Origin of the sequence: Methylobacterium sp. PvR107, assembly GCF_017833295.1 — a bacterium.
Taxonomy (GTDB): Bacteria; Pseudomonadota; Alphaproteobacteria; order Rhizobiales; family Beijerinckiaceae; genus Methylobacterium.
This window is the reverse complement of sequence record NZ_JAFIBW010000001.1, coordinates 3,719,643-3,834,985: the sequence shown is the minus strand read 5'-3', so window position 1 is coordinate 3,834,985 and position 115,343 is coordinate 3,719,643. Positions and strand designations below refer to the sequence as shown.

94 protein-coding genes, 1 tRNA gene, 5 pseudogenes and 1 other annotated feature (2 of these 101 cut by a window edge) are annotated in these 115,343 nt (G+C 68.9%); of the genes and pseudogenes, 45 read left to right on the top strand and 55 right to left on the bottom strand.

All coding sequences use genetic code 11. From position 1 onward, the window contains the following. Positions 1-714, top strand: the final stretch of a protein-coding gene (locus tag JOE48_RS18000) for a tripartite tricarboxylate transporter permease (protein ID WP_210031853.1). The gene continues 843 nt to the left of window position 1, outside the view; 714 of the gene's 1,557 nt are visible here — the last part of the coding sequence; the start codon falls outside the window, past its left edge; it ends in the stop codon at positions 712-714. Positions 715-748: 34 nt separating this feature from the next. On the opposite strand, the gene JOE48_RS17995 is transcribed toward JOE48_RS18000, so the two are convergent. Both JOE48_RS17995 and JOE48_RS17990 read right to left on the bottom strand, forming a co-directional pair. Further along, positions 749-1,735 carry a Bug family tripartite tricarboxylate transporter substrate binding protein gene (locus tag JOE48_RS17995; RefSeq protein WP_210031851.1) on the bottom strand — a complete coding sequence of 329 codons (987 nt, stop codon included), beginning with the start codon at positions 1,733-1,735 and terminating at the stop codon, positions 749-751. Between the two features lie 457 nt (positions 1,736-2,192). After that, a complete protein-coding gene (locus JOE48_RS17990; RefSeq protein ID WP_210031849.1) occupies positions 2,193-3,767 on the bottom strand; it encodes a winged helix-turn-helix domain-containing protein in 1,575 nt (524 codons plus the stop codon). Between the two features lie 152 nt (positions 3,768-3,919). On the opposite strand from JOE48_RS17990, the gene JOE48_RS17985 reads away from it, so the two are divergent. Continuing rightward, positions 3,920-4,942: an alpha/beta fold hydrolase gene (locus JOE48_RS17985; protein ID WP_210031848.1), complete on the top strand. Its 1,023-nt coding sequence runs from the start codon at positions 3,920-3,922 to the stop codon at positions 4,940-4,942. Continuing rightward, complete coding sequence (locus tag JOE48_RS17980; RefSeq protein ID WP_210031845.1) at positions 4,932-5,453, top strand: cytochrome P460 family protein; 522 nt, start codon at positions 4,932-4,934, stop codon at positions 5,451-5,453. Before JOE48_RS17985 ends, JOE48_RS17980 begins: the two co-directional genes overlap by 11 nt. 324 nt (positions 5,454-5,777) lie before the next feature. Here the strand turns inward: JOE48_RS17980 and JOE48_RS17975 are convergent, their stop codons facing one another. Then, positions 5,778-6,818 (bottom strand): sensor histidine kinase, encoded by a 1,041-nt coding sequence (locus JOE48_RS17975; protein ID WP_210031844.1) that lies wholly within the window; start codon positions 6,816-6,818, stop codon positions 5,778-5,780. Further along, entirely contained in the window at positions 6,818-8,308 is a 1,491-nt protein-coding gene (locus tag JOE48_RS17970; RefSeq protein WP_210031842.1) for an ATPase domain-containing protein, read from the bottom strand. The genes JOE48_RS17975 and JOE48_RS17970 overlap by 1 nt, the downstream gene beginning before the upstream one ends. Positions 8,309-8,709: 401 nt before the next feature. Here JOE48_RS17970 and JOE48_RS17965 point away from each other — a divergent pair, with 401 nt between their 5' ends. Both JOE48_RS17965 and JOE48_RS17960 read left to right on the top strand, forming a co-directional pair. Further along, positions 8,710-8,943 carry a hypothetical protein gene (locus tag JOE48_RS17965; RefSeq protein ID WP_210031840.1) on the top strand — a complete coding sequence of 78 codons (234 nt, stop codon included), beginning with the start codon at positions 8,710-8,712 and terminating at the stop codon, positions 8,941-8,943. Positions 8,944-10,074: 1,131 nt separating this feature from the next. Next, complete coding sequence (locus JOE48_RS17960) at positions 10,075-11,214, top strand: HPP family protein (RefSeq protein WP_210031838.1); 1,140 nt, start codon at positions 10,075-10,077, stop codon at positions 11,212-11,214. A gap of 366 nt (positions 11,215-11,580) precedes the next feature. Here the strand turns inward: JOE48_RS17960 and JOE48_RS17955 are convergent, their stop codons facing one another. Next, positions 11,581-12,132 (bottom strand): phospholipase A2 family protein, encoded by a 552-nt coding sequence (locus tag JOE48_RS17955; RefSeq protein WP_210035874.1) that lies wholly within the window; start codon positions 12,130-12,132, stop codon positions 11,581-11,583. Between the two features lie 210 nt (positions 12,133-12,342). Further along, complete coding sequence (locus JOE48_RS30845) at positions 12,343-12,471, bottom strand: hypothetical protein (protein ID WP_280921324.1); 129 nt, start codon at positions 12,469-12,471, stop codon at positions 12,343-12,345. Between the two features lie 390 nt (positions 12,472-12,861). Between JOE48_RS30845 and JOE48_RS17950 the strand changes: the two genes are divergently transcribed. From JOE48_RS17950 to mepA, 5 genes are all read left to right on the top strand, one after another. Continuing rightward, on the top strand, positions 12,862-14,259 hold the full coding sequence (locus JOE48_RS17950; protein WP_210031835.1) for an L-serine ammonia-lyase: 1,398 nt from the start codon (positions 12,862-12,864) through the stop codon (positions 14,257-14,259). Positions 14,260-14,854: 595 nt separating this feature from the next. Continuing rightward, positions 14,855-16,186: an MFS transporter gene (locus JOE48_RS17945; protein WP_210031834.1), complete on the top strand. Its 1,332-nt coding sequence runs from the start codon at positions 14,855-14,857 to the stop codon at positions 16,184-16,186. 89 nt (positions 16,187-16,275) lie between these two features. Further along, complete coding sequence (locus JOE48_RS17940) at positions 16,276-17,163, top strand: amidohydrolase (RefSeq protein WP_210031832.1); 888 nt, start codon at positions 16,276-16,278, stop codon at positions 17,161-17,163. A gap of 503 nt (positions 17,164-17,666) precedes the next feature. Beyond that, positions 17,667-17,861, top strand: a complete 195-nt coding sequence (locus tag JOE48_RS17935) for a hypothetical protein (RefSeq protein WP_210031830.1) — start codon at positions 17,667-17,669, stop codon at positions 17,859-17,861. Positions 17,862-18,138: 277 nt separating this feature from the next. Beyond that, a complete protein-coding gene (gene mepA / locus JOE48_RS17930; RefSeq protein WP_210031827.1) occupies positions 18,139-19,059 on the top strand; it encodes a penicillin-insensitive murein endopeptidase in 921 nt (306 codons plus the stop codon). Between the two features lie 114 nt (positions 19,060-19,173). On the opposite strand, the gene JOE48_RS17925 is transcribed toward mepA, so the two are convergent. After that, positions 19,174-20,088 (bottom strand): manganese catalase family protein, encoded by a 915-nt coding sequence (locus tag JOE48_RS17925; RefSeq protein ID WP_210031825.1) that lies wholly within the window; start codon positions 20,086-20,088, stop codon positions 19,174-19,176. 210 nt (positions 20,089-20,298) lie between these two features. Between JOE48_RS17925 and JOE48_RS17920 the strand changes: the two genes are divergently transcribed. Both JOE48_RS17920 and JOE48_RS17915 read left to right on the top strand, forming a co-directional pair. Beyond that, complete coding sequence (locus JOE48_RS17920) at positions 20,299-20,463, top strand: hypothetical protein (RefSeq protein WP_210031823.1); 165 nt, start codon at positions 20,299-20,301, stop codon at positions 20,461-20,463. Between the two features lie 227 nt (positions 20,464-20,690). Continuing rightward, positions 20,691-21,185 carry a PAS domain-containing protein gene (locus tag JOE48_RS17915; protein WP_210031821.1) on the top strand — a complete coding sequence of 165 codons (495 nt, stop codon included), beginning with the start codon at positions 20,691-20,693 and terminating at the stop codon, positions 21,183-21,185. A gap of 17 nt (positions 21,186-21,202) precedes the next feature. On the opposite strand, the gene JOE48_RS17910 is transcribed toward JOE48_RS17915, so the two are convergent. After that, positions 21,203-21,523 (bottom strand): PetM family of cytochrome b6f complex subunit 7, encoded by a 321-nt coding sequence (locus tag JOE48_RS17910; RefSeq protein WP_210031819.1) that lies wholly within the window; start codon positions 21,521-21,523, stop codon positions 21,203-21,205. A gap of 191 nt (positions 21,524-21,714) precedes the next feature. Between JOE48_RS17910 and JOE48_RS17905 the strand changes: the two genes are divergently transcribed. Beyond that, entirely contained in the window at positions 21,715-22,377 is a 663-nt protein-coding gene (locus JOE48_RS17905) for an HAD family hydrolase (RefSeq protein ID WP_210031816.1), read from the top strand. Positions 22,378-22,770: 393 nt separating this feature from the next. Continuing rightward, positions 22,771-23,040: a hypothetical protein gene (locus tag JOE48_RS17900; protein WP_210031815.1), complete on the top strand. Its 270-nt coding sequence runs from the start codon at positions 22,771-22,773 to the stop codon at positions 23,038-23,040. A gap of 8 nt (positions 23,041-23,048) precedes the next feature. Here the strand turns inward: JOE48_RS17900 and JOE48_RS17895 are convergent, their stop codons facing one another. Next, complete coding sequence (locus tag JOE48_RS17895) at positions 23,049-23,771, bottom strand: invasion associated locus b family protein (protein ID WP_210031814.1); 723 nt, start codon at positions 23,769-23,771, stop codon at positions 23,049-23,051. A gap of 105 nt (positions 23,772-23,876) precedes the next feature. Next, positions 23,877-24,173 carry a hypothetical protein gene (locus tag JOE48_RS17890; protein ID WP_210031813.1) on the bottom strand — a complete coding sequence of 99 codons (297 nt, stop codon included), beginning with the start codon at positions 24,171-24,173 and terminating at the stop codon, positions 23,877-23,879. Positions 24,174-24,767: 594 nt separating this feature from the next. Between JOE48_RS17890 and JOE48_RS17885 the strand changes: the two genes are divergently transcribed. Then, complete coding sequence (locus JOE48_RS17885; protein WP_210031812.1) at positions 24,768-25,373, top strand: hypothetical protein; 606 nt, start codon at positions 24,768-24,770, stop codon at positions 25,371-25,373. Between the two features lie 33 nt (positions 25,374-25,406). Here the strand turns inward: JOE48_RS17885 and argH are convergent, their stop codons facing one another. Continuing rightward, positions 25,407-26,786: an argininosuccinate lyase gene (gene argH, locus JOE48_RS17880; RefSeq protein ID WP_210031811.1), complete on the bottom strand. Its 1,380-nt coding sequence runs from the start codon at positions 26,784-26,786 to the stop codon at positions 25,407-25,409. A 42-nt stretch (positions 26,787-26,828) separates the two neighbouring features. Here argH and tlpA point away from each other — a divergent pair, with 42 nt between their 5' ends. The 3 genes from tlpA (at position 26,829) to JOE48_RS17865 (ending at position 30,644) form a co-directional block, all read left to right on the top strand. Continuing rightward, a complete protein-coding gene (gene tlpA, locus JOE48_RS17875; protein ID WP_210031810.1) occupies positions 26,829-27,470 on the top strand; it encodes a thiol:disulfide interchange protein TlpA in 642 nt (213 codons plus the stop codon). A gap of 55 nt (positions 27,471-27,525) precedes the next feature. Then, a complete protein-coding gene (gene nhaA, locus JOE48_RS17870; RefSeq protein ID WP_210031809.1) occupies positions 27,526-28,731 on the top strand; it encodes a Na+/H+ antiporter NhaA in 1,206 nt (401 codons plus the stop codon). A 155-nt stretch (positions 28,732-28,886) separates the two neighbouring features. Then, positions 28,887-30,644: a carbamoyltransferase C-terminal domain-containing protein gene (locus JOE48_RS17865; protein WP_210031807.1), complete on the top strand. Its 1,758-nt coding sequence runs from the start codon at positions 28,887-28,889 to the stop codon at positions 30,642-30,644. A 273-nt stretch (positions 30,645-30,917) separates the two neighbouring features. Here JOE48_RS17865 and JOE48_RS17860 read toward each other — a convergent pair whose 3' ends face one another. The 5 genes from JOE48_RS17860 to JOE48_RS17840 all read right to left on the bottom strand — a co-directional run bounded on the left by JOE48_RS17860 (position 30,918) and on the right by JOE48_RS17840 (position 35,303). Beyond that, positions 30,918-31,268, bottom strand: a complete 351-nt coding sequence (locus JOE48_RS17860; RefSeq protein ID WP_210031805.1) for a hypothetical protein — start codon at positions 31,266-31,268, stop codon at positions 30,918-30,920. Between the two features lie 142 nt (positions 31,269-31,410). Continuing rightward, a complete protein-coding gene (locus tag JOE48_RS17855) occupies positions 31,411-31,884 on the bottom strand; it encodes an SRPBCC family protein (RefSeq protein WP_210031803.1) in 474 nt (157 codons plus the stop codon). Between the two features lie 150 nt (positions 31,885-32,034). After that, positions 32,035-32,712 carry a haloacid dehalogenase type II gene (locus tag JOE48_RS17850; RefSeq protein WP_210031801.1) on the bottom strand — a complete coding sequence of 226 codons (678 nt, stop codon included), beginning with the start codon at positions 32,710-32,712 and terminating at the stop codon, positions 32,035-32,037. A gap of 71 nt (positions 32,713-32,783) precedes the next feature. Further along, positions 32,784-34,310: a murein biosynthesis integral membrane protein MurJ gene (murJ, locus tag JOE48_RS17845; protein WP_210031800.1), complete on the bottom strand. Its 1,527-nt coding sequence runs from the start codon at positions 34,308-34,310 to the stop codon at positions 32,784-32,786. A 393-nt stretch (positions 34,311-34,703) separates the two neighbouring features. Then, positions 34,704-35,303, bottom strand: coding sequence for a superoxide dismutase (locus JOE48_RS17840; RefSeq protein ID WP_091718287.1), 600 nt, complete (start codon positions 35,301-35,303; stop codon positions 34,704-34,706). Between the two features lie 298 nt (positions 35,304-35,601). On the opposite strand from JOE48_RS17840, the gene JOE48_RS17835 reads away from it, so the two are divergent. Next, positions 35,602-36,426: a hypothetical protein gene (locus JOE48_RS17835; RefSeq protein ID WP_210031799.1), complete on the top strand. Its 825-nt coding sequence runs from the start codon at positions 35,602-35,604 to the stop codon at positions 36,424-36,426. Positions 36,427-36,440: 14 nt separating this feature from the next. Here the strand turns inward: JOE48_RS17835 and JOE48_RS17830 are convergent, their stop codons facing one another. The 4 genes from JOE48_RS17830 to JOE48_RS17815 form a co-directional block, all read right to left on the bottom strand. Beyond that, complete coding sequence (locus tag JOE48_RS17830; protein WP_210031798.1) at positions 36,441-38,156, bottom strand: HWE histidine kinase domain-containing protein; 1,716 nt, start codon at positions 38,154-38,156, stop codon at positions 36,441-36,443. 154 nt (positions 38,157-38,310) lie between these two features. After that, on the bottom strand, positions 38,311-39,045 hold the full coding sequence (locus tag JOE48_RS17825; protein WP_210031797.1) for a tRNA (guanine(46)-N(7))-methyltransferase TrmB: 735 nt from the start codon (positions 39,043-39,045) through the stop codon (positions 38,311-38,313). Positions 39,046-39,384: 339 nt separating this feature from the next. Then, positions 39,385-40,563 carry a methionine adenosyltransferase gene (gene metK / locus JOE48_RS17820; RefSeq protein WP_210031796.1) on the bottom strand — a complete coding sequence of 393 codons (1,179 nt, stop codon included), beginning with the start codon at positions 40,561-40,563 and terminating at the stop codon, positions 39,385-39,387. 174 nt (positions 40,564-40,737) lie between these two features. Next, positions 40,738-41,145, bottom strand: a complete 408-nt coding sequence (locus JOE48_RS17815; RefSeq protein ID WP_210035872.1) for a helix-turn-helix domain-containing protein — start codon at positions 41,143-41,145, stop codon at positions 40,738-40,740. A 576-nt stretch (positions 41,146-41,721) separates the two neighbouring features. On the opposite strand from JOE48_RS17815, the gene JOE48_RS17810 reads away from it, so the two are divergent. The 3 genes from JOE48_RS17810 (at position 41,722) to JOE48_RS17800 (ending at position 44,808) form a co-directional block, all read left to right on the top strand. After that, positions 41,722-42,579: a thermonuclease family protein gene (locus JOE48_RS17810; RefSeq protein ID WP_409518591.1), complete on the top strand. Its 858-nt coding sequence runs from the start codon at positions 41,722-41,724 to the stop codon at positions 42,577-42,579. Between the two features lie 5 nt (positions 42,580-42,584). After that, entirely contained in the window at positions 42,585-44,054 is a 1,470-nt protein-coding gene (locus JOE48_RS17805) for a M48 family metalloprotease (RefSeq protein ID WP_210031795.1), read from the top strand. 73 nt (positions 44,055-44,127) lie between these two features. Next, complete coding sequence (locus tag JOE48_RS17800) at positions 44,128-44,808, top strand: glutathione S-transferase family protein (protein ID WP_210031794.1); 681 nt, start codon at positions 44,128-44,130, stop codon at positions 44,806-44,808. Between the two features lie 34 nt (positions 44,809-44,842). Here the strand turns inward: JOE48_RS17800 and JOE48_RS17795 are convergent, their stop codons facing one another. From JOE48_RS17795 to JOE48_RS17775, 5 genes are all read right to left on the bottom strand, one after another. Continuing rightward, on the bottom strand, positions 44,843-44,998 hold the full coding sequence (locus JOE48_RS17795; RefSeq protein WP_210031793.1) for a hypothetical protein: 156 nt from the start codon (positions 44,996-44,998) through the stop codon (positions 44,843-44,845). A gap of 65 nt (positions 44,999-45,063) precedes the next feature. Continuing rightward, positions 45,064-45,501: an EamA family transporter gene (locus tag JOE48_RS17790; protein ID WP_210031792.1), complete on the bottom strand. Its 438-nt coding sequence runs from the start codon at positions 45,499-45,501 to the stop codon at positions 45,064-45,066. A 261-nt stretch (positions 45,502-45,762) separates the two neighbouring features. Further along, entirely contained in the window at positions 45,763-48,030 is a 2,268-nt protein-coding gene (locus JOE48_RS17785; RefSeq protein WP_210031790.1) for a xanthine dehydrogenase family protein molybdopterin-binding subunit, read from the bottom strand. A gap of 8 nt (positions 48,031-48,038) precedes the next feature. Beyond that, complete coding sequence (locus JOE48_RS17780) at positions 48,039-49,046, bottom strand: xanthine dehydrogenase family protein subunit M (protein ID WP_210031788.1); 1,008 nt, start codon at positions 49,044-49,046, stop codon at positions 48,039-48,041. After that, a complete protein-coding gene (locus tag JOE48_RS17775) occupies positions 49,043-49,567 on the bottom strand; it encodes a (2Fe-2S)-binding protein (protein WP_210031786.1) in 525 nt (174 codons plus the stop codon). The genes JOE48_RS17780 and JOE48_RS17775 overlap by 4 nt, the downstream gene beginning before the upstream one ends. 234 nt (positions 49,568-49,801) lie before the next feature. Between JOE48_RS17775 and JOE48_RS17770 the strand changes: the two genes are divergently transcribed. Then, a complete protein-coding gene (locus tag JOE48_RS17770; protein ID WP_210031784.1) occupies positions 49,802-51,187 on the top strand; it encodes a M20/M25/M40 family metallo-hydrolase in 1,386 nt (461 codons plus the stop codon). A gap of 19 nt (positions 51,188-51,206) precedes the next feature. On the opposite strand, the gene JOE48_RS17765 is transcribed toward JOE48_RS17770, so the two are convergent. Continuing rightward, the gene (locus JOE48_RS17765; RefSeq protein ID WP_210031782.1) at positions 51,207-51,911 is read right to left on the bottom strand and encodes a ParA family protein; all 705 of its coding nucleotides are present in this window, start codon (positions 51,909-51,911) and stop codon (positions 51,207-51,209) included. A 595-nt stretch (positions 51,912-52,506) separates the two neighbouring features. Here JOE48_RS17765 and JOE48_RS17760 point away from each other — a divergent pair. From JOE48_RS17760 to JOE48_RS17715, 10 genes are all read left to right on the top strand, one after another. After that, positions 52,507-52,950, top strand: coding sequence for an MEKHLA domain-containing protein (locus JOE48_RS17760; RefSeq protein ID WP_210031781.1), 444 nt, complete (start codon positions 52,507-52,509; stop codon positions 52,948-52,950). Positions 52,951-53,103: 153 nt separating this feature from the next. Next, a complete protein-coding gene (locus JOE48_RS17755; RefSeq protein WP_210031779.1) occupies positions 53,104-54,258 on the top strand; it encodes a transporter substrate-binding domain-containing protein in 1,155 nt (384 codons plus the stop codon). After that, positions 54,255-54,881, top strand: coding sequence for an ANTAR domain-containing protein (locus JOE48_RS17750; protein WP_210031777.1), 627 nt, complete (start codon positions 54,255-54,257; stop codon positions 54,879-54,881). The genes JOE48_RS17755 and JOE48_RS17750 overlap by 4 nt, the downstream gene beginning before the upstream one ends. A gap of 174 nt (positions 54,882-55,055) precedes the next feature. Next, positions 55,056-55,901, top strand: coding sequence for a nitrilase family protein (locus tag JOE48_RS17745; protein WP_210031775.1), 846 nt, complete (start codon positions 55,056-55,058; stop codon positions 55,899-55,901). Between the two features lie 37 nt (positions 55,902-55,938). Beyond that, a complete protein-coding gene (locus tag JOE48_RS17740; protein WP_210031772.1) occupies positions 55,939-57,093 on the top strand; it encodes a substrate-binding protein in 1,155 nt (384 codons plus the stop codon). A gap of 254 nt (positions 57,094-57,347) precedes the next feature. Beyond that, a complete protein-coding gene (locus tag JOE48_RS17735) occupies positions 57,348-58,181 on the top strand; it encodes a branched-chain amino acid ABC transporter permease (RefSeq protein ID WP_210031770.1) in 834 nt (277 codons plus the stop codon). Further along, positions 58,174-59,979, top strand: a complete 1,806-nt coding sequence (locus JOE48_RS17730; protein ID WP_210031768.1) for an ABC transporter permease subunit — start codon at positions 58,174-58,176, stop codon at positions 59,977-59,979. The genes JOE48_RS17735 and JOE48_RS17730 overlap by 8 nt, the downstream gene beginning before the upstream one ends. Continuing rightward, entirely contained in the window at positions 59,972-60,703 is a 732-nt protein-coding gene (locus JOE48_RS17725) for an ABC transporter ATP-binding protein (RefSeq protein ID WP_210031766.1), read from the top strand. The genes JOE48_RS17730 and JOE48_RS17725 overlap by 8 nt, the downstream gene beginning before the upstream one ends. A gap of 149 nt (positions 60,704-60,852) precedes the next feature. Next, positions 60,853-61,773, top strand: a complete 921-nt coding sequence (locus JOE48_RS17720; RefSeq protein ID WP_210031763.1) for a DUF1028 domain-containing protein — start codon at positions 60,853-60,855, stop codon at positions 61,771-61,773. Between the two features lie 7 nt (positions 61,774-61,780). Beyond that, positions 61,781-63,187 carry an amidase gene (locus JOE48_RS17715; RefSeq protein WP_245252870.1) on the top strand — a complete coding sequence of 469 codons (1,407 nt, stop codon included), beginning with the start codon at positions 61,781-61,783 and terminating at the stop codon, positions 63,185-63,187. Between the two features lie 203 nt (positions 63,188-63,390). On the opposite strand, the gene JOE48_RS17710 is transcribed toward JOE48_RS17715, so the two are convergent. The 4 genes and pseudogenes from JOE48_RS17710 to JOE48_RS17695 form a co-directional block, all read right to left on the bottom strand. Next, complete coding sequence (locus tag JOE48_RS17710; RefSeq protein WP_210031759.1) at positions 63,391-64,632, bottom strand: acyltransferase family protein; 1,242 nt, start codon at positions 64,630-64,632, stop codon at positions 63,391-63,393. A gap of 160 nt (positions 64,633-64,792) precedes the next feature. Then, on the bottom strand, positions 64,793-66,139 hold the full coding sequence (locus JOE48_RS17705) for a hypothetical protein (protein ID WP_210031757.1): 1,347 nt from the start codon (positions 66,137-66,139) through the stop codon (positions 64,793-64,795). Positions 66,140-66,825: 686 nt separating this feature from the next. Further along, complete coding sequence (locus JOE48_RS17700; protein ID WP_210031756.1) at positions 66,826-67,749, bottom strand: hypothetical protein; 924 nt, start codon at positions 67,747-67,749, stop codon at positions 66,826-66,828. Positions 67,750-68,149: 400 nt separating this feature from the next. After that, positions 68,150-68,695 (bottom strand): annotated as a pseudogene (locus JOE48_RS17695) (HlyD family efflux transporter periplasmic adaptor subunit); the annotation flags it as partial. Between JOE48_RS17695 and JOE48_RS17690 the strand changes: the two are divergent. Continuing rightward, positions 68,658-69,095 carry a VCBS domain-containing protein gene (locus tag JOE48_RS17690; protein WP_312893279.1) on the top strand — a complete coding sequence of 146 codons (438 nt, stop codon included), beginning with the start codon at positions 68,658-68,660 and terminating at the stop codon, positions 69,093-69,095. The pseudogene JOE48_RS17695 and the gene JOE48_RS17690 overlap by 38 nt on opposite strands. Positions 69,096-69,343: 248 nt before the next feature. Here JOE48_RS17690 and JOE48_RS17685 read toward each other — a convergent pair whose 3' ends face one another. From JOE48_RS17685 to JOE48_RS17650, 8 genes are all read right to left on the bottom strand, one after another. Continuing rightward, positions 69,344-70,324, bottom strand: coding sequence for an ABC transporter ATP-binding protein (locus JOE48_RS17685; RefSeq protein ID WP_210031754.1), 981 nt, complete (start codon positions 70,322-70,324; stop codon positions 69,344-69,346). Next, positions 70,321-71,301: an ABC transporter ATP-binding protein gene (locus JOE48_RS17680; protein WP_210031753.1), complete on the bottom strand. Its 981-nt coding sequence runs from the start codon at positions 71,299-71,301 to the stop codon at positions 70,321-70,323. The genes JOE48_RS17685 and JOE48_RS17680 overlap by 4 nt, the downstream gene beginning before the upstream one ends. Before the next feature lie 238 nt (positions 71,302-71,539). Then, entirely contained in the window at positions 71,540-72,511 is a 972-nt protein-coding gene (locus JOE48_RS17675; protein WP_210031752.1) for an ABC transporter permease, read from the bottom strand. A 181-nt stretch (positions 72,512-72,692) separates the two neighbouring features. Further along, positions 72,693-73,673: an ABC transporter permease gene (locus tag JOE48_RS17670; RefSeq protein WP_210031750.1), complete on the bottom strand. Its 981-nt coding sequence runs from the start codon at positions 73,671-73,673 to the stop codon at positions 72,693-72,695. 9 nt (positions 73,674-73,682) lie between these two features. Beyond that, a complete protein-coding gene (locus JOE48_RS17665) occupies positions 73,683-75,299 on the bottom strand; it encodes an ABC transporter substrate-binding protein (protein ID WP_210031749.1) in 1,617 nt (538 codons plus the stop codon). A gap of 199 nt (positions 75,300-75,498) precedes the next feature. Beyond that, positions 75,499-78,657, bottom strand: coding sequence for a multidrug efflux RND transporter permease subunit (locus tag JOE48_RS17660; RefSeq protein WP_210031748.1), 3,159 nt, complete (start codon positions 78,655-78,657; stop codon positions 75,499-75,501). 18 nt (positions 78,658-78,675) lie between these two features. Further along, entirely contained in the window at positions 78,676-79,956 is a 1,281-nt protein-coding gene (locus tag JOE48_RS17655) for an efflux RND transporter periplasmic adaptor subunit (RefSeq protein WP_210031747.1), read from the bottom strand. 155 nt (positions 79,957-80,111) lie between these two features. Then, positions 80,112-80,525, bottom strand: coding sequence for a hypothetical protein (locus JOE48_RS17650; RefSeq protein ID WP_210031746.1), 414 nt, complete (start codon positions 80,523-80,525; stop codon positions 80,112-80,114). A 135-nt stretch (positions 80,526-80,660) separates the two neighbouring features. On the opposite strand from JOE48_RS17650, the gene JOE48_RS17645 reads away from it, so the two are divergent. The 3 genes and pseudogenes from JOE48_RS17645 to JOE48_RS17640 all read left to right on the top strand — a co-directional run bounded on the left by JOE48_RS17645 (position 80,661) and on the right by JOE48_RS17640 (position 82,005). Beyond that, positions 80,661-80,906: a DUF4926 domain-containing protein gene (locus JOE48_RS17645; protein WP_210031745.1), complete on the top strand. Its 246-nt coding sequence runs from the start codon at positions 80,661-80,663 to the stop codon at positions 80,904-80,906. Continuing rightward, positions 80,903-81,220: pseudogene (locus tag JOE48_RS31255) on the top strand (DUF6883 domain-containing protein); the annotation flags it as partial. The gene JOE48_RS17645 and the pseudogene JOE48_RS31255, both read left to right, overlap by 4 nt. Before the next feature lie 224 nt (positions 81,221-81,444). Then, a complete protein-coding gene (locus JOE48_RS17640; RefSeq protein ID WP_210031744.1) occupies positions 81,445-82,005 on the top strand; it encodes a L,D-transpeptidase in 561 nt (186 codons plus the stop codon). Positions 82,006-82,286: 281 nt separating this feature from the next. On the opposite strand, the gene JOE48_RS17635 is transcribed toward JOE48_RS17640, so the two are convergent. The 9 genes and pseudogenes from JOE48_RS17635 to JOE48_RS17595 all read right to left on the bottom strand — a co-directional run. Beyond that, on the bottom strand, positions 82,287-82,706 hold the full coding sequence (locus JOE48_RS17635) for a ParB N-terminal domain-containing protein (RefSeq protein ID WP_210031743.1): 420 nt from the start codon (positions 82,704-82,706) through the stop codon (positions 82,287-82,289). 35 nt (positions 82,707-82,741) lie between these two features. Then, positions 82,742-83,920 carry an MFS transporter gene (locus JOE48_RS17630; protein WP_210031742.1) on the bottom strand — a complete coding sequence of 393 codons (1,179 nt, stop codon included), beginning with the start codon at positions 83,918-83,920 and terminating at the stop codon, positions 82,742-82,744. Continuing rightward, entirely contained in the window at positions 83,910-85,796 is a 1,887-nt protein-coding gene (locus JOE48_RS17625; protein ID WP_210031741.1) for an IucA/IucC family siderophore biosynthesis protein, read from the bottom strand. The genes JOE48_RS17630 and JOE48_RS17625 overlap by 11 nt, the downstream gene beginning before the upstream one ends. Beyond that, entirely contained in the window at positions 85,793-86,935 is a 1,143-nt protein-coding gene (locus tag JOE48_RS17620; protein WP_210031740.1) for an NAD/NADP octopine/nopaline dehydrogenase family protein, read from the bottom strand. The genes JOE48_RS17625 and JOE48_RS17620 overlap by 4 nt, the downstream gene beginning before the upstream one ends. Before the next feature lie 4 nt (positions 86,936-86,939). After that, entirely contained in the window at positions 86,940-87,983 is a 1,044-nt protein-coding gene (locus tag JOE48_RS17615) for a PLP-dependent cysteine synthase family protein (RefSeq protein WP_210031739.1), read from the bottom strand. 9 nt (positions 87,984-87,992) lie between these two features. Continuing rightward, positions 87,993-89,366: a Y4yA family PLP-dependent enzyme gene (locus JOE48_RS17610; protein WP_312893277.1), complete on the bottom strand. Its 1,374-nt coding sequence runs from the start codon at positions 89,364-89,366 to the stop codon at positions 87,993-87,995. A 2-nt stretch (positions 89,367-89,368) separates the two neighbouring features. Then, complete coding sequence (locus JOE48_RS17605; RefSeq protein WP_210031737.1) at positions 89,369-91,528, bottom strand: TonB-dependent receptor; 2,160 nt, start codon at positions 91,526-91,528, stop codon at positions 89,369-89,371. Positions 91,529-92,332: 804 nt separating this feature from the next. After that, on the bottom strand, positions 92,333-93,208 hold the full coding sequence (locus tag JOE48_RS17600) for a hypothetical protein (RefSeq protein WP_210031736.1): 876 nt from the start codon (positions 93,206-93,208) through the stop codon (positions 92,333-92,335). Between the two features lie 828 nt (positions 93,209-94,036). Then, a pseudogene (locus JOE48_RS17595) lies at positions 94,037-94,701 on the bottom strand (IS3 family transposase); the annotation flags it as partial. After that, positions 94,304-94,420, bottom strand: a sequence feature (AL1L pseudoknot). (Overlaps the previous pseudogene by 117 nt.) A 111-nt stretch (positions 94,702-94,812) precedes the next feature. Between JOE48_RS17595 and JOE48_RS17590 the strand changes: the two are divergent. Continuing rightward, the gene (locus JOE48_RS17590; RefSeq protein WP_210031734.1) at positions 94,813-95,436 is read left to right on the top strand and encodes an outer membrane protein; all 624 of its coding nucleotides are present in this window, start codon (positions 94,813-94,815) and stop codon (positions 95,434-95,436) included. A 15-nt stretch (positions 95,437-95,451) separates the two neighbouring features. Here JOE48_RS17590 and JOE48_RS17585 read toward each other — a convergent pair whose 3' ends face one another. Genes JOE48_RS17585 through JOE48_RS17575 form a run of 3 tightly spaced genes read right to left on the bottom strand, consistent with a single transcriptional unit; the run spans position 95,452 to position 97,464 of the window. Further along, positions 95,452-96,048, bottom strand: a complete 597-nt coding sequence (locus tag JOE48_RS17585; protein WP_312893274.1) for a GNAT family N-acetyltransferase — start codon at positions 96,046-96,048, stop codon at positions 95,452-95,454. Positions 96,049-96,105: 57 nt separating this feature from the next. Continuing rightward, entirely contained in the window at positions 96,106-97,149 is a 1,044-nt protein-coding gene (locus JOE48_RS17580) for a MaoC family dehydratase (RefSeq protein ID WP_192710719.1), read from the bottom strand. 12 nt (positions 97,150-97,161) lie between these two features. Beyond that, the gene (locus JOE48_RS17575; RefSeq protein ID WP_210031731.1) at positions 97,162-97,464 is read right to left on the bottom strand and encodes a YggT family protein; all 303 of its coding nucleotides are present in this window, start codon (positions 97,462-97,464) and stop codon (positions 97,162-97,164) included. A 122-nt stretch (positions 97,465-97,586) separates the two neighbouring features. Between JOE48_RS17575 and JOE48_RS17570 the strand changes: the two genes are divergently transcribed. Together JOE48_RS17570 and JOE48_RS31250 are read left to right on the top strand one after the other, a co-directional pair. Continuing rightward, positions 97,587-97,662 (top strand) — tRNA-Ala (locus JOE48_RS17570). Between the two features lie 166 nt (positions 97,663-97,828). Beyond that, positions 97,829-98,107: pseudogene (locus tag JOE48_RS31250) on the top strand (hypothetical protein). 56 nt (positions 98,108-98,163) lie between these two features. Here the strand turns inward: JOE48_RS31250 and JOE48_RS17560 are convergent. Genes JOE48_RS17560 through JOE48_RS17550 form a run of 3 tightly spaced genes read right to left on the bottom strand, consistent with a single transcriptional unit; the run spans position 98,164 to position 100,813 of the window. After that, positions 98,164-99,735, bottom strand: coding sequence for a recombinase family protein (locus JOE48_RS17560; RefSeq protein ID WP_210031729.1), 1,572 nt, complete (start codon positions 99,733-99,735; stop codon positions 98,164-98,166). After that, the gene (locus JOE48_RS17555) at positions 99,732-100,265 is read right to left on the bottom strand and encodes a DUF2924 domain-containing protein (protein WP_210031727.1); all 534 of its coding nucleotides are present in this window, start codon (positions 100,263-100,265) and stop codon (positions 99,732-99,734) included. Before JOE48_RS17555 ends, JOE48_RS17560 begins: the two co-directional genes overlap by 4 nt. Beyond that, complete coding sequence (locus tag JOE48_RS17550; protein ID WP_210031725.1) at positions 100,265-100,813, bottom strand: DUF3489 domain-containing protein; 549 nt, start codon at positions 100,811-100,813, stop codon at positions 100,265-100,267. The genes JOE48_RS17555 and JOE48_RS17550 overlap by 1 nt, the downstream gene beginning before the upstream one ends. 933 nt (positions 100,814-101,746) lie before the next feature. Here JOE48_RS17550 and JOE48_RS17545 point away from each other — a divergent pair. Both JOE48_RS17545 and JOE48_RS17540 read left to right on the top strand, forming a co-directional pair. After that, positions 101,747-107,560, top strand: a complete 5,814-nt coding sequence (locus JOE48_RS17545; RefSeq protein WP_210031723.1) for a HAMP domain-containing protein — start codon at positions 101,747-101,749, stop codon at positions 107,558-107,560. Continuing rightward, entirely contained in the window at positions 107,557-109,644 is a 2,088-nt protein-coding gene (locus JOE48_RS17540) for a response regulator (RefSeq protein WP_210031721.1), read from the top strand. The genes JOE48_RS17545 and JOE48_RS17540 overlap by 4 nt, the downstream gene beginning before the upstream one ends. A 154-nt stretch (positions 109,645-109,798) precedes the next feature. Here the strand turns inward: JOE48_RS17540 and JOE48_RS31075 are convergent. After that, positions 109,799-109,951 (bottom strand): annotated as a pseudogene (locus JOE48_RS31075) (integrase); the annotation flags it as partial. Positions 109,952-110,047: 96 nt separating this feature from the next. Between JOE48_RS31075 and istA the strand changes: the two are divergent. Further along, positions 110,048-111,547 (top strand): IS21 family transposase, encoded by a 1,500-nt coding sequence (gene istA, locus JOE48_RS17535; RefSeq protein ID WP_210025731.1) that lies wholly within the window; start codon positions 110,048-110,050, stop codon positions 111,545-111,547. Continuing rightward, on the top strand, positions 111,544-112,386 hold the full coding sequence (gene istB / locus JOE48_RS17530) for an IS21-like element helper ATPase IstB (RefSeq protein WP_210025729.1): 843 nt from the start codon (positions 111,544-111,546) through the stop codon (positions 112,384-112,386). The genes istA and istB overlap by 4 nt, the downstream gene beginning before the upstream one ends. Before the next feature lie 509 nt (positions 112,387-112,895). On the opposite strand, the gene JOE48_RS17525 is transcribed toward istB, so the two are convergent. After that, a complete protein-coding gene (locus JOE48_RS17525) occupies positions 112,896-113,792 on the bottom strand; it encodes a zinc ribbon domain-containing protein (protein ID WP_210031720.1) in 897 nt (298 codons plus the stop codon). A gap of 438 nt (positions 113,793-114,230) precedes the next feature. Between JOE48_RS17525 and JOE48_RS17520 the strand changes: the two genes are divergently transcribed. After that, positions 114,231-115,343, top strand: partial view of a 3-methyl-2-oxobutanoate dehydrogenase (2-methylpropanoyl-transferring) subunit alpha gene (locus JOE48_RS17520; RefSeq protein WP_210031719.1) — the 5' portion only. Its footprint extends 120 nt past the window's final position; the window shows 1,113 of its 1,233 coding nt (coding positions 1-1,113); the start codon lies at positions 114,231-114,233; its stop codon lies off the right edge, out of view.

Genomic DNA, 115,343 nt, shown 5'->3' with positions numbered 1-115,343 from the left:
AAGGTCAGCAAGTACCGGCACGAGATCGGCTCCGGGTCGATCGAGGGCGTCGCGGGGCAGGCCGCGGCCGACGAGGCCGCCGCGCGGACGAGCTTCATTCCGCTCATGAGCATCGGCATCCCCGAGAACGCCGTCATGGCGTTGATGATGGCCGCCTTCATCATCAAGGGTATCCAGCCCGGCCCCAACATGATCGCCAAGCATCCGGACCTGTTCTGGGGCCTCGTCGCCAGCATGTGGATCGGGAACTGCTTCCTCCTGATCCTCAACGTGCCCCTGGTCCGCTTCTGGCTGTCGATCTTCAAGATCCCCTACAGCGTCCTCTTCCCGTCGATCCTGTTCTTCTGTTGTGTCGGAACCTACAGCGTCAACAACAACCTCGACGACGTGCTGATCACCGCGGCGTTCGGCCTGCTCGGCTACATCCTGATGCGCCTCAGCCTAGATCCGGCACCGCTGATGCTGGGCTTCATCCTCGGCCCGATGCTGGAGGAGAATTTCCGCCGCGCCCTGCTGCTCGGCCGCGGCAGCTTCAAGGTGTTCGTCACGCAGCCGATCAGCGCGACGCTTCTCGCGTTCATCGCCGTACTGATCGGCGTGCAGATCGTCTCCGCAATCCTGCGGCTGCGCGCGAGGGGTCCCTCGCCCGGTCCGGCCGGTAGCCGCGACCAGGAGGCAGCGCCGGCCGCGATGATCAAGACGCCCGGAGGTTAGGCGGCCTCGCTGGCGAGCCCCGGCGGGGACCCCGTCAGTCGACCGTCGCTCCGGAGAACGCGACGACCTTGCGCCACTTCTCGATCTCCTGGCCGATCAGCAAGCCGAACGCGTCGGGCGAGACCCGCAGGGGCGTCCCGCCGAGGTCGGTGAGCTTCTTCTCCATGGCCGGGTCGGCCAGGATGTCGTTCACCTCCTTGTTGAGGCGCGCGATCAGCTCCGGCGGGGTCTTCCGCGGTGCGCCGATCCCGAACCACGCGCTCGCTTCGTAGCCCGGCACCGTCTCGGCCACCGTCGGCACGTCGGGCAGGGCCGGCGAGCGCTCGGCCGTCGTCACGGCGAGAGCGCGCAGGGTCCCGCCGCGCACATGGCCGATCGACGAGGGCAGGTTGTCGAAGATCACGTCGGCATGGCCCGCGATCATGTCGATGATCGCCGGACCGGCGCCGCGGTAGGGTACATGCACCATCGGCGCGCCGGTCATCGCCTTGAACAGCTCGCCCGACATGTGCAGCGACGTGCCGATGCCGCTGGAGGCCATGTTCACCTTGTCGGGGTTGGCCTTACAGTAATCGATGAACTCCTGCACGGTCTTGATCGGAAGCTTCGGGCTGACCTCCATGATGTTGGGCGATCGCATGATCCCCGCCACCGGGGCGATGTCGCGCTGAAACTTGAAGCTCAGATTCTTGTACAGGCTGTCGTTGATGCCGTTGGCCGGATTGGCGAGCAGGATCGTGTGGCCGTCCGGCTCGGCGCGGACGACGACGTCGGTGCCGATATTGTTGCCCGCCCCGGGGCGGTTCTCGACGAGGACCTGCTGGCCGAGGCGCCGGCCGAGCGGTTCGGCGATGAGGCGGGCGAGCACGTCGGTCGCGCCGCCCGGGGCGTAGCCGACGACGAAGCGGATCGGGCGGGTCGGGTAGGACTGCGCGCGCGCCGACCGGGGCGTCAGCGCCGTGGTCACGCCGGCGCCGACGCCAGCCGCCAGTATTGATCTCCGCGACCACTTGGACTGCATGTCCGCGTCCTCCCTGCGGCCCTTCTTGCGTGGGCCCTCAACGATTCGTACGTTACGCGGGACTGCAACGGCATCAACCTGAACGCGTTCGCCAATTCATATGGCGCGCGCCAGTTGAAATCGGGTTTGATCCGGGTGGCCGAGAGCGCTTTCAAGCTGCGGCGGGGTGCAGGGCTCCGGGCCGCACACGCTCCGGCCGCCGTGAGCACCCCTCTACAGGGCATCGTGGGACACGCGCCGAGGATCGTATCGGGCGCAGTCCGGAACCATTGCAACGACCGCGACACCGTAAGCTGATCGGAAGTCTACAGGTCCGACGATGCCGTATTCCACGCCTGCAAGAGCGAATTCCCACCATTCAGGTTCTCGGACATCCGGCTGAACGACCGCGGAGGACGCGGGGCGGCCGGCCGGAATCGGTCGATCCGCCGAGTCGAGGCTCGGCCCCGTCCGGCGATCAGGCCGGGAGGCCCGCGATCGCCAAGGCTTCGGCGTAGAGCTTGGCCGTCTGCTCGAGCGGAAAGGGAATGCGCGCGAGGAAGCCCGAGATCGTCAATCGCGGCTCGATCGCGAGCATGTCCGCGACGGCCTCGCGGGCGCGGTCCAGCCGCCCGAGCCTGACATGGGCGACCGCGAGGACGCGCAGGGCCACGGCGAAGCGGCGGTTCTGCGCGAGGGCGCGCTCGGCCCAATCGATCGCCTCGGCGTCGTTCCCGTCGATCAACGCGGCCACCGCCATCACGCCGGACATCAGCCAGCCGCGCGGATCGCGCGGGTTGAGCCGCTGCGCGCGGGCCACCAGGGCGCGACCCTGGGCGCCGTTGCCGCACATCGTCTCGATCCAGCCCGCGAGCGTCAGCGCCATCGCGGAGTTCGGGTTGAGGAGCAGCGAGCGCCGGAAGAGATCGCGCGCGCGTTCACGCCCGGCCCCGGCCATGTTCCAGATCGCGAAGGCGGCCATCCACAGCACCTGCGCGTCGCCGGGCGCGCGCTCGACCGCCCGCCACGCGAGGGCGACGGCGACGCTGCGGGCGTGGTCGTCCTGCTCGGCCCAGCCCTGGAAGTGGCATTGCGCGCGGCAATAGGCGGTCGCCGCCATCGCGGCGGCGTAGTCCGGTTCGGCCTCCAGTGCCTCGCCCAAGCAGGCCAGGGCCGCGGCCATGCCGGCACCGGTGAATTCGGACAGGTGCGCATTGGCCCGCAGCAGACGCTCGTAGGCGTCGAGCCGGGACGGCGCCGTGCGCCCGAGACGCGTGATCTCGGCCTGCTGCAGGGTCGGCTCGATCGCGGCAGCGACGCTCTCGGCGACCCGCTCCTGCAGGGCGAAGACGTCCTGCAGGTCACCGTCGAACCGGTCCGACCACAGATGGGCTCCCGAGACGGCATCGACGAGCTGCCCTGCGATGCGCAGCCGGTCGCGGCTGCGGCGAACGCTGCCCTCGAGCACGTAGCCGACGCCGAGTTCCGCGCCGACCCGGCGCACGTCGATCGCCCGGCCCTTGTAGGTGAACGAGGAGTTGCGGGCGATGACGAACAGGCCGCTCATGCGGGAGAGCGCCGTGATGATCTCCTCGCAGATCCCGTCCGCAAAGTAGTCCTGCTCCGGATCACCGCTCATGTTGGTGAAGGGCAGGACCGCCAAGGCCGGCAATCGCGGTCCCGCGCGCCAGATCGGCCCGGCGTCCGGTCCGGTCTCCGCTGCCGGTTTCTTCATGGGGTGGTCCCCCTCCTCCACGTCGCCGACGAAGCGGACGCCCCTGCGCGGGAGCGTGCGGATCAGGCGCTGGTCGAGCCCCGTGTCGCCGATCGCGGCGCGCGCGGCGTTCAGCCGGCTGCTGATCGTCGCCTCCGACACGATGCGGCCGTGCCAGACCGCCTCCAGCAGATCGTCGCGGCTGACCACCCGATCGCGGGCGGCGACGAGGTGCGCGAGGACATCGAAGACCTGCGGCTCGAGCGCGACGAGGCTGCCCCCCGCCCTGAGTTCGCGCCGGGCGGTGTCGAGGGTGAAGGACGAGAACCGGTAGATCACGCGGCCGCCTCAGCGATGATGCCGGTGCAGCAGGGCCGTCCCGCACCGAAAATCAAGAGGTTCTGAAGGTGCGCTGCACGGGTTCTGAAAGCGGTGCGCGGCCATTTGGGGCAATCTCCCGCGCATCGACACCTCAGCAGCGGGATGCGCCCATGCCGTCCGAGACCATCAACCGGAGCCGCCGCCGCCTTCTCGGCGGCGCGGCCGCCACCATTGCGGCCGCCGAACTCGGCCTCGTGCATCCCGCACGCGCGCAGACGGGACAGGGCGCAGGCGCCACGTTCGGGCCGCTGAAGGCGGTCGATGCCGACCTCCTGCGCGTCGGCTATCTTGAGGCGGGCAATCCGTCCGGTCCGGTGGCGATCCTGCTTCACGGCTGGCCCTACGACCTCCACAGCTTCGCGGAGGTCGTGCCGTTGCTCGCTGCGGCGGGATACCGGGTGATCGTCCCCTACCTGCGCGGTTACGGCACGACGCGCTTCCTGGCGCCTGATGCCGTGCGCAACGGCCAGCAGGCGGCGCTCGCGGTCGACGTCATCGCCCTGATGGACGCGCTCGCCATCCGTCAGGCCGTTCTCGCCGGCTTCGACTGGGGCGCCCGCACCGCCTGCATCGTCGCCGCCCTCTGGCCGGAGCGGTGCAAGGCCCTGGTGTCGGTCAGCGGGTACCTGATCGGCAACCAGGATGCCGGCAAGAAGCCGCTGCCGCCGCAGGCCGAACTTTCCTGGTGGTACCAGTTCTACTTCGCGACCAGCCGCGGCCGAGCGGGCTACGAGGCCAACCGGACGGAGTTCGCCCGGCTGATCTGGCGGACGGCCTCGCCGCGCTGGCAGTTCGACGACGCCGCCTTCGCGCGCAGCGCCGCGGCCCTCGACAATCCGGATCACGTCAGCATCGTCATCCACAATTACCGCTGGCGCCTGGGTCTCGCCGACGGCGAGCGGCGGTACGATCCCCTCGAAGCCCGCTTGGCGGAGATGCCGAAGATCGGCGTGCCGACGATCACCCTGGAGGGGGATGCGAACGGGGCACCGCACCCCGATCCCGGCGCCTACGCCAAGCAGTTCTCCGGGCACTACGCGCATCGTACGATCGGCGGCGGCATTGGGCACAACCTTCCCCAGGAGGCCCCCCAGGCCTTCGCGCAGGCCGTGGTGGACGTCGATGCCTTCTGACCGTCGCCTCCGTGGGCCCAGCGCCCTTCTCCTGGCCTGCGCCGCCTCAGGCCTTGTCGTCGCGGCCGCCCGGGCGTTGGATGGGAGCGGCAAGCACGCCGCGCCGATCTACGGCGTCACCGTTCCCGAAGGCTACCGCGACTGGCGCCTGATCGCGCCGGCGCTCGAGGATGCGCCGCTGAACGAGTTGCGCGCCGTCGTCGGCAACGATCTGGCCGTGACGGCCTACCGGGCCGGTACGCTGCCGTTCCCGGATGGCACGGTCCTGGTGAAGCTGGCCTGGGAGCGGATGCCGTCCGCGGAATTCGAGTCGGCGACAATGCCCGGTCGGGCGACGACCGTGCAGGTCATGGTCAAGGATGCCAAGCGTTACGCCGCGACCGGCGGCTGGGGCTTCGGCCGGTTCATCGACGGCAAGCCGGTGGACGAGGCGCAGCATCAAACCTGCTTCGCCTGCCACGAGGCGCGCGTCAGGAACCATGATTACGTCTTCACCCGGTACGCCCCTTGAGCGGATTCGAGGGGTGCGTCGGCTTCGGGCCGATCTCACGGGGTGGCGTACAGCCGTCCCCTGAGGCCTCTCGCCCGGCAGGACCGGCATCAGGGGCGGACGGGCGCGGCCCGGTCCCCGTGCAAGCGCCGCCCCTTGGCCGGGATCCGGCCCGAGCAGATCGGTGCCGCCCTGACGATCCTCGGGCAGCTCTCTCCGCACGGGCGGCGCCGGGGGCACAGGTGCCCGTCGTCCGGGAAGGTTCGCGCGACCCGGCCGGTGCGGCACGGCCGGCGCCTGCAAATCGGGCCTGATGGAGCGGGACCATGCCCCGGCCGGACGCCCTCAATAGGCGGGGACGATGCGTTGGTCCGGCAACGGCGCGCGCATCGAGAAGTGCAGGCCGGCGGGCTGATAATCGAAGGCCAGCTCGGCCTGGCATTGCACCTTCAGCACGCGCTGGAGCAGCGTCGACCCGAAGCCTTTCCGGGTCGGCGGCTCCGTCGGCGGACCGCCGCGCTCAACCCAGTCGAGGCACAGCACCTGATCGGTCGGGGTCTTCTCGACCGTCCAGCTGATCCGGATGCGGCCTTCCGGAACGGACAGCGCCCCGTGCTTGGCCGCGTTCGTGGTCAATTCGTGGATGGCCATCCCGGTCGGAACCGCAAGATCGCCGACCAGATCGACCCTGGGGCCGTCGAGAACGATGCGGGACCCTTCGCTGTCGTTGTAGGGCCCGAGTTCGTTCATCAGCATGTCGCTCAACGGCGCCTGCTGCCAGTAATCCTCGGTGAGCAGGTTGTGCGTCTTCGCGAGCGAGATCACCCGCGCCGAGAACGATGTATAGAACGCCTCGACGCTGGTCGCGGATCGGGACGACGCGCCCAGCAGGGCCTGAACCGTCGCCAGCGTGTTCTTCACACGATGATGCAGCTCGCGGATCAGGAGCGTCTGTCGTTCCGCCGAGCGCTCGCGCTCCTCCAGATAGGCGCAGGCCTCAAGTTGCCGGCGCCTGGCGCGATGGGCCGAGCGCGCCGCCATCACCAGCGTCGCCGGGTGGAACGGGCGCTCCAGCACGCTGACGTTCCCCAGGAGGTCCGTGAGCTGGACCTTGGGTTCAGCGCCCCGCTGGGTCAGCAGGATGAACGGAAAGTCCGACCACGGCGGCTGCGCGCTGATCCAGTCCGCCAGGACCTGCCGGTTGGAGGAGAACAGCGCCTCCTCGGTGATGACCGCGCAGGCCGCCGTATTGAGGCCGGCCACGACCTCGGTGAGGTCGCCGCAGATCCGCGAAGCGATCCGCTCCTCGCCGAGGATGGTCGCGGCCACATGCGCATCGCGACCCGTCGGGGCGAGGACGAGGACCGGCGGTTCAGCCTCGGCCATCAGGAGCCGCGGGTGTGTAGCAGCGACGACCGCTCACCTTCGAATGTCGGGACACCGGTCATGATCCCTCGGAACGCGCTCAGCGGCTCGCCAACGCGGATCCCGTGCGAGTCGATCCGCAACTCGCGGATCGCATCCTCGTGGCTGCCGGTCCGCTTCTTCACGACGGAGATGGCACGGCGCAGACGCCCCTCGGCCTCGAACGTGCGAAAGAGCAGGATCGTGTCGCTGAGATAGGTCAGATCGACATTCGCGCTCATCGGCCCGATCATGCCGTGCTGCGCCAGGACCAGGAGCGTGATGACCCCCTGTTGATTCAGGTAGGTCAGCAGTTCGTGCATCTGCAGAAGGAGGTAATTCTCCTCCGGCATGGCGTTGTGATAGCCGGTCAGGGAGTCGATCACCACCAGGGTGACCCCGCGGTGCTCGACGGCGTTCTGTACCATGTCGGCGAGCTCGCCCGGCGAAACCTCGGCGGGATCGATCTGCTCGACCTGGAGAGCGCCGGACGCGATCGGGTCGTCGATCGGCATGGACAGGCCGGTCGCCCGCCTCCGCAGCACGCTCGTCGTCTCGTCGAAGCTGAGGATCAGCGCCTTCTCGCCGCGGGCGATCGCCGCGGTGACGCTCGTGAGCGCCACAGTCGACTTGCCGACCCCGGACGGACCGATCAGCATCGTGCTCGTCCCGCGGTCGAGACCGCCCCCGAGCAGCTCGTCGAGTTCGGCACTTCCCGTGCCGCACTGGGCGTCCGGATACCGCCCGACATGCTCGGCGGCCACGAGCCGCGGGAACACGGTCAAGCCGCCGCGCCGGATGACGTAATCGTGGTACCCGCCACGGAACGGCGTGCCGCGCATCTTGATCACGCGCAGCCGCCGCCGCTCACCACCGTACAGGGGGGCGAGCTGTTCCAGCCGGATCACGGCGTGACTCAGACTGTGCAGGCTCAGGTCGTCTTCCTCGGCGGTCATATCGTCCAGAAGAAGCGCCGTGATGTTCTGGATGAGCAGGAAGCTTCGCAGGGCGTGAACCTGCCGGCGGTAGCGCAACGATCCTTGCGAGAGCAGCCGGATCTCGGACAGGCTGTCGAACACGACGCGCGTGGGTTTGGCGCGCTCGATCTCGGCGATGGCCATGCGGACCGTCTCGCCGAGTTCGAGATCGGACGTATGGACGAGGGTCTGCCGCAGGCTTGGATCCAGGCTGAGTTCCGGCGCGACGAGTTCGCAGATCTCGATGCCGTCGAGCGACCAGCTGTGACGCTCCGCGACGTTCAGAAGCTCGCGCCGGCTCTCCGAGAGCGTGATGTAGAGGCAGCCCTCGCCGTGCTTCGCGCCATCGAGCAGGAACTGCATCGCCAGCGTCGTCTTGCCGGATCCGGGCCGTCCTTCGATGAGATGCGAACGGCGCGCCGCGTAGCCACCCTCCAGGATATGGTCGAGACCGACCAGTCCCGTGGAGACCGGCGCTGCATCGTGTTCGGTCACTGGCGCTCCACGCTCCGGGCCGTCGTCAGTCGACGGCACATGCTCGTACACGAACTCACGCGGGGCGGGAACGGCGCGATGCCTTGGCTTGTCAGAAGCGGAGAGGCGCCTGTCCACACCTCCGAGGCGCCGGGTTGGATCGTGAGGTCCCACAGGGGCCGGCCGAAAGCGGCTCTTCCGCTTCGGAGAGCGATCGCCAGCTTTGGCGCTGAACGGGAGGATCGCTTTCACGCCCTCGTGCGTTCCGATCCACAGCTACCCAACCCTGGGTAGAACAGTCGAGAAAGTGGAGGCGGTGATGCTGCGCGGTGGATTGCTCTGGCTGCTTGGAATCCCCCTGCCGATCATCCTGCTCCTGTGGTTCTTCGGCGTGTTCCATTAAGCGCAGGCGGTCAGGCGTCATGCCCTACACGGTCGAGATCACAACGCCACCGACGGAGATCGATGGCGAGGCGCAGGCGGCGCGGATGTACCAGCTGCCCGATCCGTTCGGTACGCAGGCTGAGGCCAAGGAAGCGGCCGTTGCGCATATCGCTGCGCTCGGGCTCGATCCCGCCTGCGTCCTCTACAACGTCTTCGATCGCGAGGGCTTCACCGTCGCGTCGAATGTCGCGCTGCCGGCCGGGACGGGGTAATTCGAAGGCCGTGGGCCGGCGCCCCGCGGTGTCCAGTTCCCCCGCATGCGCCGACCCTCACGCGACCGCCCGGCCAAGGCCTCACGGGTAGGGCGCGGAGAACTGGTCCGCACCCCCCTGTCATCGCGCGTCCCTCCGCAACAGCACCGTGCGGGTCGCGAACACCTCGGGCACATCAGCAGGGGGAGCTAAACTTATAGTCGGTGGGGGTGCGGCCGTCATCACAGCTCTGCGGTGGCCGGCACAAAAAAGGCCACTCCCGAAGGAGCGGCCCCAAGTCTTGGGAGGAAACGCCCTAGAGAAGGGCTGCGAAACCGCGACGTCGTCGCGGCCTCACCCACCCGACCTATGCACCTGCGACGCAGCGCACAACCGCATCGAGGCTCCATAATGCGCATAAGTGCGATGGATTTCCCCGTGAGGTGCGCTTTCACACCATAGCTCGGTGCGGAATGCTGACCCGTTCGGCCTCCAGGATCTCACGGCAGACGCCGGCGCGGAGGCCGGGCGTGGCCCCGGTCCTGGGCGCCTAATCCGTCAGGACGGCGATGAGCGAGAACGATGTGGCGAGGACGAACGTGCCCGCCACGAGGGACGAGATCAACAACATGGGAAAACCTTGGGATGCCGAATGGCTATGCTGTCCCAATGCTCAAGGTCCGTTCCCGGTTGCAACCCGGGCTTGCATAACCGCCCGGCTTTCGGCGACCTTCCGGAACACGGTTATCGGACAGGGCGTCGGTCGCGGCCATCGTCCGGCATCCGCAAGGCACGCGGTGTCGTAAGCGAGACCTGTCAGGTGCAGCAGCACGGCAGCCCGGAACTCCCATGGTGATGGTCCGGGCGCCGGACCTTCGCGCGCTGCGCGTCCGCGAACCGGGCCGCCAAGCGGAGGCCGCCCGGCACCGCAGCGGCCGGGCGAATCACGGCGGCGATCAGAATCGCACCAGCAGCCACCCGGATTCGACGCCAAATCGCCCGATCTGCAGGCAGAATGCCTCGACAGATTGCAATTTCGGCCGCGGCTCGTAAACAGGTTTCTGGTATACCAGAGCTCCGCACAGGCAAGCGGTGCGTATGCGCGTCGAACGGGCACGTCCTGCGGCGGCTGGTGAGCGAGGGATGCGAAGGATGACGGAGACGAGCCGTCCGGAACATCGATCCGGAAAGGCGGCGGGGTTTCAGCTGTTCAGGCCGATCCTGGCGGGCGCGACCCTCCGTGAGCGCCTCGTCGCCTGCCTCGGCGCGCTCGCCGGCATCACGCTCACGGGCCTGATCTGCGGCCTGTTCTTCGGCCAGGGACCGCACATCCCGCTCATCGTGGCGCCGATGGGCGCCTCGGCCGTGCTCCTGTTCGCCGTGCCTGCCAGCCCGCTGGCCCAGCCATGGTCGATCATCGGCGGCAATACGATCTCGGCCTTCATGGGCGTGCTCGCCGCCCACTTCATCCCCAATCCGGTCATGGCCATCGGCGTCGGGGTCTCGCTGGCGATCGCGGCGATGTCGCTCACCCGCTGCCTTCACCCGCCCGGCGGCGCTGCCGCCCTGACGGCGCTGATCGGCGGCCCGGCGGTCACCTCCGCGGGCTTCCTGTTCCCCCTGTTTCCGGTCTGCCTCAACTCCATCATCCTGGTTGCGCTCGGCATCGCGTTCCACAAGATCTCGCGCCGCAACTACCCGCACGTCCCGGTGGCGGCGTCGGTCAACACGCATGGAACGGCGGATCTGCCGCCGCCCCTCAGGGTCGGCTTCACGTCGGACGATGTGGACGCGGCCCTGATCGAGCTGCACGAGACCCTGGACATCGACCGCGCCGACCTCGACCGGCTTCTCCGACAGGTCGAACACCACGCCCTGGTGCGGATTCAGGGCGATCTCACCTGCCGTGAGGTGATGTCGCGCGACGTGGTCACCATCGGAACGGACGCACGCGCGGAGCGGGCACGGGAGCTCCTCATCGCGCACAACATCCGCACGTTGCCCGTTGTGGATGGCGCGGGCCGGCTTGCGGGCACGCTCGGCCTGCGCGAGCTGACGCTACATGGAGACGTCGGCATCGCGCAGGTGATGTCCGAAGCGCGGACGGCTCGGCCGGACGCGCCGATCGTCGCGTTGGCGTCCGCCCTGACCGATGGGCGCACCCACGCGGTGGTCGTCGTGGACGACGATCGGCGCGTCCTCGGGATCATCACCCAGACCGACCTGCTCGCGACCCTGGCGCGTCTGATCTCGGCCAAGGCCTTCACGTCTTCCGAGCCGGTCCCCGCTTAGGCGCGCCCGCCCCGGCCCGACCGTATCGGCCGCTCGATCGGCGCCGCGAACATCGTCCCTGCCGAACGCTGTGCGCGGATCAGAGGTCACGGCGTCGCGCGGGCCTTGGCCCGGTTGTTGCCAGGGATCCTGCTTTCCGGGCAATGCGACGGCCGCAGGATCGAGACGATGCAAGACGAGGTGCTCCTCCCCCTGCTGAACGCCATCCTGATGGCCTCGAGCATGATGCTGACGTGGCAGGTCTATCTCCTGCGCAAGCCCAAGGCGCACTAAGCCGGCCTCCGGCCCGATCCGGCCGGCCGCACCAGGATCCAATCGCGCGCGGCTGGGCGGCCGCGGGACGCGATCCTGCGAAGCGGAGCCCGGCTAGGGCGCGCGGCATTCCATGACGGCGGTCGCCTCCACGACGCTGAGGGCGCGGCGCCGGACCTCCAAGGGGGCGTCCGGCCCGTCCGCGACGGCGGACGCCTCTCGCCTGAGCGAGGCGTCGCACGCGCAGGAATGGTATCCGGCCGCTTCGTAGCAGGCGTCGTGGTGCATGCAGGCGGTGTCGAGGGCGTCCGTCGGGGGCAGTCCCTCGCCGCGCTGACCCTTGCCGCAGTAATTCCCGTGGAACAGCTCCTGGCCGGCGACGACGCGGCCGAGGTCGCCTTTCGGGGGCGCCGGCGCCTCTTGCCGTCCCCCCGGGTTCAGGTCGTTGGCCGGCCCGCCGGCCCTGGAGCCGGAGGAGCGCAGCGCCTTGGGGATCCTGGAGCGCTCGCCGGGCTCGTTCAGGGCCTCGCCGGCCCGCCCGTTCGGATCCGAGAGTTCCGGCAAGGGCGGGGGCGGACCGGGACGGGGTTCATCGGCCTCGACCGACGTGGCGGGCACCTCGCCTGCGCCCTGGGCCAGGGTTGCGTGCGGGCAGGCCACGAGCATGAGCCCGAGCAGTGCGAGGATGGATGGTTTCAAGGGTACCCCCGATTGGCGGCTCCCTAAACTCGAAGCTTGGCTCTTTCGTTCCCGGGCGGCGCACCTGGAGGTTGTGACGCGGGTCTCAATCCCGAAACCCACAATCCACCCTGGGGCGGCATCGATGATCGCATCGGTCGAGGGGCGCGCCGCGAGGGCAGGCGGGGCGTGGGCGGCTCAGGCCGCCCTGGGACGCCGTCGCACCAGTCCGCGCAGGATGCGCAGCGGCAGAAAAATCAGCTTCAGGACGGCCCGGGCGAGCAGGACCGCCAGGACGGCGAGGACGGCCAGTGCGGTGTTGAACATGCTGGGTACCGGTGCCGCCCCCGTTGTCGGAGGGCGGATGATGGGGAATCCGTCATCGCGTACGCCGTGAACGCGGCGAGATGGTGGACGCAACCGCATCGGGCTGCCCGCGGCGATGTGCGCCACGCGAAGCCGGCCGCGCCGGATGGGTGGACCGTGGCACGGTTTCGGCTTTCCGAAGGGCCAGGTTGATCGATCCAGGCCGATCGATCCAGGCTGGTCAATTCATGCCGGTCAATTCATGCCGGTCAATTCATGCCGGTCAATTCATGCCGGGCGTCCCCGCGAACTCCGGAAGGCGGGGCTCGCCAGGCGACGGCTCCACTAGGAGGATGTATCCGCGTTGATCAGTGTGTGCAGCCCCGGGCGATGGCTGGATGGGAGGGCCCGATGTTCCTGAGCATCTTCGACATCTTCAAGATCGGCATCGGTCCGTCCAGCTCGCACACCATGGGACCGATGCTCGCCTCCGCGCGCTTCCTCGACGCGCTCCGCGCGCACAGGGCCCGCGCATCTGACGCATCTGGGCCGCTGCGGATCGAGGCTGTCCTGCGCGGAAGTCTCGCCTTTACCGGAAAGGGACACGCGACCGATCGGGCGGTGGTGCTCGGCCTGCTCGGCTTCCGCCCGGACACGCTCGATCCGGACGAGGCCATGCGCCGCGAAGCCGCGTTGCGCGCGAACTGTTGGATCGACGTCGCGGGCCTTCCCCGGATCCACTTCGATGCCGAGACCGGGATCGTTTTCGACTACGGGCCGCCGTTACCGGGCCACGCCAACGGCTTGATCTTCCGCGCCTTCGACGCCGAGGGCGCTCCGTATCTCACGGAAACCTACTACTCGATCGGCGGCGGCTTCGTCCTGAGCGCGGAGGAATTGTCCGGTGGCGACATCAAGGCTGTCGATGCCTCCGTGCTGCGTCCTTATCCGTTCGGGAGCGCCGCCGAGATGCTCGTGATGGGCGCGGCGTCGCGGTGCAGCATCGCGGCCATGAAGCGCGCCAACGAGACGGTTGGCCGCGGGGAAGCGGAGCTCGATGCCGGCCTCGATCGGATCTGGGCGGTCATGGATGCGTGCATCGATCGCGGCCTCGCCACCGAGGGCACCCTGCCGGGCGGCTTGAACGTCCGCCGCCGGGCCCGCCGGATCCATCAGGCACTGCTCTCCGAGCGGGGCAGCAACACGGTCCAGCCGCACGTCGCGAACGATTGGCTGTCCGTCTATGCGATGGCGATCAACGAAGAGAATGCCGGCGGGGGCCGCGTCGTCACCGCACCGACGAACGGAGCCGCCGGAGTCGTCCCGGCGGTCATTCGATATTATCGCGACCACTGCATCGGCGCGAACCATGCCGGTGTCCGCGATTTCCTGCTGACGGCTGCGGCGATCGGCGGCCTGATCAAGACCAACGCCTCGATCTCCGGTGCCGAGGTCGGCTGCCAGGGTGAGGTCGGCTCGGCCGCCGCGATGGCGGCCGCCGGACTCTGCGCCGCGCTCGGCGGCACCAACGAGCAGGTCGAGAACGCCGCCGAGATCGCCCTCGAGCACCACCTTGGCCTCACCTGCGACCCGATCCGCGGATTGGTGCAGGTGCCGTGTATCGAGCGCAACGGCCTCGGGGCGATCAAGGCCGTTGCCGCCGCGTCGCTGGCGCTCCGCGGGGACGGCAGCCACATCATGCCGCTCGACAATTGCATCGAGGCGATGAAGCAGACGGGGCGCGATATGAGCGTCCGGTACAAAGAGACGTCGACCGGCGGCCTCGCGGTCAATCTTCCGGAATGCTGACGGAGGGCGCTCGGGCGGCGGCGGGGCGAGACCGAGGGGTGTCGGGGCCCGCTCGCCCTCGTCCTCGGCCCGATGCCGCTACATCGATTTGCGTCCGCCCTGATATTCCATCTGGCACCCGAATGGCCGGGATGCGCGGCGAAGCGGCCGGCCGGCTCTGGCCGAGAGCGGTCCGACCAGGCTCGAACCCCGGCGAGAGGTTGCGCCGTTCGCGACTGAGGATCGTAGCTCGGGGTCGTCATCGAACGCTTGGTACCCGCTCTCAGGAGGCCGCTCACGACCCGCCGCAGAAGCCGGCAACGTCCGCTTGCAGGCTGCCGGTGGTGCAGTGACCTACGCAAGAACGAGTAGACCGCAGCCCAAACGCCGTCGCGCGACCCACGCCACGTGGACACGACCGCAGGTGAGGACCGATAGGGGCTCGGGTCAGCACATATCAGTGACTGGCGCCGCTCTGGACCGCTTTGATGTGACGTACGAAGTCATACAAATCGGAACCCTTGATCCAAAAACGCTCAACCTGCGGTTCCCGCGCCGATCGGCCCGGCAGTATGAGGTGACCAAACGATAATTCGTTCGCTGTTGGAGAAGGCAGATGGACGCCGACCGAGCTTCACCCCACCAGACCGTCGACGGTGCCGCCATCATGCGGCGCGTCGGATGGCGGATCGTGCCGTTCCTGGTGCTCTGCTACTTCATCGCCTACGTCGACCGGGTGAACGCAGGCTTCGCCGCGCTCACGATGAACAAGGATCTCGGCCTCTCTCAAGCGATGTTCGGCATCGGCGGCGGGTTGTTCTTCGTCGCTTACGTGCTGTTCGAGGTACCGAGCAACATCGCGATGGAGAAGGTCGGCGCGCGACTCTGGATCGCGCGCATCATGATCACCTGGGGCCTCGTCGGCGTGGCGATGGCCTTCGTGGTCGGCCCCTACAGCTTCTACCTGTGCCGGTTCCTGCTGGGGGCGGCCGAGGCGGGCTTCTTCCCCGGCGTGATCCTCTATCTCACCTACTGGTTCCCCAAGGCGTACCGGGCCCGGATCGTCGCCATGTTCATGGTCGCCATCCCGATCTCGAGCTTTCTCGGATCCCCTATCTCGGCCTCGCTTCTCCAGCTCGAAGGCGCGGCGGGGCTGCATGGCTGGCAGTGGCTCTTCATCGTCGAGGCGATCCCGGCCGTGCTGCTGGGCCTCGCCGCCCTGGTCCTGCTGCCGAGCCGCCCCGCGGAAGCCAAATGGCTCGCGCCCGACGAGCGGATGTGGTTGCAGGACCAGCTCGCTGCCGATCGCTCCGGCGCCTCCCCGGTCGCCCACCACCTGCCGCTGCACAAGGTGCTGACCAACAAGTACGTCTGGGCGCTGGCGCTGATCTACTCGGGCAGCTCCGCCACCAGCAACGCCCTGTCCCTGTGGCAGCCGCAGATCCTCAAGGCGTTCGGCCTGTCCAACCTGGAGACCGGCCTCCTGAACATGATCCCGTTCGGCATCGCGTCGGTGTTCATGATCTTCTGGGGCCTGCGTGCCGACCGGACGGGGGAGCGGGTATGGAGCACCGCCCTGCCGCTGGCGGCGACCTGCCTCTGCCTGTTCGCCACCAACCTCACCAGTTCCCTCACGGTGACGATGGTCCTGCTGAGCCTCGTCCTGATGGGCAACTACGCCATCAAGGGCCCGTTCTGGGCGATGGCCACCGACTGGCTCTCGGTTGGTACGGCGGCGGCCGGGATCGCGGCGATCAACACGCTCTCGCATCTCGGCACCGGCATCGCCTCGTGGCTGCTCGGCGTGATCAAGGATCAGACCGGCAGCTTCCCCCTCGCCCTGCTGCCGCTCGTGTTCCTGACTGGTTCGGGCGCAATCATGACCCTGATCCTGGGTCGAGGCACACGAGCACGAGCGGCCGCACCTTCCCCCGCGGCAGCCGAATGAGTGCTCCTGGAAGACCGGGCAAGCGCGTCAGCGGGGCTGGAGCGATCCGCTGACGCTCGTCCGCATGATGGCTGCGGTAGGAGCCCGATATGATCTCGCGTCGCACATTCCATGGCGCCCTCGTGGGGGTCGCGGCGGCTGGTGTCCGGACGCAACGGAGTTTCGCACAGGGCACGGCCATGACAGCGGTCGACTGCCACGCGCACGTCTTCAAACGGGGACTGCCCCTGGCCGCAAACAGCCGCTACGCGCCCGACTACGATGCGACGCCAGAGGTTTACCTCAAGACCCTGGATGCCAACGGCATCACGAACGCCGTGCTGGTGCAGCCGAGCTTCCTCGGGACCGACAACGGCTACATGCTGGACGCCTTGAAGCGACACCCCGTCCGCTTCCGGGGCATCGCCGTGGTGCAACCCGACATCTCACAGGGTGCCCTCAGCGAACTGGCTTCGGCTGGCGTGGTCGGTATTCGGCTCAACCTGATCGGCGCACCAAATCCGCAGTTGGACGCCGAGCCCTGGCCGATGTTCCTGAGGCGCCTGACCGATCTCGGCTGGCAGGTCGAGATCCAGGCCGAAGCACGTCGATGGCCGGAGTTGCTGCCCGTTCTGCTCGAGAGCGGCGTGACGATCGTCGCCGATCATTTTGGCAAGCCCGACTCCAAGCTGGGTGTTGACGATCCGGGCTTTCAGCACCTGCTCAAGGCGGGCGCCACTGGCCGCGTCTGGGTCAAGATCTCCGGCTCCTACCGCAACGGCGCCGGGTTGCCTGCCGCCGCGATACCGCTCCTGCGCGACAGCTTCGGTCTTGATCATCTCGTCTGGGGCAGCGACTGGCCTCACACCCAGTTCGAGACGGCAACGCATTACGCAGCCGTGCGCCGCGAACTGGATACGTGGCTGCCCAACGATAGCGACCGCCGGGTCGTCTTGTTCGACGCACCACGCAGGTTGTTCTGGACGACACAGAATTAGAAGGAGCCAGCCGGGTGCTGCAGACAAGCTTACACGGCGGTGTCAGATCGGACGCGCCGTGCCGCTTTCCGATGGCGGGCTGAGGTCCGCTTCCCACCCAAGCGGACCCGCACGACGTCCGCTTCGCGGACCAACAGCACTGCATAGCTGGGCCCGACAGCGGCCGGCATGCTGCGCCGACCGGGAACGACAGTATGGTGTGCCCGCCCCTTTCCGAGGATCACGATCCCGTTGATCGGGCAGCTGAAGGGACCGCTTCAGCTTTGTGACCAGCAGCCCTGCGGCCTCTGATTTGTCCGGCCCCTTTTGGCGCAACACACGGAGACGGTGCAGCAGGACCCTGACCTCCCCATCGGCAGCGACGGTCTCCGCATTCCGTCGGAGCAGCCGCTCACTCCAGGGATCCGACATGCTCCTCACAAGCCTCTGCCGACCACCTCACAGATTCGTGAGGTATTGAGTTTGCTGTACATGATAGTGGGCCGGCACGGGAGTAGCCAACCATGCCTGACGAAACGCCGGTCTCGATGGCCTTAGCTGTCCGCACACTGGTCGGTATCGAGTTTATCGACGGGGGCGACACGGTCGCGGTCCGCTTCGCCGCAGCAGATGGCCAGATCATCGGCGTGGTGATCCCCCGAAGGGTGTTTGCGGAGTTGCAGGCGACGGTTCCTGATGGCTCGGATCGTGAGCGATAAGCCGGGTCTGTATCGGGCCGCGACGTCACGGCCGCTTCCGGGCGTGATGCCAAGGTCCGATACCCACCCGCTACGGCCCCGGCCACCGGGCACCAGGCGTCGCGCCTTTGAACCACGCGGTTCGATCCCCACGCAGCTGCGGGCCGGGCGGCGCGCAGGGCCGCATCCCGACCGTTTCGCCTGACCGGCGCGGTCTGCCCGAAAAACGCCCGGCCGTTGGGCGACGGTCGATGGGGGCCCCGCGCCCTCCCACTCCAGCCGGACGAACAGCCCCCGCATGCCGATGCCGCGTCTCGCCCCGAGCCTCGCGCTCGCCGCCCTGCTCCTGCCGGCCGCCGCGCAGGCCCAGGACCGCGGCAGCGTCAATCCGAAACCGCTGCCGCCCCTGGAGCACCCGGACGCGCCCTCGACCCCCGCCAAGGCCCTGTTCGGGCGCGTCAGCCGGGCCGCCTCGGGCCCGGCCCACATCTACGGCTTCTACGCCAAGGGCTGCTTCTCCGGCGGCGAGGCCCTGCCGCTGGACGGGCCGAACTGGCAGGTCATGCGCCCGTCGCGCAACCGGATGTGGGGCACGCCGCACCTGGTCGATTTCATCGAGCGCCTGTCGCAGAAGGCCGTGCGGGTCGGCTGGCCGGGGCTGCTGGTGGGCGACATGGCCCAGCCCCGGGGCGGCCCGATGATCACCGGCCACGCCTCGCACCAGATCGGCATCGACGCCGACGTCTGGCTGACGCCGATGCCCGACCACCGCTTGAGCCGGGCGGAGCGCGAGGAGACCTCGGCGACCGACATGGTCCGCTCAGACCGCCTCGACATCGATCCGGAGGTCTGGACGCCCACCCATCTGCAGCTGATCAAGCTGACGGCCGAGCAGCCGGAGGTGGAGCGCATCTTCGTCAACGCGGCGATCAAGAAGGCGCTCTGCCGTGACGCCGCGGGCAGCCGCTGGATGTCGAAGGTGCGCCCGATGTACGGGCACAATTACCACTACCATATCCGGCTCGCCTGCCCGGCCGGCCAGGACGATTGCCAGCCGCAGGGCGCGCCCCCGTCCGGCGACGGCTGCGACGACCTCGGCTACTGGTTCTCGGACGCGGTGCTCCACCCGAAGCCCCCGAAGGTGCCGCCGAAGCCCAAGCCTGCCATGACCATGGCGGCGCTGCCGGCCGCCTGCCGGACGGTGCTGAAGGCGCCGTAGGCCGCGTCACGCCTTGAGCTGGCGATTCCGCGCTCGCCGTGGGGCAGGACGACGGAGCGCGGCCCGTGCCGCCGCGCTCCGTCGCGTGATCGCCCTGGCCCTCCCTCGAGAAGGTCAGCGCCCCTTCTTGTAGAGCTTGCTGGCGATCTCGAAGATCTCCTGCGGCGCGTAGTTCGGTGCGAAGGCGCCGTAATTGCCGTCGAGTTCCGGGATCTTGCCGCCCTCGGGCAATCCGTCGACGACCTCCAGGTTTCCGGGCGGATCGCCCGGCAAGGCCACCTCGTCGTTCGACCAGACGCCCGCCGCCTCCTTGTAGTCGTCCGGGCTGAAGCTGTAGAGGCGCCGATGCGAACCTTCCTGAAGGTACTTCTGGCACTCCGGGATCTTGTCGAGGACGATGTTCGGGGTCGGAAGCATCTTCTCGATCTCGACACCGGTGAGCTTCTTGAGCGCCAGCGCATAGGCGTGCGCGTGGACTGATCCGCGGACCAGCAGGTAGCCGCAGACTTCCCGACCCGTCGGGTCCTTCAAGGTCTCGTAGACGCGCAGCTTGTGCAGGCGGGCGCCGCATTCCAAGTGGAAATTGTGCAGCAGGTCGATGATGATGTTGCCCGTCGTCGTGACCATGTCGACGTTCCACGACTGGGCATTCGAGTTGATCGGCGTCGCGCCGCCGCCATTGCTGAGGAAGCTGCCGGCGAGCCGGATGTCCTGCATGTCGTGGAACGGCGCCTTGGACACATCGACCTCTTCGGTGTCGTCGCCCGGACCGTTGTTGAGCATCGCGATGCCCGTCGAGACGAGTTCGACGTGCCCGAGTTCTTCTGCAAAGATGCTGGAGACCAGGCTGTAGAACGGCCGGAGCTTCGATTTATTGCGGAAATTGAAGCTCTGGAACATGTAGTTGCCCAGGGTCGACATCTCGCCGTACTTGCCGCCGAGCAATTCCTGGAGCGCCGCCGCCGCGTTGGGGTCGGGCTTTTTCGGCTGGGGCAATTCCGCCTGCAGGCGATCGAGCTTCATGAACATGCGGATAGCTCCGTTTGCGCGAGATGCGCAGTAGGGCATCGCTTTGTGCGTGTGATCGTTCCTCCACCCGCCGCAGAGCAGAAGCGGAATTTCCCCGCGTCCGGGGCGACGCGCATCGCGGGCCGCCTTCGAAAGCGGCGCGGCCGATAACCGCGCCGCCTCGCCGCGCGCGCTGTTCGGTCCGCCGCGGCAATGTGCTAACGCCCCGGGATGCCCCGCTGGCTCTTCCTCATCCTCGCGACCGCAGTCGCCCTCTCGGTCCTGGGCAGCGTGCTGATCGTGCTGCGCAGCCCGAACAGCACGCCGCAGCTCGGCGGCAACTTCCTCACGCCCGCCGCACCCGGCATGAAGCCGCGGCCCGGCACGAGCCCGTAAGGCAGCGGTCCGCATTCGGACCGTTCGCGCGGCCATACCCTCGGCCTGCCATCCGCTTCAATTTCAATCAGAAGTCGCCGGAATTCGGTGATTCCGGAGCGCTGTTCGCTGGGGCCGACGCGAAACCCGGCCGAAGGGCTGGACCTCGTGTGCAATTTACGTCTTGTAGCGAGGTAAGAGCGCGGCCTGCGGGCCTTGGCGCTTCGGGCTGAGAGGGGCTGAGCCGGATGGAGACGGGCGGAACCGCCACGAGCCACGTGCCGGACGAGTTGAAGGCGGAGGCGCATCGGGGTGATCCGTTCGCCGCGGCCGTGCGCGCGACCCGGATGCCGATGATCGTCACGGATCCGAGTCAGCACGACAACCCGATCGTCTTCGCGAACAACGCCTTCCTGAAGCTCACCGGCTATACGCGGTTCGAGGTGCTCGGCCGCAATTGCCGCTTCCTTCAGGGACCGGAGACCGAGTCGGCGGCGATCGACCGGATCCGCGACGCGGTCCGGCAGCAGGTCGACGTGCGGGTCGACCTGCTCAACTACCGTAAGGACGGCACGACCTTCCACAATGCCCTGTATGTCGGGCCGGTGCGGGATGCGGACGGCAAGGTCGTCTACTTCTTCGCCTCGCAGCTCGATGTCAGCGAGCAGTATGCCCTCACTGCCGAGATCGAGCGGCTTGAGGGCGAGCTCGCGGAAGCCCGGACGAAGCTCGCCGCGCGCTAGAGCCCGATGCCGCGCGCTCAGGGCTTCGTCAGGAAGCCGATCGGTTCCCGTCCCGGCTGGCCGAGCCAGAGCAGCACCGCGCCGAGACCGAGCCCTATCAGCGAGGCCGGCGCCAGGGTGAGCGGCAGGCCGAGGATGTGCCAGAGCCAGGGCGCCGCCCCCTCGACGCTGCCCTGCAGGGCGCCGGCCTTGTCCTTGAACAGGGTGGCGATCACGTCGGAGAGCGGCGTCACCCGCAAGCCGTTATTGGCGATCGAGCGGGCGCCATCGTACACCAACGCGACGAAGCCGCCGGCCATCAGAAGAAAGCCCAGGACGCGGGCCAGGAAGCGGAACATCGCGGGGCCTTCTGAGCCTTCTGTGAGCCGTATCGGCGCGCCCCGGAGGGCACCTGCCACGGCAGTATGAGCCCCGGCCGCCCGGTGCAAGCGCCGCGGCCGCGCGGTTGCCGGTCCGTCGGCCCCGTGCCACAGGATCGGCCGGCGGCGGCGGGCCGTTGTGGGGACGGTCGGGCTTGGACACGCGCGCGATGACACCCGGCCTCGTGATCTTCGATTGCGACGGCGTTCTGGTCGACAGCGAGCCGCTGAGCCTGGCCTGCCTGACGGCGGGCCTCAACCGCATCGGCGTGGACATCGATCTCGCCACCGTGCGGGCGCGATTCACGGGCACCTCCATGGCGTCGATCATGACGCATATCGCGGCGGATTTCGGCATCACGGCACCGCCGGGCTTCGTCGAGGCGGTCAAGGCCGAGACCCTGGCCCTGTTCGACGCAGAGCTGAAGGCGATGCGCGGCGTCGCGGCGGCTGTCGCCGGCCTGGGCCTTCCGGTCTGCGTGGCGTCGAGCAGCGACCCGGTCCGCCTGCGCCACTCCCTGGGCCTGACCGGATTGCTGCCGCTGTTCGGCGACCACGTCTTCTCCTCGGCGCAGGTGGCGCGGGGCAAGCCATTCCCCGACCTGTTCCTGTTCGCCGCCGAGCGCATGGGCGCCGAACCCGCCGCATGCCTCGTGATCGAGGACAGCGTGCCCGGTGTCACGGCCGCAAGGAGCGCCGGCATGCGGGTCGCGGGCTTCACCGGTGGCGGCCATTGGGGGCACGATCCGGCCGGCAACGATCTGGTGCGCGCCGGGGCCACGCGGGTCTTCTCGGATTTCGCCGACCTCGCCGCAGTGATCGGCGGCCCCTGAACCGTCTCGCCTCTTGGGAGCGCGGACCGCACCGGCTTCCTGCCAAGCACGGCCGCAAAATCGGAAACCGATTTCGTTGACGTCCCGCAGCCGCGCCTCCATCTTTGGTGGTGCCGGAGGAGAGCCCGCTCCCGCTCCGGCCGCGGTGATTTGAGAAGCGTAGCTTGCGCCGCGTCATCAAACGCTAAAGCACTGCGACGGCCTTGTGCCGCGCGGTCCTTCAGTCTGGAGGACATCCGATGACGAGCCGACCTCGTTCTCTTCTTAACCCGCTCCCGAACGCGCAGGGCTCCCGCGCCGATCGCCGGCGCTGTCGACGCTAGATCGCCGGCAATCCGCAGCCCGCATCGCGTTCCGGCCAGGCGTCACGCCGGCCAAGGGAGTGCCCACACCATGCACAGTCTCCACGCAGATCTCAGTCCCGACGACCGCCTCGACCCCGCCGAACCGGCCCGGGTGATCGAGATCGGCGAGATCACCGCCGGGATCGCCGTTCCCGAGGGACGCGGCGTGCGGTTCTTCTCATCCGCACGCGATTTCGACGGTCTCGACGGCGCCGTGTTCCGCACCGCCGAGCAGGCCGCCCGCGCGGCCCGCGCACGCGTGAGCACCCGGTCCCGGACGGCCGCGCGGCGGGATCAGCCGCGTCTCCGGCACGCCTGAGCGGCGCGCTACTTGCTGCACTCGTCGCGGGTGCGCTTCATCGCTTCCGAGAACCCGCCGAGCGCGTATTCGTCGCTCGTCGGGCTCCCGCGCAGCGAGGTGGTCTTGACGACGAGCTTCGGATTGCGGGCACTCATCTCCGCGACGACCCGCGCCTCCTCGGCCGGGTTCTGCAGCCAGGCATTCCCGTCCTTCACCACCAAGCCGTAGCGGCTGGCGCCGAGATTCAGGCTCGGGTCGGTGGGCGCGGCGGCCGAGCCGGGCTTGACCTGCGACGCCGCCGGCTTCGACGGGAAGCCCAGCATCACCGCCACCTCGTTCTGGACGTTCTCGCCCTTGCGCACGCTCACGAACAGGTAGGCGGTGTCGCGCTTCAGGGTCTTGGGCGAGCGGGTCTGGGGCTGGGCGATGGCGTAGCAGAGCTTGTTGCGGCCGTCGCCGTTCACGAACACGTTCCAGTCGCCGAAGATCGCCACCGGCGTGGCCTGCTGCATGCCCGGCGGCGTCGCCGTGGACTTCTCGGCCCGCCTCGGCCGCTCGCGGCCGTGGCGGCGACCGCGGCGCCCGGAGGCGGCCTCGCCGGCCGCGGCATCGGGCGCCGCTTCCTGGGCCTGTGCGGCCGTCACCGACAGGCCGGTGCCGCCGACGAGCCCACCGAAGAGACCGGTGGCGAACCCGGATGCGAGCAGGGTGAGGGCTCCGACCGGGAGCAAGCGGGAGACGCGGACCATCTTCACTTCCTGACGACGGGCGGCTCCGTCAGGAACCGCACCGGGGATCGGGATTAGTGAAGCTTGCGTAAAGCGTCGGCAAGATGGCGACGCGTGTTCCGGTGTTCAGAGCGCGCGCGCTTCCGCGGCCCGGGCGGCGATTACGGCCACCGGCACGGCCACGGGTTCCACGGCCGCAGCGATAGGCCCCGGGATCGCGTTCGGCTGCGCCGGGGCGGCGCGCGTGGGCGCGAAATCCTTGCGGGGCGGATCGTTGTAGGGGGTGTTGTAGCCCTTGCGCACAGCGGCCCAGTAGGACTCGCGCGTCAGGCCCGAACCCGTCAAAGCGGCATCGACCATGGCTGTCGCATGCGCCGCGAAATCCAGCACGTCCTCCGGGTTCAGCCAACTCTCGACGGGCATCCTGCGAACTCCGATCCAAACGGCGAAGCTTCTAGCTGAGCGGACTTAGCCAGAGGCTGAACGCGCGGGTCAGAGGATGGTTGCGATGCACAATTCCCGTCAAGCCCTGTGGGTAAGTGGGTCAGCCTGGACCTGATGCGGGAGGGCGCGGCGCCGTCGGCGCGCCCCGGGACGGCCCGGTCACCGTCCTTGAAGACGCTACAATTATTAATATTCGTCTCGAACGAATGTAGAAATATTGACGCAAACAAAACCGATACGACACATAATCCGATAAAATCAAGATTTTTTGTTCAAAAATACGGATTTCGTGTTGTGATTGCATAACTTAAAACTTGCGAGGCCAAATATATTGGCCCAGGCTCCTCACCCGGTGCCGCGTGAGTCCCGCGGTCAAGACGGGGGACCGCTCATCGAAGCGGTGTGGTCGCGATGGTGGGAGCCGTGAACAGCATTCTGCCGCTCGTTGTGGTTCAGCGCGCCCAGGCACCCGCCCACGCCCCGGTCGCAAGGCCGGATACGGCCGCAGGATCGGCCGGGGAGGCCCCGGCCGATCCTGCATCGGAGCCGTTCCGCTCTGTCAGGAGGGCGGAGATGGAGAGCCTGCTGGCATCCCTGGGCGTGGCCCCGACCGGCATCCACGACATGGCGGCCCATCTGCTCCAGGAAGCGGAGCGGAAGCTGGTGCGGCTCCGCGCGGAGGCGCAGGCCGCCCGTGTGGCGGGCGATCGCAGGGCGGCCGACCGTATCGCCCGGGAGCTGGTCGTGCTGGCTCGGCAGATCTCCGATGCCGCCCAGGACGACGCCGTCGCGGAGGCTGCGCCGGACTTCGTCTCGCCGGCCCTGGCCAAGGCCGCCGCGCGGACCAGCGCCGCGAGCGGAGCGGCGCCCGCGAATCTGGCCGGCGAAGCCGAGGCGGCGGCGTCCGAGGCGACGCAGGCCGCTGCGGCGGACGGCGATCCCGGAGCGGAACAGCCGGAACTGAGGGGAGACGCCGGTGAGGTCTCACCGTCCCAGCCGGTGGATCGCGAGCCGGTGCCCGACAGCCCGGTCACGCGCGGGTCGGGCGGCGCGGAGGACGAGAGCGTCCCGAGCATGGCCCACAGGCTGCTCGACGAGGCAGAGACGCTGCTCGGCGCGATGGAGCAGCTGGCGGGCCGGCGATCGTCCCGGGTCCTCCGCTCCGATCCGCCGCTCTGACCGACGGTTGCCGAAGCCCGGTATCGGATCCGGTCAGGCCAGCCGCTCGATCCAGCCCTGCGCCTGCGCCCGGACGCTGTCGGGCGCGGTGCCGCCGTAGCTGGTGCGGCTCGCCACCGAGTTCGCGACGCCGAGCACCGCGTAGACCGCGTCGGTGATGCGCGGCTCCGCCTCCTGCATCTCGGCCAGCGACAGCTCTTCGAGTCCCACGCCCTTGGCGGAGGCGACGCCGACGAGGCGGCCGGTGACGTGGTGGGCCTGCCGGAACGGCAGGCCGAGCTCGCGCACCAGCCAGTCGGCGAGGTCGGTGGCGGTGGCGTAGCCGGAGCCGGCGGCCTGGGCGAGCACCGCGGCGTTGGGCTCCAGATCCTGGACCATGCCGGTCAGGGCGGCGAGGCACAGGGACAGGGCCTGGAGGGCGTCGAAGGTGCCCTCCTTGTCCTCCTGCATGTCCTTCGAATAGGCGAGCGGCAGCCCCTTCATGACGATAAGCAGGCCGGTCAGCGCGCCGATGATCCGGCCGGACTTGGCGCGTACCAGCTCGGCGGCGTCGGGGTTGCGCTTCTGCGGCATGATCGATGAGCCGGTGGTGAAGCCGTCCGACAGCCGCACGAAGTTGAACTGGGCCGAGGTCCAGACCACCAGCTCCTCGGCGAAGCGCGACAGGTGCACGGCGCAGATCGAGGCCGCCGCGAGTGCCTCCAGGGCGAAGTCGCGGTCGGCGACCGAATCGAGCGAGTTGGCGGTCGGCCGGTCGAAGCCGAGCGCCGCCGCGGTGGCGTGCCGGTCGATCGGGAAGGACGTGCCGGCGAGCGCCGCGGCGCCGAGCGGGCACTCGTTGAGCCGCACCCGGGCGTCGCGGAACCGGCCCCGGTCCCGGGCCAGCATCTCGACATAGGCGAGGCAATGGTGGCCGAAGGTCACCGGCTGGGCCGATTGCAGATGGGTGAAGCCCGGCATCACGGTGCCGGCGTGCTTCAGCGCCGTCTGGCTGAGCGCCCGCTGCAGGTCGGCCGCCTGCTGGTCGAGCGAATCGAGGGTGTCGCGCACCCAGAGCTTCATGTCGGTGGCGACCTGGTCGTTGCGCGAGCGCGCCGTGTGCAGGCGGCCGGCGGCCGGGCCGACGATCTCGGTGAGCCGGCTCTCCACCGACATGTGGATGTCCTCGAGCTCGCGCCTGAACGTGAAAGTCCCGGCCTCGATCTCGTCGCGCACGGACTTGAGCCCGGCCTCGATTGCGGCCACATCCTCCGCCGGCAGGATGCCGGCTTGGCCCAGCATCGCCACATGCGCCAGCGAGCCGCGGATATCCTGGGGCGCGAGGCACTTGTCGAATCCGATGGAGGCGTTGATCTCCTCCATGATCTCCGCCGGGCCGCTCGCGAAGCGGCCGCCCCACATCCGGTTGCTCATGTCGATCCTTCCGCGCCCTGAACGTCCCGGCAGGCAAAGCTGATGCCCGGCCGCACACCCATCCTGGCCGGCGCGGGCATCGCCGCGCTCGCCGTCCTCGGCCTCGCCCTATACGGGAGCGGTCTCGTGCCCGGCAACACGGGCGGCGCCCTCCAGCCCTGCGCCGCCGCCAAGCCGGCGCTCGCCCGGGTCGATGCGGCGTCCAAGGGCGAGGTCGCCGCCATGCAGGCGCTGCCCCAGGCCCGGCCGGCGCCCGACATCCGGTTCAAGGGCCCGGACGGCGCCGAGACCGGCCTTGCCGACCTGAAGGGCCGGCTGCTCCTCGTGAACCTCTGGGCGACGTGGTGCGCCCCGTGCAAGGCCGAGATGCCGGCCCTCGACCATCTTCAGGCGCAGCTCGGCGGACCGGATTTCTCCGTGGTGGCGATCAACGTCGACACCCGCAATCTCGAGAAGCCGCCGGAATGGCTCAGGCAGGCGGGCATCCGCGACCTCGCCTTCTATGCCGATCCCGGGGGGCGCGTCCTGCCGGCGATCCAGCGCGACACTCAATCGCCCGGCCTGCCGACCACGATGCTGATCGACGCGCAGGGCTGCACCATCGGGGTGATGAAGGGGCCGGCCGCGTGGTCGAGCCCGGACGGGCTGGCGCTGATCCGCGCGGCCCTGGGGCGGACGTCGTAAGGGTTTCGGGCCCGGGGGCTTGTCCCAGCTCAGGATGCGCGGCAAGCCCCCGCCGATGACATCGCCCCAGCCTTCCGGCCGCGCGCTCCCGAAGCGGCGCCCGCGCCCACTCTCGGCGATCCGCATGATGCTCGCCAGCGAGGCGGCGGGCGGGCTGATCCTGATGGCGGCGGCGGCCCTGGCGCTGGTGGTCGCCAACGGGCCCTTCGCCGCGACCTACGCGCACGCGCTCCACGCCGCACTCGGCCCGATGAGCGTGCAGCACTGGATCAACGACGGGCTGATGGCCGGCTTCTTCCTGCTCGTCGGGCTGGAGATCAAGCGCGAGGCGCTCGACGGGCGCCTGCGCACTTGGCCCGACCGCGTCCTGCCGGGCTTCGCGGCGCTCGGCGGCATGGCGGTGCCGGCCGGGTTCTACGCGCTGGCCAATCTCGGTTCTCCGACCCTGCGGGGCTGGGCGATCCCGGCGGCGACCGACATCGCCTTCGCGCTGGGTGTCCTGGCGCTCCTCGGGTCCCGCGTGCCGGTGTCCCTGAAGATCTTCCTCAGCGCGGTCGCCATCGTGGACGATCTCGGCGCCGTGGTGGTGATCGCCCTGTTCTACAGCTCCGGGCTCGATGCCACGATGCTGAGCCTCGCCGCCCTCGTGCTCGCCGGCCTCTACGGCCTGAACCGGGCCGGCATCGCCCGGCTTCCGGCCTACGGACTCCTCGGCCTCGTGCTCTGGGTCCTCGTGCTGCGCTCCGGAATGCACGCCACGATCGCGGGCGTGCTGCTGGCGCTCACCATCCCCATCCGGGTCAGTCCGGGCAAGCCGGAGAACGCGCATTCGCCGCTCCATCGCCTGGAGCACGCGCTCGCGCCCTGGATCACCTACGGGGTGGTGCCGATCTTCGGCTTCGCCAATGCCGGCGTGGACCTCTCCGGCCTCACCCCCGAGGCCCTGCTCCAGCCGGTGACGCTCGGAATCGCGGCCGGGCTGTTCCTGGGCAAGCAGGCCGGGGTCTTCGCCAGCCTGCGGCTGGCCGTCGCGCTCGGGCTGGCCAAGCGCCCGGCCGGGGCCGGCTGGGGTCAGGTCTACGGCGTCGCGGTTCTGTGCGGCATCGGCTTCACCATGAGCCTGTTCATCGGCGGCCTCGCTTTCGCGGATCCGCAGCACGAGACCGCCGTGAAGCTCGGCGTGCTCGCGGGCTCGGCCCTGTCGGGGCTCGTCGGCGCGGCGATCCTGCTGCTGGCCAAGCCGCGCATCCCCGCGGCCTGAAGCGCCGCCCGTCCTGGCGCGCGGGGCGAAGCACTCCAGGGATGCATCACATCCAGAGGGCGCGCTGCCCCGGGGCGCTTCGCCGACGCTCGCGATGCCGGTGCCGGTCAGCTCTGGGGTCCGCTGCGGGCAAAAATGCGCTACCCCGCTTGCGCATGCGCTTCTATCTCGGCCTCGCCACCACCTTCCACGATCCCGCCCTCGCCCTGGTCGGGCCCGACGGCACCCTGCTCTTCGCCGAGGCCGCCGAGCGCATCCTCCAGTACAAGCGGGCGCCGAACTGCGAGCCGGACGCCCCGATCCGGATGGCGTCGCTGCTGAAGGACTACGTCCCGCCGGGCTCCGAGCTCGTCATCGCCTCGACCTGGGGCCCGCAATTCAGCGAGTTCCTGCGGGGCCAAGCCGGTGCCGGCGCCTTCGACCTGACGGCCCTCGCCGCCCACACCACGGCGCTCAACCGCTCCTTCGTGCCCGAGCAGGCCGAGCGGGTGTTCATCGCCGATCTCCACGGCGCGCAGGAGCGGGCCGGCCACGGCACCCTGCTGGCCCTTAACCAGGAAGCCCGGATCACCGGCGCGGCGCCGCGCGCGACGATCGCCGGGCCGCGGCGCTACCCGCATCATCTCTGCCACGCCGCCTACGGCCTCTGGGGGAGCCCGTTCGACGAGGCCACCGCCCTGGTGGTCGACGGCATGGGCGAGACCGGCGCGTCGGCGATCTACCGGTTGCAGGATGGCCGGATCACCGAGCTGCGCCGCCACCGCGGGCGCGGCTCGCTGGGGTTCCTGTACGGGCTGATCACCGACCTCGCCGGCTTCGACCAGGTGAAGGGCGAGGAGTGGAAGATCATGGGGCTCGCCCCCTACGGCCGCCCCGATCCGGACCTCGCCGCGCTGCTCGGCCGGCTCTGCACGGTCGAGGGCCACCGCCTGCGCTTCGCCGACGGGGAGACGATCCGGGATGTCGCCGCGCAGATCCGCGCGCGCCGCCCCGCGGATGCCCTGGAGAACGGCTGGGCCGACCTCGCCCGCTGCGGCCAGGATCTTTTTACGGCCTTGATGGACGCGCTGGTGGCCGAAGCCCACGCGCTGGCGCCGTCCGAGAATCTCGTGATCGCCGGCGGCTGCGGTCTGAACTCGTCCTATAATGGCCGGGTGCTCGGCCGGTCCGGGTTCGCGCGGCTGCACGTCCCCTCGGCCCCGGCCGACGACGGCAACGCGGTCGGCGCCGCCTGGCTCGCCTACGCGGAGGACCATCCGGGCTGGGCGGGTCCGCCGCCCGCCGCCCGCCCGCTCACGCCCTATCTCGGCTCGCGGGTCTCCACGGCCCCGATGGAGCGGCTCGCCGAGCAGGAACCCCGCGCCCGACGCGTCGGCCACGCGGAGGCCACACGCGCGGCGGCGCGGATCCTGGCCGCGGGCGGTCTCGTCGGCTGGGTGCAGGGCCGGGCCGAGTTCGGGCCCCGCGCGCTCGGCAACCGCTCGATCCTGGCCGACCCGCGGCCGGAGGGCGCCAAGGACGCGCTCAACGCCAAGGTGAAGTACCGGGAGGCGTTCCGGCCGTTCGCGCCGTCGATCCTGGCCGAGGCCGGGCCGGACTGGTTCGAGGATTACGCCGACAGCCCCTACATGGAGCGCACCCTGGTCTGGCGCGAGGCGGTGCGCGCCCGGGTGCCGGCCGTGGTCCACGCCGACGGCACCGGCCGGCTCCAGAGCGTCACGGCGGAACGCAACCCCGCCTACGCGGCGCTGATCGGCGCCTTCGCGGCGATCACGGGCGTGCCGATTCTGCTCAACACCAGCTTCAACGTCATGGGCAAACCGATCCTCCACGGCGCGGAGGACGCGATCCTGATGTTCTACACCTCCGGCCTCGACGCGCTCGTGGTCGAGGATTGGCTCGTGGTGAAATGAGACGTGTGTTCGGTCCCGCGCCGGTCTGCCTCCCCCGCGGAGGCTACGGTGTTCACACATCTCTGGCCGCAACGCCCTCTCCGCCCCCTTGTGGGGCGGAGTTGGAGGTGGGGGTGGTGCTGGATGAAGCGGTCCGGTGCCTTCTGCACCGCCCCCAACCCTGACCCCTCCCCGCAAGGGGGATGGGACATGCCCCCTTGTCGCAAGGCGGTGGTGCCCGACCGCGGTGTGTGAACCTGCAAGCCGGCAGAGGGGCGCAAACGGGGCGGAGACTTACTCGCAGACCTCGACGCGGCGATAGGTGAACTCGCCGTCCCCGAGCCACTCCTTGCGACGCTCGTAGTGGCAGATCGGACCGCGGCGCTCGCGCACCACGACGGTCTCGGGCTCCTCGACCAGGACGCGGCGGGGGCGGTACTCCGGCGGGGGCGGCGGGTTGGCGCCGTTGACGAGGGCGCTGCCGACCACGCCGCCGACGACGCCGGCCGCGAGGCCGCCGACGATGGCGCCGGTCTGGTCGCGGGCAACGGCCGGGGCGACGGCCCCGAGCACCAGGGTGGCGGCGAGGGCAGCGGCCCCGGCGCGGATCATCGTGAAGGAACCGTTCAAGGACACGCGAAACATCTCCCGTTCGTGTTGAGGATGATCCAACACCGGGAGGATTAAAAATCCGCGAAGCGGCGCAATTCGATTGCGTGCCGGATATGGCCTCCGCGCGTCCGGAAACCGCGAGCGGAGGCGCGCCGAGCCCGCCCCCGCCGGGCCGTCACTTCGCCTTGTCGGCGATGCCCTTCAGGCCGGCGTCGTAGACGCCGGCGATGGCCTCTTCGGCCTTCGCATCGGGGGCACCCTTGGCCTTGAACGTGCCCTTCCAGGTCACCTTGGAGCCGCTGCCGGCCTTTGCGACCATGATCGTCGAATAATAGTCGGTGACGGGCAGCGGACCTTCGAGGATCGTGTAGGTGTAGTCCATCTTCGTGTCGCTGCGGGACTCTTCCTCCTCGACGATCGTGCCGCCGCCCTTCAGGCTGAGCGTCCGGACGTCCTTGCCGCCCTTCTTGGACAGGGCGCATTTCTCGATCACCGGATGCCAATCGCCGATCCCGCAGAACCCGCCGATGGTCTTCCACACGGCCTCGGGTGAGGCGGCAACATCGACCGATTTGGTGACTTCGAGGGCCCAGGCCGGCCCGATCGCACCGACGCAGATTGCGGCGGTCGCCAACAGCACACGCTTCATCAGACGCTCCCTAGCGCTCGCCGCTCGATTCATGGCGCACGAGACAGGTGCAGACCGAGGGCGACACGCGCAGGTTGCAAGTTCGACTTTAGTCCAAGGCGAGACGGCGGCCGGCCGACAGGGGCCGTGCGGACGGCGTCGACCACTCGCTCAGAGGAGCCCGTCGAGAGACGTGACCACGTTCGTGGGCGCCAGGTCCGCGTACTCGTCCGGCAGCCCCCTGCGGTTGACCCAGGCGGTCCGGAAGCCGAAGGCGCCGGCGCCCGCCACATCCCACCGGTTCGAGGAGCAGAACAGCACGTCCCCCTCCCCGAGGGCGAGCCGGATCAGGGCGATCCGGTAGGCGTCGGGATGCGTCTTGAACACCTGAGCGTCGTCCACCGACAGGACCGCGTCGAGATGGTCGGCCAAGTCCGCCGAGGCCACCGCCCGGTCGACCATGGCGGCATTGCCGTTGGTGAGTACGGCGGTGCGGATCCCGCGCTTGCGCAGGGCCGCCAGCACGCCCGGGACTTCCGGGTAGGCATCCAGATCGCGGTAGGCGTCGAGCAGCCGCTCGCGCAAGCCGGGATCAACCTGCGGGTGAACGGCCAGCGCGTAATCGAGGGCCCGCACGGTGAGATCCCAGAAGGCGGCGTAGCGGCCCATCAGCGACAGGGTCCAGCTGTATTCCAGCTGCTTGTTGCGCCAGACCTCGGAGAGATGGACCGCGTCGGGCCCGACCGCCTCCGCGTAGCGCTGGACCGCGGCATTCACGTCGAACAGCGTGCCGTAGGCGTCGAACACCGCGGCCTTCACCCCCGCGAGCGGTTCCCGTGCGTCGGTCATGGCGTTCCTCACTGGATGCGTTCGCCCGATCTGGGGCCGGGATGTGCGGCGGCGAGCCCGGCCCGGTCCTCTCAGGCCCGGCGCAGGCGCAGGCCGAACAGGTGCAGCAGGCCCGCCAGCAGGCCTCCATAGACCGCCGCGCCCGCCATTCCGAGCACCGCGAGGACGACGAGTTCCCGCCCGTGCGGAAGGTCCGGCACCAGCGCCTGGGCGAGCCCCTGACCGTAGACCGCGACACCGGCGAGCCCCAGGCAGGCCAGCAGGACACCCGCGACGGTCAGGCCCAGGGTGCGCCCCGGCGCCGTCCAGTTCCGGCGCTTGGCCAGGACGAGCAGCAGCAGCAGGTTGACCCACTGGCTCACCGCGGTGGCGAGCGCCAGGCCGGTGACGCCGTAGGGTCCCGTGAGCCAGAGCTTGAGCGCGACGTTGACGCCGATCGCCGTGAGCGAGGCCCAGAGCGGGGTCTTGGTGTCCTGGCGGGCGTAGAAGCTCGCCACGGCGCTGCGCACCAGCACCACGGCCGGGAGCGCGAACCCGTAGGCCGCCAGCACCGCGGCGGCCCGGGCCGAATCCTCGGCGCTGAACGCCCCGCGCTGGAACAGGGCGGCCATGATCAGGCCCGGGATGGTCAGGAACGCCACGGTGAACGGCGCCGACAGGGCGAGCGAGAAGCCCGCCGCCCGGTTCTGCGCCGCGTGGGCGCCGGCGACGTCCCCGGCGGCGATCCGGCGGCTCATCTCGGGCAGCAGCACGGTCCCGGCTGCGATCGCGATGACGCCGAAGGGCAGCTGGTAGAGCCGGTCCGCGTAATAGAGCGCCGAGACCGCCCCGGTGGGCAGCCAGCTCGCGATGATCGTGTCGGCGAAGGCCGCGATCTGGAACCCCGCCGAGCCGATCACGGCCGGCCCGAGCACCGCGAAGAAGCGTTTCAGCGCCGGGTCGAGCCGCGGCACGGCGAGATCCGGCATCACCCGGACCCGGCGGCAGCCCCACCACAGCAGGCCGAACTGCAGCACGCCCGAGACAGCGACGCCCCAGGCGGCCGCGTAGGCGGCATTCGGGAACAGGAAGCTGAGCCCCAAGGCGGCCAGCATGGCGAGGTTGAGCAGGACCGGGGCGCCCGCCGCCACCGCGAAGTGCCGGTGGGCATTGAGGATGCCCGACAGCAGCGTCACCAGAGTCATGAACAGCAGGTACGGGAACGTGATGCGGGTCAGCGCCACCGCGAGCTGGAAGCGCTCGCCATCCTCGGCGAAGCCCGGCGCCAGCGCGTGCACGACCCAGGGCATCGCCGGCAGGGCGAGGTTGAGCAGCACCAGCTGCACGATCAGCATCAGGGTGAAGACCCGGTCGGCGAAGCGATGCGCGTCCCCCGGGGCGCCCGCCTCGGCGAGGCCGGCATAGGCCGGCACGAAGGCGGTGTTGAACGCGCCCTCGCCGAAGATCGCGCGGAAATGGTTCGGCAGCCGGAACGCCACCACGAAGGCGTCGGCCATCGGCCCCGCGCCCATCACGGCGGCCATCACCACGTCGCGGGCGAAGCCGGTGACGCGCGAGACCAGCGTCCAGCCGCCAACCGAGAGGATGGAGCGGATCATGGGCGCGGATGCCGTCGCAGGCCGCCGGAAGCCCCTGACGTCGCGCACGTGGAGCGACCGGCTTCGCGCATCCCCCTCCCCCCTCTGCGGGGGAGGGCGGCCCCCGAAAGGCGTCGGGAGAGGGGCAGCGCGACGGTGCAGAAGCAGGCGCTAGCCTTCATAAAGGTTGCGCCCTCTCCGGAAGCCGGGCTCCCCTCTTGCGGGACTTCGTCCCGGCCCGACCCCCGCAGAAGGGGGTAGGAAGCGCCGCGGAAACGTCGCGCTGGTCGATCGAAAGGAAATGGCCGGCCTCTTCTGCACCGGGTCATCCGGCGTCGGGCGCATCAAGAGCCGGTTTCAGCGGCCATCTCAAGGGTGCCGCGGACACAAAGCCCGCGGCCCCGGGAAAACGCCTCAGGCCGTCGCCTCGGCGTACATCTTCTCCACGTGCTCCCAGTTCACGAGGTTCTCGATGAACGCCTTGAGGTAGTCGGGCCGGCGGTTGCGGTAATCGATGTAGTAGGAGTGCTCCCACACATCGACGCCGAGGATCGGCTTCGCGCCGTGGACCAGCGGGTTCTCGCCGTTGGGAGTCTTCATGATGGCGAGCTTGCCGTCCTTGACGGCGAGCCAGGCCCAGCCGGAGCCGAACTGGCCGACGCCCGCCTGGATGAAATCCGCCTTGAACTTCTCGGCGCCGCCGAGATCCTCGTCGATCTTCTTGGCGAGCGCACCCGGGATCGCGCCGCCGCCGTTGGGCTTCATCCACTGCCAGAAGTGGATGTGGTTGTAGTGCTGGCCGGCATTGTTGAAGAGCGGCTGATTGGTGTTGTAGGCGGCCTTGACGATCTCTTCGACGCTCTTGCCCTGAAGATCCGTGCCCTCGAGCAGCTTGTTGCCCGTATCGACATAGGCCTTGTGGTGCTTGTCGTGGTGGAACTCGAGGGTCTCCTTGGACATGTACGGCCCAAGGGCGTCGTATGCGTAGGGCAGTTCCGGCAATGTGAAGGTCATCGCGTCTTCTCCGCTTGGCTGGGGACGGTCTCGCCCCCGGCGGGGCTCCCGAGTCGAGAGCCCGCTAGGTAAGTCGAGGGCCGCGAGACGGCAACGCCGTTCCGGCCCGATGGCGCGCGAAGTTCCGGGGATGACATCGGCGCGGCGGGACGGGGCGCGCTGCGGCCGGGCCCGGACAACCGGGATAGTCCGGTATCCCGGACAATTTCGCCGCTTAATTTTGCAATATGACGGCCAGGCCTTACTGTGCGCCATGCTTTGAGCGCCGGCGGTGAGCCGGCCCGTGCCAGAGAGTATCATGATCGCTGCGCTGTTCGCGCTCGCCGCCGCCATGATCATCGGGGGCTGCGCCGCCGTGATCCAGGGCTTCCCGTATGTGCGTCTGGAGAGCGGCCTCGCGATGGTGATCGCGGGCTCGGTGGCGGCATCCTCGGGTGCGGTCCTGCTCGGGCTGGGCGTGCTCGCCCTCGGCTTCCGGCGGGTCGAGCGGGCGATCGGGCGGGTTCCGGTGCCCGCGGGGCGTGCGACGCCCGGAGCCGCGCCAGCGGACGAGAGCCGGACCCGGCTGCCGCCAATCCTGCCCGCCGCCCCGGCCTTCATCGTGCCGTCGGTGGTCGAGCCGCCGTTCGATCCCGAGCGGCCACGTATCGAGCCGAGCCTGGAACTTCGGTCGGACGAGATCGCGTCACCGCCGATCGCCGCCGAGCCGCCGAAGGCCGCCGAGCCCGCGCCGGTCCCGCTGTTCCCGATCCCGCCTGTTACGCGCGATGAGCCGGCCATCGAGCCCAGGCCCGAGCCCAGGCCGGAGGCGCCGCAACCTGCGCGCGTGATCGCCCCAGAGGACGATCTGTTCGCCGCCCCCGAGGAACCCCCGGCGCCCCAGGACGAGCCGCCGCCCCTGCGTCCGAGCCTCGACACGATTCCGGAGCCGGAGCCGGAGCCAAAGACGGAGACGCGGATTGTCGTCGGGCGCTATGCCTCGGGCGGCAACACCTACGTGATGTTCGAGGACGGCTCGATCGAGGCGGAGACGCCGCGGGGACGCTTCACGTTCGCGTCGCTCGACGAGTTGAAGGCCTTCGTGGATGGCGGCGGCGAATCCGGGGCCCGGGGCGCCGCCTGACGGCCGCAGGCCGTTCAGACCAGCGGGTTGAGGCTGTCGTTGCGCGGCGGGATCGGCGCACGCATGGTCAGGGAGAAGCCGCCGGGCGCGTAGTCGGTCGTCACCTCGGCCTGGACCTGCGCGATCAGGACCCGCTGCAGCAGACGCGATCCGAAGCCCTGGCGGCTCGGCGGCTCGACCGGGGGCCCTCCGCTCTCGCGCCAGGAGAAGCGCAGCATTCCGGCCGGTCCGCCGGGCTCGAGCGACCATTCCACCGCGACTCGCCCGGTGCGATTGGAGAGCGCCCCGTATTTCGCGGCGTTGGTGGTGAGTTCGTGGATCGCCATCCCGATCGGCACCGCGATCTCGGACGGCAGATCGATCGCTGGCCCCTCCAGAGCGATGCGGCCCTCGACGCCTGCCTCCGAGTCGACCTCGGCGTAGGGTTTCAGCTCGTTGAGCAAAAGGTTTTCGAGCGAGGCCGTCTGCCACGTGGCCTCGGTGAGGACCGAATGGGTGTGGGCCAGGGATTTGATGCGCCCGACGAACGCCTCGTAGAAGCTCTCGATGCTGGACGCGGTCCGCGCGGTCGAGCCCACGATCGCCTGCACGGTGGCCAGCGTGTTCTTCACCCGATGGTGCAGCTCGCGGATCAGGAGGCTCTGCCGTTCCTCGGCGAGGCGCCGGTCGGTCACGTCCGCGACCACGCCGATCAGGCGGCGCGGCAGGCGGCCGGGCGCGTCGCGCTCGAACCGGCCGGCCATGTCGATCCGGCGCCATGCCCCGTCGGACTTGCGCCGGATGCGCCCGCTGATGTGCAGATCCCCGTCCTCCCGCAGCGCCTGCGAGATCGCCCGGCGGACCGCGGGGCGATCCTCCGGGTGGAGGATGTCGTTGAGGAACTCGTTCTTGCCGATCGTGCCATCCTCGGGCGCATGCCCGAAGATCTCGTACATGTGCTCGTTCTCCCAGATCGCCTGGTCCTCGAGCATGTGCCACTCGAAGATGCCGAGCTTGGCGATCGTCGTCGCCACGCGCAGGCGCTGGTCGCGGGACAGGATCTCGTCCCGCGCCTCGACCCGGGTCGTGATGTCCTGGATGACGCCGACCATGCTGACCGGCTCGCCATCGGGACCCGGTACGGCCTGGCCCCGCACCCGCAGGATCACCGTGCGCCCGGCGACCGTCGTCGGCGTGTCGAACTGGTAGGTCTCGCCGGCCTTGCCCGCCTCGGCGATGATCGCGCTCAGGCGTGCGAGTTCCGCCTGCGACAGGCCGGTCTTCAGTTCCTCCCACGACACGGACCGTCCCGGTGGACGGCCCAGGATCCGCGCGGCCCGGCGCGAGAGGGTCAGCAGCCCCGTCGCCCGGTCCCAGCGCCACTCGCCGAGACCCGCAGCCGCGAGGGCCTCGCGGTTCGCCTCGGAATGGGCTGCCGCGTCCACGTCGACCGGCTCGACCACGAGCGTCGTGCCGGTGCGCCGAACGCGGACGTCGAGGGCGCTGCCATCCGCGCGCCTCCAGAACTGGAGACCGTCCCGGAGGCCTCCGGGGCCCTCGTTGAGAAGTTCGGCGGTCGCCTGCCCGGCCAACGTGCCGGACGCCCAGCCAAGGAGATCGTGCAACGCCCGGTTGGCGGCTACGATCACAGTCTCATCCGGCGAAAGCACGATGAGGCCGATCGCGGCGTCGTCGAAGCCGGTGCGATACGGGTCGCCCGGCACCGGGCCCTGCCCCACCGTCTCGTTCACGCGGAAGAATCCTCGAACGCGCCGTGGCGCGGTCCCGTCGAAGCTAGGTCCCGTCCCGGCACGGCGCCGACCGCACCGGCCTTTCAGGATGGCGTCCGAGCGTGACTGTTGCAAGGCGCGCCCGCAAGGGCTGCGGCGACCTGCCCGCACGAACTCAGCGCGGGACTCGCGCGAATTCCAGATATGTCGGCCGCCGGCCCGCTTCCAGCGCCTTGGCCTCGTAGCGTGTCCCGGGCCAGCCCGGGAAGGGCTGGGTCCAATCCGTCGCGCTCCTGGCAGTCCACGTCAGGACCGGGCAGCGCGCGGCCCGCGCCAGGGTCCAGCCGGCATAGTCGTCGATGTCGCTGGCGAAGCGGAACAGCCCGCCATCCTTGAGGACGCGGCCGATCTCGGCCAGCGATGCGTCCGAGACGAAGCGGCGCTTGCGCTGGCGCCGCTTGGGCCAGGGATCGGGGTAGAGCAGGTAGACGCGCTCCAGGCTGGCATCGGGCAGCCGCGCCAGCAGGGCGGTGACATCCTCGTCGCGGATGCGGATGTTGCGCAGCCCCCGCTCCTCGACGGCGGCGAGCAGCTTCACCACGCCGTTGACGAACGGCTCGGCCCCGATGAAGCCGAAGCCGGGATGCGCCCCGGCCTGGGCCGCAAGGTGCTCACCGCCGCCGAAGCCGATCTCCAGCCAGACCGCGTCCGGCGGGCTCGACAGGGCCGGGAACAGCGTGCGCGGATCGAGCGGCGCGTCGTCCGGCGGCAGGACGACGCGCAGTCCAGGCAGCAGATCGGCGAGCCGGCGCTCCTGCTGGCCGCGCAGGCGCTTGCCCTTGCGCCGCCCGAAGAAGGCGCGCTCCGGCTCCTCGGCCGTGTCGGGCGAGCGTCCAGGGATGTCTGACATGGGCACGGTGTTACGTCGAAGGGCTCTCAGATCCGGAAGCGAGCGTCTCCGCCGCGCGGCGACCTCGGCACGTGCCGTCGTTCCGGGGCGCCACAGGCGAGCCCGGAACCCGGATCCACCGGCGGCACGAAGTCTTGGCGTGTCGGCGCGTCCGGATCCCGGGCTCCGCTGCGCGGCCCCGGGATGACGGGGTGGCGGTCCGCGATGTTCGCGCGGCTCGGAGACGAGACGCCCAGCCTACGATGCCTCTGCGTCACGCCCGCCGCGCGCCGGCGATCCGTCGTCCGAAGGCCCGGACCTGCCCGCGCAGGTCCGGGATGACGCCGCGGTGGCGCTCCGTCAGGCGAGAGCCGACTTCAGCTTGTCGGCAAGGTCGGTCCGCTCCCAGGAGAAGCCGCCATCGGCCTCCGGCGCGCGGCCGAAATGACCGTAGGCTGCGGTGCGGGCGTAGATCGGCTTGTTGAGGCCGAGCGCCGTGCGGATGCCGCGGGGCGACAGGTCCAGGGCGTCCATCAGCACGCCTTCGAGCTTGGCCTCGTCCACGTTCCCGGTGCCGTGCAGGTCCACGTAGATCGAGAGCGGCTTCGACACGCCGATCGCGTAGGCGAGCTGGATCGTGGCGCGGCGGGCGAGGCCGGCGGCCACGACGTTCTTGGCGAGGTAGCGCGCCGCATAGGCCGCCGAGCGGTCGACCTTGGTCGGATCCTTGCCCGAGAAGGCGCCGCCGCCGTGGGGGGCCGCGCCGCCGTAGGTGTCCACGATGATCTTGCGGCCGGTGAGGCCGGCATCGCCGTCCGGGCCGCCGATCACGAACTTGCCGGTCGGGTTCACGTGCCAGGCGGTGCCCTCGTTGACCCAGCCCTCCGGCAGGGCCTTGCGGATGTAGGGCTCGACGATGGCGCGCACGTCGGCCGAGTCCAGGGACTCGTCGAGATGCTGGGTCGAGAGCACGATCTGCGTCACCTCGACCGGGCGGCCGTTCTCGTAGCGGACCGTAACCTGGCTCTTGGCGTCGGGGCCGAGCTTGGCGGCATCGCCCTGCTTGGCCCGGCGGGCATCGGCGAGGTCCTTGAGGATGCGGTGGGCGTAGAAGATCGGCGCCGGCATCAGCTCGGGGGTCTCGTCGGCCGCGTAGCCGAACATGATGCCCTGGTCGCCCGCGCCCTCGTCCTTGTTGCCCGCGGCATCCACGCCCTGGGCGATGTCGGCCGACTGGGCGTGCAGGTGGATGGCGACGTCGTTGTTCTTCCAGTGGAAGCCCGACTGCTCGTAGCCAATGTCCCGCACGGCCTCGCGGGTCAGGGCCTCGAGATCCTTGAACGTCACCGAATCGGGGCCGCGCACTTCACCCGCAATGACGATGCGGTTGGTGGTGGCGAGCGTCTCGACGCCGAGCCGCGCCTCGGGCATGGCCGTGAGGTAGGCATCGACCACAGTGTCCGAGATCCTGTCGCAGACCTTGTCCGGATGCCCCTCGGAGACGGACTCGCTGGTGAACAGGTAGTTGGAACGCGGCATCGGACGGCCTCAGCTCGAGAGGTACGCCGTCGCGATTGCGGCGTTTGACCCTTCATGGGAACGGGGTTCTCGCACCCGCCCCGTGCACGGTCAAGATGAAGGACCGGACGGATCCGCTAAAACGGACGATACGGATTAAAAACCGTCCGCCTGCCGATCGATCGGGCGCGGAGATCAGCCGCCGAGCTTGCTTTCCAGCGTCCGGATGGCATCGGCGACGTCGCGCCGTGCTTCTTCGGAGAAGTTCTCGGTGATGTGCCGGCCCACAACCTCGGCCAAACGCTTCAGTCCACCTTCGGAGAGGGCGGACTGGTCCGGCTCGGCGAATCCCGGCGCGATGAAGTCGTCGGTCCGCGGCATACCCTTGAAGAAGTAATCCATCGGGACGCCGGTCATCCGGGAAAAGATATCGAGGTGGACGGCACTGATTCGGTTGGTGCCCTTCTCGTACTTCTGGAGCTGAGCAGCAGACATACCGAAGCTCTGCGCGACGCGACGTTGCGTGAGAGACGCCTTGCGTCGCTGCTCGGCGATGCGTTGCCCGACATAGACGTCGCGCTGATCGGTTTTCTGACCCGCCATGAAGAGCTCGTCCACCCCCTGCCCTGATTCCCGGCAGCAAAGCTTAGCGCGGCGCCAGGATCTTGTCACCGGGACGCGGGCCACACGGTGAACGATTTGCTGCGCCGCGAAAGGCCGCGGCACGCAGGCGGGCGAAATCTTGGTGTCCCCGGCAGGGCTCGAACCTGCGACCCCAGGTTTCATACCACTTCGGCTTTCGCCGCCGCGGCCCGGGGGTCGCGTTCGTGGCCTGGACTATCCCTTCACCATGGGACGGGCCTGTGCCCGACCGTTAGGTGCCGCCCGTCTAGTCTCTACACCTTCCCGAAGGACGCAGGCGCGCCGCGCGGGCTTGGCTCGGGATCGGCAGGGCTCCGAACGCCGCAGCGCCGGTGCCTGAAGCTTTCCCCGACTTTGAGCGGATCCGCCGCGCGGTTTCCCGGCGCGACGCCCAATTCGACCTGTCTTAGGAAACCTGTGCTCTGTCCAGCTGAGCTACGGAGACGACCGCGGTTTCCATAGCACCCTCCCCGCTCGAGGCCAACCGCGCCCGGTGGACAGCGCGCGGTCCCGGGGCATGATGGGCCCGGGGGTTCGATGATCGGCACGGTGAGGCCAGAGGAGCGGCGGGACCGGGCGGCGCTGGCGGCGGCGCGCGCGATGGCGGCGCTCGTGATGGGGCTTGCCGCGCCGGCCTGGGCCGCCGGCCGGACGGAGGCTTCGGCATGTCTGGCAGGGCCGGCGCGGCCGGAGGTCCTGGACGGGGTCGGTCCGCGCGGGGAGATCCGCTTGGCATCCGGCGCCCGCGTGATCCTCGATTCCCTGCGCTGGCCGGAGCCGTCGGACCTGGCCGGGGAGGCGCAGGCCTGGCTCGGCGCGCGTCGGGGCGCCCGTCTCACCGTCATGCCGCGCGGCGACCCCGACCGCTGGGGCCGGGAGCGGGCCGACATCCAGGTCGGGGATGGCGACGACGACCTCGCCGGCAGCCTCATCGCCGCGGGCCTCGCCTTCGCGGACGCGAACGAGGCCGATGCGCTCTGCCGTCCGACGCTGCGCCGGCTCGAAGCCGCCGCGCGGGCGCGCAGGCTCGGGCTGTGGCGCGGGCCCATCCTGTCGGCGAATGACGGCGCGGCGCTCCGAATCGTGTCGGGGCACTTCGCCGTCGTCGAAGGCCGCGTGCGCCATGTCGGCGAGCGCGGCGCACGGACGTATCTCGATTTCGGCGCCCGCGGCGCGGACGCGCTGACCGTCACGGTATCGAAACGCACTTGGCGAATGGTGCGCGCCCGTGGTTTGAGTGCGGCCTCGCTCGAGGGCCGGTCCGTGCGGGTGCGCGGCGTTCTGGAGGTTTGGCGCGGTCCGGTTCTGGAGGCCGCGGCCGACGCCATCGAGGTCTTGGACGAGGCGGACCGGCCGGAGGCCGGGCCGGAGGGGGAGCGGGGGCTGCGGCGCTGATCGCGATGGGCGGGATCACGGAGCGATTTCGGTGGGCGGAGCGTGTCCCGCTCGGCGCGGCGGCACTCTGTGCCCTGGCCATGCTGCTCGGCGCCTGCGTGGCCGACCAGTCGGAGGCGACCGTGCGGCCCGCCGTCGTGCGGGTGCCCGCGGAGGCGCCGCGCACCACCGGCCGCGAGCGCGTCGCGGATGCCGACCACCTCAAGCTCGTGGCCTCGTTCGGCGGCGAGGCGCGCGCCCCGAACGTGACGCGGATGCTCACCGAGGTGACCGATCGCCTCGTGAAGGCGAGCGACCGTCCCGACCAGGCCTACGCGGTGACGCTCCTCGATTCGCCGGTGGTCAACGCCTTCGCGCTGCCGAACGGGCGGCTCTACGCGACCCGCGGGCTGGTGGCGCTGGCGAGCGACACCTCCGAGGTGGCGGCCGTGCTGGCGCACGAGATGGCCCACGTGACGCTCAGCCACGCCACGGCCCGGAGCGAGCTGGAGCTGCGCTCGGCCCTCGTCAGCCGGGTCGTGGCGGACGTGCTCAACGATCCCGATACCGGCGCCCAGCTGCAGCACCAGTCGCGCTTCGCGCTGGCCCGGTTCTCCCGCGAGCAGGAGCTCGAGGCGGACGCCACCGGCGTGCGCACCCTCGCCAAGGCCGGCTATGACCCGTTCGCGGCCGGCCGGTTCCTCACCGCGCTCAACCGCTCGACCGGCCTGAAGGCGGGCAGCGCGACCGAGCCCGACATGCTGGCGACCCATCCGGGGACGGCCGAGCGCATCACCCAGGTCACCCGGGCGGCCCGGCGCATCGGCGCGCCGGGCATCGGCACCGACGACCGCGCGAGCTACCTCGCCGCCGTCGACGGGCTCGCCTATGGCGACAATCCGCGCGACGGCGCCGTGCGCGGCCACCGCTTCATCCATCCCGGCCTCGGCATCGCCTTCGAGGTGCCGGAGGGCTTCACCCTGGAGAACACGCGCTCGGCCGTGCTCGGCACGATCCCGGACGGCAGCCGCCGCCTGCTGTTCGACCAGATCGACGCCAAGGAGGGGCAGCCCCTTGACGCGGTGCTGAAGGCGAGCTGGAACGACGCCTTCGACCCGCCCGGCTTCGAGACCCGGGAGGTCAGCGGCCACCCGGCGGCCTTCGCGCTGTCGCGGGGGAAGGACTGGACCTTCCGTCTCGCGGCGATCCGGATCGGCGAGTCGACCTACCGGATGATCATGGCCGCGAAGGGCGCGACCGATCCCGATCCGGCCTTCCGCCGCTGGATCGCGACCCTGGTCGCCGTGTCGCCCGACCAGGTGGTCCTGCGTCCGCTGCGGCTGCAGGTGGTGCAGGCGGATTCGACCAGCGCCGAGGACCTCGCCCGGCGCATGGCCGTGCCGGACCGGGCGCTCGACCGGTTCCTCGTGCTCAACGGCCTGGAGCGGGGGGCGCAGCTGACCCCGGGCCGCAGCTACAAGATCGTGGCGGAATAGCCGCCTTGCGTGGCGGCGGCTTGTGCCGAGCGCAGCCCCGGCGATCCTGCCGGCGTCGTTCAGGGAGAGCGCCGTGATTCGATTCTTCTACAATCTCAGCCCCAACCCCATGAAGGTGGCCCTCTGCCTCGAGGAGATGGGCCTGCCCTACGAAACGGTCCCGGTGGACACCCGCCAGGGCGCGCAGTTCGATCCCGCCTACACGGCGATCAACCCGAACGGGAAGGTGCCGGCGATCGTCGACGGCGACGTGACGGTGTTCGATTCGAACGCCATCCTGCTCTACCTTGCGGGCAAGACCGGGCGGTTCCTGCCCGAGGGCGAGCCCGTGCGCGGCGAGATGCTGTCCTGGCTGATGTTCGTGGCCACCGGCATCGGGCCGTTCTCCGGCCAGTGCGTCCATTTCCGCCACTTCGCGCAGGACGGCGGCGCCTACGCCACCGAGCGCTACGCCTTCGAGGCGCGCCGCCACTGGGGCATCCTCGACCAGAGGCTCGCCGGCCGCACCTACGTGCTCGGCGACAGCTACACGATCGTCGACATGGCGGTCTGGGGCTGGGCCCGGATGGTGCCGTTCGTGCTCGGCGAGACCGCCTTCGCGGACCTGCCGAACGTGAAGCGTCTCCTCGACGCGATCAATGCGCGGCCCGCCGCCCAGGCCGCCGAGGCGCTGAAGAGCCGCCACACCTTCAAGGCGGAGATGGACGCGGAAGCCCGGAGCATCATGTTCCCGGCCACGCGGAGCGCCGCCTGAGCCAGCGCCACCCGGATCCGGCTGGCTCCCGGCCTCACGGTGCGCGAGCGGTCACCGTGAGCATCGGCAGGGCGACGGAGAGCGTGCCGGGCGGCATCCGCTCCGTGCCGAGCGTCAGGCAGGCGGCGAGGCCGAGACAGAGGGCGAGACCGAGAAGCGAGGTCTCGAAGCCGCGGTAGACCCAATCCATGGCGGTCCCCTTTTACGAGGGACCGCCAGGATGCGCCGTTCGGGTTAACGGAACGGTGCGCCCCCTCACCAACCGGAGGCGACGAGTGCGGCGCCCGCCGCGATCAGCGCGACGCCCGCCCAGGCCGCGAGGCTCAGGGTCTCGCCAAGCAGGCTCGCTCCGAGGAGTGCCACCAGCACGACGCTGAGCTTGTCGAGCGGCGCGACCCGGGCGGCGTCGCCGAGCGACAACGCCCGGAAGTAGCACAGCCAGGACGCCCCGGTGGCGAGTCCCGACAGGACCAGGAAGACGAAGCTGCGGCCCGAGATCTGCGCGACGCCGCCGGCCTGGCCGGTACCGACGACGATCGCCCCGGCGAAGATCAGGATCACGACGGTGCGGACCAGGGTCGCGACATCCGACTGCACACCCGAGATCCCGACCTTGGCAAGGATCGCGGTGAGTGCCGCGAAACCGGCGGCAGCGAGCGCCCAGAAGCGCCAGGATTGCAGCAGATGGCTCACCGGGATCCCGTGTCGGTTCTCAGGGCTGCGCTCGGTCGCATCATCGTCCTCGCGAGCGGAGCGAAGCATTCCAGGGTAGCGCCACGCTCAACGAAGTCGCGCTGCCCTGGGTCGCCCCGCGGCGCGCGCGATGTCTGAGCGGTCTGGCGCGCCTCCCCTGGAGCCTGCGTCACGCAGAAGAGCCGCCGCGCTCACAGCGCTACGGCCCCCTTAATTGACTCCTTTCCGGGCCGTAAATGTTTCCCGTGAAACATTCGCCATTCACAGGAGCTTGTCGGGCGTAATCGGCAGATGGCGTACGCGCCTTCCGGTCGCGTGGAAGACCGCGTTGGTGATCGCGGCCGCGACGCCGACGATGCCAATCTCGCCAAGGCCCTTCACGCCCAGCGGGTTCGCCTTGTCCTCCTCGTCCACGAAGATGACGTCGATGTCGTAGATGTCGGCGTTCACCGGCACGTGGTACTCGCCGAGATTGTGGTTCATGAACCGGCCGAACCGGTGATCGAGCATCGACTCCTCCTCCAGGGCCGAGCCGATCCCCATCACCACCCCGCCCAGGATCTGGCTCCGCGCGGTCTTCGGGTTCAGGATCTTGCCGGCCGCGATCGCCGAGACGACGCGCGTGACCCGGACCTGCCCCAGCTCCTCGTCGACCTTCACCTCCACGAAGATCGCCGAGTGGGTGTAGGCCTCGTACTTCTTGTTGAAGTCCTGGTCGGGCCCGGCCTGCTCGACGGCCTCGACCTTGTCGACGCACGCCGCCTGCAGCACCTCGACCAGCGCGACGCCGCGGCCCGGATCGCCCGCCACCGCGATGCGCCCGTCCGAGAACACGGCGCGGTCGAAATCGACATTGGCGAGCGGCGAGTTCTCGAGCCCGCGGGCGAGCTTGAAAACCTGTTCGCCAACGTTGCGGCAGGCCTTCATCACGGCGGTGCCCGAGGAGGCGGCGGTCCAGGAGCCGCCCGCGACCGGAGCCTCGGGCAGGCGGGTGTCGCCGAGCTTGGTGGTGACCGCATCCATCGACAGGCCGAGGGTGTCGGCGGCGATCTGCGTCAGGATCGTGTAGGTGCCGGTGCCGATATCGCCGGTGGAATTGCCGACTGTCAGGCGGCCGTCCGGCGTCAGGGTCGCGATGGCGCTCGATTGCATCATCATCGATTCCCAGATGCCGGTGGCCACGCCCCAGCCGACCAGCTCCCGCCCCTCACGGGTGGAACGCGGCTCGGGATTGCGCTTGGCCCAGCCGAAGCGCTCGGCACCGAGCTCGAAGCAGCGCCGCAGCTCCTTCGAGCCGAACGGCTTGCCCTCGGCAGTGGCATCGGATTCGGCGTAGTTCTTCAGCCGCAGGGCGATCGGGTCGAGCCCGGTCGCGTAGGCGAGCTCGTCCATGGCGGTCTCGATGGCGAAGACGCCGGTGACCGCGCCGGGGGCGCGCATGTCACCGGGCGTCGGCGTGTCGAGCTTCACCAGCCGGTAGCCGAGCGCGACGTTGTCGCACCGGTACAGGACACCGGACCAGTTGACGACGACCTCTTGGTAATCCTCGTAGTGCGAGGTCCCCTGGACGGCGTCGTGCCGCAACGCCGTCAGCCTGCCGTCCGGCTCGGCGCCGAGCGCGATCGTCTGCAGCGCCTCAGACCGGTAGGTGAAGCTCCACATCTGGTCGCGGGCCAGGGTCACCCGCACCGAGCGTTTCAGCTCCTGCGCGGCCAGCATCGCCAGGAACAGCTGGTATTGCGGGCGCAGGCCCGAGCCGAAGCCGCCGCCGAGATAGGGGTTGAGCACACGGACCTGATCGGGCTTCAGGCCGAACACGTTGATCAGATACTGATGGCTGTTCGAGACGCCCTGGATCTTGTCGTAGACCGTGTAGGTCCCGTCCTCCTCCACGACCACGGTCGAGGCGTGCGGCTCCATCGGGTTATGGTGCTCATCGGCGAGGCTGTATTCGCCCTGGACGCGGATTGCCGCGCTGCCGAAGGCCGTGTCGGCGTCGCCCCAGGGCTGCGGCGGCGGCTTGATGCCCTCGCGCTTGTCGGGCGGGTCGTAGGCCGTGCCGCGCAGGGCTCCCAGATCGGTCCCGGGTTCCTGGGTCTCGTAGCTGACCCGGACCAGGGAGGCGGCATAGCGCGCGGTCTCGAAATCCTCGGCCACCACGAGGGCGACCGGCTGGCCGCTGAACACGATCAGGTCGTCGTAGAGGGCGCGGAACGGCGAGCCGGGGGGCGCCACCGCGTCCTGAAAATTCTTGTCCCGCCACGCGGTGCGCGGCCGGTTCTCGTGGGTGATGACCTTGAGGACGCCCGGCACCGCCTCGGCCTCGGCGGAATCGATGGCCGTGATCCGGCCCTTGGCGATCGCACTCGACACGACGTAGCCGTAGGCAAGATCGGGGGCGGCGAACTCGCCCGCGTATTTGGCGAGCCCGGTCACCTTGGCGGGGCCGTCGATCCGGCTGCGCGGGGTGCCGACGAAGGTATCGCGGCCGGTGGAGCTGAAGGTCTGGGGGCTTGAGGTGTGGGACATGGCGGGACCTACTGGATGCGCTTGTCGCTGAGCGACTGGGGCGTGCCGGCAGCGGCCTGTTCGAGGCCGCGCACGATGGCCCGCCGGGCGAGATCGATCTTGAAGCCGTTGGTCGCCTGCGGCTTCGCCTCCGCGACGATGAGGTCGGCCGCCGCCTGGAAGGTTTCGCGGGTGGCGGGCTTGCCCTCGAGCAGGGCCTCGGCCTCGCGGTTGCGCCAAGGCTTGTGGGCGACGCCGCCGAGCGCGAGACGGGCGGTCTTCACCGTGTCGCCGTCGAGCTCCAGGGCCGCCGCCACCGAGACCAGCGCGAAGGCGTAGGACAGCCGGTCGCGCAGCTTCAGGTAGGTGAAGTGCTGCGGGAAGCGGCTCTCCGGCAGATCCACCGCCACGATGATCTCGCCGGGAACCAGGTTGGTGTCCTGCTCCGGCGTGTCGCCGGGCAGGCGGTGGAACTCCGAGAACGGGATCGACCGGTCGCCCTGCGGCCCGCTCACCTGCACTTTCGCCTCCAGGGCGGCGAGCGCGATGCACATGTCGGAGGGGTGGGTGGCGATGCAGTGCGCGCTCGTTCCGAAGATCGCGTGGATGCGGGTCATCCCGCCGATCGCCGAGCACCCGGAGCCGGGCTCGCGCTTGTTGCAGGGCGTGGCCACGTCGTAGAAATAGTAGCAGCGGGTTCGCTGGAGCAGATTGCCGCCGGTCGAGGCGGCGTTGCGCAGCTGCGCCGAGGCGCCGGCCAGGATCGCGTTGCGCAGCAGCGGGTAGCGCTCCGTGACGCGGTCGTCGTAGGCGACCTTGGCGTTGGTGGCGAGCGCCCCGATCCGCAGGCCGTTCCCGTGATCCTCGATCTGGTCGAGGGGCAGGCGGGTGATGTCGATCAGCCGGCCCGGCTTCTCGACCTCGTACTTCATCAGATCGATCAGGTTGGTGCCGCCGGCGATGAAGCGGGCGCCTGCGCCGAAAGCCTGCACCGCCTCCGCGACCGTACCTGCGCGGACGTAATCGAAGCGGTTCATCGGGCGCCTCCCTGCATGACATCCTCGATGGCGTCGACGATGTTGGTGTAGGCGCCGCAGCGGCAGATGTTGCCGCTCATCGCCTCCCGGATCTCGTCGCGGGTATGGGCATGGCCCTCGTTCATCAAGCCGACCGACGAGCAGAGCTGGCCCGGCGTGCAGTAGCCGCACTGGAAGGCGTCGTGCTCGATGAACGCCTCCTGGATCGGGTGGAGGGCGTTGCTGCCCGCCCGGTCGCCGAGGCCGGCGAGGCCCTCGACCGTGGTGATCTCGGCACCGTCCTTCATCACCGCGAGCGTCAGGCAGGAATTCACCCGGGTGCCGTTCACCAGCACCGTGCAGGCGCCGCACTGGCCGTGGTCGCAGCCTTTCTTGGTACCGGTGAGGTCGAGGCGCTCGCGCAGCAGGTCGAGAAGCGTGGTCCATGGGGCGACCTGGAGCTCGCGCCGCTGCCCGTTGATCGTGAGCGTGATGCCGATGGGCGTGTTCGCCGCCACCGGCGGCTGGGTTTCGAGGGGCATGGTGTCGTCCACGGTCTGGGCCGGCCGGGGCCGGGCGAGGAGCAGAGGAAGCGGCGACGGGGGCGGCGCGCGGAGGCCGGCCGGCCATTCGGTCGATAACAATTCCAATCTGTCCCTGTTCCGCTTGAACCCCGTCACGGCCGCCCGGCGGACCCGGCATCGCAGATCGGACATTGCGGCGGCCGCTCCGCCTCGGCTAACCCTGGTCCTGCGAAAAAACCCCGGAGCCCCCCGATGGCCGCGCTCGACGCGATCCTCAACGACATCGACACGGATCTGGAGAACGCCCTGGAGCGGCTGTTCGCCTTCCTGCGGATCCCGTCGATCTCCACCGATCCGGCCTATGCCGGCCATTGCCGCGAGGCGGCCGCCTGGCTCGCCCAGGACCTGACCGCGCTGGGCTTCGAGACCTCCGTGGAGGAGACCTCGCTCCATCCGGTCGTGCTGGCCCACAAGCCGAAACCCGGCGCGCCGCACGTGCTGTTCTACGGCCATTACGACGTGCAGCCGGTCGATCCCCTCGACCTGTGGAAGACGCCGCCCTTCGAGCCGCACATCGCCGATGACGGCCAGGGCGGCAAGAGGATCGTCGGGCGCGGCGCCTCCGACGACAAGGGCCAGGTGATGACCTTCGTGGAGGCCTGCCGGGCCTTCATCGCCATGCACGGCGAACTGCCCTGCGGCGTGACGATCCTGATCGAGGGCGCGGAGGAGAGCGGCTCGCAAGGGCTTCCCGAATGGGTCGCGGCCAATCGCGAGAAACTCGGCTGCGACGTGGTGCTGGTCTGCGACACCGGCATGTGGGACCGGAAGACCCCGGCGATCACGTCGTCGCTGCGCGGGCTCGCCTATTTCGAGGTGAAGGTCACCTGCGCCGACCGCGACCTGCATTCCGGCTTCTTCGGCGGCGCGGCGCGCAACCCGATCCACGTGCTCGCCAAGATCATCGCCGACCTGCACGATGCCGACGGGCGGGTGACGATCCCGGGCTTCTATGAGGGCGTGCACGAACGCCCGCCGGAGGTGCTGGAGCAGTGGCGCGGCCTCGGCCTGACGCCCGAAACCCTGCTCGGCCCGATCGGCCTCAAGGAGCCCGCCGGCGAACGCGGGCGGATGCCGATCGAGCTGGTGCAATCGCGCCCGTCCTGCGACGCCAACGGCATCATCGGCGGCTATACCGGCGAGGGCACCAAGACGGTGATCGCCTCCACCGCCTCGGCCAAAGTCTCGTTCCGCCTCGTGGACGACCAGGATCCGAAGCGGCTGGCCGAGAGTTTTGAGGCCTTCGTGCGCGAGCGTGTGCCTTCGGACTGCAAGGTCGAGGTCATCACCTACAAGGGCTCGCGGGCGATCAGCCTGCCCTTCGACATGCCGCAGCTCGGGGCTGCCAAGGCGGCGCTGCAGGACGAGTGGGGCGTGCCGGCGGTGACCGTCGGCGCCGGCGGCTCGATCCCGATCGTCGGCGACTTCAAGCGGATCCTGGGGCGCGACACCCTGCTGATCGGCTTCGGGCTCGACGACGACCGGATCCACTCGCCGAACGAGAAGTACGACCTGACGAGCTTCCACAAGGGCACGCGCTCCTGGGCGCGGATCCTCGCGGCCCTCGGCCGGGGCTGATCGCGGCGGAGGGCCGATCTCAGCGGGCGGGCGCCGCCCGCATCTTCCCGTCGATCCAGGCCCAGAGCGCCCGGACCTCCTCGGCGGCCGCGCTGCCGGGAGCGTATTCCGTGACGCCGAGCCCAGTCGCCAGGGCGTCCTGGTGGTCGACCCGGTGGATGATGCCGGGCTCGGCCAGCACGCCCAGCGCCCGCAGCTGCGCCGCGTAGGCCCCGGTGCGCGGCGAGGGCGGCGGCGGGCACTGGTTCAGCACCAGGGCCAGCCGCTCCCGCAGGCCGAGGCCGACCAGCGCCTGGAGCGTCGGCCGGGCGGCCACGATGTCGAGCCGGGAGGGGCGGACCGGCATCAGCACGAAGTCGGCGTCCTTCAGGGCGGGCGCGAGCCCAGCGGAGCTGCCGGCGGTGTCGAGCACCGCGAGCGTCGTGCCCTGCTCGGCGAGGAGGTCCAGGATCTCCGAGAGCTGGCCCATCTCCCAGGGCTGGACCCGGTCGACCGCGACGGAATCGTCCCTCCGCAGGGCGCCCCAGCCCGCCAGGGAGCCCTGGGGATCGAGGTCGAGGGCGGTGACGTGCTCGCCGGCCTCCGCGGCGGCAATGGCCAGGGACGCCGCAAGCGTGGTCTTGCCGGTGCCGCCCTTCTGCACCGCCACGGCGAGGATCCGCAGCGGCCGGCCCCCCTGCCCCGGAACGGTGTCCGGCTCCCGTTCGGATCCTTCGGGATCCATGCGCGTCCCACCTCTCCGATCCCATGGGCGTGTCGCCGGGAACGGCGCACGGCCGGGACATCCGCGTCCGGAGCCCGATGGCGCACAATCCCCTCATCGGCGATCGTAGCCCGGATATCATGACGATGAGATCATGCACACCCGAGCTTGACGCCTAATCCTCTCAGCATCGGTTCCCCTCAGCCGAGGGGTGACTTGCGACATACAGATGAGTCGCGCGCCAAAAAGGAAACTCTATTTCGGAATGTATTCTACCTTACTCAATTCATAGAACAGACGGATTTCTTTTATTATCATTCATTTTTCGAATGAACGTCATCGCAAACTGATGAACGCTGTTCTGCTCATCCTGTCCTTACACATCGCGGTTCGGGCCGATGCTCCCGCCCGTACACCAACGATGTTCAAGTGCCGCGGGCCGAGGCCGCCTCTCCGCGTGGGCCATTCGAACGGATTGGCACGTTGGATGCGGCACGCGCCCTCCCTCCCCCTGTTGCGGGGATGGGAGAGACGCGTCGAGGTCTGAGCGGGGCCGTGCGGCAGCCTTGCGCTACCGCACATGCGAATCGGCGCGGTTCCGGCCAAGAAGGGCGCCATGCGCGACCTCTCGCACGATCCCGACTACTTCGCCGTGCTCACGGGCAGCTACGCGCGGCGGCTCGGTGAAGCCCTGGTGCCGGATGGGGCGGACGCGGCGTGGCTCTACGGGCAGGCGCCCTTCGTGGTGCTCGCCCACGATGGCGGTGCGGATCCGCTTTTCACCTATGCGAACCGGGCGGCCCAGGCCTGCTTCGGCTATACGCGGGCGGAACTCGTCGGCCTGCCGTCACGGCTCTCGGCCGAGGCGCCCGAGCGCGCCGAGCGGCAACGGCTCCTCGACGCGGTCACCCGGGACGGCTTCAGCCGCGGCTATCGCGGCCTGCGCATCGCCAAGGACGGACGGCGGTTCTGGATCGAGCGGGCGGTGGTCTGGCAGCTCGACCGCGACGGCGTCATCGTCGGTCAGGCCGCGACGTTCTCCGAGTGGCGCGACGCCTGACCGCGGGGGCACGGCGCGATCGGCCACCAGCCGCGCTCGACCACCATGGCCGCCGCCCGGACGGCTTGCTTCCCAAGATCGTCGCGCCTGCGATAGGACGGGGCTGCGCACAGCGTCCCGCTGGGCGGACCGCCACAGCACCGCGAGGATGCCATGCCAGGCAGGGACGAAGCGACTTGGCGCGTCGGAGTCCTGTTCTCCCGCAGCGGCGTCAGCGGCATCACCGAGACCGAGCATTTCCTCGGCACCGCCCTGGCGATCGAGGAGATCAACAATGCGGGCGGCGTGCTCGGGCGCCCGATCGCGCCGATCTGCTACGATCCGGCCGGCGACACCGACGCCTACCGCGCCTACGCCCGCCGGATGCTCGCCGAGGATGGCGCCGAGGTGGTGTTCGGATGCTCGCTCTCGGCCAGCCGCAAGTCGGTGCTGTCGACCGTGGAGCGGCACAACGGGCTGCTCTGGTATCCGTCGATCTACGAGGGCTTCGAGTATTCGGAGAACATCGTCTACACGGGCGCGACCCTCAACCAGAACGTCTTCGCCCTGGCCGATTACCTGCTCCAGGAGCACGGACCGCGGATCTTCCTGATCGGATCGGACTACATCTACCCGCGCGAATCGAACCGGGTGATGCGCGACCTCATCGAGGCCAAGGGCGGGGCCATCGTCGGCGAGCTCTACGCGCCCCTCGACGCGGACGACGCCGCCCACGCCGCGATGATCACCGAGATCCGCCACGCCGCGCCGGACGCGGTGTTCTCGACCGTGGTCGGGCGCGGCGCCGAGCGCCTCTACCGCGCCTATGCCGGATCCGGGATCGACCGGACCCGCTGCCCGATCGCCAGCCTGACCCTCGCGGAGGGGCAGATCCGGGCGATCGGCCCCGAACTCTGCAGCGGCCACGTCCTCGCGGCCTCCTACTTCTCGGCGCTCGCGGGCGACGCGAACCGGCGCTTCGTGGACGCCTTCCAGGCCCGGTTCGGGGCCGAGCGGCCGACCAGCATGTGGTCGGAGACGGCCTACGCGCAGGTCCACCTCTTCGCCCGGGCGCTCGCGGAGGCCGGAACGCTCGACGCCGAGCGCCTCGGCGCAGCGGCCCTGCGGCAGCGGATCGCGGCACCGGAGGGCGAGCTGGCCTTCGACGGCGAGACGCGGCACATCTGGCTTACCCCCGGCATCGGGGTCGCCCGCAGCGACGGGCAGTTCGACGTCGTCTGGCGGGCGCGCCGGCCGGTGCGGCCCGATCCCTATCTGGCCTGGTCCCGCTTCGAGACGAACTGGCTGGACGAAGGGATGGCCGCGTGACCGCGCCTGCCCGCAAGATCCTGGACGACCTGCGGCGGGCCCGCGCCCTCGTCATCCACCCCCGCGACGAGGAGGGCGCCGCGCTCCTCGAGCAGCTGCGCCGCCTCGGCTGCGCGGTCTCGCTCGCGTGGCCGCCGCCCGCCGCGCTGCCGCCCGACATCGACACGCTGTTCATCCAGCTCGACGACGCGCAGGTGATGCACCTCCTGCCGTCGATCGAGGAGAGCGAACCGGCCGTCATCGCCATCGTCGCCTACGAGAGCCCGACCTCCCTGAAGGCGATCGCCGACGTCAACGCCCACGGCGTGCTGAACAAGCCGCTCCATCCGCGCGGCGTGCTGACCCAGTTCGCCCTGGCCCGCTATCGGCGCGGCTACGAGGGACGGCTGATCAGCAAGATCAACCGCCTGGAGGAGACCATGAAGGGCCGCCGCACCGTCGAGAAGGCGGTCCGGCTGCTGGTGGACCTCAACCGGATCGACGAGGACGCCGCCTACAAGATGCTCCGGGACCGGGCCACCGCCTCCCGCGTCCCGATGGCGAGCGTCGCCGAGAGCGTGGTCGCGGCGCACGAGGCGATGAGCGGTCTCGGCCTGCGCATCGCGTTGGCGGAAAAGACCTGATCGCAGCAGCCTGCCGCATTTATGGTCTTGCGGTCCATGTCGCGACGCGTATCCTAGTCTTATCGGGCAAGGTTGCCCCGCAGCAGGATTGCTGCACTACATCTTGGCTTTGAAGCCTCTGGTTCGCGGATGATTGTCTCCGCGCCCAGGGGCTTTTTGCGTTTTGGAGCTCTCATGATCCAAGCGAACGATCCTGCGCGCCCGCCCGTCCGGGTGGCCTGCATCCAGTTCGAGCCGATCTTCGGCGCCGTCGGCGCCAACATGGCGCGCGCGTCGGATCTCGTCCGCGCCGCCGCCGCCGCGGGCAGCCGCCTGATCGTGCTGCCCGAACTCGCCAGCACCGGCTACGTGTTCGAATCCGCCGCGGAAGCCGCCGCGCTGGCCGAGCCGGTGCCGGACGGCCCGACGACCCGGGCCTGGGCGGCGCTCGCCGCGGAGCTCGGCGTGCACATCGTGGCGGGAATCGCCGAATCCGCAGGCGACACCCTCTACAACGCCGCCGTGATCGTCGGGCCGGAGGGCTATATCGGCACCTACCGCAAGGCGCATCTCTGGGATCAGGAGAACGTGTTCTTCGCCAGGGGCGACCTCGGCTTCCCGGTCTTCGACACGGCGCTCGGCAAGGTCGGCGTGGCGATCTGCTACGACGGCTGGTTCCCCGAGACCTTCCGCCAGCTCGCGCTCGGCGGCGCCGAGATCGTCTGCATCCCGACCAACTGGGTGCCGATGCCCGACCAGCCCGAGGGCGAGGCCGCCATGGCCAACACCCTGCACCGGGCCGCCGCCCACACGAACGGCCTCTTCATCGCCTGCGCCGACCGGGTCGGCATCGAGCGCGGCCAGCCCTTCGAGGGCCAGAGCCTGATCATCGGACCCAAGGGCTGGCCGCTGGCCGGCCCGGCGAGCCGCGACCGGACCGAGACCCTCTCGGCACTGGTCGACCTCGACGCGGCCGGCCGCAAGGACCTGAACGCGTTCAACTCCCTCCTGCGCGACCGCCGCACCGACATCTACGGCTGATCCCGCTTCGCCCCGTCGTTATCCAAGGAGTTCGTTCATGATGAAATGGTCCCTCGTCGGCGCCGCGACGCTCGCGCTGGCCGCCTCGGCCGCGCAGGCCGCCGACGGCAAGCCGATCGTCATCGGCATCCCGATCGGCCTGTCGGGTGCCAACAGCGTCGTCGCGCCGTCGGTGGTGCAGTCGGCCGAACTCGCCGTCGAGGAGATCAACGCCCAGGGCGGCGTGCTCGGCCGCAAGCTCGCCCTGGAGGTGGCCGACGACGCCTCCGGGGCGGCCGGCGCCCAGAAGGCCTTCGACAGCCTGATCTACCAGAAGAAGGTCGACGTCCTGATCTCCATGGAGACCAGCGCGGCCCGCAATGCCGGCCTGCCCGCCGTCACCAAGGGGAAGGTGCCCTACATCTACACCTCGTTCTACGAGGGCCATTCCTGCAACAGGAACATGTTCGTGGATGCCTGGGTGCCGGAGCAGCAGGTGCCGCCGGTGGTGGATGCGTTCAAGGCGAAGGGCGCCAAGACCTACTTCCTGATCGGCAGCGACTACGCCTTCGGCCGCGGCATGCTGGGCTTCGCCAAGGGCTACGTCGAGAAGACCGGCGGCAAGGTTTTGGGCGAGGAATACCTGCCGATGGACGGCAGCGACTGGACGGCGATCATCTCGAAGCTAAAGGAGGCCAAGCCCGACGCGCTGATCACCTCGACCGCGGGCGGCGCGCCGAACGTCACGCTGACCAAGCAATTGCGCGGCGCGGGCGTGACGCTGCCCTTCGCCAACCTCGCGCTGGACGAGGGCACCGCCAAGAGCATGGGCGCGGACGCCGAGGGCGTCTACCTTTCGGCCTCCTACGTCACCGGGATCGACAGCCCGGAGAACAAGACCTTCCTGGCGGCCATGAAGAAGAAGTTCGGTGCGGAACTGCGCACGCCGAACGACCTCTCGGTGCCGGAATACGAGGCGATCTACCTGTACAAGGCCGCGGCCGAGAAGGCGGGCGGGACCGAGACCGCCAAGGTGCTGGAGGCGCTGCCGACGGTGAGCTTCACCGGGCCGCGGGGCACGATCCGCATGAGCAAGCAGCACCACGCGCCGCTGACCATGTATCTCGGCCAGATCCAGGCGGACGGATCGGTGAAGGTCGCCGGGACCTTCAAGGACGTCGATCCCGGCGAGCAGTGCCCGAAGCTGCCGTGAGCGGAGGGGACTGAGGAAGCCCCCGCTTCCCCTCCCCCCCTCTGCGGGGGAGGGGGCCCCCCGAAGGGGGCCGGGAGAGGGCAGCGACGGTGCCGGACGGGCCTCATCCCGCCATGCCGGGCGCGTCTTTTCTGGAAGCGGGGTTCCCCTCACCCGACCCCTGCCGACGCAAGGGCCACCCTCCCCCGCAGAGGGGGAAGGGGGCGCAGCGTCGCCCGCCGTGCCTTTCCGTTCCCGCGCACCCGGACCTCCCGATGCTGCTCACCCTCGACATCCTGACCACCGCGGCGATCCTGTTCGTGGTCTCGATCGGCCTCCTGGCGATCTTCGGCGTACTCAAGATCATCAACTTCGCCCACGGGGCGTGGCTGACGGTCGGCGCCTATTGCGCGGTGGTCACCGCCAAGCTCGGGCTCAATCCCTGGGCGGCGCTGCCGCTCGCCTTCGTGGTCGGCGCCCTGCTCGGCGGGCTCGCGGAGCACTTCATCATCCGCCCGCTCTACCGCAGGCCCCTCGACGCGATCCTCGCCACCTGGGGGCTCGGCATCGTGGTCGGGCAGCTCATCACCCTGGGCTTCGGCCGCGACGTCCAGCTCACCCCGAACCTGCTCTCGGGCACCGTCGAGATCCTCGGCGTCGACTATTCCGCCTACCGGCTCGTCGCCCTGGGCATCGCGCTGGCCATCGGCGCGCTGTTCGCGCTGACCATCGAGCGGACCCGGCTCGGGCTCTCGGCCCGGGCGGTGATCATGAACGAGACCCTGGCGCGCAGCCTCGGCATCGACACGGGGCGCGTGCGCCTCGTGGTGTTCATGATCGGCGCCGGCCTGGCGGCGCTGGCGGGCGTCCTGCTGACGCCGCTCACCAGCGTCGACCCGAACATGGGCGTCTCCTGGCTGATCGGCGCCTTCATGCTGGTGATGGTCGCCGACGCCTCGTACCTGGCACTCGCGGCGGCCTGCCTGGTCTTCGGGGCCGTGCAGGTCCTGATCAGCACCTTCGTGAGCCCGATCCTGGGCAGCATCGCCATCGCGGTGCTGGCCGCCCTCGTGCTGCGGATCAGCCCGAAAGGTTTCTCCCGTGCTTGAGACCGTCCCCGCAGCCGCGCGCGTCGCCGCGCCTCCCCGCGGGCGGCCGCGCCTCGCGCGCGCCGCGCCCTTCGTGGTCGCGGCGCTGGCGGCCCTGGCGCTCTGGCTCGCGCCGCTGTTCCTCGACACCTTCGCGGTCAACGTCCTGACCCGGTCGATGATCTACGCGGTGCTGGCGGTCACGGTCGACCTGCTCTGGGGCTTCGCGGGGATCCTGACCTTCGGGCAGGCGGCGTTCTTCGGCGTCGGCGCCTACGCCACCGCGATGATCCTCACCGCCTACGGGGCGACGCCGCTCGGGATCGCCGCGGCGGTCGCGGCCGCGCTCGTCGCGCCGGCCCTGCTCGGTCTCGCGGTCGGGTGGCTGTCCTTCTATCACCGCTCGACGCCGCTCTACGCCTCGGTGATCTCGCTCGTCGTCCCGATCGTGGTGGTGCAGCTCATCTACTCGGGCGGCGAATGGACCGGCTCCAGCAGCGGCCTCGTCGGCTTCGACGTGCTGCCGTTCGAGATCGAGGGCTATTTCCGTCTCGCGGCCCTGTTCCTGATCGTCGTCACGCTGGCGGCCTGGATCCTGGTGCGCTCGGATCGGGGCCGCGCCCTCGTGGCCGTGCGCGACAACGAGGCGCGCTGCGCCTATCTCGGCCTCAACCCCCGCCGCCTGCAGATCCTGCTGACCGCTGCGCTCGCCGCAATCGCCGGACTCGCGGGCTTCCTGTTCGCCAACGCGTCGGGGGTCGTCGCCCCGGAGAATGCCGGCTTCCTGTTCGGGACCGAGCTGGTGATCTGGGTGGCGCTCGGCGGCCGCGGCACGCTGCTCGGCCCGGTGCTGGGCACGATCGCCATCGATTACCTCGCGGCGAACCTCTCGGGCGACCTGCCGTTCCTGTGGCAGCTCCTGCTGGGCACGGCCTTCGTAGTCATCATCATCCTGCTGCCGGGCGGATTGGCCGACCTGGTCGGCCGCCTGTGGCGGGCGCTGCCGTTCGGCCGGTCGGGACGCACCGCCCCCACCCTGGTGGCGCGGCAGGCCGGAATCGCTGCCGCCACGGACGGCCCGATCCTCGCGGTCGCGGGGCTCGCCAAGGCCTATGGCAGCCTGACGGTCCTGGAGGCCATCGACCTGGAGATCCGGGCGGGCGAGCTCGTCAGCCTCGTCGGCCCCAACGGCGCCGGCAAGACCACGCTGATGCGCTGCCTCAGCGACGGCACCGAGCCCTTCACGGGATCGATCGCGATCGGCGGGACCCCGATCAAGGGGCTGACGCCGAACCGCGTCGTCGGCCTCGGCGTCGGGCGCAAGTTCCAGGTCGCGAGCGTGTTCGAGAGCCTGTCGGTGGCCGATTGCCTGCGGCTCGCCCGGGCGCCGCATGACGGCCTGAGCCCGGTCGGGCAGGCCGCGACGCTGGGCCTGCCCAAGGCCGCCCTCGACGTGCTGCGGATGACCGGCCTCGATCACCTGCTTACGCAGCCGACGCGGCTCCTGTCGCACGGCCAGAAGCAGGCGCTCGAACTCGCCATGGTGGTGGCGCTCGAGCCACGCCTGATCCTGCTGGACGAGCCCACCGCCGGCCTGACCAAGGGCGAGCGCACCACCATCGGGACCGTGCTGAAGGCGCTCACGGCCGAGAGCGGGATCGCCGCCGTGCTGGTCGAGCACGACCTCGACTTCGTGCGCGAGATCTCCTCGCGCATCGTCGTGCTGCACCAGGGACGGCTCGTCCTCGACGGCACGGTCGAGGAGGTCGTCGGCTCGGAGCTGGTCCGGACCATCTATTCGGGAGGTGCCCATGGCTGAGGCAGCGCGACGGAGCGAACCGACCGGAGCCGCGCTCGCCCTCGAGCGGGTGTCGAGCGGCTACGGGGCCGTCTCGATCCTGAAGGACGTGTCCCTGTCGGTGCAGCCGGGCGAGATCGTCGCCCTGCTGGGCAAGAACGGCATGGGCAAGACCACCCTGCTCAAGACCATCCTGGGGATGGTGGCCCTGCGGGGCGGCGCGGTCACGATCGGGGGCCAGGGGCTCGCCGGCCTGTCGCCCGCCCGCCTCGTGGCGCTCGGCGTCGGCTACGCGCCGCAGGAGCAGCCCCTGTTCCAGGACCTGTCGATCCGCGACAACCTGCGCCTCGCGGTGCCGTCGGACCGGGTTCTGCCGGAGGCCCTGGAGCGGCTGTTCGGCCATTTCCCGTTCCTGAAGGACCGGCTCGCCCAGCGCGCCGGCACGCTCTCGGGCGGCGAGCAGAAGATGCTGATCCTCGGGCGCGCCCTGATGCTGCGCCCGCGCCTGCTGCTGATCGACGAGATCTCCGAGGGCGTGCAGCCCTCGATGGTCGAGCGCCTGCGCGGCGTCCTCCAGGCCGAGCGCGATTCGGGCGTGTCCATGCTGGTGGTCGAGCAGCATGTGGCCTTCGCCCTGGGACTGGCCGACCGCTACGCGGTGCTCAAGCTCGGCGAGATCGTCGACAGCGGTCCGGCCAAGGCGCCGGACGCGACGGCCCGCGTCATCGATCATCTGGCGGTGTGAGGCGGTCCCCGGTCCAACTCCGTCATCGCGAGCGCAGCGAAGCGACCCAGGGCCGCGCCACGCTACCGAACAGGGCGCTGCTGTGGTGCTTCGCCCCGCTCGCAAAGACGGCCTTGCCTGGGGATCAGCGCGAAGGGAGCCGAAGGACCATGAGCGAACTCAACACCTTCTCGATCGTCGCCCGCTGTTCCCGGACCGGGCAGCTCGGCGTGGCGGTGGCGAGCGCGGTTCCGGCCGTGGGCAGCCTCTGCCCGTACATCAAGGCGGGGATCGGCGCCGTCTCCACCCAATCCTGGGTCAATCCCTACCTCGCGGCCCGCATCCTCGACGGTCTCGCCGGGGGGCGGGCGCCCGACGCGGCCCTCGCGGCGGCCCTCGCCACCGACGACCGGCCGGACCTGCGGCAGCTCGGGCTGGTCGACGCGCACGGCACCGCCGCCGCCTGGACCGGAGCGGGCTGCACGCAGGTGGCCGGCCACCGCACCGGGGCGGACTATGCCGTGCAGGGCAACATGCTGGCCTCGCGCGGCGTGATCGACGCCATGGCCGTGGCCTTCGAAGGAAGCGCCGCCTGCGCTCTCGACGCGCGGCTGATGCGGGTCCTGGAGGCTGGCGACGCCGCGGGCGGCGACAGGCGCGGCAAGCAATCGGCGGCGCTCCGGATCGTCGCCGGGGAGGATTACCCGCTCCTCGACCTGCGCGTCGACGAGCACGCCGAGCCGGTGGCGGAGCTGCGCCGCGTGCTCGAAGTCGCGCGCCGGCAGCTGGTGCCCTTCGTGGCCGGCATGCCGCGCAGGGACGGGCCGTCTGGCGCGCTGCCGGACGACGTGGTGGCGATGCTGCTCGAACCGCCCGGGCAGCGGCCTGGCGCGGTCCCCACGGGCGCCCCCGACCTGATCAGCGATGTCATCGGCCTACGCCAGGAGCCCGCGCGGATCACGCACCTCCTCGCGCAGTTCGCCCCGGTGCTCGCCGAGATCGCGATGCTGCGCAGCCTCGATCTGGCGCAGATCCACCCGCCGATCGTGTTCGACCCGAGCCTGCCGTACCGCCCGGTGCCCCATGACTGACGCGCCCATGACTGACGCCCTCTGGCAGAGACCGATCACGGACCTCGCGCCCCGGATCGCGGCGCGGCAGCTGTCGAGCGCCGAGCTGGTGGATGCCTGTCTGGACCGGATCGAACGCCTGGACGGCGACCTGAACAGCTTCGTCTGCCTGTCGCCGACCGCCCGCGACGCGGCGCGCGCGGCCGATGCCGAGATCGCCCGGACCGGCCCGCGCGGTCCGCTGCACGGGATCCCGGTCGCCATCAAGGACAACTACACCACGGCCGACCTGCCGACCCGGGCGGGCACCGCGGTCGAGGCCCTGACCTTCCCGATGGAGGATAGCCACTGCGTGGCGAAGCTGCGCGCGGCCGGGGCGGTGATCCTCGGCAAGCTCGCCATGCATGAATTCGCCTGGGGCACCGTCACGCCGCGCGCGCGCAACCCGTGGGATCTGGCGCGGGTGCCGGGCGGCTCGAGCGGCGGCTCGGGGGCCGCATTGGCCGCCCGCCTCTGTCCGGCCGCCCTCGGCTCGGATACGGGCGGCTCGATCCGCATCCCGGCCGCCCTGTGCGGCGTGGTCGGCCTCAAGCCGACCTACGGCCGGATCGGGCGGTCGGGGATCGTGCCGCATTCCTGGTCCCTCGACCATGCCGGGCCGCTGACCCGGACGGTGGCCGATGCCGCCCTGATGCTGCAGATCCTGGCCGGCCCGGACGCCGGCGATCCCGCAGCCTCGTCGGCACCGGTGCCGGACTACACGGCCGGCCTCGACCAGCCGGTCCGGGGCCTGCGGATCGCGGTGATCCGGAACCACTTCTTCGACGCGGTCGACGCGGACATCGGCGCCGCCGTCGAGGACGCGATCCGCTTCTTCGCCGGCCAGGGTTGCGCGGTGACGGACGTCACGGTGCCGTCCCTGCGCTACGGGCTCGGCGCCATCTACGCCATCGAGCTGGCATCCTCGACCGCCTACCACGACCGCAGCCTCGCGCAGGGCCACGTGGCGGGCTTCGCCGACGATGTCCGGGATCTGGTGGAGATGGGCCGGTTCGTGACCGGACCGGACTACCTGCGGGCCGAGCAGGTGCGGGCCCGGATCATGGCCGAGATGGCCGCTGTGCTGGCGGAGGCCGACGCGATCATCACGCCCGCCACGCCCCTCACTGCCTGGAAGACCGATTCCGCCACCGTCACGCTCGGGGGGCGGGAAGAAAGCGTCTTGGCGGCATCCTGGCGCCTGACCTACCCGTTCAACCTGACGGGGCTGCCCGCCCTCGCCTTGCCTTGCGGCTTCGACCGGGCCGGCCTGCCGATCAGCCTGCAGATCGCCGCCCGGCCCTTCGCCGAGACCACGCTTCTTCGGATCGCGCACCAGTACGAGCGCGCCCACGACTGGTGCAGCCGGGTCCCGCCCTCGGCGAACGGGATTTAGCAGGCTCGTCCCGAGGGCAGGTTCCGGACCACGTGACCGCGCACCACCCCGGCATCCCGTTTTTGGGCCCGCCGTCTGTGCGGGCGGAGCGAAGCCAGCCCGGCGGCGCCCCGATCCCGGCGGCGCGCTGCCCTGGGTCACGTTGCTTCGCTCGTGATGACGGTACGAAACGCATCGACCGAAGCCTTCGGACGGAACCCGTCTCAGGCCGCCTGGGCGACGCTGGCCGGCGGCCGCGGTTTGCGCACCAGGAAGCGGCGGAGCTTGAGCGCCGGCTTCTCGATGTAGTCCCACGAGATCGACGCGAAGGATCCGGTCAGGAACAGCACCACGGGGAAGATCACGGCGAAGCAGACCGCTTTGGGGACGTCGGCGAGGTGCGGAAGCAGGAGCGCGACGGTGGCCTGCGTGAGCGGGAAGCCGTACAGGTAGATGCCGTATGACAGGTCCTTCTTGATGATCCGGTCGAACCAGCGGAAGTTCTGCATGCCGATATAGACCATGCAGTACGTCAGAAGCATGCCGCTGACGACGCCGAGAACATCGGCCATCATCATGACGTAGTATAGCGATCCGCACACCAGGAAGATCCAAAAATTCATCACGACGCGTCGCGCGTTCAGGAACAGGACGACGCCAAAGAAAAACATCAGCACGATGTACCACGTGGTGAAATGCGTGTTGTCGTGACGCACCGTGTAGGTTGACGGATCGTAGAGACCGAGTCCCAGGGCGATCGCCGCGATTCCGATGACGGCCCCCGTGAGTCGGATCGGCGTCGCGAGCACGCCGCTGATCATCAGCCCGAGCATGATCAGGTAGCACCAGAACTCCGGCGGCAGCGTCCAGAGATTGGTATTGACGACCGAAGGCCACGGATTGTCCTGGAAGACCCCCGGCAGCACGAACGAGACGTGACCGACGATGTTGCCGAAGTAGCTCAGGAACAGCGGGTCGGAGAAGTATTGCCGCAGCGGAAGCGTGGTGAAGAACGGCCCCAGCACCAAAGCGCAGAGCGTCACCTCGATCGTGAGCGCGGGCAGGATCCGCAGCCCTCGGTTGGCCAGGAACGGGCCGACCTTGCCGGTGCGCAACGCGCTCCCGGCGATCAGGAAGCCGCTGAGGGCGAAGAACATGCCGACGAGCGCGTACAGGAACGGCTGGAGAAACCCGCCCAGGACCTTGCCATGGCCGATCGCCACGATTGTCGCGCCGGCCGCGGCCGCGCCGGTCTCGAGCGTCTCCTGTCCAGGATTCACCGCACCGATGACCGCGACGCGGCAATGGTGCGCGAGGATGAGCACCGAGAGCACGTGCCGCAGGAGATGGAAGCCGGGTCCGATCCCGCCATGCGCGTCCAGCTGCTGAGCCAGATCGGGCGCGCGCCGGCCGAGGGCCGGAAAGGATCCCCGCACACGGTCAGTGATCGAGCCGAGTTGCGGCATGGATCTAAGCTCTTCGGTTCGAGGCGGTATCGCTTCACTACATTGGCGATCGATAAAGCACTGATACGGTAATCACCAAGACAGGGCTGGGCAATTTATAGATTGCATTAAGGTTTACGCCGACGGTCGAAGATGTTGAGGACGTTGCGCGCGACGCGGGTCAGGCCGCGAATTCCAGGACCGTGAGACGATCGGAGATTTCGATCCGCCCCACGCCCTCTTCGAGCGGCATGGACACCGCCCGGCTGCCGCCGTCGTCATCGAAGCGGTGCACGGTCAGCGCGTTCCGCCGTCCCCCGCATTCGAGACGCAGGGGACGGCTCACCGGGACGCGCGTCGCCTGCGCGCCCCTGTCCCAACCGGCGACGCCCAGCCAGAGCGGCAGGAGGATCGTTCCGTCCTCGCGCCGGAAGCATTGCCCCTGGACGTCCTCGTGGCTCCCGATCGTGGCGATTGGTCGGGGCGACGTCTGCCCCGGGGACGGGGCGGCTGGTCCGCGCGGCCCCGAGAACAGGGCGATGAGCGTCTTCACGGCCCGGTACGCCGCCGTCGGCTGGCCGTCGTGGGTCAGCAGGCCGAAGGCGGATTCGGGATCGGTCGGACCGCGGCCGAAGCTGGAGCGGAGTTCGTAGATATAGGTGCGCCGCATGCCCGCCAGGTAGGCGAACAGGAGCAGCCGCGGCATGTAGCGCGCCCGGATCGCCTCGGAGACCGGCAGATGCGCCGACGCTGTGGCGAGCGCCGTGTGATAGCCGGTCTCGGTGATGAGGCTCGCGACGCCGCCGCAGACCGGGACCATCGCCGCGCGAAAGCCACCCAGACGCCCAGGCCCCTGCGTCTCGGGATGCTCCATGCCCGGATAGGGGTGGAGGTTCGACAGATCCGCGAACCCCGCGAGGGGTTTGGCCAGCGCGATGTTGCCCTGGATGTAGCTCGGCGATGCGACCTCGATCCGCGACCCGGCCAGCTCGCGGCGCACGGTCTCGTGCAGGCCGCGCTGGTGGAGCCACGACAGGGTCGGATTGAGCGTCGGGTCTGCGAGGAGCGCGGGCTCGTTCCCACCCTCGACGATGTCGATCGCCCCGTCACATCGCTCGTAGATCAGCGGAAGTGCGGATGGGGGCGTGGTGACGTATTGATCGCTCGGATCGTTGCAGACCGCCGAGAAGCGGCAACCGAGGCGCGCCAGTTCGCGCATGCGCGTGTACAACGTGTCGGTCACACCCGGCGTCGGGCTGTAGACCCCTTGCCGGATCTGCTTGATCGAAAGATCTTCGATCGCCCGCAGGATCGAGCCCTCATAATATCTGTCGTAGACGGTGCCCTTCTGGGCCAGATGCACATTGACGCCGATCCGGCCGACGAAATCGGCGGCCCGCTCCGGCGGCGCATCGTAGGTCCGGCGCTCAGCCGCCCGCGCGGAGGAACCGGCCATCGTCGCGGCCGCCGTTGCGGCAAGCCCCCGGAGGATCAGCCTGCGATCCATGTCCATCATGCTGGCGACCATGTCTCGCAACCGCTTCTGCCGCCTCTGACAAGCTTCGCCCGCAAGAGACGCGCGGTCGGATGGTCGAAGTCCAGCAATTCACAGGCCGGGAACTGAGTACCCTTGTGTTCCGAATTGGGACCCGATGAGGGAAAAGAGATGCTTTGCGGCCGCCCTTGGGACGGTTCTTACCGCGCTTCGGGACGCCGTTTCGGGACAGCCTTACCGCGTCGGTTGTCTTCGCCCCGGAGCTGCAACCCATCCATTACCGGAGGGAGGATGCGGATCCGGTCAGCGAGAGCAGAGCGCGGCAGAACGGCTTCGGCGCGTGCCGCAACGGGCGCCCAGGCCCGAACGAGCATCTGCTGCGGAACCGGCCGCGAACCTGGACATCCGCGCGGCGTGGCGGGTCATGCGTGCGGGCGAGCAGGTAACCAGGTCAGACCCTGTTGGGGCGCCGGCCGCGGCCGGGGCAGGCCAGGATCGTGCTGCGGGCCGCGGCCGAAATCCCGGCCCGCAGCGGATCGGTCGGTCGGGCTTGTTCGGGCGGTACGCCCATCGAGACGTCGCGACGTCTGTCGGTTGCAGACGTGCGAACGTCATGTCCCTCGCGAGCGCCTGTCTATCCCTGTCGGACGAGCACGTCTTTCATCCCTTCCCGATCGCGTGGCATCCAGACCGGGAAGGACAATAAGCCGGCTGCGGAATCAGAATTCGAAGCCGGTCAATCCGAGAGCATGATGGACGTCTACCGGGTGAGCGCTCTCCGTGGAGAAACCTGTAATCGCGCCGATATCCGTCAGACTGCCGGTATTGATGTGGTTCTGAGTCGGGGTGAAATCAGAGACCGTATCGCCGCGCACGCCCAGTGCCGCGGATGAGGACGATGTGGAGCCCTGCAGCAATTCGCTCACGGCGCGGTCGATCGCGCCGCCGTGATCATCATCCACGGCGGGAACAAAGGATTCGCTTTCCGTGTGATTATGGACGGAGACCCCGACGGACTTGCGGGCGACCTTCGAGCCCGAAGAGATCTCGTCCCCGGTCCATTCGGGCGCCTTCTCGCCACTGGTTGTCAGCGTGCCGAATTTGACGGACGACGGAGCATCAACATTGTGAAGGCTGTCATCGGCCACGTTGATTTTGACATGCTTGCTGTCGTCCGATGAAGCACCAGCGGCGCGCGCACTTCCGTCCGAAGACTTGCTCAGATGACCATTGCCGGAGGACGGGATCTCGACGCCGTGCGCGTCCCCGTCCGAGGCGGCGCCGAAGTGGCGGCTGCCGGAGGACGAGGTTCCGACGCCCTGCATATGCCCGCCCGAGGCGCTGAAGTGGCTGCTATCGGCCGAGGGCACGGCGTACTGATCCGCGCGCGCCTTGGGCACAGGGGCAAAGATGGACTGCCACCCTGTCGCGACGTCGTCGATGTCGTCGATGTCGGACTTCACGAAGTCATCGAGAAACGCCGAGTTGACGTCGTCGGATACAAAGATAGGCGGCGCATTGCCGGCACCGGCCTCGTCCCCATCCTGCCTGGCCGGTTGACGCGCGGAGGCCGTGATGAAATGCAGGCCCTGCGCAGAACTGTCGGTACGGCCGGCGTAATCATTTTTTGTAATCAGAGTCACGGTACATCCCCCATTTTACAGGCTTAAGTGCGTCGGAAGAACTCGCGCCGCCGATTCATACCCCATGATAAGCGATCCTTTCAATCACAGGAAAGATCGATCACGCCATCTCGAAAGATAAAATCGTCGAGATAACCGCATTTTCGCGGGCTATATCAAGCAGAAAGCGATTATCTGGGGACCAAACTCAGATATACCATCACATTTTTCGACAATATGACTTTCGATGGGGCGAACAATTAAATCTGGATGCTGGTACAGGCCTCGTCGGTTGCGGCCGTCGCGCGAACAACCCCGACCCGGATCCGATCCGCCGCCGTTGAACGGCCGGCCGAACGTCGGCCGGATGGAGAACCGCACGGGGGCCGAAGTCTCGGGCATGCCGCGCGGCGGGCCGGCGCTACCGCTCGCGCCACGCCTTCGCGATCTGGTCGGTCAGCGGTTTGGTCAGGTAGCTGATGACCGAGCGCGCGCCGATCTGCAGGAACGCCTCGACCGGCATGCCCGCAACCAGCTTCACCTCACCCAGGCGGGCCTGCTGCTCCTCCGGCACCGTGATCCGCGCCACGTAGTAGCTGGCGCCAGTCTTCGAATCGGTACTCACGTCCGCCGAGACCCGACTCACCCGGCCTTCGATCTCCGGCGTCGTACGTTGGCTGAAGGCTGAGAACCGCAGCAGCGCGGCCTGATCGGGACACACGTGGTCGATGTCCTGCGGCTGGATCCGTACCTCGACCGCCAGCTGATCGCCGCTGGGCACGATCAGCATCGCCGGCTCGCTCGGCGTCACCAGGCCGCCGATCGTGTGCACGGCCAGCTGATGCACCACGCCGTCCTGAGGCGCGCGCAGGTCCACGCGCTTGAGCTGATCCTCGGCCGCGACCCGCTTCTCCACCAGTTCCGACCACTTGCCGCGGATCTCGCTCAGATCCTTGCCGACCACGGTCACCCCCGCCGACGGCACGGTCGGCCGCCTCGCCGCCCGGATCGCCAAGGAGCCCGGATCCAGCACCGGCTCCGGCACCATCGCGTGGGATTACAGCGTCGACCACAGCGCGGTCGCAACCCTCGAGCAGGGCCAGACCCGGGTCGAGCGCTTCACCGTCACCGTCGATGACGGCCACGGCGGCACAGCCCAGCAGAGCGTCACCGTCACCGTGCGGGGATCGGCCTCGTCACCGACAACGCAGGTGCTCACCGCATCAGCGACACAGGAGGGTGCGACACAGCCCCATGCGGAGCAGACCGGGACCACGAGCACAGGCTCGCTCGACCCTTCTCTCGCGGCCAATGCTCATGGTCTCGAGACGCATCATGGTCACGGTCTGACCGGGTTCGAGATCTGATCGGTCAAGACCGCGAAACCGGGCTTCGCGCCGACGGTCAGCTCCGCCTGACCGCCGGCGTCTCCCGGGCGCCGGGCAGGCGTCGCCGGGCCGGCCGAGATTCGTGCGGTACGCCCTCCAGCCTCGTCCAGCGGAGGCTGCATGTTGCGCCGGCCGCGCCGGTGTATGCCGAAGCGTTCACGCCTGTTCGAGCGATCGCGCCCTCGCATCAGCGAGCGCGCGCACCGGAACGGGTCCGTGCCCGACCCTCAGGCCCGCCCCTCCTGCACGGCGTGGCAGGCGACGCCGTCGCGGAGCGCCGGGACCTCGGCGCGGCAGCGGTCGTTCGCCAGCGGGCAGCGCGGGTTGAAGGTGCAGCCGGGCGGCGGGTCGATCGGGTTCGGGATCTCGCCGGAGACCGGCACCCGGGCGCGGCCGACATGGGCGAGGTCGGGCACCGCGTCGAGGAGCATCCGCGTGTAGGGATGGCGGGGCCTGGCGAAAAGGTCCTTGGCGGCGGCGACCTCCACGAGGCGGCCGAGATACATCACCCCCACCCGGGTCGCCATGTGGCGGACCACGGCCAGGTTGTGGGAGATGAACAGGTAGGTGAGGCCGAGCCGGTCCTGCAGGTCGCGCATCAGGTTGAGGATCTGCGCCTGCACCGAGACGTCGAGCGCCGAGGTCGGCTCGTCGCCCACCAGGAACTCCGCCTGGCTCGCCAGCGCCCGCGCGATCGCCACCCGCTGGCGCTGGCCGCCGGAAAATTCGTGCGGGTATTTTCGCGCGTCGTCCGGGTGGAGCCCGACGAGGCCGAGCAGCTCGCTGACCCGGGCGCGGATCGCCCCCTCGCCGTGGATCAGGTTGAAGGCCCGGATCGGCTCGGCGATGATCTTCCCCACCCGCCAGCGCGGGTTCATGGACGCGTAGGGGTCCTGGAAGATCATCTGGATGCGCGCCCGCAGGCGTCGCCGGGCGGCAGCCTGGCGCGGATCGGTCATCGAGACGCCGGTGATCGTCACCTCGCCAGCGCTCGGCGGCAGCAGGCCGACCACCATCCGCGCCACCGTCGATTTGCCGGAGCCGGATTCGCCGACGATCGCGAAGGTCTCGCCCTTCTCGATCGTGAAGCCGACCCGGTCCACCGCGGTGAGGAATTTCCGGGGCTCGCGCTCGATCACCCGGTTGAGCCAGGGTTTCGAGACATCGAACCGGCGGCGCAGGTCGGTGACTTCGACGTAGGCGCTCACGCCGCTTGCTCCGCTGCATCGTACAGGTGACAGGCGACCCGGCTCGCATCGACCGGGATCGGCTCCGGCCGCTCGACCCGGCATCGTGAAAACACCTTCGGGCAGCGCGGGTTGAAGGCGCAGCCCTGCGGGATGGCGGTGAGCCGGGGCATCGAGCCGGGAATCTGGCTGAGCCGGTTGGCCTCCTGCGACAGGGTCGGGATCGCCCCCATCAGGCCGACCGCGTAGGGGTGGTGCGGCTTGGCGATCACCGAGGCGACCGGGCCGATCTCGGCGACCCGCCCGGCATACATGACCGCCACCCGGTCGGCGGCCTCGGCGATGACGCCCATGTCGTGGGTTACCAGCATCACCGCGGTGCCGTGCTCGCGGCACAGGCGCTTCAGTAGCGTGATGATCTGGGCCTGGACCGAGACGTCGAGCGCCGTGGTCGGCTCGTCGGCGATGATCAGCTCCGGCTCGGCGGCGAGCGCGAGCGCGATCACCACCCGCTGGCGCATGCCGCCGGAGAATTCGTGCGGGTAGCCGTCGATCCGCCGCTCGGGCGCCGGGATGCCGACCTCGGCCAGCAGATCGATGGCGCGGGTGCGGGCGGCCTTCGCCGACAGGTCGGTGTGGGTGCGCAGGGTCTCGACGATCTGGTCGCCCACGCGGAACAGCGGGTCGAGGGAGGTCAGCGGATCCTGGAAGATCATGCCGATGCGCCTGCCCCGCACCCGCCGCATCGCCTCGGGGGAAAGGTTGTCGATGCGCGCGCCGCGCAAGAGGATCTCGCCGCCGGCGATCCGGCCGGGCCGGTCGATCAGCCCGATCACCGCCGAGCCGGTCACCGACTTGCCGGCCCCGGACTCGCCGACGACGCCCAGGATCTCGCCGCGGCCGATGTCGAAGGAGACCCGGTCGATGGCGGTGAGCGGCCCGCGGCGGGTGTCGAAGGCGACCGTCAGGTCGCGCACGGAGAGGATGGTGTCGGTCATGCTGTCCGGTCCTGCCACGCGCCCGCCCTCTCCCCTCTGCGGGGGAGGGTGGCCCCTGTGTCAGCAGGGGTCGGGAGAAGGGAGCGACGGCGCAGGATGACACACCGGCCGTCATGAAGGCCGCGCCAATTCCGGAAGCCGGGGTGCCCTCTCTCGACCCCCTTCGGGGGCCGCCCTCCCCCGCAGAGGAGGGAGGGAGAGGCGGCGGTGATCGTCCAGGACTCGATCACATCCACCATCATTGCAGCTTCGGATTGAGCGCGTCGCGCAGCCAATCCCCCAAGAGGTTGATGGCGATGACCAGTCCGGCGAGCGCCAGCCCCGGGAAGGCGACGATCCACCACTCGCCGGAGAACAGGAAGCGGTTGCCGGTGCGGATCAGCGTGCCGAGCGACGGCATGGTCTCGGGCAGGCCGGTGCCGAGGAACGACAGGGTCGCCTCGGTGATGATGGCGAGCGCGAGGTTGATCGTCGCGATGACGAAGACCGGGCCGGTGACGTTCGGCAGGACGTGGCGCACCAAGATCACCGGGGACGACAGGCCGATCAGCCGGGCCGCCTGGACGTAATCCTTGCCCTTCTCGACCATCACGGAGGAGCGGACGGTGCGGGCGTACTGCACCCAGAAGGACAGGCCGATCGAGACCACGATCAGCCCGATCAACGGCCCGACATCGAGCGCGCTGCCGAAGCTCGCCTTGGCGACGCCGTCCACCACCAGGGCGATCAGGATCGCCGGGAAGGTGAGCTGCACGTCGGCGACCCGCATGATCAGCGTGTCGACGGCCCCGCCCGCGTAGCCGGCGATCAGGCCGAGCGCGATGCCGAGGATGCCGGAGGTCACCACCCCGAGCACGCCGACGATCAGCGACAGGCGCAGGCCGTACAGCACCGCCGAGAGCACGTCCCGGCCCTGGTCGTCAGTGCCGAGATAATAGGGCGCCTGACCGTCTGCCTGCCAGATCGGCGGCAGGTTGGAGTTGATCAAATCGAGCTGGGCCGGGTCGTAGGGATTCTGGGGGGCGATCCACGGCGATGCGAAGGCGAGCCCGACCATCAGGACCGTGGCGATCAGCGCCGCCACAGCGGTTTTCGAGCGCAGGAAGTTGGCCAGAAGGTCGGAATCCCGCCAGCGCGCGAGCCGGGAGGGTGGCGCCTCCGGCAATGGGACCGGCGGGGCATCGCCCGCGTCGAGGTCGTATCCGCTCATCGGCCGCCTCTCACGCCATGTCCGGTTGAAACCTTCGGGGCGGCAGCCCCCGTCCTTGCGAGCGGTGCGAAGCCATCCAGGCGCGCCACGCCCTCCGGACGCGCGCTGCCCTGAGTCGCTTCGCACCGCTCGCGATGACGGTGGAGGGGCGGGCAACCGAAGCCTTCCGTCATGTCCGATCTCACGCCGCGCGCCCGGTCGAGAGCCGCAGGCGCGGGTCCACCACCGTGTAGAGGATGTCGACAACGAGATTGATGGTCACGAAGATCAGCGCGACCAGCAGCAGATACGCGGACATGATCGGGATATCGACGTTCTGCACGGCCTGGACGAAGAGCAGGCCCATGCCGGGCCACTGGAACACCGTCTCGGTGATGATCGAGAAGGCGATGACCGAACCGAGCTGCAGGCCCGCGATGGTGATCACCGGCACCAGCGTATTCTTCAGGGCGTGCCGCAAGTGGACGGCCCGGGTGGTCAGCCCCCGCGCGCGGGCGAAGCGGATGTAGTCGGTGCGCAGCACCTCCAGCATCTCGGCACGGACCAGCCGCATGATCAGCGTCATCTGGAACAGGCCGAGCGTCACCGAGGGCAGGATCAGCGCCTTGAGCCCGGAGGCGGTTAGGAAGCCGGTGGTCCACCAGCCGAGCCGCACCGTGTCGCCGCGCCCGTAGGAGGGCAGCCAGCCGAGCGTCACCGAGAACAGGTAGATCAGCAGGATGCCGATCAGGAAGGTCGGCAGGCTGATCCCGATCAGCGAGACCGCTTGGAACAGCCCGGCGAGCCAGGAATCGCGGCGGAGCGCGCAGTACACGCCCATCAGGATCCCCACCACCAGGGCGAAGATCGTGGCGCAGAAGGCGAGCTCCAGCGTCGCCGGCATGCGCTCGGCGAGCAGCTGCGAGACCGGCTGCCGGAACTGGTACGAGATGCCGAACCGGCCCCGCACCACGTTGCCGGCATAGCGGACGAACTGGACCAGCACCGGATCGTCGAGGCCGAGATCCGTCCGGATCTGGGCCCGCTCGGCCACGGTGGTGTCGGGCCCGACGATCTGGTTCACGGGATCGCCCGCGAACCGGAACATCGCGAAGGCGATGAGCCCGACGACCGCGAGCACCGCGGCCGCCTGGATCACCCGGCGCAGCAGGAAGGCGAGCACGCCGCGCTCCTACTGCGGGTCCTTCGACACCCAGTAGAGCAGGAGCAGGTTGTCGGCGCGCTGGGTGAGATGGACCTTCTTGGAGACACCCCAGGCGAGCGCCTGCTGGTGCAGCGGGATGTAGCCCCAGTCGGCGTTGAGGACATCGAAGCCCTCCTTGATCAGGGCGTCGCGCTTGGTCTTGTCGGTCTCGCCCTCGACCTTGTCGGCGATCTCATCGATCTTCGGATCGCAATAGCCCGCGAGGTTCCAGCCGCCGCGGCCCGACTTGTCGCCGGGCTTCCGGCAGCCGACGATCTCGTAGAGGATGTTGTGGCTGTCCAGCGAGGACGGGGTCCAGCCGAGCAGGTAGAACGAGGTGTCGTAGGCCGGCGCCAGCACCTTGGCGAAGTACTTGGCCTTCGGCTGGGCGTTGAGGTTCACCTTGACGTTGATGCGGGCCAGCATCGAGACGACAGCCTGGCAGATCGCCTCGTCGTTGACGTAGCGATCGTTCGGGCAGTCCATGGTCAGCGAGAACCCGTCCGGGTAGCCCGCCTGGGCCATGAGTTCCTTGGCCTTCTTCAGGTCGGTGGCCGGGCGCTTGAACTCGGCGCCGCGGTCGTAGAGGGCCGGCGCGATCATCAGGGCGGAGGGCACCGCCTGCCCGCGCATCACGCGCTTGGCGATCGTGTCCTCGTCGATGGCGAGGTAGAACGCCTCGCGCACCTTGATGTCCTTGAACGGGTTCTTGCCCTTGACGCTCGAATCCTTCAGCTCGTCCCGGTCCTGGTCCATGCCGAGGAAGATCGTGCGCAGCTCGGGGCCGGCCATCACGGTGGCGGTGCCGCTGGCATTGACCCGCTGCTGGTCCTGCAGCGGCACGGGGTCGATCCAGTCGACCTCGCCGGAGAGGAGCGCCGCGACGCGGGTCGCCGGGTTGGCGATGGTGGTGAGAATGGCCTCGTCGAGGTTCGACTCGGCCTTGCCCCAGTAGCCATCGAACTTCTTGAACACGGTCTTCACGCCGGGCTGGTGCTCGGCGATCACGAACGGGCCGGTGCCGTTCTCGTGGAGCGTCGCGTAGCTCGGGCTGGAGGCGTTGGGCGGCGTCGGCTGGACGACGTTGTTCTTCTCGGACCACGCCTTCGACATGATCACCCAGGTCGGAAACTGGGCGATGGCGATGGGGTTCGGCTTCTTGAGCACCATGTCGACGGTGAAGTCGTCGACCTTCACGAATTCGGCGTCGGCCGGGACGTTGGTGGTGAAGTTCGAGCCCGTAGCCCGGACGCGCTGGGCGGAGAAGAGCACGTCGTCGGCCGTGAAGGGCGAGCCGTCGTGGAACTTGACGTTCTTGCGCAGGTGGAAGCGCCAGCGGGTCGGCTCGGGCGTCTCCCAGGATTCGGCCAAGGCCGGCGCGAATTTCAGGTTCTTGTCGAGGGTGACGAGGGGCTCGTAGGCCGCTTCCTGCATCCCTTCCGTGAAGCTCTCCTTCAGGGAGTAGGGATCGAGGGATTTCAGATCACCCTGGAAGGCGAAGCGGAACACGTTGGCGGCCTGCGCGGGCAGCGCGGCGAAGGCAAACGTCGCGACCGCGACCGCGGACACGCCGCGGGCGAGGGTCTTCAGGGCTGAGCGGGACAAGCGGATCTCCGAAACCGTGAAAGTTGAGCGCAGGCCGTTCCGCGGAAGCGGTGGTTGAGGCTTAGCCCCGGCACCGCGCATCGGCAAACGGCGCGACCGCCGCGCCCACAGCAAGCTTCGGACCAGAGAGGATGGGAAATCGCGCGCAGCGCGCGTGCACGTCCCCTCCCCCCGCAGAGGGGGGAGGGAGATCAGTGTCTCACTCCGCCGCTACCCGTGCCGGCTCGTGCCGCGCACCGGCTTCCGCTGCCTCGCCCTCCGCCACCGCCTTGCGCCGGAACAGGCGCATCACGATCACGAAGAACACCGGTACGAAGAACACCGCCAGCACGGTGGCGGTGATCATGCCGCCCATCACGCCGGTGCCGATCGCCTGCTGGCTCTTCGAGGCGGCGCCGGTGGCGATGGCCAGCGGTACCACGCCGAAGATGAAGGCCAGCGAGGTCATCACGATCGGCCGGAACCGGAGCGTCGCCGCCTCGATCGCGGCCCGTACCACGGAGGTGCCGGGCTTCCAGAGGTCACGCGCGAATTCCACGATCAGGATCGCGTTCTTGGCCGAGAGGCCGATGATCGTGATCAGCCCGATCTTGAAGTAGACGTCGTTGGGCATGCCCCGCAGGTACACGGCCGCCACCGCGCCGATGACGCCGAGCGGAATCACCAGCATCACCGAGACCGGGATCGCCCAGCTCTCGTAGAGTGCGGCGAGGCACAGGAATACGATCAGCACCGACAGCGCCAGGAGCAGGCTCGCCTGGCTGCCAGCCTGCTTCTCCTGATAGGATTGCCCGGTCCAAGCGTAGCCAAAACCCTTGGGCAGCTGGAGCATCAGCCGCTCCATCTCGGCAATCGCGTCGCCCGACGTGTAGCCGGGGTTCGGCTCGCCGGTGAAACGGACCGACTGGTAGCCGTTGAAGCCGACGATCTGGCTCGGCCCCATGCCCCATTTCAGCTCCGCGAAGGACGACATCGGCACCATCGTGTTGGTGGCGTTCTTCACCGCGTAGTTGAGGATGTCCGAGGCGTTCATGCGCTGCAGCTGCTCGGCCTGGACATAGACCCGCTGCATCTTGCCCCGGTTGGGGAAGTCATTCGGGTAGACCGAGCCGAGGTTGAGCTGGATCGTGGCGTTGATGTCCTCGAACTTCACGCCGAGCGCGGCCGCCTTCTCGCGGTCGATGATCAGCTCCGCCTGCGGGGTCGGCGGCAGGCCCTCGATCTTCACCTTCTGGAGGATCGGGCTCTGCGTGGCGAGCTTCAGGAGCTGCTCCTGGGCCGAGAGCAGGGCCGCGTAGCCCCGGTTGGCCCGGTCCTGGAGGCGGAACGAGAAGCCCGCCGCGTTGCCGAGGTTGTCGACCGGGGGCGGTTCCTGGGCGTCCACGGTGGCGTCGCGGTAGGTGCTGAGCGCCGCGTTGGTGGCGGCCACCAGCGCGGCGGCCGAGTTCTTCGCGTCGCGTTCACTCCAGGGCTTGAGGGTGACGAAGGCCTGGCTGGTGCTGGGCGCCTGACCGGAGAACGAGAAGCCGTTGAGCATCGTCACGGTGGCGACGCCGGGCTGCGCCAGCAGGTATTCCTCGACCTTCCGGACCGCCTCCTGGGTGCGGTTGTACGAGGCGCCCGGCGGCGTCTGGACGTCGACCGTGAAGAAGCCCTGGTCCTCCACCGGCAGGAAGCCCTCCGGCAGCTGCACGAAGGCGTAGGCCGTACCGGCCACCAGCGCGAGGTAGACCATCATCACCCGGCCGGACTTGCGGATGAACGCCGCGGTGCCGCGGCCGTAGCGGGCGGTCTCCCGGTCGACGAACCGGTTGAACATCCCGAACACGCCGCCCTTGGCATGGCCGTGGCCCTTCTCGATCGGCTTCAGGAAGGTCGCGCAGAGCGCCGGCGTCAGCGACAGGGCGAGCAAAGCCGAGAAGCCGATGGACGTCACCATGGCGATCGAGAATTGCCGGTAGATGATGCCCACCGAGCCGGGGAAGAACGCCATCGGGATGAACACCGCCACCAGCACCAGGGTGATGCCGATGATCGCCCCGGTGATCTGCCCCATGGCCTTCTTGGTGGCCTCCTTGGGGGGCAGCCCCTCCTCGTTCATGATCCGCTCGACATTCTCCACCACCACGATGGCGTCGTCGACCAGGATGCCGATGGCCAGCACCATGCCGAACATGGTGAGCACGTTGACCGAGAAGCCCGAGATCCACATCACCGTGACCGTGCCCATGAGGGCGATCGGCACCACGATGGTGGGGATCAGGGTGTAGCGGATGTTCTGCAGGAACAGGAACATCACGAGGAAGACCAGCACCACCGCCTCGACCAGCGTGTGCAGCACCTTCTCGATGGAGGCCTCAACGGCCGGGGTGATGTCGTAGGGGATGTCCCACTTCAGGTCCGGCGGGAAGAACTGGGACAGCTCCACCATCTTGGCGCGGATGGCCTTGGCGGTCTCCAGCGCGTTGCCGTCGGGGGCGAGCGTCACCGAGATGCCGGCGGCCGGGCCGCCGTTGAGGCGGGTCGAGAACTGGTAGGCGTCGCCGCCGAGCTCGATCCGGGCGACGTCGCGCAGGCGCACGTTCGAGCCGTCGGAATTGGCCCGGAGCACGACCGCCCCGAAATCCTCGATCGTGCCGAGCTGGCCCTTGACGATGATCGGCACGGTGAGCGCCTGCCGGGTCGGGCTCGGCTGCGCACCGACCGAGCCGGAGGCGACCTGGATGTTCTGGTTGCGGATCGCGTCGGTGACGTCGGAGGCGCTGAGCGACAGGCCACGCAGCTTGTCGGGATCGACCCAGACCCGCAGCGACCGCTCGGTGGAGTAGAGCGTCGCGCGCCCGACCCCAGGGATGCGGCGGATCTCGTTGATCACGTTACGGATCAGGAAGTCGCCGAGGCCGACCTCGTCCATCGATCCGTCCTTGGAGACGAGCGTGATGATGTTGAGGGTCGCGGCCGAGGCCTCCTCCACCAGGATGCCCTGCTGGCGCACCTCGGCCGGCAGGCGGGCCTCCACGCGCTTCAGCCGGTTCTGGACCTCCACGGAGGCGAGCGCCGGGTCCGTGCCGGGCTGGAAGGTGGCGGTGATGTTGACCGAGCCGAACGAGTCGGTGGTCGACTCGAAGCTCATGATGTTGGCGGCACCGTTCAGCTCATCCTCGATGAGCCGGGTCGTGCCGATATAGAGGCTCTCCACCGAGGCGCCCGGATAGGCGGTCGACAAGGCGATGGAGGGCGGGGCGATCACCGGGTACTGCGCCACCGGCAGGTTCGGGATGGCCAGCGCACCGCCGAGGCAGATGAACAGGGCCACCACCCAGGCGAAGACCGGGCGGTCGATGAAGAAGCGTGCCATGGTCGGGCTCTCCCGGGCTCAGTGGCGCGGCTGGACGGCGGCGGCGCGCGGCGCGGCCTCCGCCTTGTCGCCGGGCGAGTCTGGGGCCTCATCGGCATCGTGCTTCGGGCCGGTCTCGCCGTGGGCCGGCGTCTGGTCGAGGGGCTTCACCTTGGCGCCCACGGTGATCTTCTGGAAGCCGTCGATCACGACCCGCTCGCCGGCCTTCAGCCCGGAGCGGATCAGCCAGTTCTGCCCGACCACCGGCCCGACCTCGACCGGCTGGCGCATCACGGTCTCGTCGGCGCGCACCACCCAGACCTCGGCGCGGCCGTCATCGGTGCGCTGGATCGCCTGCTGCGGCACCGCGATCGCGTCGGAATCGATGCCCTGCTTGATCCGCGCCCGCACGTACATGCCGGGGAACAACTCGTCGTGCGGATTGGGGAACTGCACCCGCAGCGTCACCTGCCCGGTGCTCGGGTCGGCGGTGACGTCCGAGAACAGCAGCCGGCCCGCCAGCGGGTAGAGCGAATTGTCGTCCATGATCAGGTGGACGTTGGCGGTGTTGTCCTCCAGCCGCGCCAGCTCGCCGCTGGCGAGGTCCCGGCGCAGGCGGTTCAGCTCGCCCACCGACTGGGTGATGTCGACGTAGATTGGGTCGAGCTGCTGGATCGTGGCGAGCGCCCCCATGGCGCCGGGCTCGATCAGGGTGCCCTCGGTGAGCAGCGCCCGGCCGATCCGGCCGGTGATCGGCGCGCGCACGTCGGTCCAGCCGAGATTCAGCTGCGCCCGCTGGCGGGTCGCCTTGGCGCCGGCGACCTCGGCCTCCGCCTGCTTCTTGGCCGCGAAGGCGGCGTCGTACTGGGCCTGGCTCGCCGTGGCGCGGGAGAGCAGCTGCTCCAGCCGGTCGGCCTGCTGGCGGGCCAGCACCAGGGCCGCCTCCTGGCGGGCCAGCGCCGCCTCGGCGCTGGCAAGCTCGACCTCGTAGGGCGCCGGGTCGATCTTGTAGAGGATGTCGCCTTCCTTGACCTGGCTGCCCTGCTCGAACAGGCGCTTCACCACGAGGCCCGAGACGCGGGAGCGGACCTCGGCGATGCGCATCGGCGCGACGCGGCCCGGCAGGTCGCGCAGGTAGGGGATCGCCTGGGGCTCCACTTTGACGAAGCCGACCTCCGGCACGGGCGGCGTCGGCGCGGCGGCCTGCTTGGGGTTGCAGGCCGCGAGACCGACCACGAGAAGGACCGCGGGCAGGCGGGCGGCCCTGCGGCTCGAGGCGCGGAGCGGGGACGGGATTCTGGCGGACAGAGTACGGGTCACGATTACCGACGCTCCTGAAAGCATGCGTCTGCTGAGGCTGGCGCGGAGCAATTGCCCGCGCTTCGTCGAGACCGATCTCGGGACCGGCCACGCGACCGGTCGGGCTGAGATCAGGACAGGCGCGCTCGCGCCGGCCTCGAGGGCCGGGGCGCGCGTCAGGCCAGTCGCGGCGGCCGGTGCAGCGCCCCGTCCGGCACGGAGGCCGGCACGGCGTCGGACCGATGATCGAACGATGCAGAGACAGTCTGACGGGGCCGCGGCGCCTCGACGGGCGGCCGCGGCAGCCCGAGCTCGGGGGGGATCTCGCAATCGGCGGCACAGAGATCCGTGCGGCCGAAGGCAGGCCGCTCAGCCTCGGGCTGCGCGTCCGGCGCACCCGACAGCATCGCCAAGCGCGGACTCGCGAGGGCGCAGGCGGGCCCCATTGTCGGCTTGGCCTCAGCCGGCGCAGGCGCGGCGACCATCGCGGCCGTCGCGAGGACGAGCAACACCAGCGCGGCGAGGCCCCGGGCGAGGCGGTCCGGCAAGGCCACGACACAGTGGGCCAGATGGGCGACGGATCGGATCACGGCTTCGAGATAAGCACGGCTGTCGCCCGGCGCAATTCCCCACGGCGTCGCGCCGGTTCCGAAGCTGCTCTGACCGAGGCCTTGCGCGATATCGAGCACCTTGCGCGCGATGAGGCGCCGCGCGAGCGTGCGCCCATGTCGGTTGAGACCCTGTACAGCCTGCGCCGTGCCGAGCCCGCAATCCGGGACCTCGACCGCGTCGTGCTGCTCGATCAGGCCGTGACCGATGATGGCGACGCGATGCCGGCTGGCACGGAAGGGACGGTGGTCTACGTGACGCAGGACGCACAGACCCTCATCGTCGAGTTCGCCGAGCCGGAGGGTGCTCTGGCGACCATCCCGGCCGCATCCGCCGCCCGGGCCGACCGCCACGCCGGGTGAATACGCGCCGACCGATCCCCGGGAACCGCATCGTTCCCGGCGGCAAGATCGGCGGTTATCCCTTGAATCCGGCTCACCCGAGCGGCGGTTCGAAAGCCGAGTTCTTCCGCGACCTCGGCTTCAGCGCCGAAGACTCCGTCGGCTTCGCCGATGCCGTCTTCGAACATGTCGGCGATCCGGATACCGGTAAGGCGTTCGTCGACACCGGCGGTTTGACCAAGATGGCCTGCGAGGGACCGCTTCCGACGCCGAGCCGCCGTTGGACCCGCATCCGCAGCGGCTGGGTCATGACGGGCGCGACCGACGCGCAGCTCGTCACAGCGCTATCCGCCCGGGATCGTCCCTGTTCTCGGAAGGCCCTTAGCCAATCCAAAGTCCCGCGCCGAGGAACGGGTGTTGCCGACACCACACAGCCACGCCTGGAAGTGCCCTCCCCGGCCGCTCGGCCTCAACCTTGCCGCGAAGTCCGGGCCGGGTCGCCCGACGCGCGTGGGGCCGCCGCAACGGCCCGCGCCACGACCGATGGAGGATGGAGACCATGTCGAGACGGATCGCGATGCTCGGGCTCGCGGGACTTCTGCTCGGGAGCGCCCCCGCGGCGGCGAACCCGCTGGAGCGGGGCCCGATCGCCGACTTCCTCAACGTCTTCCGCAGCCAGGCGATCCCGCGCGAGACGGTGGCCTGGACCGGCAAGGAGAAGCCCGGCACCATCGTGGTCTCGACGCGCCAGCGGCGGCTCTACTACGTGCTCGGCGGCGGCGCGGCGATCCGCTACGGCGTCGGCGTCGGCCGGCAGGGCTTCTCGTGGTCCGGGACCAAGACCGTCACCATGAAGAAGGAATGGCCGGATTGGCGCCCGCCGCAGCAGATGCTGGCCCGCCGCCCCGACCTGCCGCGCTACATGGCCGGCGGCCAGGACAACCCGCTCGGCGCCCGCGCCCTCTATCTCGGCTCGTCGCTCTACCGGATCCACGGCTCGAACGAGCCCGAGACGATGGGCGCGGCGGTCTCGTCCGGCTGCATCCGCATGACCAACAAGGATGTGGTCGACCTCTACGACCGGGCGCGCGTCGGCACCAAGGTGGTCGTGCGCGACTGATCATTGGTGCGGGGCGGGACGTTTCTCGGCACGCGTTCAGGTCTGCCTGGTCGCCGCGTCCCGCCCCCGCACGCGTGAGGGTGTATAAGCAGGCTCAATGCGGCGACGCGTCGGCGGCCAACGAGGGCGGCGGCGGTCGAGAGGCCCGGCGACTGCTCCCTGATGCACCGTGAACATTGGCGCGCTCCGCTCAATCGGGAACGCAACACGATTCAGGATCTGGGATCTCCCAGCCGATCACCGTCAAAACCTCGCGCTGACCGAGGCCAGCCTTGACGCGATCAGGCGATAAAGGCTCTCCGTGGTTCGATCGGCATTCTGAGTTCGCCGAGAGGAACGTTGCAGGTCGAACGCGGCGGAAAGACGTGGCGCGTGGTTTTGTAGGGATAGAGCTGCCCGCTGCGAGCGCGGGCAATGACCTCACCACGTGTCGGCAAGATATGCGAGCGCCACGACAGTAATTCGACGTCCGCATAGTCGAAGATGTAAACCGGGACCTTGGCGAGCCTCAGCGCGATTGCGGCGGCGAGTCGATGGTGGCCATCAAGGAGCGCATGGGCGGTGCGTTCGATGCAGATCGGCTGGGTCCAGGCGTTCTCCTCCAGGATCATCGCCATGACTTCCCGCACGCGGGACGGGAGTATCTCCTCCGTCGGACGAAGCGCCGCGATCGGCAGATGAACGCAGTCGAAATCGCTCATGGCACGTTCCACGCCGGCGACGGCACGCGACGGCTTCAGGATTGACGCACCCGCAGCAGGAGGCCGCAGGAAGCGAGATACAGGACGGAGACGAGGGGGAAGACGGCGGGGGCTCCCGCGGTCTGGGTGACGAGGCCTCCGAGGGCGACGCCGGCCATTGAGGCGACCTGCGTGGTGCTCTGCACCACGCCCAAGATGTGGCCCTGACGATGCGCCGCCGCCTCGCGCGAGATGAGGCCGGTGAGAACCGGCGTCGTGGCGCCGAGGAGCACGCCCCAGAGGCCGTAGCTCGCCGCGAAGACCGCCACGTGGGCCGTGGTCCCGGCGGCCAGCACGGTCGCGGCACAGGCGAGGGCGACGACGGCGATGCCGGCGAGCGCCCTGGGCCGGCAGAGGCCCTCGAAGGTCCGCGCCCAGAGCGCCGCGGACGCGATGAAGCCGGCCGCCATGAGGCCGTAGCAGAGGCCGACGACCCAGTTCTCGACCCCGAAGGTCGTGCGCACGTAGAGGGCGAACGGCATCTGCGGCATGAGCCGGCTGGCGATCAGGCCGCCCTGCGCGAGCAGGAGACTGGCGATCACCGGATTGCGCCAGGCTGCGGCGGGTGCCGCTTCGGCGCGCGCGGTTCGCGGAGCCGCGGTTCCGGTCGGCAGGAGGGCCAGTACGGCGAGGCCGCAGGCCGCGCACAGCCCCGAGGCGGCGGCGTTGATCCAGAAGAAGCTCGCATGGTCGAGGATCACGCCGCCGAGCACGGCGCCGCCCAGGGAGCCGACATTGGTGGAGACCTGCAGGAAGGCGAACAGGCGGCCCCGGCGCTCGGCGGTCACGAGGCCGACCCCGTAGGCCTGGGCCGGCGCCGAGAAGCCGGCACAGGCCCCCTGCACGAAGCGGAGCAGGACGATCACCCAGGCATCGCCCGCGAGGGCCAGGCCAAGCTGGGTGAGCGCCAAGCCCGCCAGGGCGCGGACCATCATCAGCTTGTGGCCGTAGCGGTCGCCCATCCGCCCCCAGAGGCTACCGGTCAAGGCGATTCCCAGCATCGGGGCGACGTAGGTGCCGGTGGAGGCGAGGCCGAACACGGTCTCCGACGTGCCGAGCTCCCGGAGGCGAAGCGGCCAGAACGGCCCGCTCATCTCCATGGCGCCCATAGTGACGAGCTGGATCGCGAACAGCAGGCGGACGATGCCGGTCGAGCCTGACATGTCAGCGGCCATAGGTCGCCGGATCGATGGGGTTCGGCAGGGCGTGCTGGAGCCGATAATCGGCGTAGCGCAGGAGATGCATGCGCAGCAGGGAGCGGGCAGTCCACGGCGCGTGCAGGAAGGCGTCGCGCTCGGTCGACCAGAGAGCCGGGTCGACCCGGTCGGCCACGGCCGCGAAGGCCGCCTGCGTCTCCGCCCCCAGGATCTCCCAGAGTCGCGTGGCGGGCAGCCCGTACGCGGCGGTCAGCGCCAGGGCGAGTTCGTGGAGGTGGCAGACGAAGCACGCATTGAGGACGAGGGCGCGGACGGGCTCGATGTCGTCGCGGAAGACCGTCGGCAGGATGCCGGGGTACCGGTAGGGCTCGAGCGTCAGTCCGCGCGCTTCGAGGAGCGGCGCGAAGGTGCGCCCGTCCCCGAAATCGCGCACGAGGATCCGCAGCGGCCGACCGGCTGGGTCGAAGACGACGCTGGTATTCTGCTGGTGCGCCTCCAGGCCGACCCCGTAGAGGAGGTAGATCGCCAACACGGGCTGCACGACCGTGCGGGCATAAGCCCGGAAGAACGCCTCCGGATCGCCGCTCCCGATCAGGGCGGTTACGAACGGCCGCCCCGTATCCGGGAGCGCGGTGAAGAGGGCCGCAACCGGCACGTGCAGGCTACCCGCGCAGGCCGCGAACACGGGAGCCGTCGCGCGGAACACCACCGAGAGGTCCTTCCCCGGCGCGTCGTCGCGATCGACCGCGTGGCGGTAATGATAGGCGACCTCCTCGGGATAGATCGCCAGCCGGCCGCCAAAGCCCTGCTCGCGGTCCAGAATGGTCGCGATGACGGCGCTGTTGCGCGGTCCCATGTGGATCGACTTGGCCTGGAGGCTGCGCTGCTCGCTCGTCATCCAGAGGGCGATCGGGAGCTTGATGAACGGCGCGTCCGGCGGCCCTTCGGTCATCATCGTGCGGAACGACATGCTCGGCGCGGTCTCGATGTCCGGCCCGTCGAGGATCAGGGTTCCCTCGGCCGTCGCCTCGGCGAAGTGCGCGCGCACGAAGGCTTCGAGGTGCCAGGCGTGGATGGGCAGGGGCAGCCAATCCGCAGCGTCGAGTCCACGGGCGACGAGACCGGCCCGCCAAGGCTCCCAGGTCTCGGGAAAGGCCGACGCGAACCACGCGTGGACGCTCGTGACGTGCGGCATCGTCTCGGCATGGGCCATGTCGGCCCTGAGGGCTGCGACCCGGACGGGGACGCGGGCGGCGAATTCCGGAGACAGGGCGGCAACCTCGGCCTCGCTCAGGCCGGGGCGCGTCTTCCAGGTGGGGTAGAACGGGTGCCCTTCGAGGGCGCCCCATTGGTCGAGCAGGATCGCGGTCGCGCGCACGTCGCTGTGCCGCCGCAGGTAGTCCGGGAGGTCCGCCGCGCCGGCCTCGCGGATGCGGCGGGCGAGGTCCCGGTTCCAGCTCTGCCGGTGTCGGCGCGCCGCGACGTCGTTGGCGATGCTGTCGGCCATGTCGGCCTTCAGCCCGGCGAGCCCTTCTGGACTTGGCGCGAAGTCGAACTGATCCCGGACGAGGTCGAGGAACAGATCCGGATCCGCGACCGGTTCGCGTTCGCCGCTTGCCAGGACCCGCGTGATCGGACCGTGCAGGACGATCGTGCGCGCCGGTGCCACGACCAGATGCGCGAAGTGGAGATGGGCCGGGCCATCCGGGCCGTCCGGAAGCGGGAACCGCGCCTCACGTCCGTCAGGCGACACCGCGAGGCGCGTCACGTCGAGGATGTTCTCGGCGAACAGGCAGCGCACCAGCCGGCGCAGGGCGTTGCGGCGCGCATGGGCGAGCACGGTGGCGTCTTCCGGGATTGCGGGGGAAGCGACGGCGGACGACAGGCCGGTCATTGCGCGGCTCCCGGCCAAGCCCGCGGCAGATGGGAGAGCGGCTCGCCCGCGACGCCGCCCATGTAGCCCAGCGCCCAGCGGTGGATCTCGTCGAGGTGGGGGACGGACACGGACAGGCCCGCGGCCATCTGCACGAGGAGGCCGAGCCCGTAGACCACGTCCTCCCGGAAGGCGCGGCTCGTCCGGTCGAGCACGAAGCCGCCCGCGGCCGGGTCATGGACCAGCGGCGCCCGGATGCCGGCATAGGCCCGGTTCGTGCGCAGGATCGTGAGCATCGTGGCGGTGTCGGCGATCTGGTCGCCGTAGGCCTCGATGATCTCGGTCGCCAGCGGCTTCACCGAGGACAGATCGATCCCGAAATGCCCCGCGGCGGCGCGCCGCAAAGCCTGGTTCTCGGCGTCGCAGCGCTCCAGGAAATAGGCCCCGAGCTCGGGGCAGTCCGTCCACCAGCAGAAGTCTTCGGGCAGCGTCCGGTCGCGCCACTGGCCGTAGGGGCCGACGAGCCCGTAGACGACCGCGCTGTGCATGATCGGGTTGCCGGGGGTCAGGGTGATCGCGAGATAATCCTGCAGCATCTCCACGGGCGCCTCGAACAGGCTGCCCAGATGCGCCGCGAGTTCGGCACGGGCCTCCCGGCTCTCCCGGCGATGGGTCGCGGCGTGGAGCCGCTGCTTGGCGCCGCCCATCCGCACGCTGCGGCCAGGCACGAGGTCGAAGGCGGTGTGCGGCACGTCCTTCAGGCCCCAGATCACCGCGTTCGGTCGGTTGGCCAGGATCTCCGCGGCGAGCCAGTCGAACCCGCAGAAGCCCGGGATCGCGCCGACATAGACCGGTCGGTCGCGACGCAGGTGCGGGCCGATCGCCCGCAGCACGGCGGCCCGCGCGTCGGCCGGCACCGTGATCACCACCACGTCCGCGTGGCGGACCGCGCTGGCGGGATCCGTGCCCACCTGCGCGGGCTCTCCGGGCAGGGCCGATCCGTCCGGCAGGTGGGCGACGATCCCGCCCGCGGCGCCGCCGACGACTGCCGGATTCGATGTGAGCCAGGAGACCCGCACGCCGGGTTGGCGGCTGAACAGCACCGCGTTGAGGTGGCCGGTTCGGCCGCCGCCGCAGATCGCGACGTTGAGGGGGGTCATCGTGTCAGGCCACCGCCAGCAGCGGCACGTCGGGCCGGGCGGCCGCACCCGCCCGACGGCCGAGCCAGGCGTCGAGGCGGTCCCAGACCGCCGGGTCGTGCAGACCCTTCGACTCCATCCAGGCGTCGCTGAAGATGGTCTGAAGGTACTTCTCGCCGCCGTCGGCGACCGAGACGAGAACGTTGCCGGCGATCCGCCCCTCGGCGACGAGGTCCAGCGCCTTGTAGAGGGCGCCGCCGGTGGAGCCGCCGACCAGCAGCCCGTAGCGCCGGGCGAAGTAGCGCGCCGTCTCGAAGGCCTGCGCGTCGGAGACCCGCAGTCCGAGATCGATGCAGCCGTAATCGAGCACGAGGCCGACCGTGTCGCCCTTGGGCGTACCGGTGCCGGATTGGTAATACGGGTGACCGGGGCCGCCGAACACGATCGAGCCCTCGGGCTCGACGGCGGCGATGACGGTCCGGGCGTCGTGCGCCTTGAGGCCGCGGCCGATCCCCGTCACCGAGCCGCCCGTCCCGACGCAGCCCACATAGGCGTCGATCCGGTCCCCGACCTGTGCGACCGCCTCGCGAACGAAGGCGCTGTAGCCGCCGGCATTGGCGGTGTTGTCCGACTGGTTCATGAAGATCGCGCCGGGGATCTCCTCGGCGATCTGCGCCGCGAGGCGCTGCCGCTCGACCACCGCGACCTCGTCCTCGCGGTACGTGCCCGCGACCATGCGGATCTCCGCGCCCAGCGCCCGCATCACGGCGATCTTGTCCGGCGCGGCGTGGTGATCGACCACCGCGATGAAGCGCAGGCCGAACTCCACGGCCGCGATGGCAAGGCCGATGCCTGTATTTCCGGAGGAGGATTCAACCACGACTCCGCCCGGCCGCAGACGCCCGGCCTTTATGGCGGCCAGCACCATGCTGTAGGCCATCCGGTCCTTGGTGCTGCCGCCCGGATTCATCTTCTCCATCTTGAGGAAGAGCCGCGTCGTCCCGGGCGAGACGGGGATCTGCAGGAGCGGCGTGTTGCCGATCAGATCGGAAACCTTGTCGACGATCATGGGGCGACCTCACTTGTCCCGGACGAAGACGAACGCACCGTCGGGGGATGGGCCGGCGACCAGCCGCGCGGGCATGGGATGCCGGTGGAACTCGTTCTCCAGCAGGTCCATCTGGTAGCCAGCCGTATTCGCGTAGATCAGCAGATCCCCGGGCTGCGGAGCGCTGGCGAACGCAAGCAGCCGGTGCGAGACGACGTCGCCGTCGAGGCAGCTGTGGCCGGCGATGAAGGCCCGCAGGGGCGCCACGTCCGGCGTCCGGGCTGCGGCGGGGAGCAGGATCGGATCGATGAGGAACTCGGACGCGAACCAGGTCTCGCAGGCGCTGAAGCTGCTGCCCTCGACGAAGACGACCGCGGTGCCGTCCCCGATGGGTTTCGTCCGGATGACGCGGAACAGGCTGATCGCGGCCTGATCGACCAGGCTGCGGCCGGGCTCGAGGGCGAGTTGGAGGCCCGCCGACCGGATATAGCCGGCGACCGTGGTTCCGCGACAGGGCGCCCGCAGCAGGCCGGTGATCCAATCCGCGGCGGTCAGGGCGCTTCCGTAGGGATAGAAATCGCCCGGAACCCGGCCGGTGCCGTAATGCTCCGGCGCCTGCTCCGAGAGGTACTGGGCGTAGGCCTCGGGCGCGACGTAGCGCACCGGCAGACCGCCGCCGACATCGATCAGGCGCGGCGGCAATCCCAGGCCCATCGCGGCCTCCACCAGCGCGGCGACCTCCGCGACGGCCACGGCGCGGCTCTCGTAATCGTAGCCCGAGAGGTGGAGGTGGAAGCCCTCGAAGGCGATGCGGGCGCCGGCCCGGGCGACGCGGCGAAGCCCCTCCAGCACGGCATCGGTGGCCATGCCGAACCGGGTGCGGCCCGCCGAGCGCGGACGATAGCGGAGCAGCACACGCGCCCGGCCGGTCGGCCCGAGGATCGTGTCGAGGTCGTCCAGTTCCTCGAGGGAATCGACGGCCACGACGGCGCCCGCCCCGGCGAGCTGCCGGAGGAACAGCGCGGTCTTGGCCGGGCCCGTCGCACAGATGCGCGCGGCGCCCGCCCGCACCGCATCCTCGAATTCGGCGGCGCTGGAGACATCGACCCCGATTCCGGCGGCGACGGCAGCCCTGATCAGCGCCTGGGACTTGTTGGCTTTGGCGCCGTAGAAAAGCGCGTGATCGACGCGCTCTGCGGAGAGCGCGCGGCGCATCCGTTCGACGTTGCCCGCGACGGTGTGCGGCCAGACGATGTTGAGGGGCGAGCCGTGCCGAGCCACGAGCGCGTGCAGGCATGCGGGGGTGTCGCGGATCACCCGCTCGATCAACGGATCGAGGAGCGGAGGCAGCGGCGGCGGCCCCGGCCGCACGCGCCGTGCCGCGAACGGGGCGCTCAGCGTCACGCTCACAGGTCGACCGCCATCGACAGCAGGTAAATGCGCGGTGCGCCCTGGAAGAAGGTCCCGAACGTGGCGACCCCGGTCCAGTAATTCGCCCCGGTCACGTTCAGCACGGTCGCCCGGAATGTCGTCCGGTGCGCGCCGATCACCGTCGCGTAGCGCAAGCCGAGATCGAGCCGCGCCCAGTCCGGCAGAGCCTGCGTGTTCGCCAGATCGACGAACTGGTGTCCGGTGTAGAGCACCGCACCGTCAAGTGTCAGGCCCGGCAGATCCCACTCCGCGCCCAGGCTCGCCTGCACCCCCGGCACCCCGATCGGCCGGTGTCCCAGATTGGCGGCCAGGGCCGTCTGGGTGAGCGCACCGTCGAGCAGCGTGACGCCGCCGACCACCCGCACCTGCGGGGTGACCTCGCCGAACAGGGTGAATTCGAGCCCGCTGACCCGCTGCTCGCCCGTCTGGGCGAAACGGTTCTGCGGCCCGAGCTCGCCGCCGGGCTTCGTGATCCGGAAGGCGCCGAGCGTGGCGCCGAGCCGGCCGAGATCGAGCTTGACGCCGGCCTCGACCTGACGGGCCACGTAGGGCGCCAGGATCTCGCCGGAATTTCTCGCCACCAGCGGCGCCACGTCACCGCGACTCAGGCCCTCGGCGTAGTTGCCGTAGAGCGAGACCGTGTCCCAGGGCCGGACCACGAGGCCGAGCACCGGGGTGGTGGCGCCCTTGTCGTAGGACGAGGCCGGGGTGCCGACATTCGACAGGTAATTGTCGGCCTCGACGCGCTGGCGGCGCACACCGAGGGTCAACAGGACGTGCTCGTCCAGGGCCGACAGCGTGTCGGCCACGGAGACCCCCGACAGGGTGCTGTCGGAGAAGCGCGGCCGGCCGGCGCCGTAGATCGGCGCGATATAGGCCCCGCGGGTGGGCGCGTAGAGGTTCGACAGGTAGGCGCCCCGGCCGGGGGAGACCCACCGGTCCGCGTCCTCCGTGTACGCGGAAGCCTGCACCGTGACGGCGTGGTGGATGAACCCGGTCTCGAAGCGCGCCCGCACGCCGCCGTCGGCCGTCAGCCGGTCGACGCCGAGAGCGTAGAATTGCGGCGTGCTGGTCGTGTCGCCGCGCAGGTTGAGGATCGTCGGGGCGGACTGGAAGTAGCGCTCCACCCCCGTCCGTCCGCCGCCGACATCCGCGAACAGCGTGAGCTGGTCGGTGAGGTCGTACTCGGTGCGCAGCAAGCCGCCGTGATCGTCGATGTCCGAATACTCCCAGGGCCGGGTCGGGTTCAGGTGGCCGTCGGGTGCCCGCGGCACGGGCACGCCGGCTCTCAGGAGGAACGGACGCAACGGTGCGCTAAAGCGATCGGTCTGTGCCAGCAGATAGAGCCAGGCGCGGAACCGGTCGCCCTGGTAGTCGAGGGCCAGAGCCCCGACGCCGGTCGTCTCGGTCTGGTGGTCGAAGGGCGTGGCGCCGCCGCGCAGGCTGCCGACCACCCGGGCGCCCCATTCCCGCCCGGGACCCCAGCGGCGCGCCACGTCGACCTGGCTGCCGCCCCAGGCGGCGGAGCCGAAATCCAACGTCACGCGGGTCAGGTCGTCGCCGGCGCGCTTGGGGACGATGTTGACCACCCCGCCGACCGCGCCGTTCGGCGAGACCCCGGTCAGGGCAGCCGAGGGGCCCTTCAGGACCTCGATGCGCTCCGCGTAGTCGGTGAAGCTGCGGAAGCTCGGCGCGATCCCGTAGAGCCCGTCGAAGGCGACCTCGCCGCTGGTATTCTCGTTGGCCGGAAAGCCGCGGACGGAGAAGGAGTCGAACGGCGCTCCCGTGGTCTGGGTGGCGCGCACCGAGGGATCGAGGGCGAGGGCCTCGTTGACCGTCCGCGCCTGCCGGTCGCGGATGAGGGTATCGGTGTAGCTGGTGATGCTGAACGGCGCCTTCCGCGTCTCGGTGTCGCCGAGCAGGCCGAGCCGCCCGCCCTGCGCGACCTGGCCGCCGGCATAGGATGGCATCGGCCCGCGGCGCGCCGAGACGGCCTCGACCGAGATTTCTTCCAGGATGACGTTCGACTCAACAGGACGCTCCTCGGCGGACGCGGAGCTCAAGCAGCCAATCAGCACCACGGTTATGACCGCAATCCGCCTCGTCAAGAACCGGCGGAATCGTTCAGATGGCATCGTCGTCATAGATTTATTACAGTATACCAAACGCAAGATCGTAGATAAAAGATCATCTGTCAGAAATTCTTCTGCAGATGGCTTCGGACCAACATCTCTCACGCCGCAAATGATTCGACAAGATATCTTCGAGTCAATCGAAGTCTTTCTCATTTTACTTGTTTTAATTTAATCGCACGATCCGATCATTCTAAATGTCGAAACGCGTCGCGACCCGTTCATCACAGATTTTGTTTTAGATACATCAGTATTAAGCAGACATTATAGGTTTAATTGCCCCAATGCTGTCGGATGACTGTGGTTTTTCAATTGCGTCGCTCATCGTCGGTGCGCGTTTTCGAGTCGGCACGTGAAGCCGGAGCGCTGACAGCGCTGGCCCACGCAAGCCGCCGCTCACGGGCGTGACGGCTCGAGCGCGGGGCAACGTCTTCTCGGCATGCTGAAAGAGGGCACGTCCGTTCGGGAAACGACTGCGCTGGCTCGCAAGCCATGGCTTGCTGTCGCGCCGCGTGACATCCCGTAAGCCGCCGCGACGCGAATGATCGTTTGAGCATCGCAGTGGGACCGCAGCCCATGATCCGGAAGCGGTCATTCCCCGTACGATCCAGGCCGGGCATGCGGAAGGCCGCCAGGACGGCCCGACAGCGGCCGTCGCTCGGCCGCCGCTCAAGGCCTGCTGGGGATGGTGAGCCACCTTCGAATCGTTGCCGGGAAGCTGTCCTTGGCGGTCAAACCTCTCGGGGATAGAAGCCTCTGCGGATCTGATCCCCGGCGGGATGCAAAGTTGCGAAAAGACAAATAACGTCAGATCTCCTGCAGAATACGTATTCGCCTGATGCGAAATCCGAGTATGCGCTGGAAATGCCGAAGCCCATTGGGTAATTGAGAAGGACTACGGGTGTCGACCAAGTGCCGGACGCCCTCAACGGCCAGCCGCTCGACCACCACTTTCGTGAGAAGATAGCGCGCATCCGAACGATGCTGGGTTTCACCGAGCGAGACGAACGCCTGTAGAAGTGCCCATTCCCCCTCGTGGGGCGTGACGGCGATCACAAGTGGCTCACCGCTCTGTGCGAATGCGACAGTCCATAACCCGCTGCCAACCAAGTAAGAATGGTCGCTGTCACGCTCCCGATAGAGGGGGTTGGATTTGACGGCGATAGCACGATCCAGCACAGCAACGAGTTCGACTTGCTCACTTCTGTCATGAACTTGTCGACATGAAATGCCAAGTTTTTCCGCAGACTTAACTTTGCGTCGAAGCGTCTGCTTGGATGATCCAAGACTGTAATCCTGCGGCACAGCAGGAACGTCCAGGACGCAGGCTCCGGTGTCGGATAATTTGAAAATCTTCGCCAAACAAACCGTGTTCAGCGCTTTTGCTATAAGCTCACCTTCAGGCCGATGGCTCAGACGCGCATTCAGGCGCGGTAAACGCGCAATACATCTCGCGGCCATCAGAGTTGACTGCGGATGCATGGCTAAATAGACAGGTATTTTTACTTTTGCGTTGTTTGCCCTTTCCCAAAACTGGGAGAGCCAAGCCTCGCAATCCTGAGGCAGCCCCTCAAGCTGTGCCGTAGAAATCTGTACTGCTGGCGTGATATTTAAATAAGACAAGACTGCTCTATAAATTCTTGGCCATCCGGCGCCGATTGATCTTCCCGCTGGCTCAATCATTCCGCCCCTCAAAACGTTATAATACGGCCTAAATCACCGATATTTTCTTATATTGTTTCGCCTTCAGCGAGCTTGAAGCCATATTGCGCCATATCAATGGTGCCGGCGCAGAATCGCCTCTTTTTATTAAACAAATTTGATCATTGTCAAGTAAGTATTCATGCTGACAATGCTGGGGCCGGAGCGATCGTGCCGTGCGCCGGGGATGGGACTGGGGCAATCAAGCGCCCGATACGGCGACCCCTATCTTGCGGACGAAATGTCTGGCGGCATCGGCGGTCTCGTCTTCCGAGACCTTTGCGGTCCGAGGAAGGCGGCGCTTGATAGCGCAGGCCATCGCCGGGGCACGCCATCACGGATCGGGACACCGATGCGCGGCGATCCCGGGAGACACATTTGCCGACCGGCACAGATTTCGGTTCGTCTTCCGGCTGGCATCTGTGCCCGGGAAAACACTTGTTTCTCCGGTTTGATCGTATGTTCTGGACGAACGGTCCGCGCTGGCGCTTTCGGGATCAGAAAGGCGGCTCGGTCCCACCCCGCGGAACCGGATGGACGTCCGACGACGCAGGTCGATTGAATGTGCACAAGCGGGCACGGCCGCCCTCTCCGGCCCGTGCGCACCATCGCGCCTTCTCTCGCGCCCGATGACAGGGCTGCCCATGACGGCCTGGTCCGGGGCTGCAAAGCCGGTCCCGCGACCCCAAGCGACGCTTATCCCCGTGCCCGTCCAGCTCTGCCGACATCCCGGTGGCGTTCGGTTCCGGCGGTGCGCCTGCCATTGAACCACACCGGGTTTCCCGGAGGCTGTCCGGTTTGGGTCAGGCGCGCCGCCGGATCGGGGATAGTGGTGCGAATCCGTCGCCCCCGGACGACGCCGGCCGAGCCCAGCGTCCGCGTCAGCCGGGCCACCGTGCAGCGCGCCACCACGATCCCGTCGCGGGCGAGTTGCCGCCAGACCTTGCGCACACTGTCGACCCGGAAGTGTGCCGCGTCGACGCGCCGGATCTCGGCCATCAGTACCGCGTCCCGTTTGGCGCGGGCCGGAAGCCGCTCCGGATCAGTCCGGCGCGCGGCATGGGCGTGGTCCGTCGACGGGGCGATCGGCAGCACCCTGCAGATCGGTTCGACCCCGTCGGTCGCGCGATGATCGTCGATGAAGGCGATCATGACCGAAACCGGCGGTCGAGCTCCGCCTGGGCAAACTACGCCGACGCCTTCCTCAGGATCTCGCTGTCCTGTGGGAGCTCGCGGACTTCGCGTTCCAGGGTCTTGATCCGCTCGCGCTCATTCGTCGTCGGTCCGGCTTGCACGCCCCGATCGCGTTCGGCCTGGCGTCCTCAGTCGCGCAGCGTCTCACCCGAGCAACCGAACTTGGCCGCGATCGAGCGGATCGCTCCGTACTGCGAATCGGGCTCGCCTTGGTGCTCCAGCACCAGCCGGACTGCCCGCTCGCGGACCGCGGGGGAACACGGTGGGGTATGCTTCGTCATGGCTCCGCTCTCTCAAGAGTTGAAGCCTTCGAAAATCCCGGGGCGGTTCAGCCGGCGTCGACGGCCGAGCTTGCCCTGTTGCAGCCCGATGCCTTCGGCTAACATGGCAACATGACTCGACGTGCCGCCTCGCGTCCGCTCCGCCTTGCCGCCGGCCTCGGCCTCTGCCTGCTTCAGGCGTCACCGGCCGCAGCCCAGGCGCTGCTGTGGCCCTCGATCGGCTTCGCACCGCTGCCGTCCTTCGCGTGGCCCCAGACGGCCGAGGACGCGTATGGCCGCTGGACCGGCTCCTACGCCCGCCTGTCGACCGGATATGCGGTGACCGCCTCCCGGCATTTCGGCAACTCCTCGGGCCCCACGATCGGCTTCGAGGGCGGCCGGATGTGGCAGGAGGGCCCGATCCTCTACGGGATCAGCGGCGGGCTCGACTATCTGGCCGGGCTCGACGGCAACCTGACGCCGGGCTACGGGCGCCTCGCCTATACGCGCGACTTCGCCGGCGCCCTGGAGGTGAAGGTCGGGACGCTCCTGACGCCGGACGTGCTGCCCTACGCCAAGGGCGGCGCTGTGGCGCTCCACGAGTCCCTGCGGGTCGGGCCGACGCCATCGACGCTGCCGTTCACCCGCCAGGACATCGCGGTGCGGCCGGTGGCGGGCGTCGGCGTCGAGTGGGCGGTCACGGACCGTCTCTCCCTGGCGGTCGAGGCGGGGGTGGTGGGCGCCGGCATCCGCTGAGGCCCGGAGCGGCGGTCACCCGCCGCGCTCGCGCGTCCGCGGAGGCGTCGTGCGGCGCGGGCCTGGATCCGGTGCGAGGGCCATGAGCGTCGCGAGTTCACGCCAGCCGTAGGCGACCTCCGTGAACCGGCCCTGGACGCGCAGCCCCGCATCCCCATCGAGCCGCGTGCCCCCGCATTGCTCGTAGAAGCGCCGGCCCGCCGCATTCTCGCGCAGCACCCAGAGCCCGGCGGCGCGGTACGCGGCGGTCTGCAGACGCATCGCCATCCTGGCCATGAGCGCCCGCCCCACGCCCTGCTTCTGCGCGGCGCGCAGGACGTAGAGGCTGCTGATCTCCCCGTCGAAGCCAGCCGCAGCCTGCACGTCCGAGCGCTGGGCGTTGCAGGTGCCGAAGCCGACCGGCCTGCCGCCAAGCTCGGCCAGGTAGGCCGCGCCGCCGCGCGTCGCTGGCGGTTTGCTCAGAAGCTGCGCCCACCAGGCCTGCCGCACCTCGACGGTGAGGGCGGAGATCATCGTGTCGGGCAGGAGGCCGGTATAGGTCTCGTGCCAGGCGATCACGTGAATCGCGGCGATCGCAGGCGCGTCCTCCGGCCCCGCGCGCCGCACTGTCACGGCGCGCGCCTTCGGGATTCTGGCCGCCGCCACGGCGTGCGGGGCCGGGCGCCGGCGCTATTTCGGCGCGAAGGCCCAGTAGTCGAGGTCCAGGATCACGGCCGGGTCGTAGCCCTCGCCCGCGCGGTCCGGGAAGGCGCCGCAGGGCTGGTTCTTGGTGGCGACCGTGCGCAGGCGCAGGAGCCCGACATCGTCGCGGCCGACATCGGCCGAATCCAGCACCTCGCTCCAGGCATAGACCGTGTCGCCCGCAAAGAGCGGTGCCACGTGACGGCCGGCATTGATGCCGGCGATCGCGAACACGTTGGCGAGCCCGTTGAAGCTGAGCGCCCGGGCGAGCGAGATCACATGGCCGCCATAGATCAGCCGCCGGCCGAACCGCGTGTCCTTGGCGGCCAGGCCATCGAAATGGACCTTGGCGGTGTTCTGGAACAGGCGCGTGGCGATCTGGTGCTCGGCCTCCTCGACGGTCATGCCGTCGACGTGGTCGATCTTCTCGCCCACCGCGTAATCGGCGAAGCGGTGCGGGCTACCGGCCAGATCCGTATCGTAGGCGGCGGCCGACAGCTTCGGCAGGGCGCCCGCAAGATCCCGCGGATCGACCACCTTGGCGAGGCTCGGCACGTGCTCCTCGGCGATCGCGGCCTCGGGGTCGCGCTTGCGCACGAGGACCCAGCGGCAATAGCTCAGCACGGTCTCGCCGTGCTCGTCGGAGCCGACCGAGCGCACGTAGACCACGCCGGTCTGGCGGTTCGAGCTCTCCTTGAGGCCGATCACCTCGGAGACGGTCGACAGGGTCTCGCCCGGATAGACCGGCCGCCGGAACCCGCCCTCGGCGTAGCCGAGGTTGGCGAGCGCGTTGAGGGAGACGTCCGGCACGGTCTTGCCGAACACCATGTGGAAGGTGAGCAGGTCGTCGAGCGGGCTCTTCGGGTAGCCGAAGGCGCGCGCGAAGGCGTCCGAGGACTGCACGGCGAAGCGCGGCCCGTAGAGGCCCGTGTAGAGCGCCACGTCCCCCACCGTCACGGTGCGCGGGGTGGCGTGGCGGATGGTCTCGCCGAGGCGGAAATCCTCGAAGAAGCGGCCGGGATTCGTCTTCACGGTCGATCGATCCTACTGCGCGTAAACGTAGGTTGCGGGCACGGCATATTCGTGCAGCAGGCGGCTGACGAACAGCAGCAGCAGGATCAGGATGATCGGCGAGATGTCGACGCCACCGAGATTGGGCAGCAGGTTGCGGATCGGCCGCAGCACCGGCTCGGTGATCCGGTAGAGCACCTCGCCGATCTGCGCGACGATCGGATTGCGCACGTTCACCACGTTGAAGGCCACGAGCCAGCTGAGGACCGCGCTGGCGATGAGGACGTAGATGAAGAGCTGGACGACCGTGTCGAAGAGCCAGATCAGGGCGTTCATGCGGGTTCGCGCGTATCCTTCGGGGCGCCCGCGACCCAGCGCCGGAGCGGCGCGTGGCGGGCGACGGTGAAACAGGAATTGACAGGCTGAGCCGCCCGCGCCTACAAGGCCGGCGCCTCGACGGGGCTGTAGCTCAGATGGGAGAGCGCCGCAATCGCACTGCGGAGGTCAGGGGTTCGATTCCCCTCAGCTCCACCAGGGGTCCTTGCGCAAATCGCAGGATCCCGGTGGTCTTCGAACTACTCGACTTGTCAGTAGCTTAGCTCGAGCATCTTGCTTCAGCCGCGTCTCTGTCGCGTCTCCGGGGCCGGATCACCGGCCATTCTGCCCCCGGTCTCCACAGGCCTCATTCCCGTTTCCTGCGATGCTGCCCGCGGCCCTCGATTGGTTTTTCCGCGACCGCACCAGCGGGCGCATCGTGATTGGCCAGTGGCCGAACACGCCGCTGTGGCTGTTCGGCTTGATGCAGGCCGTCGCCTGGATCGCGGGGGAGGACACCGCCGTCGGCCGTTAGGCGGACCTCGTATCCTGGATTGCCCTCGCGGTCTGGGCGGGCGATGAGCTACTGCGCGGGGTCAACCCATGGCGGCGCTGCTTGGGAGCCGCGGTGCTGATCGGGATGGCGGTGCGCCTGATCGCCTGATCGCTTCCGGAGTCGATGGCGTCAGTCGTACGGAGCCCCGGCAAGACGCTCAGACGTTACAAGCCGAGGAAGCGTTCTTGCGCGTCCCAGGCGGGGGGCAGCTCGCAGAGATGGCGCAGGCCGATGCCCCGGGGCAGCCTCGCCTCGACGATCGCGCGGACGATGCGGGGGGAGAGCAGGGCGAGCGACAGCGTCATGCGCACCGAGCGCTCGGTGCGCTGCTCGGCCAAAGCGATCGTTTCGATGCCCGCGCTTCGCCCGGCCACGAGATCCCGCATCCAGGTCCGGCCTGCGGCGATGCCTGAGAGCATGCGGGTGCGATCTTCCGCCTTCATCGCCCGCAGCCGATCGCCCTCGCGGCCCGGCGGTACGACGATCGCCTGGCGGCGCCGCTGCGGCTGATGCGTGAAGGCCAGCGACTGGGGAGGGCGCTCCCCGGTGAACTGCAGCACGAGGTGATCGGCATGCACCGTCACCGTCTCGAGTTCAGCTACGACCAAGGCAGCGTCATCAAGCGGTGCTGGGCTCGGTGCAGCGATGCTCCGCAGACCGGCCACGACCACCGCCTCGATCGATGCAGCGGGCAGGCGCAGCCGCTTGTCGTTTATCCCTACTGTCCGGGAGACGTAGTAGCGGTAGCGCACCGCGCCCTTCTGGGCGTGGCTCGGCACCATCAACTCGCCCCAGGCATCGCGCAGGCGCCCAGCGAGGAGATGCACGCTCTCAGCTCGCGTGCGGTGATGCTGATGGTGGTTGGTGGCGAGCCGATCCTGCACGGCCTGCCATGTCGCCTCGTCCACGATCGCGGGATGCTGGCCTTCATGGACCTGCCCCTTGTGCCGGAGTTGACCGACGTAGAGGGGATTGCCCAGCAGCTTGTACAGATGCCCGCGTGAGAAAGGACCTCCACCGGTCTCTCGCCCGGCCCCGTCGCGGCGAGCTGGCAGGGTGATACCCTGCCCGTCGAGGTCCTGCTTCAGCCCCGCCACCGTGCCGTGGGCGAGGTAGCCCGCGAAGATCGCCCGGACGAGGGCGGCGTGCTCCTCGACGACGTGCAGCGCTCGGCCCTCGACCCGGTAGCCGAGCGGCACGACCCCGCCCATCCAGATCCCCTTGCGCTTGCTCGCGGCGATCTTGTCGCGGATGCGCTCGCCGGTGACCTCTCGCTCGAACTGGGCGAACGACAGCAGCACGTTCAGCGTGAGCCGCCCCATGCTGGTGGTGGTGTTGAATGCCTGGGTCACCGACACGAACGAGACGCTGTGTCCGTCGAACAGCTCGACCAACTTGGCGAAGTCGGACAGGGCCCGGGTCAGCCTGTCGACCTTGTACACGACGATCACGTCGACGCGCAGGGCTCGCACCTCGGCCAACAGTCGCTGCAGGGCGGGTCGTTCGAGCGATCCGCCGGAGAAGCCGCCATCGTCGTAGCGGCCAGGCAGCAGACGCCAGCCCTCGTGCGCCTGGGAGCGGACATAGGCCTCGGCCGCCTCTCGCTGGTTGTCGAGGGAGTTGAACTCCTGATCGAGCCCGTGCTCGGTCGAGACCCGGGTATAGATCGCGCAGCGCTGCGTCGGCCGTGTGCCGGGAGGCGGTGTCTGCCGTGGTTTGGGGGAGCGGGCACTCATGCCTCAACCCTCCCCGTTCGTGTCTCTGCACCGCCAGCAGCTTTGGCGCGTAGGCCGAAGAAGCGGGGGCCGTTCCACTTTGTACCGGTGATGAGCCGCGCCACCCGGGACAGGCTTTCGTAGGTCGCACCGTTCCAGGCGTAGCCGGCCTCCAGCACCTGCACGGTGTGCATCACCCCCGCCCATTCCCGCGAGAGCGTCACACCGGGGGTGTGCCCGCGCCGATCCGGCACCGGCACCGACACGCGGATCGGCAGAACGTCCCCTCCCTGGTCCAGCTGATCCCTTACTCGCACGAGCCGATCGAGGGCTCGTGCCGTATCGCGGTCGAGGTCACCGTAGGCGAGGACCTGCAGGCGGTAGGCGATGACCCGCGCGCGCTGCGCGGGCGGGAGGCCGGGAGGTGGGGCTGCGCCGAACAGCTGACGCCAGCGCCGCTCGAGTGCCGCCGCGTCCATCCCGGCGAGCGCGTCGAGCGAGGCGGACACGCGGTCCGCCTCGCCCTCCGTGATGGCTCGAGGCCGCGCCATCAAGCGGTGGCCTGCGTCGGCGCACCCGCATGCGGGTCAGATTCTCTGCCTCCCGTCAGCGCACGGGCCGGAGTTTCCGCCTTGCGTCGGGCGCGGTTACGGGCCGCGGGCGGGGGCGGCAGGATACGGTAGGACATCGCCGCGTCCGGGCGAGCTGCCTTGGCCAGCGACTGTCCTCCCGACCGGATCCGCGAGAGGGCGGCGCGGGTCGTATGTGGCAGCCAGCCCGTCGCCGCGATCAGCTCGGTCAGCGTCGCCCCCTCGTCCCGGGCCAGCAGCGTCATCACCAACGCCTTCTTGTTCGGGCGGGATGTTGCCCCGGCTACCGGGGGTTGGGTGAGGCCGATGGCTCCGTAGCCCGCGGGCGTGAGACGATGCTGTCCGTCCGGTACGTCCGACGGGGTGATGAGCGCGTTGCTCAGGAGGCGCCCGATGAGCCGTTTGCGGCTGGCCGGCTTCACCGTCAGGGCGAAGTGCAGGCGTCCCTCGTCCGCGGCGGCAGCCTGCAGAATGCCCGCCTCGGTGCGGGTGAGCGAGATGGTGGTCATGGGTCGGGGTCTCCGTCAGCGGCAGGCCAGGCCCTGCCACGACCCCGACCCCGCGGACGGCGCGAGGTCGGCCTGCGGGGCAAGGTGCATGTGGCTGGAGAGACGACCCCCAGGCGGGGAAAGCCACTATTCGTTGAGTGGTCTGTTCTGACGCTCCCCCGCTGCCCTCGGTCCAAACTAGCGCAGCCTCAGCGATACCGGCTGCGTCGTCCCGGCAACCACACACGCTCCGTTCGCTCCGGCAGTCCAGTCGAATGTGCGGATGGGCGGGGACGGTGCGGAACTTCGCGCTGTTGTCCACTGCCAACGGAAGATCGTGACCCTTCTCAGACCTTCAGAAGGTCCGCTTGCTGGAGGTCTGATCGAACCAGAATGACCGAAGGTGGCCGAAAGCTGCTGGTCGGCTTTGAAGTCCGTGAGACATGAAGCCGACCAAAACGTGTCGTCTGGCCCGTCATTGATGTACAAACCTAGACGCGGCAGTGGACGCCTACGTCACGACGGGGCCGTGCCTCGACGAACGTCAGCCGGCGCCTCTCGGCGCGCAATTGTACAATGAGGAACGCGGTCTTTCCACGTGAATTCGCGGCGGAGTAGCACCAATTCGGCAATCATAAATCTCCACGATTTCACTCCTGCGGGCATTCAAGGGTCTCCTAACCAAGTCGAGACGCCACTAACATGCATTAAGGCCGGATCGCGCGGCGCAAGCTAAACAGCAACGTCCGGCGATGCGCCGCTCCCATTTTCGGTCCAATGGCCGCCCGTCAGGACGTGCAACGTGCTGGCCCACTCTGCGGGTCGAATGATTGGGCAACCATCCACCGCTGGGCCGCATTGCTGTTCGTCGTCATCGATGGTTTTTCGCTATCGCCCACGACCCAGACGGCTGCCTCGTTGGGCTAAATCCATCGACTCTGAAGGTGTGTCCGAATGACGCCGACCACGTCACAGTTGGAGCCGAAGCTCCTCCTGAAGAGTCTTCGCGCGTTTCGGAAGGGGGACTTCTCGACCCGCCTGCCGCTGGACCTGACAGGCATCGATGGCGAGATCGCGGAAGCGTTCAACGACATCGTCGAGTTGAACCAGGGGCTCGCTCGGGAACTCGACAGGGTCGCGCGCGCGGTCGGCAAGGATGGGCGCATCAATGAGCGCGGCAAGCTCCCGGCGGCGACAGGGGGTTGGAACGACTGCGTCGATTCGGTCAATACGATGATCGGCGATCTTGTCCAGCCGACCACCGAGGTGGCGCGCGTCATCGGGGCGGTTGCGAAAGGCGACCTCGGCCAGACCATGCAGATCGAGATCGAGGGCCGCCCCCTGAAGGGCGAGTTCCTGCGCATCGGCAAAGTGGTCAACACGATGGTCGACCAGTTGAACTCCTTCGCCTCGGAGGTGACGCGCGTCGCCCGCGAGGTCGGCTCGGAGGGCAAGCTGGGTGGCCAAGCCCAGGTCAAGGGCGTCGGCGGGACCTGGAAGGACCTCACCGACAACGTCAACCTGATGGCAGCGAACCTGACTGGTCAGGTCCGGAACATCGCCGAGGTCACGACGGCGGTCGCGAATGGCGATCTATCCAAGAAGATCACCGTCGACGTAAAGGGCGAGATCTTGGATTTGAAATCGACTATCAACACGATGGTCGATCAGCTGAACTCCTTCGCCTCGGAGGTGACGCGCGTCGCCAAGGAGGTGGGCTCGGAAGGCAAGCTCGGCGGCCAGGCCCAGGTCAAGGGCGTCGGTGGTGTCTGGAAGGACCTGACCGACAACGTGAACATGATGGCCGAGAACCTGACCGGCCAAGTGCGCAACATCGCCGAGGTCACGACAGCGGTCGCGCGCGGCGATCTGTCCAAGAAGATCACCGTCGACGTGAAGGGCGAGATTCTGGCCTTGAAGCTGACCATCAACACGATGGTGGACCAGCTGAACTCCTTCGCCTCGGAGGTGACGCGCGTCGCGCGCGAAGTCGGCACCGAAGGCAAGCTCGGTGGTCAAGCCCAGGTCGAAGGTGTCGGCGGAACCTGGAAGGACCTCACCGACAACGTCAACATGATGGCCGCCAACCTCACCGGGCAGGTGCGCAACATCGCCGACGTGACCACGGCGGTGGCCAACGGCGACCTCTCCAAGAAGATCACCGTCGACGTGCGCGGCGAAATCCTGGAGCTGAAGAATACCATCAACACGATGGTCGACCAGCTGAACTCCTTCGCGTCGGAAGTCACCCGCGTCGCCCGCGAGGTCGGCTCGGAGGGCAAGCTCGGCGGCCAGGCGCAAGTGCGCGGCGTCGCCGGAACCTGGGCCGACCTGACCGACAACGTCAATCTGATGGCCGCCAACCTCACCGGTCAGGTGCGCAACATCGCCGACGTGACCACCGCGGTGGCCAACGGCGACCTGTCCAAGAAGATCACCGTCGACGTGCGCGGCGAGATCCTGGAGCTGAAGAACACCATCAACACGATGGTGGACCAGCTCAATTCCTTCGCGTCGGAAGTGACCCGCGTCGCAAAGGAAGTCGGCTCGGAGGGCAAGCTCGGCGGACAGGCCCGCGTCGAGGGCGTGGCGGGAACCTGGGCCGACCTCACCGACAACGTCAACCTGATGGCGGCCAACCTGACCGGTCAGGTGCGCAACATCGCCGACGTGACCACCGCGGTGGCCAACGGCGACCTGTCCAAGAAGATCACCGTCGACGTGAAGGGCGAGATTCTGGAGCTGAAATCGACCATCAACACGATGGTGGACCAGTTGAACTCCTTCGCGTCGGAAGTCACCCGCGTCGCCCGCGAAGTCGGAACGGAGGGCAAGCTCGGTGGGCAGGCCCAGGTCAAGGGCGTCGGCGGCGTGTGGAAAGGCCTGACCGACAACGTGAACATGATGGCGGCCAACCTCACCGGTCAGGTGCGCAACATCGCCGAGGTCACGACGGCGGTGGCCAACGGCGATCTGTCCAAGAAGATCACTGTCGCTGTCGAAGGCGAGATCCTGGAGCTGAAGTCGACCATCAACACGATGGTGGATCAGCTGAACTCCTTCGCCTCCGAGGTGGTCCGCGTCGCCCGCGAAGTGGGTATCGAAGGCAAGCTCGGCGGGCAGGCTCAGGTGCGCGGGGTCGGCGGAACCTGGAAGGACCTCACCGACAACGTGAACATGATGGCGGCCAACCTCACCGGTCAGGTGCGCAACATCGCCGACGTGACCACCGCGGTGGCCAACGGCGACCTGTCCAAGAAGATCACCGTCGACGTGAAGGGCGAGATCCTGGAGCTGAAATCGACCATCAACACGATGGTGGACCAGTTGAACTCCTTCGCGTCGGAAGTCACCCGCGTCGCCCGCGAGGTCGGCTCGGAGGGCAAGCTCGGCGGACAAGCCCAGGTACGCGGGGTCGGCGGAACCTGGAAGGACCTCACCGACAACGTGAACATGATGGCGGCCAACCTGACCGGTCAGGTCCGCGGCATCGCGGATGTCGTCACCGCGGTGGCGCAGGGCGACCTCAAGCGGAAACTCTCCGTCGACGCCAAGGGCGAGATCGCCGCCCTCGCGGATACCGTCAACGAGATGATCGAGACCCTCGCGACCTTTGCCGATCAGGTCACCAACGTCGCCCGCGAGGTGGGCGTCGAGGGCAAGCTCGGCGGTCAGGCCCGGGTGCCGGGTGCCGCGGGCCTGTGGCGCGACCTCACGGACAACGTGAACCAGCTCGCGGCGAACCTGACGACCCAGGTGCGCGCCATCGCCGAAGTGGCGACGGCGGTGACGAAGGGCGATCTCGCACGATCGATCTCGGTCGAGGCCTCCGGTGAGGTGGCCTCGCTGAAGGACAACATCAACGAGATGATCCGCAATCTGCGGGACACGACCCTTAAGAACGCCGAGCAGGACTGGCTGAAGACCAACCTCGCCAAGTTTACGCGCATGCTGCAGGGCGAGCGCGACCTCGCCACCGTCTCGAACCTGATTCTGTCGGAGATTGCATCCTTGGTGAGCGCGCAGCGCGGCGTGTTCTACATGGTGGAAGACGAGGGTGGAGAGCCGGTTCTGGATCTGACGGCGAGTTACGCGTTCACGGAGCGCAAGAATCTGTCGAACCGGTACCGCCTCCGTCAGGGTCTCGTGGGGCAATGCGCGTTCGAGAAGAAGCGCATCCTCCTCACCAACGTGCCCGGCGACTACATCACCATCGGCTCGGCTCTCGGCGAAGCGCCGCCGCTCAACATCATCGTGCTCCCCGTCCTGTTCGAGCAGGAGGTCCGGGCGGTCATCGAGTTGGCCTCGTTCAACCGCTTCAGCGAGACCCATCAGTCGTTCCTCGACCAGCTGACCGAGTCGATCGGCATCGTGCTGAACACGATCGCCGCCAACATGCGGACGGAGGGGCTCCTCAAGCAGTCGCAGCTCCTGACCGGCGAGTTGCAGAGCCGGCAAGAAGAACTCAAGAAGACGAACGATCGCCTCGAGCTGCAGGCCGCCTCGCTGCAGCAATCGGAGGACCTGCTGAAAAGCCAGCGCGAGCGGTTGCAGCAGACCAACGAAGAGCTGGAGGAGAAGGCCCGGCTCCTCGAGATCCAGAAGCGCGAGGTCGAAGGCAAAAACCGGGAGGTTTCGGTCGCCAAGACGGCGCTGGAGGAGAAGGCTGAGCAGCTGAGCCTGACCTCGCGCTACAAGTCGCAGTTCCTGGCGAATATGAGCCACGAGCTGCGCACGCCGCTCAACAGCCTGCTGATCCTCTCGAAGCTTCTCTCCGAGAACCGGGACGGGAACCTCACCGACAAGCAGCGGGAATTCGCCAAGACCATCAACGCGGCCGGGACCGACCTTCTGTCGCTCATCAACGACATCCTCGATCTGTCCAAGATCGAGTCCGGGACCGTGTCGCTCGAGATCGGCGATGTCGCGCTGCAGGATCTTGTCGAGAACCTCAACAGGACCTTCCGGCAGCTCGCCGAGGAGCGCCACCTCGCCTTCGTGATCGATGTCGATCCGGGCCTGCCGCGCGCGGTGCGCACGGATTCCAAGCGTCTGCAGCAGGTTCTCCGGAATCTTCTGTCCAACGCCTTCAAGTTCACCGAGAGGGGCAACGTTTCCCTGAGGATCGGCTCCGCGGAGGGGTCACCGCTGCGCGCCGGGAGCCAGTGGATGGCCCTGTCCGTCACCGATACCGGGATCGGCATCGCCGAGGACAAGCAGCGGATCATCTTCGAGGCGTTCCAGCAGGCCGACGGGACCACGAGCCGCAAGTACGGCGGCACCGGCCTCGGCTTGGCGATCAGCCGCGAGATCGCGCGTCTGTTGGGCGGCGAGATCGTGGTCGAGAGCCGCGTCGGCTCGGGCAGCACCTTCACCCTGTTCCTGCCCTTCGAGCCGCCCGTGCAGGTGGGTCCGGCCCGCGGTTCGGAGGCCGCCGAGGGGAACGGAACGTCGGCGCTGATGGGCCGGCAGCCGAACGCCGCGATGGCGCTCTCAGCCTCGGCGGATGACCGCCACGCCATCCATCCGGGTGATCATATCGTGCTGATCGTGGAGGACGACGCGATGTTCGCTTCGGTGCTGCTGGAACTTGCGCGCGAGCGCGGGTTCAAGGGCCTGATCGCGCAGGACGGCGCGGGTGCGCTGAGCCTCGCCCACCGTTTCAAGCCGCACGCCATCACCCTCGACATCGGCCTGCCCGATATGGACGGCTGGGCTCTGCTCGACCTCCTGAAGAACGATCCCCGCACCCGGCACATCCCGATCCATGTCATCTCGGTCAACGACGAGAAGAAGCGCGGCCTGCGCGCGGGTGCCTTCGGATTCCTGGAGAAGCCCGTGGAGCGCGAGGGCCTGATGCGGGCCCTTGAGCGCTCGAAGGAGTTCATCACACGGCCGGTGCGCAACCTCCTGCTCGTCGAGGATGACGAGAACCAGCGCACCGGCATCACGGCACTCCTGAGCGAGGAAGACGTCAAGGTCTTCGGTGTCGGCACGGCCGCCGCTGCCCTGGAAGCCCTGATCGGCGGCCGGTTCGACTGCGCGATCATCGATCTCGGCCTGCCCGATATCGGCGGTTCCGAATTGATCGAGGAGATCCGCGCCTCGCAGGGCGGGGAGGAGCTGCCTATCATCGTTTACACGGGCCGGGAGCTGACGGCCGCCGAGGAGCAGCAGCTCAGGCAGACAGCCTCGACGATTATCCTCAAGGACACGCGCTCGTCCGAGCGGCTCCTCGACGAGACCGCTCTGTTCCTGCATCGCGCCATCACCAGCGTTCCGGCCGACGCGCAGATCATGGACGAGCGGAAGGACGTGTCGTCGCTCCAGGGGTGTCGCGTCATCCTGGTCGACGACGACCTGCGCAACATCTTCTCGCTCACGAGCGCCCTGGAGCAACACGGGCTCGAGGTCCTGTTCGCGGAAAACGGGAAGGACGGCATCGCGCTGCTCAAGACCAACCCGAACATCGATGCGATGTTGATCGACATCATGATGCCCGGGATGGACGGCTACGAGACGATGCGGATGATCCGGGCTCAGTCCGCCTTCCGGAGCCTGCCGCTCATCGCGGTGACCGCGAAGGCCATGAAAGGCGACCGCGAAAAATGCCTTGAGGCGGGCGCGTCAGATTACGTCTCGAAGCCGATCGACTTGGATCAGCTCCTCGCCGTGCTGCGCGTGCAATTGGCAAAGCGTGGTGCGATGGTCAACGGCGCCGCGCCGGTGGGCGGCGGCGCGAGGGACCTTGAACGGCAAACGCAATGACGGACCGACTGGATGTCCATCCGGCTGGTACGAATGCTGCCGCCGAGCCGCTGGCCGCGCGCGCCGATCCGGATGCGATCCGAGCGAAGATCCTGATCGTCGACGACGATCAGCGCAATCTGCTCGCCGCCTCGGAGATTCTTGCTGATCCAGCCATCGATCTCGTCTTGGCCAACTCACCGGAGGAAGCCCTGCGTTGGGCTCTTCGGGAGGACTTCGCCGTGATCTTGCTCGACGTGCAGATGCCGCGCATGGATGGCTACGAGGTGGCCGCGCTCATCCGCAGCCGCTCGCGCACGTCCCGCGTCCCGATCCTGTTCCTCACGGCGCACAACAAAGACGACATGCACATCTTCCGCGGCTACTCGGCGGGCGCGGTGGACTATGTGTTCAAGCCCATCCAGCCTCTCGTCTTGAAGTCGAAGGTCGACGTCTTCGTCGACCTTTACCGCAAGACCGAGGAGATCAAGCGCAAGGCGGCGGCCGAGAAGCAGCTGCTCTTGGAGAACCTTCGGGTGCGCGGCGAGAAGCTGGAAGCCGAACAGGCGCTGCGCAGGCAGGCGGAGCATCAGGCCGCCGTGCTGCGCGGGCTTCCGATCGCGCTCTACACCTCACCGCTCGGCTTGGAAGACCGGCGGCTTTACTTCACGAATGACAGCATCGAGCGCATCACGGGCTTCTCGCGGGAGGCCTTCGCCATATCGAGTCTTTGGAACGCCCGCCTCGAAGCGGACGACCGAGAACGCGTGCTGGCAGATCTGCGCACCGTCCTGGACGTCGGCACCGTCGCTCTGGAATATCGCTGGCGCAACGCGGACGGCACGGAGCGGCACATCCTCGATCAGATCGCAGTCAACCGCGACGAGAACGGCACGGTGGTCGAACTCTTCGGGATGTGGTTCGACGTGACGGAGCGCAAGGAGCTTGAGCTCAGCTTGCAGCACGCCTCGAAGCTCGAGGCAGTCGGCCGCCTGACCGGCGGGATCGCCCACGACTTCAACAATATGCTGAGCATCGTGATCGGCAATCTCGACCTGATGAAAGGCTCGCTCCAGGGGAATGAGAAGGCGCTTCGCCGCGTCGAGAGTGCCATCGAGGGGGCGCATCGCTGTGCCGAACTCACCAGCCGGTTGCTGGCCTTCTCCCGGCGCTCTCCTCTCCAGCCGAGAGCGCTGGACTTCACGAACTTTATCCCGGGTCTGATCACGCTCCTCGAGCGCACGCTCGGCGAGCGGATCACGATTTCCGCGACCGTGGAGGAAGGGCTGCCGGACGTCTGCGTCGATCACGCCCAGTTCGAGGCCGCCCTCATCAATCTCGCCGTGAATGCGCGGGACGCGATGCCGGATGGCGGCAGGTTGGGCATTGCCATCCAGCGTCGCGACGCCCCTGTGCCGGGAGGCGTCGAAGGCTCGTGCTCCGTGGAGATTGGGGTCGCCGACTCGGGCACCGGGATGTCGCCCGCTATTCTCGCCCGCGTCTTCGAACCCTTCTTCACGACGAAGGAGGCCGGCAAGGGAACCGGCCTCGGTCTCAGCATGGTCTACGGCTTCGTGCAGCAGAGTGGTGGGACCATCTCCGTCGACAGCAGCCCTGATCAGGGGACCCAGTTTGTCATCAGGTTGCCGGCGCTTGTCAGGCGGAGTTCCACCGCGAAGGACAGCGATGCGGGGACGACGGCCGGAGCGCCGCCCCCGGTGAACGGCGCCGGCAAGGCTGTGCTCGTCGTCGAGGATGACGCGGATGTTCGATCCACCGTTGTCTCAATTCTTGAGACGCTCGCGTTCAGGGTGATCAGTGCGCGGGACGGAAGCGAGGCTTTGCGCCTGCTGCAGGCGGAGACCGACATCGCCCTGGTCTTCAGCGACGTGAACATGCCTGGCATGACGAACGGCATCGACCTTGGACACACCATCCGTCAGCGATGGCCGCAAATGCCAATCCTGCTGACCTCTGGCTATCTTCAAGAAAATCAGGACACCAATGGCTTCGAATTGCTGCAGAAGCCGTACCGCGCGAGCGATCTGGTTGACATGTTACGACATCTGCTCGGCGGCTCTCGCGGGGAGACGGCTCCTGACTGAGCGCTTGACCGCTATCGCGTGCGAACCGAGCGCCGCTTAGATCGCGCTGTCCGCTTCGGAGGAGCGCACCGTGGCGGGTGAATGGCTACAATGGGCGCTTTGCTGCTGAGCTGGTTTGAAAGCCCCTCGACCCTGAAGCCGAGGGGCCAACCGCTCAAATCTCAGTTCCCTCTGCCAGGATCAGGGCATCCTCGACGTCGACACCGAGGTACCTGACCGTGCTCTCGATCTTGGTATGGCCGAGCAAGATCTGGACGGCACGCAGGTTGCCGGTCCGCTTGTAAATCAACGACGCCTGTGTAGGGCGGTGACAAAACCATCCACTGGAGCGTCGGCGTCGTGCTGATGCGGGCGGCGTAAAAGCCGGCCAGTGGAGAAGCTTCTCTTTCGAGAGGAGCTGGGGATGTTTGCCGTGGAAGTCTACGCGGCCGTTCGGCAGTTCGTGTTTATCGAGGGCAACTCTCGGCGTGAGGCGGCTCGAGTGTTCGGGCTGAGCCGAGAGACGATCGCCAAGATGTGCCGGTTCTCCCTGCCGCCGGGCTATACGCGCTCGAAGCCGGTCGAGAAGCCGAAGCTTGGGCCTCTTCTGCCGGTGATCACGGCCATCCTGGAAACGGACCGAAGCGCGCCGATCAAGCAGCGGCACACGGCCAAGCGGATCTTCGAGCGTTTACGCGACGAGCACGGCTATGCCGGCGGCTACACGGTGGTGAAGGACCACGTGCGGATCTGCCGATCGCAGGGGCGGGAGACCTTCGTGCCGCTGGCCCACCCGCCTGGCCATGCCCAGGTTGACTTCGGCGAGGCGGTGGCCACGATCGGCGGCGTGCGTCGCAAGATCCATTTCTTCTGCATGGACCTGCCGCACTCCGACGCCTGCTTCGTGAAGGCATATCCGCGGGAGACCACCGAGGCGTTCCTCGACGGGCACGTCGCCGCCTTCGCCTTCTTCACGGGCGTGCCGCTGTCGATCCTGTACGACAACACGAAGATCGCGGTCGCCAAGATCTGCGGTGACGGGCAGCGCGAGCGCACGCGCGCCTTCACCGAGTTGGTGAGCCACTACCTGTTCCGCGACCGCTTCGGCCGTCCGGGCAGGGGCAACGACAAGGGCAAAGTCGAAGGGCTGGTCAAGTTCGCCCGGTCCAACTTCATGACCCCGGCTCCGGAGGCAGCTTCGTTCGAGGCGCTGAACGCTGATCTGGAGCGACGCTGCCGAGTCCGGCAGGATGAGTGTGCCGGTCGGTCTGCCGAGCTCATCGGTACGCGGCTCGTGGCCGACCGTGCGGTCCTGCGCGCCCTGCCGGCGGTCCCGCTGGAGCCGTGCGAGAAGCGGGCTGGTCGTGTCTCCTCGACCGCGCTGGTGCGCTATCACGGCAACGACTACTCGGTGCCCACCGCCTACGGCTTCCGGGACGTGCTGGTGAAGGGCTTCGTCGACGAGGTCGTGATCCTGTGCGGCGGGATCGAGATCGCCCGGCACGAACGCAGCTACGGCACCGGCGTGTTCGTCTCCGAGCCGCTGCACTACCTCGCGCTGATCGAGACCAAGCCGAACGCCCTCGACCAAGCGGCGGCCCTCCAGGACTGGGATCTGCCCGAGGCGTTCCAGCACCTGCGCCATCTCCTGGAGGCGCGCATGGGCAACCGGGGCAAGCGCGAGTTCATCCAGGTGCTGCGCCTGATGGAGGCGATGCCCAAGGACGTGGTGGCCGCAGCCGTCGCGGAGGCGATCCGGCTCGGGGCGATCGGCTTCGATGCGGTCAAGCTGATTGCGCTGGCCCGACTCGAGCACCGACCGCCCCGGCTCGACCTGGCAGCCTATCCGCACCTGCCCAGAACCACGGTGCGGACCACCGTGGCTGCCGACTATGCCGTGCTGGTGCCGGAGGTGGCCGCATGAGCCTGGCGCGCGACGAGACCACGCCGGGCGTCCTGCTGGCTCACCACCTCAAGCAGCTCAAGCTGCCCACGGTGCTGCGCGAGTACGACAAGGTTGCCCGCGAGTGCGCTCAGAGCGGCCTGGACCACTCGCGCTACCTGTTGCGGCTGGTTGAACTGGAGCTGATCGACCGTGAGCGGCGCATGGTCGAGCGCCGCATCCGGGCGGCGCGCTTCCCGGCGGTGAAGAGCCTCGACACGTTCGACTTTGCCGCGATCCCGAGCCTGAACAAGATGCTCGTGCTGGAACTGGCCCGCTGTGGCTACATCCTCGGCCGGGAGAACGTCATCGCACTTGGCAACTCGGGCACTGGCAAGACCCACATCGCCTTGGCTCTCGGCTTGGCGGCTTGCCAGAAGGGCTTCTCGGTCACGTTCACCACCGCGGCCTCGCTGGTCAACCAACTCCTGGAGGCGCGCGACGAGCGTCGTCTGCTCCGGCTTCAGCGCGAACTAGCCGCGGTCAAGCTCCTGATCGTCGACGAACTCGGCTACGTGCCGCTGTCGTCGACGGGGGCGGAGTTGCTGTTTGAGGTCTTCTCGCAGCGCTACGAGCGTGGCTCGACCGTGGTGACCTCGAACCTCCCGTTTGAGGACTGGACGTCAGTTCTGGGCTCGGAACGGCTCACGGGCGCGCTGCTCGACCGGCTGACCCACCACGTCAGCATCCTGAGCCTGAACGGCAACAGCTACCGCCTCAAAACTTCCCGCAGCCGGCGCGGCCGGGCCGAAGGGGCGGAGCAAAACCAGGCCACCGCCGATCCTCACGACCCCGAGACGGGCGAGATCCCGCCGGCCTGACCCTTACGATCGGCGACGAACGAAGAAGGGGCCCGATCGGGCCCCTTCTTCGTTCGAGCTGCACGTTGCCAGTGGCCTGATTTTGCTCCGACACGGCGGCCTGGAATTGGTCCGCCCTTTACAGCGAAAATTGGTTGGAGACGGGTTCGCATGTGACTGCCTCCACCACCAGGCAGTTTTTGGAAACTGCGTGCCTGGTGGTCGAGACGAAAAATGCGGCGGTGTCCGCGGCTTCGCGACGTCTCCACGACGATTTATCAGTCTCCACCCCGTCAGACCACGGATAGGCGCCTGAACGAGGTCGCCGTCTCCGCTGCTGCCAAACTTGTTTCCGCGCACTTGATTCGATGACCGATGCATAGGTCGTTCGCCGCGGGCGCACGGCGATGCGAACGCGAGCGGTCGCCGACGACGCAAGGATGGTAGCGCTGACGTTCGGCTCCGACGGCGGGGGATCGGATCGCCCGGTGATGGACCCGGCGCGTCGATGCGGTGGCGCGGCGATGCGCTCACAGGCCCAGGGCGTGCTCCTGCTCCGCCCAGGATGCCGGCAGCCCGGCCAGGTGTCGGACACCGATGCCGCGCGGCAGGCGCCCGTCGACGATGGCCCGCACGATCCGCGGGGCGAGATGGGCGAGCGGCAACACCATCTGCACCGCGCGTTCGCTACAGCCCTCGCGCAGCGCGATGGCCGCGGTGCCCACCGCACGCACCGCGACGAGGTCGTCGACCCAGGCGCGGCTGCGGGCGATGGCCGTGAGGATGCGCGCGCGGTCTTCGACCTTCATCGGCCGCAAGCCATCGCGCTCCACCCCCGGGGGCACGACGATCTCCCGGCGGCGGCGATGCCCCGCGGGCGACCAGGGATTGCGGATCGGATCATGCTCGTCCCCGCCGACCAACTCGATCAACAGCGCGTCGGGACGGACCGTCACCCGCGCGAGGTGGGTCGCGATCACCTCGGCGTCGCTGAGGATCTCGGACACTGGATCGGATGGCGAGGCGGATGCGCCAGTTGAGAGAAGCGTCGCGCGCAGCGCCTGGACCACGCTGGCCTCGACCGCGTGGGCTGCGATGCGCCGGACCGCACAGGTTGGCCGCTCCCGTACCGCCGCCCGGCTGACGTAGTACCGGTAGCGCCGCGCGCCCTTGGCCGTGTGGCTCGGGGTCATCGCCTGGCCGCGCTCGTCCCGGATGCGCCCGGTGCGCAGATGCGCGCCTTCCCTCCGCCGGGCGGTGTGGGCGTGGGTAGCGGGCTTCATCGCGGCATGCGGTGTCAGACGGCCTCCGTCCGCAGCGGCGGCCTGCAGCAGGCCAGCCTCGGTCCGGTTCAGGGGGACGGTCGTCGGGCCGGCGGCGGTATTCGTAGCTGCCTCGGCCCGCGGCTGCGTCGGGCCGGTCAGCACACACGCTCTGTCGAGGGCGACAGACCAGTCGAAAGTACCGGATCCCGCCGACATCCGCGTCGTAGTCCGGGAAGGCCCTCGCCAACGCGAAAAATTGACCCACTCCGGTCATTAAAAGCCACAACCCTGCGGGACTGGATCTGGCTGAATGCCGCCGGTTTGGTTCCGGCGACTGAAGCCGTGAAGCGGACATTCGATACGGCTCGGCCGGCGGGCTCAAGGTGACCTTTCACCGGACTTCGGTTGGGCATCGGCAGCTCCTTCACCCGTCAACGCGCCACCCGCCCACACATCGCAAGCCGCCCGGGGACGTGTTCTGAGAGAGATACCGGGCAGCCATCTTTCGATGGAGCACCGGAATTTCGTGGATTGATCGACCCTGGCTTCGTGCAAGAATAGACCGGGCTGCACGTGGTGTTTCGCGAGAGCGAGCAAGCAATGGCCAAAGTCGCGCCTTTAGCGCTCCACGTTCCAGAGCCAGCGGTCCGGCCGGGCGGGGTTCCGGATTTCTCCAGCGTCAAGATCCCCAAGGCCGGGGCGGTGCCGCGTCCCGACGTCGATACCGGTTCGGAAGCGATCCGGGAACTGGCCTTCTCGATCATCCGCGTCCTGAATCGGGAGGGTGAGGCGGTGGGGCCGTGGGCCGACTTGCTCAGCGACGATGAACTCCGGGACGGCCTGCGGGATATGATGACCCTGCGCACCTTCGATGCGCGAATGCTGCTCAGCCAGAGGCAGGGCAAGACGTCCTTCTACATGCAGCACCTTGGCGAGGAGGCCGTAAGCTGCGCCTTTCAGAAGGCCCTCGCGCCGGGAGACATGAACTTCCCGACGTACCGGCAGGCCGGACTCCTGATTGCGAGCGGTTATCCGCTGGTGACCATGGCGTGTCAGATCTACTCGAATGCAAGAGATCCGCTGAAGGGCCGCCAGCTGCCGGTTCTGTATTCGTCAAAAGAGCATGGGTTCTTTACGGTATCGGGGAATCTTGCCACGCAATATGTGCAGGCGGTCGGGTGGGCGATGGCCTCCGCGATCAGGCGGGACACGAAGATCGCGGCGGCCTGGATTGGGGACGGCTCGACGGCCGAGTCAGACTTTCACGCCGCACTCGTCTTTGCGTCGACCTATAAGGCCCCCGTCGTGCTCAACATCGTCAACAACCAATGGGCGATCTCGACCTTCCAGGGCATTGCCCGGGGCGGGGCCGGAACCTTCGCGGCGCGCGGCCTGGGGTTCGGCATCCCGGCGCTCCGGGTCGACGGCAACGATTACCTGGCCGTCTACGCGGTCGCCGAATGGGCCATCGCGCGGGCCCGGAGCAATCTCGGGCCGACGCTCATCGAGTATGTGACCTACCGCGTGGGAGCGCACTCGACGTCGGATGACCCCTCGGCCTACCGTCCGAAGACCGAATCCGACGCCTGGCCCCTCGGCGATCCGGTCATTCGGTTGAAGAACCACCTGATTCGGCGCGGCGCGTGGTCCGAGGAGCGGCACAGGCAGGCGGAGGCCGAGATCCTCGAGTCGGTGATCGCGGCGCAGAAGGAG

Coding starts and splice junctions, on each gene's coding strand:
- JOE48_RS17890 (WP_210031813.1), bottom strand. CDS start 24,173: ATGCCCGTCGAGAGTTGGCTGAACCCGGAGGACGTGCTGGATTTCGCG.
- JOE48_RS17785 (WP_210031790.1), bottom strand. CDS start 48,030: ATGTCCCACACCTCAAGCCCCCAGACCTTCAGCTCCACCGGCCGCGAT.
- JOE48_RS17560 (WP_210031729.1), bottom strand. CDS start 99,735: ATGAGTGCCCGCTCCCCCAAACCACGGCAGACACCGCCTCCCGGCACA.
- argH (WP_210031811.1), bottom strand. CDS start 26,786: ATGAGCAACCGGATGTGGGGCGGCCGCTTCGCGAGCGGCCCGGCGGAG.
- JOE48_RS17645 (WP_210031745.1), top strand. CDS start 80,661: ATGTCGGTTGAGACCCTGTACAGCCTGCGCCGTGCCGAGCCCGCAATC.
- JOE48_RS17815 (WP_210035872.1), bottom strand. CDS start 41,145: ATGGCGGGTCAGAAAACCGATCAGCGCGACGTCTATGTCGGGCAACGC.
- JOE48_RS17985 (WP_210031848.1), top strand. CDS start 3,920: ATGCCGTCCGAGACCATCAACCGGAGCCGCCGCCGCCTTCTCGGCGGC.
- JOE48_RS17855 (WP_210031803.1), bottom strand. CDS start 31,884: ATGAAGCGTGTGCTGTTGGCGACCGCCGCAATCTGCGTCGGTGCGATC.
- JOE48_RS17720 (WP_210031763.1), top strand. CDS start 60,853: ATGAGCGAACTCAACACCTTCTCGATCGTCGCCCGCTGTTCCCGGACC.
- JOE48_RS17550 (WP_210031725.1), bottom strand. CDS start 100,813: ATGACCACCATCTCGCTCACCCGCACCGAGGCGGGCATTCTGCAGGCT.
- JOE48_RS17925 (WP_210031825.1), bottom strand. CDS start 20,088: ATGTTCATGAAGCTCGATCGCCTGCAGGCGGAATTGCCCCAGCCGAAA.
- murJ (WP_210031800.1), bottom strand. CDS start 34,310: ATGATCCGCTCCATCCTCTCGGTTGGCGGCTGGACGCTGGTCTCGCGC.
- JOE48_RS17680 (WP_210031753.1), bottom strand. CDS start 71,301: ATGACCGACACCATCCTCTCCGTGCGCGACCTGACGGTCGCCTTCGAC.
- nhaA (WP_210031809.1), top strand. CDS start 27,526: ATGACATCGCCCCAGCCTTCCGGCCGCGCGCTCCCGAAGCGGCGCCCG.
- JOE48_RS17725 (WP_210031766.1), top strand. CDS start 59,972: ATGGCTGAGGCAGCGCGACGGAGCGAACCGACCGGAGCCGCGCTCGCC.
- JOE48_RS17940 (WP_210031832.1), top strand. CDS start 16,276: ATGATCTCGCGTCGCACATTCCATGGCGCCCTCGTGGGGGTCGCGGCG.
- JOE48_RS17900 (WP_210031815.1), top strand. CDS start 22,771: ATGCACAGTCTCCACGCAGATCTCAGTCCCGACGACCGCCTCGACCCC.
- JOE48_RS17615 (WP_210031739.1), bottom strand. CDS start 87,983: ATGATCGTCGACAAGGTTTCCGATCTGATCGGCAACACGCCGCTCCTG.
- JOE48_RS17795 (WP_210031793.1), bottom strand. CDS start 44,998: ATGGATTGGGTCTACCGCGGCTTCGAGACCTCGCTTCTCGGTCTCGCC.
- tlpA (WP_210031810.1), top strand. CDS start 26,829: ATGCCCGGCCGCACACCCATCCTGGCCGGCGCGGGCATCGCCGCGCTC.
- JOE48_RS17805 (WP_210031795.1), top strand. CDS start 42,585: ATGGGCGGGATCACGGAGCGATTTCGGTGGGCGGAGCGTGTCCCGCTC.
- JOE48_RS17865 (WP_210031807.1), top strand. CDS start 28,887: ATGCGCTTCTATCTCGGCCTCGCCACCACCTTCCACGATCCCGCCCTC.
- JOE48_RS17935 (WP_210031830.1), top strand. CDS start 17,667: ATGCCTGACGAAACGCCGGTCTCGATGGCCTTAGCTGTCCGCACACTG.
- JOE48_RS17945 (WP_210031834.1), top strand. CDS start 14,855: ATGGACGCCGACCGAGCTTCACCCCACCAGACCGTCGACGGTGCCGCC.
- JOE48_RS17545 (WP_210031723.1), top strand. CDS start 101,747: ATGACGCCGACCACGTCACAGTTGGAGCCGAAGCTCCTCCTGAAGAGT.
- istB (WP_210025729.1), top strand. CDS start 111,544: ATGAGCCTGGCGCGCGACGAGACCACGCCGGGCGTCCTGCTGGCTCAC.
- mepA (WP_210031827.1), top strand. CDS start 18,139: ATGCCGATGCCGCGTCTCGCCCCGAGCCTCGCGCTCGCCGCCCTGCTC.
- JOE48_RS17735 (WP_210031770.1), top strand. CDS start 57,348: ATGCTGCTCACCCTCGACATCCTGACCACCGCGGCGATCCTGTTCGTG.
- JOE48_RS17775 (WP_210031786.1), bottom strand. CDS start 49,567: ATGCCCCTCGAAACCCAGCCGCCGGTGGCGGCGAACACGCCCATCGGC.
- istA (WP_210025731.1), top strand. CDS start 110,048: ATGTTTGCCGTGGAAGTCTACGCGGCCGTTCGGCAGTTCGTGTTTATC.
- JOE48_RS17640 (WP_210031744.1), top strand. CDS start 81,445: ATGTCGAGACGGATCGCGATGCTCGGGCTCGCGGGACTTCTGCTCGGG.
- JOE48_RS30845 (WP_280921324.1), bottom strand. CDS start 12,471: ATGTTCAACACCGCACTGGCCGTCCTCGCCGTCCTGGCGGTCCTGCTC.
- JOE48_RS17620 (WP_210031740.1), bottom strand. CDS start 86,935: ATGACCCCCCTCAACGTCGCGATCTGCGGCGGCGGCCGAACCGGCCAC.
- JOE48_RS17745 (WP_210031775.1), top strand. CDS start 55,056: ATGATCCAAGCGAACGATCCTGCGCGCCCGCCCGTCCGGGTGGCCTGC.
- JOE48_RS17910 (WP_210031819.1), bottom strand. CDS start 21,523: ATGTTCCGCTTCCTGGCCCGCGTCCTGGGCTTTCTTCTGATGGCCGGC.
- JOE48_RS17710 (WP_210031759.1), bottom strand. CDS start 64,632: ATGCCGCAACTCGGCTCGATCACTGACCGTGTGCGGGGATCCTTTCCG.
- JOE48_RS17860 (WP_210031805.1), bottom strand. CDS start 31,268: ATGTTTCGCGTGTCCTTGAACGGTTCCTTCACGATGATCCGCGCCGGG.
- JOE48_RS17540 (WP_210031721.1), top strand. CDS start 107,557: ATGACGGACCGACTGGATGTCCATCCGGCTGGTACGAATGCTGCCGCC.
- JOE48_RS17980 (WP_210031845.1), top strand. CDS start 4,932: ATGCCTTCTGACCGTCGCCTCCGTGGGCCCAGCGCCCTTCTCCTGGCC.
- JOE48_RS17575 (WP_210031731.1), bottom strand. CDS start 97,464: ATGAACGCCCTGATCTGGCTCTTCGACACGGTCGTCCAGCTCTTCATC.
- JOE48_RS17955 (WP_210035874.1), bottom strand. CDS start 12,132: ATGCTCGTGGCCTGCCCGCACGCAACCCTGGCCCAGGGCGCAGGCGAG.
- JOE48_RS17630 (WP_210031742.1), bottom strand. CDS start 83,920: ATGGCCGCTGACATGTCAGGCTCGACCGGCATCGTCCGCCTGCTGTTC.
- JOE48_RS17835 (WP_210031799.1), top strand. CDS start 35,602: ATGATCGCTGCGCTGTTCGCGCTCGCCGCCGCCATGATCATCGGGGGC.
- JOE48_RS17675 (WP_210031752.1), bottom strand. CDS start 72,511: ATGAGCGGATACGACCTCGACGCGGGCGATGCCCCGCCGGTCCCATTG.
- JOE48_RS17825 (WP_210031797.1), bottom strand. CDS start 39,045: ATGTCAGACATCCCTGGACGCTCGCCCGACACGGCCGAGGAGCCGGAG.
- JOE48_RS17950 (WP_210031835.1), top strand. CDS start 12,862: ATGTTCCTGAGCATCTTCGACATCTTCAAGATCGGCATCGGTCCGTCC.
- JOE48_RS17885 (WP_210031812.1), top strand. CDS start 24,768: ATGGAGAGCCTGCTGGCATCCCTGGGCGTGGCCCCGACCGGCATCCAC.
- JOE48_RS17850 (WP_210031801.1), bottom strand. CDS start 32,712: ATGACCGACGCACGGGAACCGCTCGCGGGGGTGAAGGCCGCGGTGTTC.
- JOE48_RS17840 (WP_091718287.1), bottom strand. CDS start 35,303: ATGACCTTCACATTGCCGGAACTGCCCTACGCATACGACGCCCTTGGG.
- JOE48_RS17705 (WP_210031757.1), bottom strand. CDS start 66,139: ATGGTCGCCAGCATGATGGACATGGATCGCAGGCTGATCCTCCGGGGG.
- JOE48_RS17555 (WP_210031727.1), bottom strand. CDS start 100,265: ATGGCGCGGCCTCGAGCCATCACGGAGGGCGAGGCGGACCGCGTGTCC.
- JOE48_RS17810 (WP_409518591.1), top strand. CDS start 41,722: ATGATCGGCACGGTGAGGCCAGAGGAGCGGCGGGACCGGGCGGCGCTG.
- JOE48_RS17965 (WP_210031840.1), top strand. CDS start 8,710: ATGCCCTACACGGTCGAGATCACAACGCCACCGACGGAGATCGATGGC.
- JOE48_RS17770 (WP_210031784.1), top strand. CDS start 49,802: ATGGCCGCGCTCGACGCGATCCTCAACGACATCGACACGGATCTGGAG.
- JOE48_RS17975 (WP_210031844.1), bottom strand. CDS start 6,818: ATGGCCGAGGCTGAACCGCCGGTCCTCGTCCTCGCCCCGACGGGTCGC.
- JOE48_RS17765 (WP_210031782.1), bottom strand. CDS start 51,911: ATGGATCCCGAAGGATCCGAACGGGAGCCGGACACCGTTCCGGGGCAG.
- metK (WP_210031796.1), bottom strand. CDS start 40,563: ATGCCGCGTTCCAACTACCTGTTCACCAGCGAGTCCGTCTCCGAGGGG.
- JOE48_RS17625 (WP_210031741.1), bottom strand. CDS start 85,796: ATGACCGGCCTGTCGTCCGCCGTCGCTTCCCCCGCAATCCCGGAAGAC.
- JOE48_RS17755 (WP_210031779.1), top strand. CDS start 53,104: ATGCCAGGCAGGGACGAAGCGACTTGGCGCGTCGGAGTCCTGTTCTCC.
- JOE48_RS17740 (WP_210031772.1), top strand. CDS start 55,939: ATGATGAAATGGTCCCTCGTCGGCGCCGCGACGCTCGCGCTGGCCGCC.
- JOE48_RS17905 (WP_210031816.1), top strand. CDS start 21,715: ATGACACCCGGCCTCGTGATCTTCGATTGCGACGGCGTTCTGGTCGAC.
- JOE48_RS17915 (WP_210031821.1), top strand. CDS start 20,691: ATGGAGACGGGCGGAACCGCCACGAGCCACGTGCCGGACGAGTTGAAG.
- JOE48_RS17780 (WP_210031788.1), bottom strand. CDS start 49,046: ATGAACCGCTTCGATTACGTCCGCGCAGGTACGGTCGCGGAGGCGGTG.
- JOE48_RS17635 (WP_210031743.1), bottom strand. CDS start 82,706: ATGAGCGATTTCGACTGCGTTCATCTGCCGATCGCGGCGCTTCGTCCG.
- JOE48_RS17590 (WP_210031734.1), top strand. CDS start 94,813: ATGACTCGACGTGCCGCCTCGCGTCCGCTCCGCCTTGCCGCCGGCCTC.
- JOE48_RS17600 (WP_210031736.1), bottom strand. CDS start 93,208: ATGATTGAGCCAGCGGGAAGATCAATCGGCGCCGGATGGCCAAGAATT.
- JOE48_RS17660 (WP_210031748.1), bottom strand. CDS start 78,657: ATGGCACGCTTCTTCATCGACCGCCCGGTCTTCGCCTGGGTGGTGGCC.
- JOE48_RS17605 (WP_210031737.1), bottom strand. CDS start 91,528: ATGCCATCTGAACGATTCCGCCGGTTCTTGACGAGGCGGATTGCGGTC.
- JOE48_RS17920 (WP_210031823.1), top strand. CDS start 20,299: ATGCCCCGCTGGCTCTTCCTCATCCTCGCGACCGCAGTCGCCCTCTCG.
- JOE48_RS17895 (WP_210031814.1), bottom strand. CDS start 23,771: ATGGTCCGCGTCTCCCGCTTGCTCCCGGTCGGAGCCCTCACCCTGCTC.
- JOE48_RS17760 (WP_210031781.1), top strand. CDS start 52,507: ATGCGCGACCTCTCGCACGATCCCGACTACTTCGCCGTGCTCACGGGC.
- JOE48_RS17995 (WP_210031851.1), bottom strand. CDS start 1,735: ATGCAGTCCAAGTGGTCGCGGAGATCAATACTGGCGGCTGGCGTCGGC.
- JOE48_RS17715 (WP_245252870.1), top strand. CDS start 61,781: ATGACTGACGCCCTCTGGCAGAGACCGATCACGGACCTCGCGCCCCGG.
- JOE48_RS17960 (WP_210031838.1), top strand. CDS start 10,075: ATGACGGAGACGAGCCGTCCGGAACATCGATCCGGAAAGGCGGCGGGG.